A 115,343-nucleotide genomic window follows, 5' to 3' on the forward strand; every position below is an offset into this window, starting at 1 on the left:
CGCCCGTGGAGCCGTCCACCGCCGCATGACCGCCGGTGGAACCGAATCCCCCCTCGGCCCGCGCCGAGCCGGGAAGTTCCGCCACCTCGTGGAAGCGCACCTTCTCGACCTGCTGGACGACCAACTGGGCGATCCGGTCGTACTTCTCGAACCGCACGCTCTCCCGCGGATCCAGATTGACCACGATCACCTTGATCTCTCCACGGTACCCGGCATCGACCGTCCCGGGGGCATTCACCAGCGCCAACCCGCAGCGGGCCGCCAGCCCGGACCGCGGGTGCACGAACGCCGCGTAGCCGTCGGGCAGCGCGATCGACACCCCGGTGGGGAGGACGGCGCGCTCCCCCGGTGCCAGTTCGGCGGCCTCGGTGGTCACCAGGTCGACGCCCGCGTCGCCCGGGTGCGCATAGCTCGGAACGGGAACGTCGGGGTCCAGCCTGCGCAGCAGCACATCAACCGGATTCCGTCGCTGATTCACGGGTTCACCTCGAAGGCACGCGCTCGCTTGACCTGGTCCGGGTCGGCCATCGCCGCCTGGATCTCCTCGGTCCTTCCGTTGTCGATGAAGTGGTCGACCTTGACCTCGATGAAGACGGCCCGGGCGCGCACCGCGACCGGCCCGTCCGGGCCGCCTATCCGACCCACCGCCGTCGAATAGATCTTCCGGCCGTGCACCGCGGTGACCTCCGCCTCAAGGTGCAGCACGGTGCCCAACGGGACGGGCGCCAGGAAGTCGGTCTCCAGCCGTCCGGTCACCGCGATCACCCGCAGCAGCCAGTTCAGCGAGCCGAGCGTCTCGTCCAACGCGGTGGCCAGCACGCCGCCGTGCGCGAGGCCGGGGGCGCCCTGGTGGGCCTCCTTGACGGTGAACTCGGCGGTGACGCGCACGCCGTCGCCGGCCCGGGCCTCCAGGTGCAGCCCGTGCGACTGGCCCGCGCCACAGCCGAAGCACCGGTCGTAGTGCGCTCCGAGCAGTTCACCGGGGGCCGGTGCGTCCGGGTGCCGGACCGGGGCCCTGGCGTCCTCGGGTGGCGTCAGCCGCGTCCTGGGTTGGTCAGTTCCACTCACGAGTGCAGACCCTACCCGCGCGCGTAAGGGGCGCGTGCCGCCGTGCCAAGCTGGACCCATGCAGTCGTACGAAGAACGTCTCACCGCGCCCCGCTCCTGGTGGGTGATCGCCGCGCTCATCGGCGTCGCCTGTGCCCTGATGCTGCTCCCGTTGGGGACGCTGCCGATGCTCGGCGGGCTCATCGGCGGCGGGGCGCTGTCCGCGGTCGCGGTCAGCTCGTACGGCTCGGTGCGAATCCGGGTGGTCGGCGGTGCGTTGGTCGCCGGGGACGCCAAGATCCTGGTGTCGGCGCTGGGTGCGGCGCACGCGCTGGACCCCGCCGAGGCGATGGCGTGGCGGACGCACAAGGCGGATGCGCGGGCGTTCATGGTGCTGCGGAGCTATGTACCGACGGCGGTGCGGGTGGAGATCGTCGACCCCGAGGACCCGACGCCGTACGCCTATGTGTCGACGCGGGAGCCGGAGCGACTGGTCGCGGCGCTCTCGGCGGCGCGCGACTGATCGGCCGGGGCGTCCGGGAGGGCGTCCCAGGAGATCTGGTGGCGACGCAGATCCGCGCGGATCTTCTCGGCGAGCTTCCGGGTGTCGCGGCGGTTGAGGAACGCACCGACCGCGGCGCCGATCAGGAACGGCGTGAGGTTGGGCAGATTGCGCAGGGTGCGCTTCATGATCTGCTGGCGCAGCTCGCGCCGCATCGGCCCGCCGAGCGCGACGTTGAGCGAGGCCGGCTTGGCGATGTCGATGCCGCGTTCCTGCGTCCAGGACGTCAGGTAGGCGGCGGTGCGCTGGGCGAGGCTCCCCGTGGGCCGCAGGCCGTATACCTCGTGAAGCTCGGCGATCAGTTTGATCTCGACCGAGGCAACACCCGCGACCTCGGCGGCGAGTTCGGCGGGCATGGCGGGTGGGGCGGGCAGCATCGCGGCCGCGCCGACGCCCGCGCCGACGGTGGCGGTGCCCGCACAGGCACCCGCCACCAACTTGTCGGCGAGCTCCTCGGGGGTCAGTCCGGGGAACTGCGCGCGCAAGGTGGTGAGATCGCGGACCGGGATCCTGGGGGCGGTGGCGATGATCCGGTCGGCGATCACGCCGAGCGCGGACCGTACGCCGTCGCGGCCCCACCTGGCGCCGCGGACCGCCGCGCCCGCGAACGAGGCCGGCCGGCCCCGCCGCTTCGGCTCGCCGGTCGTCCGCTCCTCGGGGAGGGCGGTCGGGTCGGCGGGCACGGGCGCGGTTTCCTCGCGTGATCGTGCGCCGGCCGCCGGACCGTTGCCGCCCTTGCGGCCCTTACGGAACGGGTTTACGCCTGACACGGCGTAACCGGTCAGGCCGCGCAGTCGCGGCAGATCGGGTTGCCGTTCTTGTCCTCGGCAGCCAGCTGGCTGCGGTGGTGGACCAGGAAGCAGCTCATGCAGGTGAACTCGTCCTGCTGCTTGGGCAGCACGCGGACCGCGAGTTCTTCGTTGGACAGGTCGGCGCCGGGCAGTTCCAGGCCCTCGGCCTGCTCGAACTCGTCGACGTCGACGGCCGAGGCGGACTTGTCGTTCCGCCGCGACTTCAGTTCCTCGATGCTGTCCTCGTTGAGGTCGTCATCGGTCTTGCGTGGAGTGTCGTAATCCGTAGCCATTGTCGCTCTCCCCCTCTGGGTGTCTGCGGTGTCTCAGCGCTCGTAACGCGTGAGAGGCCGGACTTGTGCCCGACCTGAGGCGGAGATTTTGCCTCACATCAAGGTCTGTTACTCAATCGACACCCAACCGCACCCCTGAAGAGGTGATCGGTTTGGATGGCGATCAGGACCGTACACGGTCCGAATGTCGCACCTCGCGCAGCCCATCACGTGTACTTCCCGTGATCAGGGCCCCTGGAAACCCGGATTTTCCCGGCTTTCCACCAGGCATTTTGATCACGGAACGTAGATGGCCGGAAAGGGGCCTCTGTGAGGGATCACACACGTTCCGAACGGCGGGCGGACCCGCCGAATTCCGCGCAAAGCGAACTCCGGCGAAGGATCCCCGGAGACCCCCCTCCCCGTCAAACCAGAAGATCAGACGGGACGAGCGGATCCCGAGGCCGGCCAACGTACAGCCGACACATGATCGATACACGGCCGTCGGACGGACGTTCGTATGCGGCAGTGGCCCCCGGGGCCCGCGCGGCCCACGCGCGCCGTCAGCGGCCACACAGGGGCCCTGTCGTCGGTGTCAGAGGGGCAGCACGACGCGCATGTCGAGTCCGCCGCCTTCGCGGGGTTCGGCGGTGATGGTGCCGTCGTGGGCGCGGGCCACGGAGCGGACGATGGACAGGCCCAGGCCGACGCCCTTGTCGCTGCCGGTCCGTTCGGTGCGCAGGCGCCGGAACGGTTCGAAGAGGTTCTCCACCTCGTACGCAGGCACCACCGGCCCCGTGTTGGAGACCACCAGCACCGCACATCCCGGCTGCGCCTCGGTCCGTACCTCGACCCAGCCCCCCTCGGCCACGTTGTACCGCACCGCGTTCTGCACCAGGTTCAGCGCGATCCGCTCCAGGAGCACCCCGTTGCCCTGCACGAACACCTGCTGCCGCACACCGCGTAGCTCCACCCCCTTGGACTGTGCCTCCTGCCGCGTCTGTTCCAACGCCTGCGAGGCCACCTCCGCCAGATCCACCGGCCGCTTGTCCACGATCTTGTTCTCACTGCGCGCCAGCAGCAGCAACCCCTCCACCAACTGCTCACTGCGCTCGTTGGTCGCCAACAGCGTCTTCCCCAACTGCTGCACCTCCGGCGACGCCCCCGGATCGGCTAGCTGCACCTCCAACAACGTCCGGTTGATCGCCAACGGCGTCCGCAACTCATGCGAGGCATTGGACACAAACCGACGCTGCGACTCAAACGCCCGGTCCAACCGGTCCAACATCTCGTCGAAGGTGTCCGCCAACTCCTTCAACTCGTCATCCGGACCCCCCAACTCGATCCGCCGATGCAAATCCGACCCCGCCACCCGCTGCGCGGTCCGCGTGATCCGCCCCAACGGCGACAACACCCGCCCCGCCATCGCATAACCAAAAGCGAACGCCACGATGGTCAGCCCCAAAAGCGCCAGCAGCGAGCGGTTGAGGAGGTTGTTGAGGGCTACCGCCCGCTGGTGCATCAGGCAGTTGTTGACCGCCTCCTGGAGCAGTGCCCCGGAGGTCTCGGTCGGCAGGTCGCAGATGTCGCTGGTGGACTGGAACTTCCCGCCGAGGATCTTCAACGGGAGCGCGCTGCCGTCGTGCAGCGCGGCGGCGGCGAGCATGTAGATGATCGTGAGCAGCACGATGCCCGCCATCAGGAACATGCCGCCGTAGAGCAGCGTGAGCCGTATCCGGATGGTGGGGCGCAGCCACGGGAAGGGCCGGACGTTGACCGGTTTCGGGTCCCAGGCCGGCTTGGGCGGCACCGGGGGAGGCGGCGGTGCCGCCTTGGAGCTGGAGAAGGAGGGCAGGGAAGGCATCGCCGTCAGATCCGGTATCCCGAGCCGGGGACGGTGACGATCACCGCGGGCTCACCGAGCTTGCGGCGCAGCGTCATGACCGTGACCCGGACGACGTTGGTGAACGGGTCGGTGTTCTCGTCCCAGGCCTTCTCCAGGAGCTGCTCGGCCGAGACGACCGTGCCCTCGCTGCGCATCAGGACCTCCAGGACCGCGAACTCCTTGGGCGCGAGCTGGACCTCCCGGCCGTCGCGGAAGACCTCGCGGCGGTTGGGGTCCAACTTGATGCCGGCGCGCTCCAGTACGGGCGGCAGAGCGACCGTGGTGCGGCGGCCGAGGGCGCGCACCCGGGCGGTCAGCTCGGTGAAGGCGAACGGCTTGGGGAGGTAGTCGTCCGCGCCGATCTCCAGCCCCTCGACGCGGTCGCTGACGTCACCGGAGGCGGTGAGCATCAGGACGCGGGTCGGCATGCCCAGCTCGACCAGCTTGCGGCAGACGTCGTCGCCGTGGACGAGCGGGAGGTCGCGGTCGAGGACGACGACGTCGTAGTCGTTGACCGCGATCCGCTCCAGCGCCGCGGCGCCGTCGTAGACCACGTCGACGGCCATGGCCTCCCGGCGCAGTCCGGTAGCCACAGCATCGGCGAGCAGCTGCTCGTCCTCGACGACGAGAACACGCACGGCCCAGTCCTTCCTCACGGCCCTCGATGAGCAGGGCACAACAACATACGGAGCCCTTCCATCCTGCCCCGAAGAGTCATAAACCGGGGGTAAGCGGGGGCGCGGAGGCACGGGCGGTGCACCAGCGCCCCGGATTTCCCGGGCCGGTTGAGGTTTCCCTGAGGGTGCCCATGGGGAGGACGACTGCACACCCGCGATCACGCCCTGTACCGGCGCCTTGCCACGCTCCGTTCTCCCCATTGCAGGGACCACGCCGTGATCGACTCGCCCGTCGGCACACCCCCGTGCCACCGACCCACGACGAGGGGGCGCACCATGGACGCGTTCACCGCAGGCATTTTGCAGCGCATACGGAACACCGAAGCCGATCTGGTCCAGGCCCGCGAGGCGGGTGACGAGCTCCTCGCCGAGGTCGAGTTGGCGGAGCTTGAGGACCTTCAGCGACTGGCCGACGAGCACGGCGTGCGCTACCACGCCACCGCCTGATCCCGGCCGCACAGAACGGCGGCTGCGCCCCGGTACCGATCAGTGGTGCCGGGGCGCAGCCATGTCCGGACCCGGTCAGTCGTGCCAGGCGCCGAGCTCCTCCAGCAGCGGCTGGAGCTCGGCGAAGACGCCCGGGGAGGCGGCGACGGTCAGCTCGTGGGACGCGGCCTCGCCGGGGCGGCCGCCGGTGAGCGCGCCGGCCTCGGAGGCGATCAGGACGCCGGCGGCCAGGTCCCAGGGGTTCAGCCCGCGCTCGTAGTAGCCATCGAGCCGGCCGCAGGCCACGTCGCACAGGTCGATGGCGGCCGAACCTCCGCGGCGGATGTCGCGGACCTGCGGGATCAGCGCGCGAGCCACCTCGGCCTGGGCGGCGCGGCGCTCGGTGAGGTAGCCGAAGCCGGTGCCGACCAGGGCCTGGGAGAGCGGCGGGGCGGGCCGGTGGCTGACCGGTTCGCCGTTGCAGTACGCGCCGCCGCCGCGGACGGCCTGGTATGTCTCGCCCCGCATCGGGGCGGCGACCACGCCGACGACGGTCTCGCCGTCCTTCTCCGCCGCGATGGATACGGCCCAAGAGGGCAGCCCATAGAGGTAGTTGACGGTGCCGTCCACCGGGTCGATGACCCAGCGCACGCCGCTGGTGCCGGCACTGCCGGCGCCCTCCTCCCCCAGGAAGCCGTCGTGCGGGCGGTGCTCCCCGATGAAGTCGGTGATCAGCTTCTCGGAGGCGAGGTCCATCTCGGTGACCACGTCGATGGGGCTGGTCTTGGTGGCGGCCACCCCCAGGTCGGCCGGGCGGCCGTCGCGCAACAGGGTCGAGGCGCGGTGGGCGGCCTCCAGGGCCAGTTCGAGGAGTTCGTCGTTCCGGGGATCGGCGTGCGGTCGGTCGAGGTGCTGCGGGTCGGGCACGGTGCTCCTTGCTCGGACGAGCGGTGGTCGGGCCTCGGGCGGGTGGCGTTTGGTTAGGCGGGGGTCTGGGCGGTGGGGCCGGCCCAGTCGGCGCCGGCGGCGGCCGGGCGGGGCGTACGGGCGGGGCAGCAGCCGACGGGGCAGAGGTCGTGCGAGGGGCCGAGCGCGCCCAGGGCGCAGCGCTGGGGGGCGGCGCCCCGTTCGGTGGCGGCGCGCTCCACGAGGAGGTCGCGGACGGCGGCGGCGAACCGGGGGTCGGCGCCGACGGTGGCCGAGCGGGCGACGGGCAGGCCCAGTTCGGCGGCCTTGGCGGTGGCCTCGGTGTCGAGGTCGTACTTGACCTCCATGTGGTCCGAGACGAAGCCGATGGGGGCCATGACGACCGCGGGGACGCCGGCGCCGCGCAGCTCCTCCAGGTGGTCGCAGATGTCGGGTTCCAGCCAGGGGATGTGCGGGGCGCCGCTGCGCGACTGGTAGACGAGCTGCCAGGGGTGGTCGACGCCGGTCTCCTCCCGTACGGCGTCGGCGATGACCCGGGCGACGTCGAGGTGCTGGGCGACGTAGGCACCGCCCGCGCCGTCCTCGGTGTGGTCGTCGGGGGTGCCGGAGGTGTCGGCCGCGGCGGTGGGGATGGAGTGCGTGGTGAAGGCGATGTGGGCGCCCGCGCGGGCCTCCTCAGGGAGCTCGGCGAGGGAGGCCAGCACACCGTCGACCATGGGGCGGACGAAGCCGGGGTGGTTGAAGTAGTGGCGCAGCTTGTCCACCTGGGGCACCGGCAGGCCCTCGGCCTGGAGGGTGGCGAGCGCGTCGGCGAGGTTCTCGCGGTACTGGCGACAGCCCGAGTACGAGGCGTAGGCGCTGGTGGCCAGGACGGCGATGCGGCGGTGGCCGTCGGTGACCATGGTGCGCAGGGTGTCGATCAGGTAGGGCGCCCAGTTCCGGTTGCCCCAGTAGACGGGCAGGTCGAGGCCGTTTCCGGCGAAGTCCTTGCGGAGCGCGTCGAGGAGCTCGCGGTTCTGGGCGTTGATGGGGCTGACGCCGCCGAACAGGAAGTAGTGCTGGCCCACCTCCTTGAGGCGCTCGCGCGGGATGCCGCGGCCGCGGGTGACGTTCTCCAGGAACGGCACGACGTCGTCGGGGCCTTCGGGACCGCCGAAGGACAGCAGCAGCAGGGCGTCATAGGGGCGGGGATCGCACTGTTCGGGCATGCCTCCGATCCTCCCACTCCCGGTCTGCGCACGCGGGGCCAGGCCCGGCTACCGGAGGCGGGAACGGGGCGGAAATCGGGAGGCGCCGGGCGCCCCGCCGCCCGTAAGCTGTATCGGCCACAGTCATTCCTTACCGACCTCTTCACCCGTCGGAGCACCCCGTTGCCCAGTCCTTACCGCGCCCTCTTCGGCCGCCCCGGTACCAAGTCGTTCTCCGCCGCGGGACTCCTGGGGCGGATGCCGCTGTCGATGATGGGCATCGGCATCGTCACGATGGTGTCCCAACTGACCGGCCGCTACGGCCTGGCCGGGGCGCTGTCCGCCACGCTCGCGCTGTCGGCGGCGGTCATCGGGCCGCAGATCTCCCGGTTGGTGGACCGGCACGGGCAGCGGCGGGTGCTGCGGCCGGCCACGCTGGTGGCCCTGACGGCGGTCGCCGGGCTGCTGCTGAGCGCCCAACAGGGCTGGCCTGACTGGACGCTCTTCGGCTTCGCGGCCTGCGCCGGCTGTGTGCCGAGCGTGGGCTCGATGGTGCGGGCGCGCTGGGCGGAGCTCTACCGGGGCTCGCCGCGTGAACTACACACCGCGTACTCGTGGGAGTCGATCGTCGACGAGATGTGCTTCATCCTCGGCCCGATCCTCTCGATCGGACTGTCGACGGCGTGGTTCCCGGAGGCCGGGCCGCTGCTGGCCGGGGCGTTCCTGGCGGCGGGGGTGTTCTGGCTGACCGCGCAGCGGTCGACGGAGCCGGTGCCGCACGCCCGCGAACAGCACGCCAAGGGGTCGGCACTGCGGTCGCCGGGACTCCGGGTGCTGGTGGGGACGTTCGTGGCGACCGGCGCGATCTTCGGGGCGATCGACGTGGTGACCGTGGCCTTCGCCCAGGAGGCGGGCCACAAGGCCGCGGCCAGCCTGGTGTTGGCGGTGTACGCGCTGGGGTCCTGTCTGGCCGGCGCGGTGTTCGGACTGCTGCACCTGGCTGGCCCGCCCTCCCGGCGGTGGCTGGTCGGGGTGGCCGCGATGGCGGTGAGCATGGTGCCGCTCCAGTTGGCGGCGTCGCTCTCCGGTTCCCTGGTGGTGCTCGCGATCGTGCTGTTCCTCGCCGGGCTCTCGATCGCGCCGACGATGGTGACCACCATGGCGCTGGTCGAGGAGCACGTACCGCGGACGCAGCTGACCGAGGGCATGACGTGGACGAGTACCGGCCTGGCGGTCGGCGTAGCACTCGGCTCGTCGGCCGCTGGCTGGGTCGTGGACGCGGCGGGCGCCGCCCGGGGCTACCTGGTGCCGCTCTCCGCGGGCGTCCTGGCCACCCTGATCGCCCTCGCCGGCTACCGATGGCTCCGCCCCCGCGGCGCACTGACCCCCTCCTCCCCCGTGGCCACCGGCATCCCCGCCCCGGCCGACCACCCGTCCGCGGAACGCCAGGACGAGACCCGAGCCGGCTGACCGGAGCGCAGGCACGCCACAGACGCACCAACGGACGGGACGACGCCAACCACTGCCCCAACTGCCGCCCCCGTCCGGCCCGTTACCGCACCCGGCCAGCGACCACTGACGCGCGGAGCCCCCTCCAAAGGGGCGCTCCCGTATGCGTCACCGAGACAACTGCCGCTCCTGGCTGCGTCATTGAGGCGGCCGGCTCTCCCGTATGCGTCATCGGGAGGCGCCGACCTTCCCGTATGCGTCACCGCGGCAACCCGCTCTCCCGTATGCGTCATCGACACAGCGCACCCGCCTCCGCGCGCACCGCGCTGGTGCGACGCCTCCCCGCACCCACCCACGAGGGTGACTTCACGGGCGCCGAGGTGACTCCGGATGCGACGCACGTCAGGACCTTCTCCCCCGGCAAAGCGAACTGGCCACCCCCGCCTCCCAGTTACCGGCGGTACGACATGCCCAAGAGGCGGGCGATTGCACCCGATTTCTGGGGTGTGTGATTCCCGTCACCCCACCTGGAACCGGCGTCGGCGGCTGACATCATGCGCTGAACCAACGGCGGTCGTACGCGACCGGCCCGCGCGGAGGGGAGGGGACGTCACCATGGCAGTCACCGACATCATCGGCGGCTCGGGAGGACGCGGCCCGGGAGGGCCCTGGCGCAACTGGGCGGGCAATGTGACCGCCCGCCCCGCCCGGATCGCAACGCCCGCGAGCACCGAGGAACTTGCGGCGGCCGTCCGGTCGGCCACCGCGGACGGCCTGACGGTCAAGGCGGCCGGCACCGGACACTCGTTCACCCCGGCCGCCGCCACCGACGGGCTGCTGATCCGCCCAGAGCGACTCACCGGGATCCGCCGCATCGACCGTGCGGCCGGTACCGTCACGGTGGCCGCCGGCACCCCGCTCAAGGACCTCAACCGGGCGCTGTCCGCGCACGGACTGTCGCTGACCAACATGGGCGACGTCATGGAGCAGACCGTCTCGGGCGCCACCAGCACCGGGACCCACGGCACCGGCCGGGACTCCGCGTCGATCGCCGCGCAGATCACCGCGCTGGAACTGGTCACCGCCGACGGATCGGTGCTGCGCTGTTCCGCAGCGGAGAACCCCGAGGTGTTCGCCGGGGCGCGGCTGGGGTTGGGCGCGCTGGGCGTGGTCAGCGAGTTGACGTTCGCGGTGGAGCCGGAATTCCTGCTGACCGCCCGCGAGGAGCCGATGACGTTCGCCGAGGTGACCGACCGCTTCGACGAACTCGTCGCAGAGAACGAGCACTTCGAGTTCTACTGGTTCCCCCACACCGGTAACTGCAACACCAAGCGCAACAACCGTAGCCAGGGTCCGGCGGCGCCCCCGGGGCGGGTGAGCGGCTGGATCGAGGACGAGTTGCTGTCCAACGGGGTGTTCCAGGTGGCGTGCGCGGTGGGCCGAGCGGTACCGGCCGCCATACCGGGCATCGCGAAGCTCTCCAGCCGGGCGCTGTCCGCCCGTACGTACATCGACGTCCCCTACAAGGTGTTCACCTCGCCGCGGCGGGTGCGGTTCGTGGAGATGGAATACGCGCTCCCCAGGGAGGCCGCGATCGGGGCGCTGGGTGAGCTGAAGGCACTGGTGGAGCGGTCGGGCTTCAGGATCAGCTTCCCGGTGGAGGTGCGGATCGCGCCCGCCGACGACCTGTTGCTGTCCACCGCCTCGGGGCGGGACACCGTCTACCTCGCGGTGCACATGTACCGCGGGACGCCGTACCAGGCGTACTTCGGGGCCACGGAGCGGATCATGACCGCACACGAGGGCCGGCCGCACTGGGGGAAGTTGCACACCCGCGATGCGGCATACCTGGCCGGCGTCTATCCGCGGTTCGGCGAGTTCACGGCGCTGCGCGATCGGCTGGACCCGGAGCGCCGGTTCGCCAACCGCTACCTGCGGCAGGTGCTGGGTGAGTGAGCGGCGACCGGCCCGTCAGACGTGCCGTGGCCCGGTGTCCCGTAGGGGGCACCGGGCCACGGTCCTGGGTGGTCCGCCGATGCGGCGGCCCGCCCGTTGGGGGCGATCCTTCGTCAGGGTTCAGGGGGTGTTGGGGTCGGGGGTCTGCCCACCGGAGGGCTTGCCGCTCTGCTGGTGCCCCGGGGTGGCACCACCGCCGGTCGAGCCGGAGCCACCGCCGTCCTTGCCGCCGTCGGTACCGGCCGACTGGCTCGGCGACGGGTCGGGCGAGGAGGACGTGCCGGGGCTCGGGGAGCCGGAGGCGCCGTCGCTCGGCGTCGGCGTCGGGGTCTGCCCGCTGTGGCCGGTGCCGCTGTTGGCACCGTCGGAGCCCGTGCCGCCGGAGCGGTTGGGGTCCGGCGACGGCGAACCGCCATGGCGGCCGGTACCGCTCCCGGTGGAGTGCCCTGGATCAGGGGCCTGCGGAGTGCTGTGCCGCTGCGGGGCGATTTTGCCGGTGGTGATGTTGCCGAGGGTGGTGCCGGGGTTGCCGCTCGCCGTCTGGCCGGTGAGGAGCTCGGTGGCGGTGACGGCGCCCATGGCGAGTACGAAGACGGCGAGCGCACCGAGCGCGGGCCGCTTCCAGCCGCGCAACCGAGTCCCGTAGGTGGCGGTCGCCTCTTCGGTGTCGTGCGGCACGGTGCCGGACTCCGGGCCCCTGGGCTCACCGGCCTGCGGGAGCACGGTGGTCGCGTCGGCGTCCCGGGCTGCCGCCCGGCCCAGCGCCATGGTCCGCTCGGCCGGCTGCGCCATCAGCTGAGTCGCGTCCAGGTCACGCCCGGGCGGCTGCTGCTGAGCGCGGGGGATCAGCTGTGTGCGGGCCGTAGCGGGCCCCGGTTCGCGGGCCGCGACGGAGGTGACGGGGTCCTGGGCGCCTTGCTTGTCGAAGGTGGGCAGCACCTTCGTGGCATCGGCATGCCCAGGGGTGCTCGTGGTGGTCTGGGATCGGGTGGTGGGTCGGGATCGGGTGATGGAGTCGCGGTGCGGCTTCGGTCGGGTGGTGACCGCCGCTTCTTTGATCTGTTCACCAGTGCGCCGGAACAGGTGCTGGAATATCGAGCCGCCGGTCGTGGCGACGATGCTGACGACACCCGCGCCGATGATGGTTCCGTACAAACTGAACTGACCCGCGAGGAACGCGGCGACGGCGGCAGCGAGCGCGCTGCCGGCGACCTGGGCGAGGCTCAGGTCGATCCGCTTCTCCTTCGGTTTCGTGTCCGCTTCGGTTTTTTCGTCCATCTCCTACCTTTGATCGCCCCTTCGATCCATCTTGCATGGAGAAGTGACCAAATGGCGGAGTCAATAGTTCCGAATCTGAGGAATCTGTGAACGACGCCACCCGCAGTGCAGGTAGAGAGGTCGACAAGGTGACTTGCCCTGACTCCCTGCCCAGAACTTCCACGGCGCGGCGGTCCACTTCAGTGGCCCAAATGGAGTACTGTGGCGAGCCCTGGCCCCGGTTCCCGTCCGGCTGCCCGGACCCGCGGGAGGGGCACTGAAGGTGACACCCTCCCTGGGGTGCCGTTGCTCGGCACGGGTGGCCGGTGACAGGGCAAGCGGCATGGTCACTGAGCGTTGCGAACTGGTAACCGTGTCATGACGGCGTTTCTGGGCCAAGCCCCGACACGCCGGGCAACTCGGCAATGTTGTGGCAGGCTGCACCCGGGCAGGCCACACTCGACTAGCGGAAGCAGCGACGCACGTGACGTCGGCAGGCACCACCCGGGAGGTCCCCATGCCCGAACTGCGTGTCGTGGCCGTCTCCAACGACGGCACACGGCTGGTGCTCAAGGCTGCGGACAGCACCGAGTACACGCTTCCGATCGACGAACGGCTGCGCGCCGCCGTCCGCAACGACAGAGCGCGGCTGGGCCAGATCGAGATCGAGGTCGAGAGCCATCTGCGCCCGCGGGACATCCAGGCGCGGATACGAGCCGGTGCCTCCGCTGAGGAGGTCGCTCAACTCGCCGGCATCCCCGTCGACCGGGTGCGCCGCTTCGAGGGGCCGGTGCTCGCCGAGCGGGCGTTCATGGCCGAGCGGGCCCGCAAGACCCCTGTGCGTCGGCCGGGCGAGAACACCGGGCCCCAGCTTGGCGAGGCGGTTGCCGAGCGGCTGCTGCTGCGCGGCGCCGACAAGGACAGCGCCCAGTGGGACTCCTGGCGTCGGGACGACGGCACCTGGGAGGTGCTGCTCGTCTACCGGGTTGCCGGGGAGCCGCAGTCGGCCACCTGGACCTACGACCCGCCCCGCCGCCTGGTGCAGGCCGTGGACGACGAGGCCCGGGCGCTGATCGGCGAGAGCGACGACACCCCCGAGCCCAGCTTCCCGTTCGTGCCCCGGATCGCGCGGCTGCCGCGCGACCGGCCGTTGGACCGTGCCCTGGACCGTCAGGCGCCGGAGCGCGCCGAGCAGTCCGGTGAGGATCGGGAACGGGAGAGCCGGAGCGAGGCGGCCACCGGCGAGCGGGAGCGGGATTCACTGACCAGCCTGCTGGAGGCGGTGCCCAGCTTCCGGGGCGACATGGTCGTCCCTGATACCGCCAAGACGTCGCAGCCGGAGGACGAGGAGCAGGCCGAGGTCGAGGAGCCGCCGGCGCCCGCGGCGAGCGCGGGTGCGGGTTCCGCGTATGCCGATGTGTTGATGCCGCGGGCGGTGGGAGGCCACCGCGACCGGCTGACGGGGACGACGGACCGACAGGCCGAGGCCGACGGAGTACGGCCCGGGCGGCGGGCCGCGGTGCCCAGTTGGGACGAGATCGTCTTCGGCACGCGGAGGAAGAAGCCGGAATAGCCCGGAACGGTCGGGTTCCGGCCCTGTTGTGCGTGGCGTCCGCCCGCTCCCTGGATTCGGGGAGCGGGCGGACGCCGTTCTGTGGGCGCGCTATGGGCCCCAGCAGTCGCTCAGCCGGGCTGTGGGCCGGTGGCGATGGGCCGGGAGGGGTCGGCACACCATTCGCTCCAGGAGCCGACGTACAGCGCCGCGGGAACGCCGGCGACGGCGAGGGCGAGGATCTGGTGGGCCGCGGACACGCCGGAGCCGCAGTAGACGCCGACCTCGGTCTCGTTGGTGGCACCCAGCGCCGTGAATCGCGCGGCGAGTTCGGCAGCGGGGCGGAAGACTGTGCTGCCGTCGGCGACGTTCTCGGTCGTGGGGGCGGACACCGCGCCGGGGATGTGGCCGGCCACCGGGTCGATGGGTTCGGTCTCGCCCCGGTAGCGCTCCCCCGCCCGCGCGTCCAGGAGGACACCTCGACGGGCGAGGGCGGCCGCTTCGTCGGCGGTCAGCAGCGGCATCGCGCCTGGCGTGGGGGTGAAGTCACCCTGCCGCGGAGTCACTTTGTCGACACTCATGGTGCCGCCGGACGCCCGCCACGCGGCTACTCCGCCGTCGAGGACCCGCACGTTCGGGTGGCCCGCCCAGCGCAGCAGCCACCACGCGCGGGCGGCCGCCCACCCCTGACCGCCGTCGTACGTGACCACCGGGCGGGCAGCGCTGACGCCGGCGGCCCTCATCGCGGCGGTGAAGGCGGCGAGTTCGGGGAGCGGGTGCCGGCCCGCCGCACCGGGCGGCCCGGCCAGTTCGCCTTCGAGGTCGACGTAGACCGCGCCGGGCAGGTGACCGGCCTCGTACTCGGGGCGACCGGGCGGGCCGCCGAGCTGGTAGCGCACGTCCAGGAGGAGCGGAGCATCGGGGCCCGTCAACTCGCTCGCGAGTTCGGTAGCGGTGATGATGGCATTCATGGCACTCATCCTTGCGTAGCAGTGACTACGTACAGAAGGCGGGTGCCCACCCTCCGTATGACGGAGTTGAGCGGCGCCGCAACGCCGCTCAAACGGAAGTGGAACGTCAAAACGGGCATTCTCCCTCGTGAACGCGCCATGGACGGCGCGGCCGGGGCGCACACCCGATGACAGGGTGCGAGCATCTGCTCGGGACCCCCGCCCGTATCGCACATGGCCAGCACCACGATGCTCCGAGGAGAGAGTGACGATGACGACCGAGGCAGCAGCCCGGCGGATGCCCGGCGCGCCCTGCTGGGTGAGCCTCCTGGCGCACAGCCTGCCCGCGACGCAGGAGTTCTACGGCGCGCTCTTCGGCTGGGAGTTCCGCCCGGGGCCGCAGCACTTCGGTCCGTATGCCCGCGCCTTCCTCGACGGGCTAGAGGTGGCCGGAGTCGGTGAACTGGCGGCCGACCGGCACCTCCCGGTCGCCTGGACCACCTATCTGGCCAGTGACGACGCGGACGTGACCGCCGAGCAGATCCGCGCCTGCGGCGGCACCGTCGGGGTCGGCCCGTTGGATGCCGACGACGCCGGCCGGATGGCGATCGCCTCCGACCCGCAGGGCGCCATCTTCGGTGTCTGGCAGGGGCGGACGATGCTGGGCACCGCGGTCAGCGGCGAACCGGGCACCCCCGTGTGGAACGAGTTGGTCACCCAGGAGACCGACTCCGTCGCCCCGTTCTACGAGCACGTCTTCGGCTTCGAACGGGAGGCCGTGGTCTCCGCCGACTTCGACTACCTGACGCTGCACATCAAGGGGAAGCCGGTCGCCGGCATCCACGGTGTCGGCAATGCGCTGCCGCGCGACCGGGGGCCGCACTGGATGACGTACTTCGCCGTCCCGGACACCGACGCCGCCGCCCGTAGGGTCGTCGAACTGGGCGGCCATGTGCTGCGGCCCGCACGGGAGTCGGCGCACGGCCGGCTGGCGACCGTCGCCGACAGCGAGGGCGCGGCCTTCACCATCATCCAGCGGCGCTGAGGCGGACCGCCCGCCCGGCGACCACAGCCCGTCTACCGCGCGCTGTCGACCGGCAGGACGTCCGGGGAGAGTGCGACCGCGCGGGCGGTCGCCGCGGTCTGCCGCCGGCTGTGGTGACGGCGACAGAGCACCTCGTAGCCGACCTCCGCCGGCCGCTTCGCGCCCTCGCCGGGGGCCTCGCCCACGACGTCGCCGACGACGACCTGCGCGCCCTCGACGACCATCCGACCGTCGACGGTGCGCGCGTTGTGGGTGGCCCGGGCGCCGCACCAGCAGAGCGCCTCCACCTTCAGCGCCTCGATGCGGTCGGCGAGTTCGACCAGGCGCTGGGAGCCGGGGAAGAGCTTGCTGCGGAAGTCGGTGGTGATGCCGAACGCGAAGACATCCAGCTCCAGGTCGTCGACGACCCGGGCGAGTTGGTCGACCTGCTCGGGGCCGAGGAACTGCGCCTCGTCGGCTATGACGTAGTCGACCCGGCCGCCGGCGCTGAGGTGGTCCACGACATGGGCGTAGAAGTCGAGGTCGTCCACGGCCTCGACGGCCTCGGTGACCAGGCCCAGGCGCGAGGAGAGTTTGCCGCGACCGGCCCGGTCGTTGCGGCTGTAGATCATGCCCTGTAGGCCGCGGGCCGATCGGTTGTGCTCGATCTGCAGCGCCAGTGTCGACTTTCCGCAGTTCATCGTTCCGGAGAAGAACACCAGCTCGGGCATGGGGAAGGGCGGGCCTTTCGGGCTCGTACGGATGGGACGTGCGGTGGGTTGACGGTGCGGACGCGCAGGGGTCAGGTGCGGACTTCGAGGAGTGGCACCAGCTGCTCCACCGGGGTCATGGAGCCGTGCAGGCCGACCATCTGCGACTCGTTGGGCTCCCGTTCGCTGGCGACGATCGCCACGTCGGCGTGGGCGGCGGCCACCACGTCACCGATCCGGGCGCGCACCCGGTCGTCGACGTGCGGGCCGAACCAGCCCGCGGCGATGGCCTCCTCGCGGCCGGCGACCCACATCTGGTCGCCGACCACTTCGCGCCAGACGGCGAAAACGTCGGCGGCGGCGCCCGGGTGGGCGTAGACGTGTCGGGCACGCGCCTCGCCGCCCAACAGGCGCACGCCGGCGCGCAGTTCCCAGTCCTCGTCGAAGTCGATCCGGGAGTCGGGGTCGAAGGGGATGTCGATCATGCCGTGGTCGGCGGTGACGTACAGGGCGCTGCGCGGCGGGAGTTGCTCGGCCAGGCGCTGGGCGAGCCGGTCCACGTAGAGCAGTTGGCCGCGCCAGGCGTCGGAGTCGACGCCGTAGCGGTGGCCCTTGCCGTCGACCTCGGAGTAGTAGGTGTAGACCAGCGAGCGGTCACCGGCGGCCAGTTGATCGGCGGCGAGGTCCATCCGTTCCTCGCCGGAGAGGCGGCCGTGGAAGGTACCGCCGCTGAGCGCGATCCGGGTGAGCGGGGTCTGGGCGAAGTCGGGCGCGGAGACCTGGCAGGTGTGGATGCCGGCGGCCTCGGCGCGTTGGAAGACCGTGGGGTAGGGCTGCCAGGCGTGCGGGTCGGTCCACGGGCGCCAGCGCAGCTGGTTCATCAGCGCGCCGGTGGCCGGGTCCTGGCAGGTGTATCCGGGCAGGCCGTGCGCACCCGGTGGCAGGCCGGTGCCGACCGAGGCCAGGGAGGTGGCGGTGGTGGCGGGGAAGCCGGCGGTGAGTGGGCGGCCGGTGCCGTTGAACGAGCTGTCCAGGAGGGAGGTCAGGAACGGCGCCTCGTCCGGGTGCGCACGCAGCAGTTCCCAACCGAGGCCGTCGATCAGGAAGACGCAGGCGCGGTCGGCGGGCGCCAGCTCCATGGTGCTGCTGACGCCGGGCAGGCCCTGGCCGGCGACGATGGCGGGCAGCAGGTCGGCGAGCGAGCCGGTGCCGTACTGGGGCACCGGGGCGGTGAGCGGGTCGAGCGGTTCGGGCTCCGGCCAGGCGGGGGCGGTGTGCACCATCAGCGGGCGCTGGTGGCCGCGGTGGCCTCGGAGAGCGCCTGGGCGAAGGCGAGGGTCTCGCGCACCGACTCCGGGCCGTCGCCGGCCTCGCTGACCCGGAGGGAGAGGTCGTCCGCGGTGGAGGAACCGGTGTAGCCGTGGTCCGCTTCGCAGTTGGGGTCGCCGCAGCTGGCGGGCTCCAGGTCGAGGCGCGCGACGGCGCCCCAGCCGATGGTGAGGACGACCTCGCGGGGGAGCTGGCCGGGGGTGTAGGACTCGGGGTTGGCGACGACGCGGCTGAGCACGACGGACGAGATCCGGCCGAGCTTGACGGACTCGGTGGAGGTGGTGGCGTACGGGGACGGGGAGGTGGCGTCGGCGGCCTGCTCGTCGGTGTGGCTGACGATGAAGCGGGTGCCGGTCAGGACCAGGACCGTGACGTGGCGGCGGACCTCGTTGGCGTCGAAGGTCGTCTCCTGGTGAACGAGGTACGACACCACCGGCTCACCACCGACCGCGGCTTGCACCGCCTCGGCCACGAGCGTCGGGTAATAGCCACTGCGCTCGATCGCCGCGCGCAGCCCCTGGGTCGTCGTACCGGTCTTAGCCATGGAGTCCATCTTACGGGGCGCACCGGGGCGCGAGACCCTCAGTAGACGGGCAGCCGGCGGGGCCCGAGGTCGGTGGTGGCGGGCGGTCTGGCGAGGCGGACGGAGGCGCCCAGGACGGCCAGGCCGTGCGGGGCGACGACGACCGGTTCGAGGTCCACGGCGACCACCTCCGGATGGTCGTCGACGAGCCGGGAGACCCGCAGCATCAACTCCTCCAGGGCGGCGGTGTCCACCGGCTGGGAACCGCGCCAGCCGAAGAGCAGCGGGGCGCTGCGGATCGACCGGATCTGCTCGTTGACCTCGCGGTCGGTGGCCGGAATCAGACGGTGGGCTATGTCGCCGAGCAGTTGGGAGGGCGCGCCGGCCAGCCCGAAGGAGAGGACCGCGCCGGCGGCGGGGTCGATGGCGGCGCGGACGACGGTGTCGACGCCGCGCGGCACCATCGCCTGGACGACCGGCCGGAGCTCCGTCGGCGAGCCCAGGCGGGCGGTCAATTCGGCGTAGGTGCGGCGGAGTTCGGCCTCGCCGGCGATGTCGAGGCGGACGCCGCCGAGGTCGGCGCGGTGCCGTAGGTGGGGGGCGGTGGTCTTGAGGGCGACCGGGTAGCCGAGCCGGGCGGCGGCGCGGACGGCGGTGTCCGGGTCGGGGGCCGGGAGGGTGGGGCGGGGGTGGATGCCGTAGCGGGCCAGCAGCGCCTCGGCATCGGGCGGGGGCAGCGCGACGGAGCGACCGGGGGCGACGTCCGTGGTGAGCTGGTCGAGCAGCCGCTCGATGTCCGCGCCCGCCGCTGCCTCCTGGATGTCGTCGTAGGCGGGCACCCGGCCCGGCTCGGCGGCCGCCCGGCGCCACGCGGCGTACCGGACGGCCTCGGCGAGGGCGCGGACGGCCCGCTCGGCCGCCGGGTAGGCAGGGATGCGGACGGGGCGGGGTGCGGCCTCGGTCTCCGGGGCGGGGGTCCGGTCGTGGGTATACGGGGGCGCTATCGGGCCGTGCGGTGCCCCGGGGGCAGCGAGGGGTCGCCCCTGGGGCTCGGGGGCGGGAGCGGACGGCTCGTCATGGGCCTGCGGGGCGCAGGGCTCGGGCGGGGCCGCGAGCGTCGCGGCCAGGTCGTCCATCGCGAGGTGGACGACGGCGACCGGCTTGGCGGCGTCGGCGGCGACCGCGGCGCGCAGGGCGGCGGCGAGCGCGGCGCCCTCGCCGCCCCTCGGGGAGGCGCTGCCCTCCTCCCCCACCCACGGGATCGCGGTGACGACGACGGCGTCGCAACCGTCCCCGGCGAGCGTCCGGGCGAGCGCGGCGCGGAAGTCCTCCGGGCTGGCGGCGGACGGCAGGACGTGGGGGCGCTGCGGGCGCAGCCCCTCGGTGAGGCAGGCGTCGTAGGCCAGGAGGGCCAGCGATTCGGAGTTGCCCAGGATGGCGACGCGGGGGCCGGCCGGCAGCGGCTGGGCGGCCAACAGCAGCCCGGCGTCGATCAGTTCGGTGACCGTGTCGACGCGGATCACGCCGGCCTGGCGCATCAGGGCGGCCACGGTGCTGTCGGGGACGCGGACGGTGGGGACGGCGTGGCCCATGGGGGCGGTGCCGTGGTGCCTGGCCCCCTTGGCGACGACCACCGGCTTGACGGCGGCGGTGCGGCGGGCGAGGCGGGCGAACTTCCGGGGGTTGCCGATGGACTCCAGGTAGAGGATGGCGACGTCGGTGTGCGGGTCGTCGTACCAGTACTGGAGGAGGTCGTTGCCGGAGACGTCGGCGCGGTTGCCGGCCGAGACGAAGGTGGAGATGCCGGCGATCCCGCCGTCGCCGGGGCCGCGCTCGTGCAGGCCGCTGAGGAGCCCGATGCCGATCGCGCCGGACTGGGTGAACAGGCCGATCCGGCCGGCGCCGGGCATCTGGGGGGCGAGCGAGGCGTTCAGCCGGACCTCGGGGGCGGTGTTGATCAGCCCGAAGGCGTTGGGCCCGATGAGCCGCATCCCGTAGGAGCGGGCCCGGTGCAACAGGGTGCGCTGCCGTTCGCGCCCGTCGGGACCGGCCTCGGCGTACCCGGAGGAGAGGACCAGTACGCCCTGGACGCCGTGCTCACCGCAGTCGCGGATGACGTCGGGGACGGCGGCCGCGGGGACGGCGACGACCGCCAGGTCGACCGGCTCGGGGATGTCGCGCAGCGTACGGGCGGCCGGCACGCCCTCGGGCTCCAGGCGGCGGAGGTCCTCGGGGAAGGCGTGGTTGACGGCGTGCACCCGGCCGGTGAAGCCGGCGTCGAGGAGGTTGCGCAGCGCGGTGCGGCCGACGCCGCCGGGGGTGCGGCCGGTGCCGATGACGGCTACGGAGCCGGGGGCGAGCAGTCGTTGGACGGAGCGGGCCTCGGCGCGCTGCTCGCGGCCGCGCATCACGGCCATGGACTGCTCGGTCGGTTCGAGGTCGAGCTCCAGGCGGACGACGCCGTCCTCGAAGGTGCGCTTCTGCGTGTAGCCGGCGTCCGTGAACACCTTGATCATCTTGGTGTTGGCGGGCAGCACCTCGGCGGCGAACCGGCGGATGCCGCGCTCCCTTGCGACGGCGGCGACATGCTCCAGGAGTGCGGAGGCGACGCCGCGACCCTGGTGGGCGTCCTGAACGAGGAAGGCCACCTCCGCCTGGTCGTCCTCGGGACTCTTGGCGGGAAGCCCCCGCGCGTCGATCCGGTCGTAGCGGACGGTGGCGATGAACTCGCCGCCCACGGTGGCGGCCAGGCCGACCCGGTCGACATAGTCGTGGTGGGTGAACCGGTGGACGTCGCGGTCGGACAGGCGCGGGTACGGCGCGAAGAAGCGGTAGTACTTCGACTCGTCCGACACCTGCTCGTAGAAGGAGACCAGCCGCTCGGCGTCGTCGGGCGTGATGGGCCGGATGCGCGCCGTCCCGCCGTCACGCAGCACCACGTCGGCTTCCCAGTGGGTCGGGTAGGCATGATCCGGCGGCGTCTGCATGCGGACAGCGTACGGCGGGCCACTGACAACCGGCTCGGCATGCGTACTCTCGTTCTTCCCGGTCTCATCGCGCGGACCCGACGGCCTGAAAGAAGGGCCGGCAGCCCGACGGGAAGCCGGGGCGACAGGCTGCCGGACCACCCCCGGCAGCGTGCGAGAATGGTCTAGACAACAGTCACGACTTTGAAGGGCAACACCATGGCTGAGCGCCGCGTCAATGTCGGTTGGGCCGAGGGGCTGCACGCCCGCCCCGCGTCGATCTTCGTCCGAGCGGCCACCGCCTCCGGTGTCCCGATAACGATCTCCAAGGCCGACGGCAACCCGGTGAACGCCGCCTCCATGCTGGCGGTCCTGGGCCTGGGCGCCCAGGGTGGCGAGGAGATCGTGCTGGCTTCCGAGGCCGAGGGCGCCGAGGCCGCGCTCGACCGCCTGGCGAAGCTGGTCGCCGAGGGCCTTGAGGAGCTCCCCGAGACCGTCTGAGCCCCCGAGTACCAGCGGGGGGCCACGCACCCCGCCCAGGACTTCGGACGCCAGTCGACACGGCCCCGCCGTGGCAACCGGTACACACAACCGGCTGCCGCGGCGGGGTCGTTCGCGTGTGCGTGGAGGCAAGCACTCGCCATTACTTGAGGGCGTCGGGCGATTTGAGGGCGTCGGGCAATGCGTTGAACCGTGGGCGACAAAGGCACGTTGCGGATTCTTCGTCGGCCAATCGGAAGCCTCAGAAATTCGCATGGCCGTCCGGGAGCGATTCCGGACGGCGATAGGGTCCACCAGCCGCCACCCTCATTCGCGACCTCTGGCCGGCACCCCTAATACGAGATTCCCATTCTCCCCATTCACAGGGGGGCATTTCGGCAAGCGGCATCAGAAACGCACGCCGAGCACCCCCGCCCCGCCTTCTCCCCCAACACTCGCATTCCCCGACGCCTCCCCCCTTTGTATACGGGGCGATTGTTAAGCGCGGGCGCGTGCCGTGTTGACGGGTCGTTTCGCCTCGCTCACATCGGAAGCGTGGCGGCGCAGTCGGTACACCGGGAGCGAGCGTTCGATGTGCGCCGCCATGAGGGTGCGCGCCCGTTCCGCGTCCCCACGGGCGACGGCGTCAAGTACGGCGCCGTGTTCGTCCCACGCATCGGTGACGCGGGTGGGCGGCTCGATGACATAGGTCCACTCGATCTTGCGTCGCAGCTGGGTGAGGAGCGCCGTGAGACTGGGGCTGCCGGCCGCCTGGGCGAGCGTCTCGTGGAACCAACCGTCCAGCTGGCGCAGGTCGTTGGGGTGACCGTGGCGGGCCCGTTCGCGACCGAGTCGCACCAGGCCGCGCAGCACCTTGAGGTGAGCGGTGGTGCGGCGGGCGGCGGCGCGGGCTGCGCCCAGCGGCTCCATGAGGGCGCGCATGTCGAGGAGGTCGGCGGCCTCCTGCTCGGTGAGCTCGGCGACGCAGGCGCCCGCGTGGTGGCGGGAGGTGACGAAACCTTCGGACTGGAGGGTGCGCAGCGCTTCCCTCACCGGGACCCGGGAGACGCCGTACCGCGCGGCGAGAATGTCCTCGATCAGCCGGCTCCCCGGCGCGAGCAGACCGGAGACGATATCGTCCCGAATCGCCGTGCACACCGCGTGCGCGGAAATGTGGCTTCGCATCGTCCGTGCCTCCGCCGTAATCCCCGAAAGATGTCACCGCTCGGCGACATTCCTCGACTCTATTCGACACGGATGGATTCTCCCGTGGAATGTCGCGAATTCAACGGCGCTTTTCGGACGGTGCGGTCCGGGAAGCTGGCGGACGGACCGGCGGTGGCCCTACGGAAACGACGGAGCCCCGGCCCACCAGGGTGGCGGGCCGGGGCTCCAGGGGGACGGTGCTGCGGCGGAGAGGTCGGGGAAGGTCAGACGCTGACGCCGTGCGCGCGCAGGTAAGCGATCGGGTCGATGTCCGAGCCGTAGTTAGGGCCGGTCCGGGCCTCGAAGTGGAGGTGCGGGCCGGTGGTGTTGCCGGTGTTGCCGGAGAGGGCGATCTGCTGCCCCGGGGTGACGGACTGCCCGACGCTCACCCCGATCGACGAGAGGTGGCCGTACTGGGTGTACGTACCGTCGTTCATCCGGATCACGATGTTGTTGCCGTACGCGCCGCCCCAGCCGGCCTCGACGACGGTGCCGGCGCCCACGGCGTGGACCTGCGTCCCGTAGGCGGCGTGGAAGTCGATGCCGGTGTGGCTGCCCGAGGACCACAGGCCGCTGGACGCCTTGTACGCGGTGGAGACGTAGGAATCGGCCACCGGAGCAACGAAGGTGTTGAGGCGCTTGCGCTCGGCCTCGCGGGCGGCGCGTACCTTAGCCGCGCGCTCCTCGTCGGCCTTCTTCTTCGCCATCTCGGCCAGCCGCTTGGCCTCGACCTCGGCCTTCGCCCTGGCCTCGGCGGCCTCGGCAGCCGCCTGCTGCGTGTCCGCCTGGGCCTCGATCCGGACGGCGAGTTCGTCACCGAGCTCGACGGCGTGCTGGAGGCCGGTGTCGTGGGTCGGCTCGCCCGTGGCGGCCAGCGCGGGCGACGCTACGGAGGCGACGACTCCGGAGGCCGCGAGGGTGGCTATGCCGGCGAGGTTGCGGGTCGTGCGAGCGGTGCGGCTCGCACGGCGGTGCTTCCCGGTGGCACGGGTGAACGCCATGTACGGGCTGGTCCTTTCCTTCCCTCTCGCCTACCGGGTTAGCTGACGGGTTCGGAGCAGGAAGGTCTCCTACGGGCTCCTCCGGAGAGGAGTCCGATTCACCCCAAGGGACATGTGGGTCCCCGGCTCCCCTGGCTCGCGCCGTACGGGGACTCGGCGATGACTGCTCGGTGCCACTGTTGTGGCGGAGTTGTGACGAACAGCCGGACCGACGCTAAACGGGGCAACTTTCAATCGGCAAACAGAACTGGAGTTTTGTGCGGCACGCCACACTCGAATCGGGCAACCGACGCAACCGGGCAGACGGCACCGCCCGGTTGCGGGCGCGGCCCCGTAGAGGTGACGGAGCAACGCTCACCAGTTGGGCGGGCGGAAAACGCCGTGCACACGCAGCGGCTCCCGTGGCAAGTCACTGCCACGGGAGCCGCTTTGTCGATAAGTGACGGGACGTCGGGTGACGTGCCGTCATGCAGCCGAGGTCAGCCGCTGACGACCGTCACCTCGCCGATGCCCAACGCCTTGACGGGCTCGGCGATCTGCGCCGCGTCGCCCACCAGGACCGTCACCAGCCGGTCCGCGGGGAAGGCGTTGACGACCGCCGCGGTCGCCTCGACCGTGCCGGTCTCCGCAAGCCGGACGTACAACTGCGCCTGGTAGTCGTCCGGGAGCTGCTGCTCCACCTGGTCGGCCAGGGTCCCCGCAACCGCAGCGGCGGTCTCGTACTTGAGCGGGGCCACGCCGACGAGGTTCTGCACGGCGACGTCGCGCTCGGCGTCGGTCAGCCCCTCGGCCGCGAGGGTGCGCAGCACCGTCCACAGGTCCTTCAGGGCCGGCCCGGTGGAGGCGGTGTCCACCGACCCGCTGATGGCGAGCAGGGCGGCGCCGGTGGCGCCCTCCGGGGACGACGGGGCGGAGGAACGCAGGACCTGGCCGAAGGCGCGCACCCCGTAGGTGTAGCCCTTCTCCTCGCGCAGCACCCGGTCCAGACGGGACGTGAGGGTGCCACCCAGGCAGTACGTGCCGAGCACCTGGGCGGGCCACACCTGGTCGTGCCGGTCGGCGCCGACCCGTCCGATGAGCAGCTGGGTCTGAACGGCACCGGGACGGTCGACGATCACCACGCGACCGGTGTCGTCGGCGACGACCGGCGAGGGCTTCGACGGCTGCGCGGGGGAACCCTTCCAGGCGCCCAGGGTGTCGGCCAGCGCCGCGTCCAGGTCGACGCCGGTGAAGTCGCCGACGATGACGGCGGTGCCGGTGGCGGGCCGGACGTGCGCGTCGTAGAAGGCGCGGACGGCGGCCGCGTCGATCCGGGCGATGGTCTCCTCGGTGCCCTGACGGGGCCGGGACATCCGGGAGTTGGCCGGGAACAGCTCCTTGGACAGCGCCATCGCCGCGCGCCGGGCCGGGTTGGCCAGCTCGTGCGGGATCTCGTCGAGGCGGTTGCGGACCAGCCGCTCGACCTCGTCGTCCGGGAAGGCGGGGGCACGCAGCGCGTCGGCGAGCAGACCGAGGGCACGCGGCAGACGGGAGGCCGGGACCTCAAGGGAGACCCGTACACCGGGGTGGTCGGCGTGCGCGTCCAACGTGGCGCCGCAGCGCTCCAGTTCGGCGGCGAACTCCTCGGCGGTGTGCTTGTCGGTGCCCTCGGAGAAGGCCCGGGCCATGATCGTGGCGACGCCGTCGAGGCCCTCGGGCTCGGCCGCCAGCGGGGCGACGAGGTTGACCTCCACGGCGACGACCTGCTGCCCGGGCCGGTGACTGGTCAGCAGGGTCAGCCCGTTGGCCAACTGGCTGCGCTCGGGCGCCGGGAAGGCCCACGGCTTGGGCGCACCGCTTTGGGGCTGCGGGTGGAACTCCATGGTGCTCATGGGGGCGTCTGCTGGGGTGGTGGCGTCGGTCACTTGGCCGCCTCCTCTTCCTCGGTGCCGGCGGCGTCGGGCTGCGCGGTGGGCTCGTAGACGAGCACGGCGCGGTTGTCGGGGCGCAGCCGGGCCTTGGCGGCCGCCTGCACCTCCAACGGGCTGACGTCCAGGACGCGCTGGACGGCGGAGAGCGCGAGCTGCGGGTCGCCGAACAGGACGGCGTAGCGGCACAGTTCGTCGGCGCGGCCGCTGACCGTGGCGAGCCGGTCCAGCCATTCGCGCTCCAGTTGGGCCTGGGCCCGCTCCATCTCCTCCGGGGTCGGCCCCTCTTCGGCGAAGCGGGCCAACTCCTCGTCGACGGCGGCCTCGATGGCGGGGACCTCCGCGCCACCGGACGCCTTCACGTCCAGCCAGCCCAGTGAGGGCGCACCGGCCAGCCGCAGCAGACCGAAGCCGGCGGCGACGGCGCTACGGTCGCGGCGCACCAGGCGGTTGTACAGGCGGGAGGACTCGCCGCCGCCCAGGATGGTGAGCGCCACGTCGGCGGCGTCGGCCTCGCGGGTGCCGTCGTGCGGGAGACGGTAGGCGGCCATCAGGGCACGCGCGGGGACGTCCTCCTCGACGACGGTGCGGAGCTGGCCGCCGATGGTCTCGGGCAGGCTGCCGTCGCGCGGCGGCTGCTTGCCGTCGTGCGAAGGGATCGAGCCGAAGTACTTCTCCACCCAGGCCAGCGTCTGCTCGGGGTCGATGTCGCCCACGATGGACAGGACCGCGTTGTTGGGCGCGTAGTAGGTGCGGAAGAAGGCCCGCGCGTCCTCCAGGGAGGCGGCGTCGAGATCGGCCATCGACCCGATGGGGGTGTGGTGGTACGGGTGGCCCTCCGGGTAGGCCATGGCCGTCAGCTTCTCGAAGGCCGTGCCGTAAGGGACGTTGTCGTAACGCTGGCGGCGCTCGTTCTTGACGACGTCGCGCTGGTTCTCCAGGGATTCCTCGTCGAGCGCGGTCAGCAGCGAGCCCATCCGGTCCGCCTCCAGCCAGAGCGCGAGCTCCAGCTCGTGGGCGGGCATGGTCTCGAAGTAGTTGGTGCGCTCGAAACTGGTGGTCCCGTTGAGCGAGCCGCCGGCACCCTGGACGAGTTCGAAGTGGCCGTTGCCCTTCACCTGCGCGGACCCCTGGAACATCAAGTGCTCGAAGAGGTGCGCCAGGCCCGTACGGCCCTTCACCTCGTGACGCGAGCCGACGTCGTACCACAGGCAGACGGCCGCCACCGGCGTCAGGTGGTCTTCGGAGAGCACCACGCGCAGGCCATTGGCCAGCCGGTGCTCGGTCGCTGTCAGGCCGCCGGAGCCGGCTTGTTCTGTGGCCGTGTGACCCATGGGCATGTACGTCCCTTCGATCCGCTTGCGAGGAAGTTCTGTCACTGTATGCAACCGCGTCGGCATCTGGCGAAGTTCCCGTCAGGAAGGCCACGATCGGGCACCGGAGCCGACGGTGGGGCGATAAGGGGGGAGTCGTGGTGAGCGTTGTCAGTGGGGCGGTCCACAATGGTCGGCGTCAGACTCATCGGACTCGTCGGTCGGTCCGCCGGCCGACCGGTCAACGTTGATCACGGCGTTGGTCGTAGGCGTTGACCCAACAGCGTTGTTCCCACATCGGCAGTAGACGCAGCAGAAGGAGCCGCAGCCGCGATGGCCCGCCGCAGCACGAAGACCCCGCCGCCGGACGACTTCGAGGAGAGGATCCTCGACATCGACGTCGTCGATGAGATGCAGGGTTCCTTCCTTGAGTACGCGTACTCGGTCATCTACTCGCGCGCCCTGCCGGACGCCCGCGACGGCCTCAAGCCCGTACACCGCCGCATCCTCTACCAGATGAACGAGATGAGCCTCCGGCCCGACCGCGGCTATGTGAAGTGCGCCCGGGTCGTCGGCGAGGTGATGGGTAAGCTCCACCCGCACGGTGACGCCTCCATCTACGACGCCCTGGTGCGCATGGCGCAGCCGTTCTCGATGCGGGTGCCCCTGGTGGACGGGCATGGCAACTTCGGCTCCCTGGGCAATGACGACCCGCCCGCCGCGATGCGGTACACCGAGTGCCGGATGGCGTCGGCGACGTCCCTGATGACGGAGTCCATCGACGAGGACACCGTCGATTTCACGCCCAACTACGACGGCCAGGAGCAGGAACCGGTCACGCTCCCCGCCGCGTATCCGAACCTCCTCGTCAACGGGGCGTCCGGCATCGCCGTCGGCATGGCGACGAACATGCCGCCGCACAACCTCGGTGAAGTGGTCGCCGCGGCCCGGCACCTGATCAAGCATCCGAACGCGGATCTGGACACCCTGATGCGCTTCGTGCCGGGTCCGGACCTGCCGACGGGCGGCCGGATCGTGGGACTGGGCGGCGTACGGGACGCCTACGAGAAGGGCCGCGGCACGTTCAAGATCCGCGCGACGGTCACGGTGGAGAACGTCACCGCCCGCCGCAAGGGCCTGGTCGTCACCGAACTCCCCTTCACCGTCGGCCCGGAGAAGGTCATCTCCAAGATCAAGGACCTGGTGGGGGCGAAGAAGCTCCAGGGCATCGCGGACGTGAAGGACCTCACCGACCGCGAGCACGGTCTGCGGCTGGTGATCGAGGTCAAGAACGGCTTCAACCCGGAGGCCGTCCTGGAACAGCTCTACAAGCTGACGCCGATGGAGGAGTCCTTCGGCATCAACAACGTCGCTCTGGTCGACGGCCAGCCGCTGACGCTGGGCCTCAAGGAGCTGTTGGAGGTCTACGTCGACCACCGCTTCGAGGTGGTGCGCCGGCGCAGCGAGTTCCGGCGCACGAAGCGGCGCGACCGACTCCACCTGGTCGAGGGCCTGCTGACAGCCCTGGTGGACATCGACGAGGTCATCCGCCTGATCCGCTCCAGCGAGAACAGCGCGCAGGCCAAGGAACGCCTGATGGAGCGCTTCGCGCTGAGCGAGGTGCAGACCCAGTACATCCTCGACACCCCGCTGCGCCGGCTGACCAAGTTCGACCGGATCGAGCTGGAGGCCGAACGCGACCGGCTGGAGGCCGAGATCGCGGAACTGACCCGGATCCTGGAGTCGGACGCCGAACTGCGCAAGCTGGTCTCGGGGGAGCTGGCGTCGGTCGCCAAGAAGTACGGCACGCCGCGTCGCACGGTCCTCCAGGAGTCGGCGGGGGCCACCGTCGCCGCGGTACCGCTGGAGGTCTCCGACGACCCGTGCCGTGTACTGCTGTCCTCCACGGGCCTGTTGGCGCGCACCACCACGGCGGAGACGTCGTTCGACCCGGACGCCAAGCGCGTCAAGCACGATGCGATCGTCTCGGCGGTGCCGGCTACGGCGCGCGGCGAGGTGGGGGCGGTGACCTCCCAAGGCCGGTTGCTGAGACTGTCGGTGATCGATCTGCCGCAGCTCCCGGACACCATGGCGCCCAGTCTCGCCGGTGGTGCGGCGATCGCGGAGTTCCTCAGCCTCCAGGACGACGAGCAGCTGGTGTGCCTGACGACGCTGGACGAGTCCTCACCGGGTCTCGCGCTCGGTACGGAACAGGGCGTCGTGAAGCGCGTGGTGCCCGACTACCCGTCCAACAAGGACGAGTTGGAGGTCATCACCCTCAAGGAGGGCGACCGCATCGTGGGCGCGGCCGAGCTGCGCACGGGCGAGGAGGACCTGGTCTTCATCACCGACGAGGCGCAGTTGCTGCGCTATCCGGCGTCGCAGGTGCGGCCACAGGGCCGGCCGGCGGGTGGTATGGCGGGCGTCAAGCTGGGAGAGGGCGCCAAGGTGCTCGCCTTCGCGGCCGTGGATCCGGCCGCGGACGCCATGGTGTTCACGGTCGCCGGATCGCACGGCACGCTGGACGACTCGGTGGCGACGGCCAAGCTCACCCCGTTCGACCAGTACCCGCGCAAGGGCCGGGCGACCGGCGGCGTGCGCTGCCAGCGGTTCTTGAAGGGGGAGGACTGCCTGACGCTGGCGTGGGTCGGCCCGGCGCCGGTGCGGGCCGCTGACGCCAAGGGCGCCCCGGTTCCGCTGCCGGAGCCGGACCCCCGCCGGGATGGCTCCGGCGTGGCCCTGGCCAAGCCGGTATCGGCCCTGGCCGGCCCCGTGTAACGACGACCGACCCAACACACGACGGACGCCGCCGGGGTGGTGAACCACCGCCTCGGCGGCGTCTGTTGCGTGTGTCGGGAGCTGTCTCGCTTGGCTTGCCGGGCTCCTTGGCGACAATCCACGACAACAACTCGCTGGCATCAGCTCAACTCGTGACGCTACGGAGCCACGCCCCGCACTCCCGCAGACGCCGCGCGTCTCGCGCACGGGGAGTCACCGGAACACCGCCCAACTGCCCCGTCATTCCTCCCGCGAGGCCACGTAACGCAACACGCCCCACATGCTGTGTTCATCGGCCTCCGCCGGCACCTCCTGCCGGCAGTTCGCCAGCTCCTTGCGCAGCGCGGGCGCGTCGATGCCACTGCCGATCATCACCAACTGCGTGCACCGTTCCTCGCCCTTCGGCCACGGCTCGGGATAGAAGCGCAGAAAGTTGCCGACCGCGTGCAGCGTGAACCTCTGACGGTTCTCCGGCACGTCGAAGTGAACAAACCCCTTGATGCGGTAGAGGCCGGAGGGACGACTGTCGAGGAACTCCATCAGTCGGCGCGGGTGCATCGGCTCGACGGAGGTGAACTCCACGCTCTCGTACGCGGCGTGGAGATGCCCGGAATGATGGTGGTCGCAACCATGGCAGTCCTGATGGTCATGCTCGTGACCACCACCGATGCCTTGTCCCGGAGCCCCCTGCGCGGAAGCCTCACGTAGCAGGTCTTCGAAGGACAGCTGGCGGACTGCCGCGTCACGAGCCTCCCCCTGCCCGCGGTCGAAGAACATCTCCGGGTCGATCCGCCCGTAGGCCGTGCAGATCACCGGCCGGCCCGGGGCGAGTTCCGCAAGCGTGTCGGCAAGTTTCTGACGTGCCTCGTCCGAGAGCCGGTCGGCCTTGTTGAGCACTACGAGATCCGCGATCCCGACGTGCCGGTTCAGCTCAGGGTGCCGGACACGCGTGTCCTCAAATTCCGCCGCGTCGACGACCTCGATCAGCCCGCCGTAGACGATCCGCTCGTTGTCGCTCGCGAGGATCATGCGGATGAGTTCCTGCGGCTCAGCCAGCCCACTGGCCTCGATGACGATCACGTCGATACGGGCGGCGGGGCGAGCCAGCCGCTCAAGGTAGTCATCCAACTCACTGGTGTCGACGGCGCAGCACAAGCATCCGTTGCCCAGCGACACCATGGAGTCCACCTGGCCGGCAACCGTCATGGCATCGATCTCGATGCTGCCGAAGTCATTGACGATCGCACCGATCCGGGTGCCGTCGCCGGCCCGCAGCAGGTGGTTCAGGAGGGTGGTCTTGCCCGACCCCAGGAAGCCCGCGAGCACGACGACCGGGATCTGTTGAGTGGCCAAGGGACGCCTCCATGGTGCGGGTGGCGGGCCGCACGGACCGGCGGCGGACGAGCTGCCGATCGTAACCGACCGCTTGCGGTCAGAGCCCGGCCCACCTACGCCCGCCCACGGCCTCCGCCTACGGCATCAAGCCACGCTCCTGAACGGCGACCGTGAACGGCGTACACCGCCGACGACCCCACACCCACCAGGTGTCCACGACCGAGACCTAGCTGCGGCCCGCAGGCAACCACACCAACCCCCTGAGGACCAGCCACGTCAGCGCCAGCCACCTACGGGCAGCAACGCCTAAGCGCCCGCATCCCGCCCTGGTCCCACCGTCCCGGTGCGCCGCCGCCCCGGCTTCCTACCGCCCACTGGCACCCGACTACCGCCCCGCAGCAACCGACCCCCACGCCCGACTCCGCTGTACCGCAGGCAGGACACACCACCGCCGCGAGCCGTTGCGTGCCCCATCACTCTCCCGGCATTCCGGGCACCACCCTCCGGGTTAGGCTCGCCTTTGTGAGCACATGCGCTATCGCTTCCCTTGAAGCGGCCGAACCCCTCGCCGGCACGGCCGCAACCGCCCGGACCTGGCTGCTGATCGAGCAAACCGGGCCATGGGGAGCCAAGGCGCTGACGGACAGCCACCTCGATCCGCACCTCGGCCGGGCCCTGGAAGCCGCAGCAGAAGGGACCGGCGTACGCGTCGCCCTCATCCGTCGCCCGGGTCGCCATGCCGATCTCCACGGCACCACCCGCCGCCGCATGTTCCTCGCTCACACCTCGCCGGGCCGTTCCTGGCTCCGCACCACCACCGTCACCGACCCGAAAGTCGCGCTCGGACTCGACTTCGCCTCCCTGGGAGCCGGAGACCATCACGGTCTCTGGGAGCCGTACACCGGCGAACCTGTGGTGCTTGTGTGCACCAACGGCAAACGGGACCGCTGTTGTGCACTCCTCGGCCGCCCGCTGGCCGCTCAGCTCGCCACCGACGGCTGCGCGACCTGGGAGGTCACGCACATCGGCGGCCACCGCTTCTCCCCCACTCTCTTCGTCCTCCCCTACGGCTACGCCTACGGACGCGCCTCGACCCAACTGGTCAAGGACGTCGTGGAATCGGCCCGCAGTGGCCGCATCGCGCTCGACCAGTGCCGGGGCCGATCGACGTGGGATCGGCCGGCCCAGGCCGCCGATCTCGCGGTCCGGGAGCTGATCCGTGAGTGGCGCGCGGACGCACTCGACGTCGTAGGGACCGATCCGATGCGGCCCGAACCGTCCGGTGCCTCCGGGCGAGCGCCGGGAGACGGACCGCTGGCGAATGCCGTTCGCAGTTGGGCCGTTGACGTTGCGCACGCCGACGGGCGCGCGTGGCGGGTGGTAGTCGATCAGCGGACCGACGGTGCTCCGACGCCCGCCAGCTGTGGTGCGCCGCTCGGTCCACCGACGCGTATGGCGGTCGCGTCCATCACCGCGCTCAGGGCCTGAGTTACCGCTGGGCGGCGCCCCCTGCCGGCGCTTCCGCGGTTCTGAAGTCGGCGGCGGATCAGGCTCCGTTGCTTTCCCTCCTCGCGCGGAGTGCCGCATTCCACCGCTCTGTCCTCCGCCCGCCCCCACTGCGCAAGCCAGCGCGACCCCCAACGCCAGTCCCAGCGTCGCAACCAGCCCCAGGCCGAACGACGGTCCCACGCCTCGCAGCACGGCACCGCGGTTCCTCTCGCCCCTCGGCACCAGCCCCGACGCCCCCGCGCCGGCTCCCACAACCCACAACATCCCTAACTCCCCCTCCGCACGCTCCCCCGCGCGCGTCCAGACCGGCGTCTCTCACCCGCCTCAGCGCAGCGCGCTCAGCGGCAGCCATCACCACGAGGCGACGGATCGCCGACCTTCGAACCTGACCCTGCGAGGCTACGCACACACAATCCGCAAGCGCAGCGCCTGTGGATAACTCCACTCCGCCCCCGCGACAGCCCAACCCCGCGGCCCCAACTGGCCATGCCACGCCCCCTCACACAGGGCCTACTCCCCGCCCAGAGAAGCGAATTGCCCCAGCGCGGAGACCACCACACACCCCGAAACACGCACCCCGAACTGCCAGCAACAACCTCACACCCGAAGCCGGGATGGGCCCGAAGCCCACCTCCCGAGCTACGGCTCCGGCGTCCCCGGAGGCTCCGCCAGGCCGTGCCGATAGGCGTAGTGGATGGCCTGTGCCCGATCGCGCAGTCCCGCCTTGGCGAAGAGGTTGTTGATGTGCGTTTTCACCGTCGCCGTGGAGACATGCAGCGTACGGGCGATCTCCGGATTGCTCTGCCCTGTCGCGACCAGACGCAGCACGTCCACCTCCCGTGCGGTCAGCCCGTCCGGAGGCTCGGCGGGAGGTTCGGGACGGCTTCGTACGGGCTCGGCGAGGCGTTCCAGCAAGCGGCGTTGGATCTTCGGCGACAGCCCGGCCTCACCCGACAACACGTCGTCGATGGCGCGGACGATCTCGTCGCCGTCCGCGTCCTTGGTGAGGTAACCGCGGGCGCCGGCCTGCAGAGCGGGAAACAGCGAGTCGTCGTCGGCATACGTGGTGAGCACGACGACCTGCGTGCCAGGGTGTTCCGTACGGATGCGACGGGTCGCCTCGACTCCGTCGCAACGCGGCATCCGCAGGTCCATCAGGACGACGTCCGGGGCCAGTTCGGCGACCATGCGGACCGCCTCGTCGCCGTCTGCGGCCGAACCGACGACCTCAATTCCCGGCAGCAGCCCCAACAGCATCACGATTCCCTCGCGCACGACCGTCTGGTCGTCAGCCACGACCACGCGCGCCGTCGTACGCCCCGTCATGCCGGCACCCGCAGCCGCACCACAAAACCCTCCTCATCGGGGCCGGACTCCAGCGTTCCGCCGAGGAGTTCGGCGCGCTCCCGCATCCCGAGGAGACCGTACCCGGAACCGCTTCGCGCGAGTTCCCCCGGCTTGCCGCGTCCGCCGGAGTCCCGCACCACCAACCCCACTTCACCCTCGAAGTACTCCAGCCACACGCTCACATGGGCACCCGGTGCGTGCTTGCGCACATTGGTGAGTGCCTCCTGGGCAACTCGTCGGACCGCAAGCCCCGCCTCCGCGGGCAGTACGCGCGGCGCCCCTGTGACGTCTAGTTGCGCGCCCTCAGCGGCCGCCAGGCGGCGCAGGAAGTCCTCGACCGGGATCGTCTCCCCTCGCAGGGCGGAAAGCGCCTCACGCGTGCCGTCAAGCCCTTCTCGGGCCATTCCGCGGCACGCCACCACCCGCTCCAGCAGCTGTTCGCGGTCGGCCTCCAGGTCGGCACTGCGTTGGATCAACTGCCGAGCCGCCTCAAGATGCACCAACTGGGCGCTGAGGCTGTGCGCGAGGACATCGTGGATCTCGCGGGCGATCCGGCCGCGTTCGGCGAGCGCCGCGGTTTCGGCCTCGGCCTTGCGGGCCGCGCGCTCTTGGGCCAACAACCGCTGGGCGTTGCCCCGTGCCTCCGCGTCGAGGCGTACCACGTAGCCGGCCAGGGCCAGGCCGGTAGCGGTCACGGTGGTGGTCAACCAGCTGTCGCTGTTGACCACGGCGAACGCGCCGAGCGCCGCGGCGGAACACGGCACCGCGGCGATGAGGGGCAGCCGCTCAATCGCCGTCATGGCGCAGGCACACCAGAGGACGGTCGCCGGCAAGCGGGCGCCGACCAACAGGAAGCCGAGGGCGGCCGCCTCCAGTACGACATACAGCGCGAGAGCGGGCCAGAGCCGCCGCTCCAGGGTCATCCGGAACAGACCCCAGAACGCCAGCATAGTGACGAGCAGTACGGCGGCCGCCGCGGCCAGTCCCCAACCGGAGAAGGTGCCGCCCGCGAAGGTGCTCCAGAGCAGACCCGCGACCACCGCGGCACGGGTGCCGCGACCGAGCCAGAGACGAGTCTCGCTGAGGCCAGCACGGGAGAGTGACTCCCGCAACGGCCACCTCGTCCAGGCATTTGGCGGCACGGGGGGTCCTTTCAGTACGTGGCGCAGGGGCTCAGCCTGCGACAGGGACACGGTACGTCCGCTGCATCCCCTGGGCCCGCCAAGCGGTCACTCCGGACCGGGTGAGCAACATCGCCGCCACGGACATCAGCGTCGCCGGGCTGCCCTGATGGACACCCAGGGCAGCGGCAATGCCCATGAGGCCCACGCGCAGCACCATCCCGCAGAGCCACACACCGGCCGCCGCCCAGGTCCCCTTGGTCCACACCGCGCCGCTCTCGTCGTTCCAGATACGCGTGGTCCACGCCCATGCGGCGCCACTGGCCAGCCCTATCAGGAGCGTGGCGATCAGGAGGGCCACGGAGGCGGTGCGATGGGCTGGGTCCAGGATTCCTGGCTCACGCATCGCCATGAAGAACAGGATGGCCGGCATCAACCACCACTTCCGACCTTCCGACGTGATGCGCTGCGCGGTGAACTGCCGCGCGAAGACGAACGCGACAACCGCGATGAGCACAGCGATGTTGAGCCAGCCACTCATGGCCCGGGCCTCCGTGGGACGGTGAATCTCGACGTTTCCGACGCTACGGAGACCCGCCCGTCCCCCGGATCGGCGCCAGGGTGGGGCCCGGGTGGAAAAGGCGACGGGCGCCTCTCCACCCTCAGGTGGAGAGGCGCCCGTACCGAGGCCATGACCGAATCAGGTGTCGATGCGCGAACGGTCCAGAGTGGCCGCGGAGTTGGTGATGAACTCCTTACGAGGAGCGACCTCGTTGCCCATCAACAGGTCGAACGCCTTCTCCGCGGCTTCTAGATCGCCGATGTTGATCCGGCGCAGGGTGCGGTGGCGCGGGTCCATCGTCGTCTCGGCGAGCTGGTCGGCATCCATCTCACCGAGGCCCTTGTAGCGCTGGATGCTGTCCTTGTAGCGGACGTTCTTGCGCTGGAGCTCCAGGAGGGTCTGCCGCAGCTCGTTGTCCGAGTACGTGTAGATGTACTTGTCCTGGCCCTTCTTGGGGTTGATCAACTCGACGCGGTGCAGCGGCGGGACGGCGGAGAAGACCCGGCCCTGCTCGACCATCGGCCGCATGTAGCGCTGGAAGAGGGTCAGCAGCAGGGTACGGATGTGCGCGCCGTCAACATCGGCGTCGGCGAGGAAGATCACCTTGCCGTAGCGAGCCGTGTCGATGTCGAAGGTACGGCCGGATCCGGCTCCTATGACCTGGATGATGGCCCCGCACTCGGTGTTCTTGAGCATGTCCGAGACGGACGCCTTCTGGACGTTGAGGATCTTGCCGCGGATCGGCAGCAGCGCCTGGAACTCCGAATTCCGCGCCAACTTGGCGGTGCCCAGCGCCGAGTCACCCTCGACGATGAACAACTCACTGCGATCGACATCGTCGCTGCGGCAGTCCGCCAACTTGGCCGGCAGGGAAGACGACTCCAGCGCCGTCTTCCGTCGCTGTGCCTCCTTGTGCTGCCGGGCGGCGATACGCGTGCGGGCCGCGGCGACGATCTTCTCCAGGACGGAGCGCGCCTGCTGCTTGGCATCCCGCTTGGTGGAGGTCAGGAACGCCTTCAGCTCCTTGCTGACCACCTGGGCGACGATCCGGGAGGCGGCGGAGGTGCCGAGCACCTCCTTGGTCTGCCCCTCGAACTGCGGCTCCGCGAGCCGCACCGTGACGACGGCGGTGAGGCCCTCCATGGCATCGTCCTTGACGACGTCGTCCTCGGCGACGCGCAACAACTTGCTGGACCTCAGCACCTCGTTGACGGTCTTGGCCACCGAACGCTCGAAGCCGGCGACGTGGGTGCCGCCCTTGGGGGTGGCGATGATGTTGACGAACGACTTGAGCGTGGAGTCGTAGCCGGTGCCCCAACGGAGGGCGATGTCGACGCCCAGTTCGCGGGTGACTTCGGTGGGTGTCATGTGGCCACGCTCGTCGAGGACCGGCACGGTCTCCTTGAACGTACCCTGGCCGCTCAGCCGCAGGACGTCGCAGACGGCCTTGTCCTGGGCGAGGTACTCGCAGAACTCGCTGATGCCACCGTCGTAACGGAAGGTCTCTTCCGTCTTGCCGGCGCCGTCAATGCCGCGCTCGTCGCGCACCACGATGGTCAGGCCCGGCACCAGGAAGGCCGTCTGGCGGGCGCGGGCGTGCAACGTCTCCAGGGAGAGCTTGGCGTCCTTGAGGAAGATCTGCCGGTCCGCCCAGTAGCGCACCCGGGTACCGGTCTTGGTCTTGGGGATGCGCTTCCCCTTGAGCAGCCCGTTGGCCGGCTCGAACGGCGCGTCCGGGCCGGATCCGGTGAAGGCACCGGGCACGCCGCGGCGGAAGCTGATCGCGTGCGTCTTGCTGCTGCGGTCGACCTCGACGTCCAGCCGCGCCGAGAGCGCGTTGACCACCGAGGCGCCGACACCGTGCAGGCCGCCAGAGGCGGCGTACGACCCGCCACCGAACTTTCCACCGGCGTGCAGCTTGGTCATGACGACCTCGACGCCGCTGAGCCCCGTCTTGGGTTCGACGTCGACGGGAATGCCGCGGCCGTTGTCCTGTACTTCCACGGACCCGTCGCCGTGGAGGATGACCTCGATGTGGTCGCAGTAGCCGCCTAGCGCCTCGTCGACGGAATTGTCGATGATTTCCCACAGGCAGTGCATCAGCCCACGACTGTCCGTCGAGCCGATGTACATGCCAGGACGCTTCCGTACGGCTTCCAGGCCCTCAAGGACGAGCAGATGCCGCGCGGTGTAGTTGGAACCGTCCCGGTCTGCCCCGGTCAGCACTGCGGTGGACGGCACGGACATCTCGGCGGTCACGCGGTTCGCTCCTCGCTGAATTTCTGACAGTCCGCATTCCGCGGACTCGGTTGTGGCGGTGTCGCCGGTGAGAGGGTACCGAGGCCCAGTAGAGCCGATGTGACGCCACCCGTGAGCGTGACCATGGTAGTAGAATTTCGTTCGTACGTTCGATCGCTCGTTGGGGTGACGTCCGAGTGACGTGCACATCACGTTCCCTTCGAGGCATGAACCATTTAGGCTCCGGGCACGTCCTCATCAACGACCGGCAAGCCAGCCGGGAGGGCAGACTTCACCAACCAACGTGAATCAGACCACCACGCAATACGGCTCATTCGCCGCCACCCGGCAGCACCCGGCCCCCTCGAAGAATTTTTTCGGGGAAAAGGCACGAGCGGGAACGTTTTCGGCCTGGTTGGATGTTGACCCTGGTACGACAGCTCGTCGAGCTAGAGAAGAGGCGACGTGACTACTGTTCTGACACCCGCGAGCCCGCTGACGGCCGCTGACCGGTGCGACCGCTGCGGCGCCCAGGCATACCTGCGCGTCGTCCTGATGTCCGGCGGAGAACTGCTCTTCTGCGCCCACCACGGCCGCAAGTTCGAGCCAGAACTCAAGAAGATCGCCGCGGAAATACAGGACGAGACGGAGCGGCTCACCGCCACCCCGAGGTCTGCGTCCGAAGAGGAACGCTGACACATCGCATCCACGACGAGCGAGTAGCGGCACAACGCCGTGCGACGGGCGGTCTTTCCGACACCATCGGGAAGGCCGCCCGCACTCGTCCGTTAACGGCCCTCGCCGGGACTCGGCACCGCTCAGCCGGCGCCGTGCGCCAGCACCGCCGGGAGCAGCGCGGACGCCCGCGTGTAGACACCGGGGCTGCCCGCACGCCCGCAACCCGTCCCCCACGACACCAGCCCCACCAGCCGCCCTCGCACCACTAGCGGCCCACCACTGTCCCCTTGGCAGGCATCCCGCCCGCCCTTGGGCTCCCCTGCGCACAGCATCGAATCCGCCTTGAAGGTCCCGTCGGCACTGCCCGGGTACGCCCGCGCACACACCGTGTCCCCCAGGACGTCCACCCGCGCCGACCGCAGCCGTGACGCGTAGCTGCCGTCCCCCGTCATGTCACCCCACCCGTAGACCGTGGCCGCGCTCCCCGCGGCGTAGGCGCTGTCGTTCCGCCGCGCTATGGGTATCGGCTGGTTCGGCACCCGCTTCTCCAGGGTGATGACGGCCATGTCGTCCTCGTTGGTCCAGGTGTTGTAGCTCGGATTGACCCACACCTTCGCGACCTTGACCTCCTGCCCCCCTTTGCCAGAGAGGTTGTTGCGCCCGACGACGACCCTGAGGTCCTTCACCTCCCGCCAGGGCAGCCCGAGGACTTCCCGACCCAGGCAGTGCGCGGCCGTCACCACCGTCGCGTGCCCGACCAGCACGCCACCGCAGAACTGTCCGGAGCGCTTGTTTCCGAACCGCTGGTGCGACGCCAGGGCCACCGCCCAGGGGCTCTGTGAGGGGCGGACGGGCTTGCCCCCGACCACCGACCCGTCCGCGGCCGCCGAGGCCGGCACGGCAAGTATCAGCGCGAGGCCCCCGAGGGCGGCTCGTACGGTCGGGCGCATACGGACTCCTGACTCTGGGACAGCGGTCGCCCACCCAGAGTGAGCCAAACGGACGCCTTCCGCACCCGGACGGCCGCGAGCCCGGCGCTCCACGAGGTGGAGGGCCGGGCTCGCGGCGTGGTCGGGCCGTTGGGGCTAGTCGAGGTAGTCCCGCAGCACCTGGGAACGCGACGGGTGACGCAGCTTCGACATCGTCTTGGACTCGATCTGGCGGATCCGCTCACGGGTGACGCCGTAGACCTTGCCGATCTCGTCGAGCGTCTTGGGCTGGCCGTCCGTGAGGCCGAAGCGCATGGAGACCACGCCGGCCTCACGCTCTGAGAGGGTGTCCAGCACCGAGTGCAGCTGCTCCTGGAGGAGCGTGAAGCTGACCGCGTCGGCCGGAACGACTGCCTCGGAGTCCTCGATGAGGTCACCGAACTCGCTGTCGCCGTCCTCACCCAGCGGGGTGTGCAGGGAGATCGGCTCGCGGCCGTACTTCTGGACCTCGATGACCTTCTCGGGGGTCATGTCCAGTTCCTTGGCCAGCTCCTCCGGGGTGGGCTCGCGGCCCAGGTCCTGAAGCATCTGACGCTGGACGCGAGCCAGCTTGTTGATGACCTCGACCATGTGGACGGGGATACGGATCGTCCGGGCCTGGTCGGCCATGGCGCGGGTGATGGCCTGACGGATCCACCACGTCGCGTAGGTCGAGAACTTGTAACCCTTGGTGTAGTCGAACTTCTCGACCGCGCGGATCAGACCGAGGTTGCCCTCCTGGATCAGGTCCAGGAAGAGCATGCCGCGGCCCGTGTACCGCTTGGCCAGGGAGACGACCAGACGGAGGTTGGCCTCCAGGAGGTGGTTCTTCGCCCGGCGGCCGTCCTCGGCGATGATCTCCAGCTCGCGCTTGAGCTTCGGCGCGAGCTTGTCGCTGTTGGCGAGCTTGTCCTCGGCGAACAGACCCGCCTCGATGCGCTTGGCGAGCTCCACCTCCTGCTCGGCGTTGAGGAGCGGGACCTTGCCGATCTGCTTGAGGTAGTCCTTGACCGGGTCGGCGGTGGCGCCGGCCGCGGCGACCTGCTGGGCAGGAGCGTCGTCCTCATCCTCGTCCGACAGCACGAAGCCGGCGTTCTCGGCACCCTCGGGTTCGGTGGGCTCGCCCTTGCCGGGCGCCGGGGTCTCCTCGGTCAGCTCCTCTTCGAGCAGGTCGTCGACGTCCTTCTTGGCCGCGGTCTTCTTCGCGGTGGCCTTCTTGGCCGTGGCCTTCTTCGCGACCGTCTTCTTGGCGGTCACCTTCTTCGCCGCAGCCTTCTTCACAGGCGCGGCCTCGGACTCACCCGGGTCCGGGTCCGCCACGGAGGCGGCGGCCGACGCGGTGGTGGTCTTCTTCACCGTGGCGGTCTTGGCCGCGACGGTCTTGGTGGCGGTGCGCTTCGCCGGACTCTTCGCTGCGACGCTCTTGCGGGTGCGCTTGGGCGCCTCTGCGGCACTGACCATCAGCGTCACACCCTCCTCGTCGAGGATCTGGTTGAGGCTGCGCAGAACGTTCTTCCACTGGGTTGGCGGAATCTGGTCAGCCTCGAAGGCCCGACGCACGTCATCGCCGGCGATCTGCCCATCTGCCTTTCCCCGCTCGATGAGCGCCATCACAGACTCGGACTCGGCGATCTCCGGCGGGAGCGTACGGGATGTGCTGGCCGACACGAACAACCTCTCGGAACGATGGAAACGGCTTCCGACCCCGTCCACTGTGGGTCGGAGCCGACGACCGCCGGTGGGGATGGACCGACGGCGCAAGGGCAACCGGGGAGTTGAACAGCGCCACGAACGCCGCTCGTATTCCCTCCTCGGCTATCACCTCTTACGTCATCGCGCTTCCCCGGAGAGCGTTACGGCCAATCTGCGTGGCCCGAGTCACACCCCATAACGACCCCTTCCCCGTCATATGCCATGCAATCCTCCCAAAGCCTTCCGCCGGATCCGGTCGTCATCCCGGATCCGGCGATCTTGCGCTCCTTCTGTGCGTATGGCGCGTCCTCGGCGGGTCCGTAGGGGACGCGAGGTCGCGCGGTACTTACGGTCCGCACGTGCTCGGGGTGCGAGCCCTCAGTGCTCGCGGGGCGCGGGGACGACGTGGTCCACGGGCGCCCCGGCACCCTGGCCGGCGGTGTCGCTGTGGGCGGCGAGGAGCTGGCGCATCGCGGATTCGGCAGCGGTGGCGTCGCCGGAACCGATGGCGTCGACGACCCTCATGTGCTGACCTACGGACGTCTCGACCGGTCGCTCGCAGCCACCGGATCCGCCGGAGACGTGCAGGGCGGAGGTGACGATGCCCGCGAGGTGCTCCAACATGCGGTTGCCGGCGAGTTGGAGGAGCAGGGTGTGGAACTCGGCGTCGGCGCGGGCGAACGTCATGGAGTCACCCTGGGCCGCGGAGTGGCCCATGATCTCGACCATGTCCGCGAGCCGTTGCTGGATGTCCTCGCGGCCGTGGCCGGCGGCGAGGCGGGCGGCGAGTGGCTCGATCGTCCAGCGCAGCTCGCACAGCTCGCGGCGTTGGTCGTCGCGCTGCGGCCCGTAGGCGCGCCACTCGATGATGTCGGGGTCGAGGAGGTTCCAGTCGCTGACCGGACGCACCCGGGTGCCCACGTTGGGGCGCGCGCTCACTAGGCCCTTGGCTTCGAGGACGCGCAGGGACTCCCGGACGACGGTGCGGGAGACCTCGAAGCGCTGGCCGATCTCCTCGGGGACGAGCGGACGGTCGGCACCGAGATCACCGGAGACGATCATCTGGCCGAGCTGCTGGACGAGTTGGCCGTGGAGCCCGCGGCCGCGGTTGCCCGCCGCGCGCCGACCGACCCGGCCGATGTCTGCGTCGGAGCTTTCCCAGACCGACGAGACGCGCTCGGCGCGCTCCTGGCCGGTGGCGTTGGCGGCGTTGGCGTAGGGGTAGCGGTCAAGCTCGCCGGGGCCTGCGAGGCCGGTGTCGCCGGGGCGAGCCGCGGTCATCATGGTGTGCGCAAGGGTACTCACGCATCCTTTGTCGGCGTCGCTCCGAACGGCCTTGAGGTCTTTGGTGAAAAGCACACGAAAGGGTGATCGCCCGCTATCTCGCAATTGACGCTTTATCGGAAAGAAATGCGCTTTCGGCGGCGAGTTGTGGACAAGGGGTGCAACAACGGGGCCTGGAATCGGGCGTTTTGGCCAGTCAGGGCCGCCACCCCGTTAGCACGGTGAACACATAAGCGCAGCCAGCGATAAGTCGACAACGTCCTTGAAACGGGCGGGTGTTGGGGGATTCGGACCTGTCGCCGAGGTCGGGCCTCGGCCGCTGGCGGGAGGTGGTGGGTGCGTGCGAGGGGGGGTGGACTCGGCGTGACGAGCGTCGGGACTGGCGGTGGCGGACCACGGTCAGCAGAGCGGATGGACAAGGGAGTTGACGAGGGCAGCATCGTGCGCCTGGTGTTGTTCGGCGAGGGTGCGCGGAAGTTCGTGATGATTCGGTGGGTGCTGAAGTGACGGGCGGCCACCGGGGCGCCAAGTCGCCCTGAGGGGCGGGCTGCTGAGGTCGGTGTCTGTTGCTGCGGCTCTGAAGTCACCGAGGGCGGTGACTTCAGAGGCAGTTGGTTGACAGGCATGAGGAACTGCGCGCCTGGGCGGGCGTGATGGCGGCGGTGTGCTGCAACGGTGACCGGTGTGCGGGTTTCACCTCGGCGGGGAGGCAGTCTCGAACGCGTTGGTGCGACGGTTGCGGGCGTGCCTCGATGTCGGGCTCGCCCGTGGTTGGTTGTCGTACCGCGCTACCGGGGCGTGCGGGCGCGGATGGTGGGTCAGACCTCGGGGCGCAGCATCGGCGGGTTGAGGAGGGTCGCGCCGCCGGCGCGGAAGAGTTGGGCGGGGCGGCCGCCTTGGCGGGTGGTGGTGCCGCCGGTGGGGACCAGGAAGCCGGGGGTGCCGGTCACCTTGCGGTGGAAGTTGCGGGGGTCGAGGGCGACGCCCCAGACCGCCTCGTAGACGCGGCGCAGTTCGCCGACGGTGAACTCCTGTGGGCAGAAGGCCGTGGCGAGCGAGGAGTACTCGATCTTCGAGCGGGCGCGTTCCACTCCGTCGGAGAGGATGCGCCCGTGGTCGAAGGCGAGGGGCGCGGTCAGGTCGCCTTCACGGGCGTGGGTGTTGCCCTCCTGACCCAGGAGGGTTTCGACCGGGGCCCAACGCGCGCTGTGAGCGTCGCCACCGGCCCGGGGGGCCGGCAGGTCGGGGGCGAGGACGAGGTGCGCGACGCTGACCACACGCATGCGGGGGTCGCGCTTGGGGTCGCCGTAGGTGGCGAGTTGTTCGAGGTGCGCGCCGTACGCGGGGGGCGGGGTGCCCTCCGGAGGGCAGGCGTGCAGGCCGGTCTCCTCGGTGAGTTCCCGGGCGGCCGCCTCCGCAAGGTCCTCGTCGGCGCGCACGAATCCGCCGGGCAGGGCCCAGCGGCCCTGGAACGGCGGCTCGCCACGACGCACGGCCAGCGCGCACAGGGCGTGGCGGCGCACGGTGAGCACGACCAGGTCGACGGTGACAGCAAAGGGCGGGAAGGCCGACGGGTCGTAGGGAGGCATGTCGCGATCATAGTCGTCCGCCTGACGATAAACAGGCGTTGCGCCCCTCATGACCCCAGTTGCAGACCGTCCGCGGCCTCTTCGACCATGCCCATCCCGAGCCGGCTGATCCGGACGGCGAAGGGCTGCTCGGCGAGGGTGAGTCCGGTCAGTTGCATCGCACCAAGCGGGGCGTTGCCGAGTGGGCGGACGGCGACCGTTCGGGCCGGGACGTCCGGGCGCAGGCCGGCGAGGGCGATGAGTACGTGCACCGCGCCGGCGGCGGCGACGGCTGCAGGGCGGCAGGCCGCCGGGTGCGGGACGGGGACGGCATGGGTGGTGCGTTGTTCGCCCGCGAACATCTCGGGGAGGCGGTGACCGAAGCTCTCGGCGGCGTCGAGGAGGCCCCTGGCGAGGGCGCCGGCGGCGGCTTCGTGGCCGGCGACGGCCAGTCCCGCAACGGCGACGGCGGTTTCGTGGACGCGGACCGCTCCGCTGCGGTGGCCGAACGGGTTGTAGCCGCCCTCCTTGGCGCCGAGGCCGCGCAGGCCCCACCCGGTGTCTATGGCGGGGCCGCGGAGCAGGCGGGCGAGTTGGTCGGTCTGGGGTGCGTCCAGCAGACCGGGGGCGAAGGTTCCGCCGCCGCTCAGGCCGGTGTCGAGGAGGTGGGCGGCGCCGGCGCCGAGGTGCGGTACGGGGCGGCCGTCGTCGGTGAGCAGGGCGGCCGGGCGACCGCCGGTGCGGCCCTCCAGCCAGAAGTCGGTGCGGAAGCGGGCGCGCAGTTCCGCGGCCCAGTCGCGGAGCGCGGCGGCACCGGGTGATCCGCAGGCGTCGAGGAGGTCGGCGCCGAGGACTGCAACGCGATGGGCGTGGGCTTGGGTCTCGCAGCGGTAGGGGCCGTCGGGCGCGGGGTCGGGGAGGTAGCCGCCGCGGCCGCCGCCCCGTGGGTCGGTGGCCGTGCGGAGCCATTGCAGACAGCGTTCGGCGGCGGGCAGCAGGCGCTCGGTCTCCTGGTCGGGCAGGCCCCAGCGGCGGGCCTCGGCGAGGACCGCTGGGAAGAGGAGGGTCGCTTCGATGCCGGTGCAGCCAGGTGGGGCGTGGGGGCCGGCGTCTCGGAGGGGACCGGGAATTCGGCCGAAATCCGCCCCTGGGGTGGCCTGTTGGGTGCGGGCGAGGGTGCGCAGGGTGCTGGCGGCTAGCCGGGTGCCAAGGGGGAGCAGCATCCGGGCGGTCCACAGGGCCTCGGCGGGGGCGAGGCCGCAACGCCAGGGGAAGCCGCCGGCGACGAAGACGTCCGCGGGCAGGGCCGGGTCGCGCATGAGCAGCCCGTGCAGGTCGTCGAGGCTGCCGGCCATGAGGGCGTCGGCGCGCTGGTCGTCGCACTCCAGGCGGGCCGCGGACCAGGAGCGCGGCGGCCGTTCGTTGCGGGCGCGGGGCCCGGTGGCCCCGGTCCGCGGGCCTGGGACGGTGACGCGGCCAACCCGACCCGTCGGGGTCTGCGGGCCGCCCGTGTCGTATTCCAGGCGAGGTTGGAGTTCGATCGTGCGTCGGCCGCCGGGCGGTAGGTCCAACTCCCAGCGCAGCAAGCCCGCGGAGGCCAGGGCGTCCTGGGGGGCCGGGCTGGCCGTCAGCGCCGCGTGGGCTCCGCGACCGGACCAGCGCAGGCCGGATCCGTGGACGGCGGCGCGGAGTTCGGGACCGGGCAGGCCGACGGCGACGGCGCCGAGGTCCGCCAGGTCGGTGCCCAGGTGGATCTCGACCGGCAGCCGGACGGGCCGGGTGGCACTGCTGTGGAAGGTGATCCGTTCGGTGCCGTCGGCGAACCGCAGCCGTTCCATCCGGATCTCCGGATCCGGCCCGCGCTCGCCCGATCTGCGGATCACTCCGGTGAACCGGGCGCGGTCCGCGGCGACCAACCGCCCCTGGACGACGAGTGGTTCACCGCCCGCGGCGCGTACCTCGCAGCGGGCGAGGACCCGACGGCCGTCGCGGTAGCAGCCGTCCAGGCCCTGGCCGGTCAACTGCCCCGTCTCGGACGACACGGTGAGCGACGGCAGGGCCACGCAGACCAACGTGGCGTGGACGGGCTGCGGTTGGGGCATGCGGGCCGGCGGAACGCGCCGGTCTCCGGTGAGTCGTTGGGCCGGTGGGGTGGTGGGGACGATCCCTGGCACGCTCTGCGCTCCCTGGTGAGGTCGGGGCTCCGTACGGCCTGCGCCACCCAGCTGAACGGTGCGGCCGGCGCCCAGGTCACGCCGACCGCGCCGCATCCCCCCGCGGTCACCGCCGACTTCGGTCACCACCCCGTCCCGCTCGACGGCTTCCCGAGGCTCCGGTCGTGCGGGAGCCGGGGCCCGTGCCGCCCCGTGGGCCACGAGGGCGGGCAGTGCCTCCCGGGCGTGACGGTGTCGGCCGCTGCGCCGGACGTCGCCGGCCCGGTGGGGTCGTCTCGGCAGCACCAGAGTCCTCGGCCTCCTCCCGCTGCTCGCGCAGGCAGCGGCGCAACGGCTCAGGGTCCAGGCCCTCGTTGATGGCGCGGTGCAGCAGCTGGGCGAAGACGCAGTCGGGATCGACGGCCACGGCCCGGCTGAGGGCCACACGCGCGGAGGGACCGTCCGCCATGGACCAGCAGACCCAGCCGGTGAGGGTCAGGGGCGCCGCGGCGTGCTCGGCGTAGCCTCCGGCGCAGCGGCGGGCGAGGGCGCGCCAGACCCTGAGGGCCGCCGCGGCCTCGGGACCGTCCATCCATTCCGCGGCCCGGTCGCGGGTGGTGCGGTCCTGGAGGCCGAGGATGAGGGTGGCGGCTTCGGAGTCGGTGATCAGCGCGTCGTCGCAGGCGTCCCGGGCGCGGTTGCTGCCGGTGGGGGTGTCCTTGCGGAACCGTTGGATCATCGCGGCGGCCAGTTCGAGGGTGTCCCGTTGGACGACGGAGGCGCCGTCCGGTCGGAACATCCGCGGCAGGAGTTCGGCGGCCGCGTCGTCCAGCGCCTTCTCCTGGTCAGCGCCGCGCGGTCCGGTGCGGGGCGCCAGGCGGGCCTCCATCTCCTTGAGGGAGCCGCGCACCTGCATGCCGGCGTAGGAGGCGGCCGCCGCCATCACGGACGTGCCGGGCAGGAGCAGGGGCGTGCCGTCGGCGGGGCAGCAGCGGTAGTCGGGGCAACAGTAGGACCAGAAGCGGCCGTTGGAGAGGCAGAGGGCTTCGAGGACCGGGACGTCCAGGGCGCCGCAGGCGGTGCGCAGTCGCTGGGCCAGCGGCCGGAGGCGCTCCTTGACGTCCCGGCCGCTCTCCCCCGGGGCCGGTTCCTGGCAGAGGAAGACGAGGATGCCGACGAGGCTTCCGGAGCGCTTGCGGGCGCCGGAGATCAGGCAGTCGGCGAGCTGGTCGCTGACATCGGGCCAGTGGGACGGGTCGGTGGGGATGCCGAGGCGGAGCCGGCCGCCGAAGCGGGCGCGCTCGCCGTGCAGGGCGACCATCACGATGCTGTCGTCCGGATAGAAGCCCAGGAGGTAGGGCAGCGCGTCGGCGAGGTCCGCGGGGCCGCGGAGGATGACCTGCGGCTCGGTGGGCGGGCTCGCGGCCGGGTCGGTGGAGCTGGGCGGGGCCGGGGACGCCGAGGCGTCCCTGGGGGCAGTCGGGTCGGTGGGCTGGCCGTCCGCACCGCAGGAGAAGGTGGGGCCGGGCGGGTCGTAGGGGGTGGGCGGGGAGGTCGCGGTACCTGCGTCGTGGTGATTGGGATCAACGCGGTCGGCGTTGTGGTCGGTGTTGTGGTCGTGGGTCTGGGAGGCGTCGTTGCTGGACTCGTGCGGTTCGCTGTGCGGATTCATGGCTCGAAGATCCCGCGGTCGAGCGGCGTTCCGCGACCCCTGTGGATAACTCGCGGCTTCGCGGTTTTCCACAGCCTGCGGCGGGGGTTCGCGCGATGTCAGTGGCATCGGGTTGCATGGGGGCATGAGCAACGAAGACCTGCGTGCCGCGGCCGATGCCGTCCTTCGCCGACTCGTCGGGGATCCCGACGGGGTGGCCCGGCTGCGTGAAGACCAGTGGCGGGCGATCGAGGCGCTGGTCGCCGAGCACCGCCGGGCCCTGGTCGTGCAGCGCACCGGCTGGGGCAAGTCGGCGGTCTATTTCGTCGCGACGGCGCTGCTGCGAGAGCGCGGCAGCGGGCCGACGGTGATCGTCTCGCCGCTGCTCGCGCTGATGCGCAACCAGGTCGAGGCGGCCGCGCGGGCCGGCATCCGGGCGCGCACCATCAACTCCGCCAACACCGAGGAGTGGGACACCGTCCAGGCCGAGGTGGCGGCCGGTGAGGTCGACGTCCTGCTGGTGAGTCCGGAGCGGCTCAACAACCCCGACTTCCGTGATCAGGTGCTGCCCAAGCTGGCGGCGGCCACCGGGCTGCTGGTGGTGGACGAGGCACACTGCATCTCCGATTGGGGCCATGACTTCCGCCCGGACTACCGGCGGCTGCGCACGATGCTGGCCGACCTCCCGCCCGGCGTCCCGGTGCTCGCGACGACCGCGACGGCCAATGCCCGGGTGACGGCCGATGTCGCCGAGCAGTTGGGGACGGGCGGGGGCACCGCGGAGGCCCTGGTGCTGCGCGGTCCGCTGGATCGGGAGAGCCTGAGCCTGGGCGTGCTGCCGTTGCCGGACGCCGCGCACCGGCTCGCCTGGCTCGCGGACCATCTGGACGAACTGCCGGGCTCGGGGATCATCTACACCCTCACCGTCGCGGCTGCCGAGGAGGTCACCGCGTTCCTGCGGCACCGGGGTCATGTGGTCGCGTCGTACACCGGCAAGACGGAGAACGCCGACCGTCAGCAGGCCGAGGACGATCTGCTGGCCAACCGGGTCAAGGCGCTGGTGGCCACGTCCGCCCTGGGGATGGGGTTCGACAAGCCCGACCTGGGGTTCGTGGTGCACCTGGGTTCGCCGTCGTCGCCGATCGCGTACTACCAGCAGGTGGGCCGGGCCGGTCGCGGCGTCGAGCATGCCGAGGTGTTGTTGCTGCCGGGCCGGGAGGACGAGGCGATCTGGAAGTACTTCGCCTCGCTGGCGTTCCCGCCGGAGGAGCAGGTGCGGCGGACGCTGGACGTACTGGCGGCGGCGGGGCGGCCGGTGTCGCTGCCGGCACTGGAGCCGCAGGTCGAACTCCGGCGCTCCCGCCTGGAGATCATGCTCAAGGTGCTCGATGTGGACGGTGCCGTCCAGCGGGTGAAGGGCGGTTGGACGTCGACCGGTCGGCCGTGGGCGTACGACGCGGAGCGCTATGCGTGGGTGGCGCGGCAGCGGGAGGCCGAGCAGCAGGCGATGCGGGAGTACGCGGCGGCGTCCGGGTGCCGGATGGAGTTCCTGCGGCGGCAGTTGGACGACGAGGCGGCGGCCCCGTGCGGCCGGTGCGACAACTGCGCTGGGCCGCGGTTCACGACGGAGGTGTCCGCCGGATCGCTGGACGCGGCCCGCGGCGAACTGGGCCGCCCCGGTGTGGAGGTGGAGCCACGGCGGATGTGGCCCACGGGGCTGCCGGCCGTCGGCGTCGACCTCAAGGGGCGCATCCCGGCGGGCGAACTGGCTGCGACGGGACGGGCGTTGGGGCGGTTGTCAGACATCGGGTGGGGCAATCGCCTGCGACCGATGCTGGCCCCGCAGGCGCCGGACGGGCCGGTGCCCGACGATGTGGCGGCCGCGGTGGTGACGGTGTTGGCGGATTGGGCCAAGGGGCCCGGAGGTTGGGCTTCGGGCGCGGCGGACGCCCCGGCGCGCCCAGTCGGCGTGGTCTGTCTCGGCTCGCACAGCCGCCCGCAGTTGATCCGCTCGCTGGCCGAACGGATCGCCGCGGTGGGCCGGATGCCGTTCCTGGGGACGGTGGCCTCGCTCGACGACGGCCCGGGGCCGGGGATTCCACGGAGCAACAGCGCCCAGCGACTGAGGGCCCTGCACAGCACGCTGTCGCTGTCTCCGGAGCTGTCGGGGGCGCTGGCGTCGGCGAACGGCCCGGTGCTTCTGGTGGACGACTACGCCGACACGGGTTGGACGTTGGCGGTGGCCGCCCGGCTGTTGCGGAGGGCCGGGGCCGGCGCGGTGTTCCCACTAGTTCTGGCCGTGCAGGGCTAGTTGATGTCGAGGGGGTGGTTCTGATGGGGGTGGACGGGAAGGGAGGGGTGTCCGGGCTTCAGAGGCGGTTGCGACGGGCAGGAATGCCGGTGGCGCAGCGGGCATTTCCGGCCGGGCGCGGTGAACTGCTCGTTGCCGCATACCAGTACGAGCCGCGAGAATGGGAAGTGCTTCCCGGTATCCGGCCGTTCGCGGCCCGCCTGGGGCGTGCCGTGGTGCGCCGGTGCGACGGGGCGCGGCCCGTAGCGCGGACGCGTAGACGAAGGGAGGACGATGACCTTCGGATTCGCCCGGCCCCCGCAAGAACCGCCGCCCGAGTCGGACGGCTCCAGCGCCCGAGGGGGACGGCTGCTGGAGTTGGCGGAGTGGGCCTCCGCCGGAATTCCGCTACTGCGCGCGCCCCGTGAGGTGGTCGCCGATCTGCACGCCCGTCATCTTCCGGGGATCGGCACGGTGATCGTGGCGGTGTTGGACCCTCAGGAACGGGTGATCGCCAGCGCGTCGTTCGACGAGCCGACGACGGCCCCCGATGGCTGGGCGTACCGCAACGCGCTGTTGGCGCAGCTGCGCCGGATCATCCCGCACGATCTGCGGCTACGCGTTCCGATCCGGACCGCGGTCTTGCTCCACTGCCGGAAGGGCGAGCCCCGTTGGACGGAGGCGGACGGCGCGTGGATGTGGGGCCTGCGGGACGCCTGCACCCTGCATGGGCTCCGCTGTGGGGCGTATATCGCGCTGAACCGGGACCGTTGGCAGGTGTTGGGCGAGGTGCGGGGTGGGCGGCTGCCCAGGGCGCCCACCCCCACGAAGCCTGAGGCCGGGTCGTACGCGATGCGGAGCGGCCCGCACCGCGAAGCGGCCGGCGGGGACGGGGCGTTGGAGGTCACCACCGGGGCGTCCACCTCGGAGGGCGTCGTTCCCTTGGGGGCCGCGCCTCAACACGTCCCGCGGGCCGAGGAGGGGCAGGCCGTTGCCCAGGGGCGGCCGTCCGGCCCGGGCCCGGTGGCCCCGCAGCGCGTCCCGACGGTGCGGGCGGCGCCGGGTGAGCAGCCGCGCAACGGCCGGGGCACGCCCCGGCGTTCAGGAGGCGGCACGACGGAAACGCGACGGCGCACGGTGGCCCGCTGACGCCGCTGCGGTGTCCGGGCGCGCGAACGAGCCCGACCGGCCATGAGGCCGGCGGGCCGTGTCGGGCTGATGGTGGTCAGGCGTTCGCGCCGAGCACGGCGTTGATCCGCTGCGGGTCGCCGCAGACGATCAGCAGCGCTCCGGCACGGGCCATCGCGGCGGGCAACGCCCGCGCGGTGGCCTCGTCGTGGCCCCCGTTGACGGCGACGACCACGACGGGCCGCCCGGTGATGCGTTCGGCGCCGGCGTCCGCGTAGAACACGTCGTCGGCAGCGTCGTGCTGCGCCCAGTAGGACGCCTCACCGAAGGACAGTTCGTGGGCCGCCCACGGGTGGTTCTCACCGGTGGTCAGCACCAGGATCTCGCCCGGTGCGCGGCCGGAGTCCAGGAGCAGGTCGACGGCCTCGTCGGCGGCGTCGATGGCTCCTTCGATCGGTGCCGGGATCAGCTGGAGTTGGGCACCCTCGGCGGCGCCGGCCGCGGCGACGGGAGGCTGCGGGGAGCCGGTGCGCTGCGCCGGCGGGGCAGGAACCGACCCGCGGGGCGGGGCGGTGGGGCCGGGCTTGCCCGGACGGGCGCTGGACGCGGGGGCGCCTCGCGGCGGGGCGGGGCGGGGACCGGGGCCAGGGACGGGACGGGGGGTCGACGCGGCGCGGCCGGCGGCCGGAGTTGCGCGGGGACCCGGGACACTCTCGTGAATCTGAGGCTCCTCGGGGATGAGAGGCATAAAGGGATGTCTATCAAACGTAGGTACGGAACATTGACAGCGGGTACCGAAATTCCCGCCTCGCTCCGCTCAGAAGTCGAAGCCGAGTTGGCCACCGGCCTCCAGAGCGGCTGCTTCGGGGGTGACACGCACCTTCTTGAGGTGCTGCCACCGGGGCAGGGCGTCCATGTAGGACCACGACACCCGGTGGTACGGCGTGGGGCCGTACTCCTCCAGGGCGGTGCGGTGGGTCGGCGAGGGGTAGCCGGCGTTGGCCGCGAAGTCGAAGTCGGCGTACTCCTGGCCGAGTTCGGCCATCATGGTGTCCCGTCGCACCTTGGCGATCACGGACGCGGCAGCGACCGCGATGCAGGACTGGTCGCCCTTGATGACCGTCCGGACCCGCCACGGCGCGCCCAGGTAGTCGTGCTTGCCGTCGAGGATGATCGCGTCCGGTTGGACCGGGAGCGCCTCCAGTGCGCGCACGGCGGCGAGCCGCAGTGCCGCGGTCATTCCCAGGGCGTCGATCTCCTCCGGTGAGGAGTGCCCCAGGGCGTACGAGGTGACCCAATTGGCGAGCACGTCGCAGAGTTCGGTGCGGCGCTTGGGGGTCAACAGCTTGGAATCGGTGAGTCCGTCCGGTGGCCGGCGCAGACCGGTGACGGCGGCGCAGACGCTGACCGGACCGGCCCAGGCTCCGCGCCCGACCTCGTCGATCCCTGCGACGATCTTGGCGCCCGTGGTGGCGCGCAGTGATCGCTCGACGGTGTGGGTGGGAGGCTCGTACGGCATGGCGCCAGCCAGATTACGCCTATTCGGCGCCGCCGTCCGCACCGGATCCGGACCTGGGCTCCGTGGACGCCGATGGCGGGCCCGATGTGCCGGTCCGAGGCGGCCGGCGGCGGGTGGGTCGAGGGGCGCGAGCGAGCGCGGGAGGGCGACTACCAGGGCGCGAACTGGCCGATGGGGGCGGCCAGTTGTGACGCGAGGTCAGAGGGCGGGGGCCCAGGCGGGGAGCGGCTCGGTGTGGTCGAGCCATTCCTGCGGCGGGGCGCCCTCGGGAGCCGCGGCGACGATGCCGCCGACGATGCCGCAGGTGGTGTCGACGTCACCGCCGGCCCGGGCGGTGGTCCAGATCGCCTGCGCGAAGTCGCCGAGGTTGCGGGCGGCGGCCCAGAGGGCGAACGGCACGGTGTCGTGGGCACTGGTGCGACGCCCGCAGCCGAGGACCGCGGCGACGGTGCCGGGGTCGGCGTAGTCGAGCATGTCGCGGGCCCGGCGCAGACCGGCCTGTACGGCGCTGCGCGGAATCAGGGCCAGTACGCCGTCGATGAGGGCCTCGGGGCTCAGCGCGCGGGCGGGGTCGGCGACCAGGGCGGCCGCGGCGGCCACGGCCATGGCGCCGACGACGGCCTCGCGGTGTTGGTGGGTGGGGTAGGCGGAGATCTCCGCCTGGTGGGTGGCCTGCTCGGGATCGTCGGCGTACCAGGCGCCGAGAGGGGCGATGCGCATGGCGGCGCCGTTGCCCCAGGAGCCATGGCCGTTGAAGAGCGCGGCGGCCAACTCGCGCCAGTCGCCGCCCGCGCGGATCTGGCGGAGGAGGCGGTCGACGACCGGGCCGTAGTCGCGGCCGGCGTCGTGGTGCTCGGCCAACGAGCGGGCCAGGGCGTCCTGGTCGACGCGGTGGTGCGTGGTGAGGATGGCCAGGACGGAGCAGGCCATCTCGGTGTCGTCGGTCCACCGCCAGGGGGCGGGCGGCAGCTCGCGGCGTTTAAGGGAGGGGTAGTGGGCGGGGACGAAGAACTGTGCTCCGAGGGCATCGCCCACGGAGAGGCCGCGCAGGCTCGCCAGAGCCCGCGCGCAGCGGTCCGCGTCACGGGGATCAGGGGTCGTCATCGCAGTGCACTTTAACCGGTGACCCCGTACGGCTCGGGCTCACACCAGCGGTCGAAGGGGCGGTCGAGGGCGTACCGGCCGTCGGGGCCGAGGAGCAGGGTGCGCCATTCGGCGTTGTCCGGGTTGGACAGCGATTCGAAGTCGGCGACCGACCAGTGGAACCACCGCATGCAGAACAGCCGCATGGTGAGACCGTGCGTGACGATCAGGACGTTGGGCGGGTGGCGGGGGTCCTCGAAGCTGCGCCAGAGGCTCTCCAGGAAGGCCCCGACCCGGTCGTAGACGTCGGCGCCGGACTCGCCCTGCGCGAAGCGGTAGAAGAAGTGACCGTAGGCGTCGCGGTATGCCTTCTGCCGCCGGACGTCGTCGCGGTCCTGCCAGTTGCCCCAGTCCTGTTCGCGCAGTCGGGGCTCCTCGCGAACCCGGACCTTCTCGGGGTCCAGGCCGAGACTCCGGAAGGTCTGATGGGTGCGGCGATACGGCGAGACGTAGGCGGAGATCCGCTCGTCGCCGAACAGCTCGCGCAGCCTGCGGCCGGCGGCCTCGGCCTGGCTCCGCCCGGTGGCGGTCAGCGCGAGGGCGTGGTCGGGCTCGCGCTCGTAGACGGTGTCGTCGACGTTCCCCACGGACTCGCCGTGGCGGAGCAGGACGATGCGTCGGGGCCGTGCCATGCGGCCAGCGTAATTCGCCTGCCCTGTACATGCCGGGTGCGGCGGCGGGGGCGCCGACCCGGGCACGGCGGCCCGCGCCGCCCGTTTCAGCAGACGACGAGAGTGGGGCGGCCGCCGCGTATTTCGTACCGGAGGTCGCCGAAGCGGCGGCGCTGCAGGCGGCCGTGGGAGGCGACGGCCAGGGCACCGAGCCAGGCCGTGCGGGCTTCCTCCAGCTCCTCAACGAGGGCGGTGGCGATGCGCCGGAGGAAGCCTCGATCGCGGAAGAGGACGATGCCGAGGTGCGCGAGGAGGGCCTTCTCCAGCCAGTCGAGGACGACGCCGAGGAGCGAGCGGTCGGCGCGGGGCTTGGCGACGTGGTGCAGGGAGATCTGGGTGGGCACGTGATCCTCCAGGTGATGCACGCGGGTGCGCCGGGCGACACCGCCGGAACAGCAAATGCAACTTGAATTGCGTTACGATGAGAGTGCCACACTCCCCGAACTAACGCAATAGGAGTTGCAGTTGACCGGTGATACCGAGAAGCCGCAGGCCGGGAGCAGCGCCCCGGCGGCCGCTTCCGCCCCCGGCACCCGGCGCCCCGGCGGCCGTACGGCCCGCACCCGGTCCGCCGTCCGCGACGCCGTGCTGACCGGTCTCACCGAACTCGGCTATCCCGGGCTGACGGTCGAGTACGTCGCCGAGCACTCCGGGGTACACAAGACCACGCTCTACCGCCGCTGGGGCGACCTGGAGGGGTTGATCGCCGACGCTCTGGACCTGGCGGGCGAGGACAGTTGGCTGCCGCCCGACACCGGGTCCCTGGAGGGGGATCTGCGCGCCCTGGCCCGCGAGGTCGTCACCTCGTTCACCGACCCCGCGGCGGGCGCCTCCGGCTCCGCGATGATCGCGGCCGGCTTCCAGTCGGAGCGGGCGGCCTCGGCGCTGCGCGCCTACTACGCCGAGCGGTTCGCGCGCTGCGAGGCGGTAGTGGAGCGCGCCGTGCAGCGCGGGGAGCTGCCGAGCGGCGAGGGTGCCGTCGTCGACGCCGGGGCGCTGGTCCGGGCCGTGCCCGCCCCGCTGCTCTTCCGGCTCTTCATCACCCGGGAGGCGGTCGACGAGGCGCTCGCCGACCAGGCCGCCGCGGCGGCGTTGGCGGCGGCGCACGCGGGGGTCTTCACCCGCGTCCGGTCGGCCGGTGGCGCGCCCAACTCCCCTGAGCAAACGGGCTGATCAGCGGGGTCACACCGTCCAGGAGGGTTCGAGCTGCACCACGTCGCCCGCGATCGCCTGGACGTCGGCGGCTATCTGGGCCCGCAGCGCGAGGCGTTCCACTCGCTCCGGGCGGTACTTGCCGCGCTCGGCCGCCGACTGCCACATGGACAGGACCAGGAACTCCTCGCCCGGAGCCCGCCCGACCATCCCCCGGAGCATGCCGGGCGACCCGGCCATCGCCGGGTTCCAGACCTTCTCCTGCATGAGCACGAAGTGGTCGACCCGCTCCGGGCGCACCCGGCAGTGCGCCAGCCGCAGCACGTCCGCGTCCCCGAAGGCGGGCCGGAACCCCACCTTCACGTCGAATTCGTGCTCGAACAGCCGCACTTGGCCGTCCTTGTAGGTGCCGGTCTGGGCGGCCGCCAACCGGTCGTGCGAGCGCGCCATGAAGGAGTCGTAGAACGCCCGGCTCTCCCAGAAGCCGACCAGGTGGGCCACGCCGGGTCGGGACCGGCTCCACCCCCCGGCCTGCCCCCGGAAACCGGGCTCGCCCAGGAGCCCGGCCCATTTCCGCTGCCCCCGTTCGAACCCTCGGCGGTCCACGACGGTAAGGCGAATCCACTTGACCAGCACCGCGCCATGGTACGGCCCGCGGACCGGCCGATCCGCTGCACATCGGACCCCAACCAGCCCGAACTCCCTTACGTCCGCGGATCGATGGGAATCGGCACTCCGGGATCCGCCCCGCCCCTGTGCCGCGCGCGAGGCACAGGCCCTCCCCGTCGGCGCGCGGTACGCCGGCTTCCCCTTCTCCGCACACCTCGTAGCCAACATCCCGGAACGCGTCCGCGGCACTCCCGATTGCCGCGCGCGAGGCCCGGGGGGGGACGCCGCGACCGTCCGGAGCAGCCACCACCGCCACCTTGTGGGGACGCGGCAACGGCTCGCCGTAGGGGGCACCGGGACCCCCTTCGGAGCACGCGGTGCGGCAACGCCGTCGCCCCCACTGGTGCCGCCCGGAGTGACCCCGGCCGACAGGGGGTTGACGGTGTCCCCGTAGCGGACGCTGCGGGTATGCGCGCATGGACGAACTCCAGGCCCTGTTCATCTGGTTGATCGGGCGGGGCTACCGGGGTCGCCGCTCCGGGGCAGGCCGCCCGCGCCCTCCTCGCCCTCACCGACGCCTCACCACTCACGTCCTCAGCGGCCGCCGATCCCCCGCCAAAGCCCTGGACGCCCTCGACGGTCGGCTCACCTGCCTGTGAAGCGAGGCGGGGCGGCAATGGATCCAGGCATCGGATGGCCGGGAGGGCACTGGTACGTGGCGGGCGGCGAGCCGCGGGGTGTCCTGGTGCAACTGCCCCCGACACTTGGAGACTTGTCGACACCTCAAGCTGACCCCACCGGCTCACCGACCCACCACCTCTCGCCAGCTCACCGACCCACTGCCATACCGCCCCACCGGCTCACCGGCTCACCGCAATCCGAAACAATCCGCGCCGCAGCGGAGGCAATGCACTCATTGCACCGAAGTGCATTGCGCATTGCACCGACGATCAATCGGCGGATTGCGCCGGCATGCGAACGCCCCTGGCCGGCCGTGCACTTCAGGGGCCGGTGTCCAAGCGAGCGTGGGACCATGGAGAAACACGGGGAAATTCCGGGGCAGTTGTCTGCGGAACTCGCGGACTTCAGTCACGGAAGCTGACGGAAGGGAGCCCGGTGAACACGTTCAACAAGGGCATCGAGAAGGTCGTGGTGGCGCTCGGCTGGGACCCCAGCCCCATCGGCGAGCCGGACATCGACCTGGACATCATCGCGGCAACGTACTCGGCGGATGCACCGCACGGGGAGCCGGCCTACCTGGTGCACTTCGACAGCCGGTCACCGGACGGAACCATCACCCTCAACCGGGACAGCCGCACCGGCCAAGGGTTCGGCGACGACGAGGTGTTGACGCTGGAGTTGAGCCGGGTGTCCGAGCGCTACTCCCGCGTCGTGGTGGGCGTGGTGATCCAACAGGCGCACGGCCGGAAGGTCTTCGGCGAGGTGGAGAACACCCTCGTCGAGGTCCGCGAGGGGTACACCAAGCTGGCGCGGAACGACTTCGCCGGAGTCGAGGACGCGACGGCGGCGGCGGTCGCCGAGTTCGTCCGGGACGCCCACGGCGAATGGCGGTTCCAGCACGTGCTGCGCGGGTTCGACACCGATCCGGAGACCTTCACCAGGGTGATGGGGAACTGACCGGTACGGACACGGATAGCGGGGTGGCAGGGCCGGCCTGAGCCGCCCCCCAACCCGCTATCCCGTTGCCCGGCGCCCCGTCCCGTCACCCGCCGGACTTCTTGCGACGACGGTGGGCCGCGACCCGTTCCCTGGTGGCGCAGGCCGACGAACAGTAACGGCGGGCGCTTCCCGGACCCGCCCCCAGGTAGAGGGTGGCGCAACCGGACGCCGCGCACTCCCCCCAGGTAACGCGGCCGTACTCGGTCAGGATCTGGGCCAGCGCCAGGGCGCTGGACGCCAGGAACCAGTCGGCCCAGCCCGCCTCGTCGCCGCGGTCGACGTGCAGGTGCCAGGGGTGCCCGTCGTGCCGGGAGAGCCGCGGACGAGCCCCGCAGGCGGCCAGCAGCGCGTTGAGGGCGTGGGCGGCCCGATCGGTGTCGGTCTCGGTGAGAAGGTCGGCGATCCGGGCCGCGGCGCCGCGGAGTTGATCGGCGTCGCGCTCCGAGAACGCCTGCTCGGCGAGATCGTCGGGCCCCTCCCCATGGCGTGCGAGGAGTTCGACGAGGGCGGCACGGGGTAGGTCCGGCGCCGCCCGGACGGCGTTGGCCAGATCGATCAGCCGGTCGGCCGGCCGGAAGCCGTGCCGCGGGCCGCCGCCACCGAGGTCGATGCCGGTGCCAGTGCCAGTGCCCATGCCGCTCGTACTACCCCTTGCCTTCTTGTGCCTGGCGTCGCCCGAGGTGTGGGGGTGCATCGCCCCATCCGTTCCGTGCGGTTCGTGTGGTTCGTGTGGTTCGTGCACCTGCGTTGCTTCCGTAGCTTCCACTGTTTCCGTGCCGCTGCTGTCCCCTGTGGCCGTTCCCGCAACCGTCCCCAACTGATGCTGCGGGGGCTGCCGTTAAGGATTGCGGCTGACTGACCACACCCCCTCCCTCCCGCCTCCCCTTGCGTACCGTAACGCCTTATATTCATAAACCGTTACCCCATCGTCGGAGGGAGGCCGGCCGTGGACCTCACCCGTAGCCGTCCCGGGTTACCGCGCTATCTGGCCGTTGCACTGTTCGCGCGGCTGGCCGAGGAGGGCATGGCCGTGGCGGCGGTGCTGTTGGCGCTCGCCCGTACCGGGAGCGCCGCCCAAGGGGCGTTCGTCCTCGCCGCCTGGATGGCACCGCACGTACTTGCCGCTCCCCTGGTGGGCACCCTCGCCGGGCGCACCCGACGACCTCGGTTGTTCCATCTCGCGGCCCTGGGCGGGTTCGCCGCGGCCATCGCCGCGTTGGCGCTGCTCACCGGGCGCGCCCCCGTACCAGTGACGCTGGCCGTGGCCCTCCTCGGCGGCTGCTGCGGCCCGGTGGTGTCCGGCGGACTGTCGGGACTCGTAGCCGACTTGGTTCCCGAGGGACCGGCGCGCGACCGCGCCTACGGGCTGGATGCCGCGGTCTACAACGCCGCCTCGGTCGCCGGTCCGGCCGTCGTCAGCGTGCTGGCCGCGCTGTGGTCACCGGGCCCGGCGATGGGGCTCCTCGCCGGGGCGGCAACGGTCGCCGCCGCGCTGTCCCTCGGCCTCTTCCGCGGGCGCGAGCGACCCGGCGCCCGTCCACAACACGACGGGCCCGGCACGGCCGCCGTACGGCCCGGGACCGCCGCCGGCCTGTCCGCCGTGGTCCGCGTCCGGGAGCTGCGGGCGATCACCGCCGCCACCTGCCTGGCGTTCGTCGGGATCGGCGGACTGACCACCACCACGGTGCTGCTCGCCGCCCATCGTGGCCATCCGGGCAGCGGCGGCGCCCTGATGACCGCGTTCGCCGCAGGAGCGCTCACCGGGGCGCTGGCGGTGGCCCGGTGGCGGCCCCGCGTGACATCCCAACTGATGGCCACGGTTTCCCTGTTGGGCACCGGGGCGGCGCTCGCTGCCGCCGCGTTGGTGCCGTGGCCCGAGGCCGTCGTGGTGCTGTTCGTCGTGGCCGGGCTGTGCGACGGGCCGTTGCTGACCGCGACGTTGCGGATCCGGGCCGACCACGCCCCGACTGCCGTACGAGCGCAGGTGTTCACCCTGGGAGCCGGCCTGAAGATCACGGCGGCGGCCTGCGGCGCGGGCCTCACGGGGCTGACCACGGCACTACCGCCGCCCACCCTGCTCCTGGCGATCGCCGCCCTCCAGATCGCGGCGGCGCTGCTCCACACGCTCCTCCTGGCGAGCAGCCGACGCCCCACCCCAGCCGAGAACAACGACAACCCAACTCAGGACAGTCCAACTGAGAACAGCCCACCTAAGGGCGGACGGCTTAACCAAGGACAACCCCATTAACCAAGGACAACCCCACTGAGGGCGGAGCGACACAAGCGCACTCGGGAACGGTCCACTACGGGCCGCTACGGTCCACTAGGGGCACCTCACCCCCAACAGAAACCCCAACACCCCACCCCCTAAAGCAATTTCCGCCCCACTCCCCACCACCTTTCTCACCAGTTCCCACCACTCCCACTCCCCCACCCTGACCAGCCACCTCATCACCTCCCATAACCACTTGCCCCGCCCTTCACCCCCGTCCAGGATTACGGCCATGCCAGTCTTCACCGCGGTCGACGGGACCGTGCTCGCCTATCACGTCCAGGGAAAGGACAAAGGCGAACCCCTGCTCTGCCTCCCCGGCGGCCCCATGCGCGCCTCCGCCTATCTCGGCGATCTGGGTGGCCTGGCGGAGCACCGCAGATTGATCCGGCTCGATCTGCGCGGCACCGGCGCGTCCGGCATTCCCGCCGACCCGGCGACCTACCGCTGCGACCGACAGGTGGATGACGTCGAGGCGCTCCGCGCACACCTCGGTCTCGAATGCGTCGACGTCCTCGCGCATTCCGCGGCCGGTGATCTCGCCCTGCTTTACGCCGCCCGTTTTCCGGCGCGGGTCCGCAGCCTCACCCTGGTCACCGCCCGGGCGCGCGCCCTCGGTGTCGACTTCACCGAGGCGCACCGTCGGGAGGCGGCCGCGCTGCGATCCGCCGAGCCGTGGTTCCCGGCCGCCCGCCGCTCCTACGAGGCGGTCTGGTCCGGCACCCCCACGGAGGCCGACTGGGACGCCATCGCCCCGTTCTTCTACGGGCGTTGGGACAAGACGGCCCACGCGCACGCCGCCAGCGAGGTCCCGCAGACCAACGAGGGTGCGGCCGAGCGGTATGCGTCCGCCGGCGCCTTCGAGCCGGCCGCGACCCGGGCCGCCCTGGCGGCGCCGGCGGCGCGACGGGTGCCGGTGCTGCTCCTCGTAGGCGAGTTGGACGGTGGCCCGTTGCCCCGCGTCGCCGCGGAGATCGCCGCACTCCTGCCCGGCGCCACGGTCGTCGTCCAACCGGGCGCCGGCCACTTCCCGTGGCTCGACGACCCGGAACGCTTCACCCGGACCGTCACCCAGTTCCTCCCCTAAGCCACGCGTCGCGCACACCACACGCCACACGCCACACACCAGGCGCGCAGATTCACGCGGACCCCACCCACGCCAAAGCGGCGGAGCCCGGTTTCTCACCGGACTCCGCCGCCCTGGTAGTGCTCAACTCATGCCCGGCGACCGCTCATCGGCCGCCGCCCCATCGGGGCTCCGGGCTCAGCTGCAACCGCTGGTCGAGCCGCAGCCCTCGCACAGGTAGCAGCTACCGGCCCGCTGCATCTTGGTGCCGCAGGAGAAGCAGAGCGGGGCGTCCGCGTTGATGCCCAGCTGCATCTCCACCAGTTCGGCGTTGGTGTGCGCCTGCTTGGGGGCCGGCGCGGCGCTCTCCTCGACGACCTGGTTCGACGAGCCGGACTGCTTGGGCGCCTCGACCTTCGGGGCCGACTGGGCCAGGCCCTCGACGTCGACCTCGTCCTCGGGCAGCTCGTACGAACCGGTCTCCAGGTGACGCTGACGCTCCTCGACGGAGTGGATGCCCAGCGCCGAGCGGGTCTCGAACGGCAGGAAGTCCAGCGCCAGTCGGCGGAAGATGTAGTCGACGATCGACTGCGCCATCCGCACGTCCGGGTCGTCGGTCATGCCGGCCGGCTCGAAGCGCATGTTGACGAACTTCGAGACGTAGGTCTCCAGCGGCACGCCGTACTGGAGGCCGACCGACACCGCGATGGAGAAGGCGTCCATCATGCCCGCGAGGGTCGAGCCCTGCTTGGACATCTTCAGGAAGACCTCGCCGAGACCGTCGTCCGGGTAGGAGTTGGCGGTCATGTAACCCTCGGCGCCACCGACCGTGAAGGAGGTGGTGATGCCGGGACGGCCCTTCGGCAGGCGCTTGCGGACCGGGCGGTACTCGACGACCTTCTTCTCGGCGGGCTGCTCGGCGGCCTCGGCCTTCTTCTCCTCCTCCTTCTTCTTGGCGGAGAGCGGCTGACCGACCTTGCAGTTGTCGCGGTAGATCGCCAGCGCCTTCAGGCCGAGCTTCCAGCCCTGGTAGTAGACGTCCTCGATCTCCTCGACGGTGGCCGACTCCGGGACGTTGACCGTCTTGGAGATCGCACCGGACAGGAACGGCTGGGCCGCGGCCATCATGCGGACGTGACCCATCGGGGAGATGGAGCGCTCGCCCATGGCGCAGTCGAAGACCTCGTAGTGCTCCGGCTTGAGGCCGGGGGCGTCGATGACATTGCCGTGGTCGGCGATGTGGGCGACGATCGCCTCGACCTGCTCGGGCTGGTAGCCGAGCCGCTTGAGCGCCTTGGGGACCGTGTTGTTCACGATCTGCATGGAGCCGCCGCCGACCAGCTTCTTGAACTTGACCAGCGCCAGGTCCGGCTCGACGCCGGTGGTGTCGCAGTCCATCATCAGGCCGATGGTGCCGGTGGGGGCCAGCACCGACGCCTGGGCGTTGCGGAAGCCGTTCTTCTCGCCGAGGCGCTGCACGTCCTGCCACGCCTCGGTGGCCGCCGCCCAGACCGGGTTGTCCAGGTCGTCCATGCGCTTGGCCGCGGCGTTGGCGTCCGCGTGCTGCTTCATGACGCGCTTGTGGGCGTCGGCGTTGCGGGCGTAGCCGTCGTACGGGCCGACGATGGCGGCCAGTTCGGCGGAGCGCTTGTAGGAGGTGCCGGTCATCAGCGAGGTGATGGCACCGGCCAGGGCACGGCCGCCGTCGGAGTCGTAGGCGTGACCGGTGGCCATCAGCAGGGCGCCGAGGTTGGCGTAGCCGATGCCCAACTGGCGGTAGGCGCGGGTGGTCTCGCCGATCTTCTGGGTCGGGAAGTCCGCGAAGCAGATCGAGATGTCCATGGCCGTGATGACCAGCTCGACGACCTTGGCGAACCGCGCGGCGTCGAAGGACTGGTTGCCCAGGTCGTCGTCGCGGAGGAACTTCAGGAGGTTGAGCGAGGCGAGGTTGCACGAGGAGTTGTCCAGGTGCATGTACTCGCTGCACGGGTTGGACGCGGTGATGCGGCCCGACTCCGGCGAGGTGTGCCAGTGGTTGATGGTGTCGTCGTACTGGATGCCGGGGTCGGCGCAGGCCCAGGCGGCCTCGGCCATCTTGCGGAAGAGCGACTTGGCGTCGACCTCCTCGATGACCTCACCGGTGAGCCGGCCGCGCAGGCCGAAGTTGGCGCCGGTCTCGACGGCCTTCATGAACTCGTCGTTCACGCGGACCGAGTTGTTGGCGTTCTGGTACTGGACGGACGCGATGTCGTCGCCGCCCAGGTCCATGTCGAAGCCCGCGTCGCGCAGCGCGCGGATCTTCTCCTCTTCCTTGACCTTGGTCTCGATGAACGCCTCGACGTCGGGGTGGTCGACGTCGAGGACGACCATCTTGGCCGCGCGACGGGTGGCGCCACCGGACTTGATGGTGCCGGCGGAGGCGTCGGCGCCGCGCATGAAGGAGACCGGGCCGGAGGCGTTGCCGCCGGAGGAGAGCAGCTCCTTGGAGGAGCGGATGCGGGAGAGGTTCAGGCCGGCACCGGAGCCGCCCTTGAAGATCATCCCCTCTTCCTTGTACCAGTCCAGGATCGACTCCATGGAGTCGTCCACGGAGAGGATGAAGCAGGCGCTGACCTGCTGCGGCTGCTTGGTGCCGACGTTGAACCACACCGGGGAGTTGAAGCTGAAGATCTGGTGGAGCAGGGCGTAGGCCAGCTCGTGCTCGAAGATCTCGGCGTCAGCCGGGGAGGCGAAGTAACCGTTCTCCTCACCGCCCTTGCGGTACGTCTTGACCACGCGGTCGATGAGCTGCTTGAGGCTCGACTCGCGGTTGGGGGAACCCACCGCGCCGCGGAAGTACTTGCTCGTGACGATGTTGACCGCGTTCACCGACCAGAACTCGGGGAACTCGACGCCACGCTGCTCGAAGTTGACCGAGCCGTCGCGCCAGTTGGTCATGACGACGTCACGGCGCGCCCACTCGACCTCGTCGTACGGATGCACGCCGGGGGTGGTGTGGATGCGCTCGATGCGCAGACCCTTGCTCGCCTTGCTGCCCTTGGCGCGGGAGCCTCGTGCCGGGCCGCTCGTCGTCTCTGTCATTCCGCCTCCCTGTATACGGGCAAACGCCCATATGTGCACACAAATTCCGTGGCACGGTGTATGTCTTTCCGGAGTCGGGACGCCCTGCTCTCGTCCCGGCTCAGGTCTGGATGCTCGCCGAGCTCTAGTCGGCAGCGGTGGCGGGCACGGGAACGACCGGCTCGCCGGCCTCCTCGTCAGCCCCGCCGTGCGCGGGCGGCCCCTGCTCGCGCTGCTCGCGCAGCTCGGCGATGGCCGCCTCGAAGTCCTCAAGTGAGTCGAACGCCCGGTAGACGGACGCGAAGCGCAGGTACGCGACGAGGTCGAGTTCCTGCAGCGGGCCCAGTATGGCGAGCCCGACGTCATGGGTGGTCAGTTCGGCGCTGCCGGTGGCGCGCACCGCCTCCTCGACCCGCTGGCCGAGCTTGGCGAGGGCGTCCTCGGTGACCGGACGACCCTGGCACGCCTTGCGCACGCCCGCGATGACCTTGGTGCGACTGAAGGGCTCGGTGACCCCGCTCCGCTTGATCACCATCAACGACGCCGTCTCGACGGTCGTGAAGCGGCGGGAGCAGTCGGGGCACTGGCGCCGGCGGCGGATCGCCGTCCCGTCGTCCGTGGTGCGGCTGTCGACGACCCGGCTGTCCGGGTGCCTGCAGAAGGGGCAGTGCATGGCTCCACCCTCCTCAACCCTCGGAAACGGACGCACGCCAAAGAGAACCGGCGTACGACGACGGACACCTCCGGCCGGTCCCTGCGGGCCCTTCGGAGCAGCCACCAGCATAGGCGATCCCTGGGGCCCGACGGACCCGGCACCACAACTTGTAGGCGGCCGACCGCATCTAAGCACTAGATGTGGTGTCGGGCCGCTTATATCTGCCTACCGCGTGTCGCGTTGGCGGTGCGGGTGCGGGCCGTCCAAGAGGGTACGGGAAGCCACCCGGCGCGGGGGCCGGAGGGGCGGGGATGACACAATCGGCGACGCCGCGGCGGACCGTCGTCGCGGCGTCGTCGGCCGCCCTTTCCCGGCGGGTTCCGGACGGCATTCCGGAGCGGAATCCAGAGGGGAATCCGAGGCCGGGCACCCCGGGGCTCCGAATTGCCATTCGGCTATACACCGCACTGCTAGATCAGGTCAGCCAATCGCGGAATTTTTCACTCGAACGTGTGTTTGGCGCAACCTTTCGAAAGCAACTACCGTTGGCTAACTAGGGAGAACATTTCGAGAGGGGCCGACGTGACCACCACCGCAGACAGCGCGACCATCACCGCACAAAGCCACTCCCAGAGCCGATTCGAGCAACCGCAAAGGGCACCGCGGCCGATGGACGAGACCACGTCGGACTCCGAAGAGCACAAGCCCACCCGCTCGTTGCCGGGTCGCCCTCCGGGTATTCGTGCCGACAGCTCCGGGCTCACCGACCGCCAGCGCCGGGTGATCGAGGTGATCCGGGATTCGGTGCAGCGGCGCGGCTATCCGCCGTCGATGCGAGAGATCGGCCAGGCCGTCGGGCTCTCCAGCACCTCCTCCGTCGCACACCAGCTGATGGCCCTGGAACGGAAGGGCTTCCTCCGGCGCGACCCGCACCGCCCGCGGGCGTACGAGGTCCGCGCCTCGGACCAGCCGACGAGCACGGCGACGGAGACCGCCGGCAAGCCCGCCGCGTCCTACGTCCCGCTGGTCGGCCGGATCGCGGCCGGCGGCCCGATCCTGGCCGAGGAGTCCGTCGAGGACGTCTTCCCGCTCCCCCGCCAACTGGTCGGCGACGGCGAGCTGTTCGTGCTGAAGGTCGTGGGCGACTCGATGATCGAGGCGGCCATCTGCGACGGCGACTGGGTCACCGTCCGCCGCCAGCCGGTCGCCGAGAACGGCGACATCGTCGCTGCCATGCTCGACGGCGAGGCCACCGTCAAGCGCTTCAAGCGCGAGGACGGCCATGTGTGGCTGCTGCCGCACAACGCCGCGTACCAGCCCATCCCCGGCGACGAGGCGACCATCCTCGGCAAGGTGGTCGCGGTGCTGCGCCGGGTCTGAGGCCGCCCACGACCGGGCCCCGGGACGGAACCACTGCGCCGGTTCCGTCCCGGGGCTCTGTACTGTCCGGCCTCTGTACTGCGTACTGTCCGGCCTCTGTACTGCGCGGGAGGCGCTGCCGCGGGGCCCGTCGCGCTCCCCCGGTCCCGCCTCCGCTACTTCTCCGCCGCCTCGGCCTCCTTGGCCGCCTGGTCGATGCGGGCCAGCGAGCGGCGGACCTGATTCCGGTCGGTGGTGTACCAGAAGTCCGGCATGGACTTGCGGAGGAAGGAGCCGTAGCGGGCCCGCTCCACCCGCGGGTCCAGCACCGCGACCACGCCGCGGTCGCCGGTGGCCCGGACCAGACGGCCCGCGCCCTGGGCCATCAGCAGCGCGGCATGGGTCGCCGCGACCGCCATGAAGCCGTTGCCGCCGGCCTCCTCCACGGCCTTCTGCCGGGCGCTCATCAGCGGGTCGTCCGGCCGCGGGAACGGCACCCGGTCCATCACCACCAACTGGCAGTTGGGGCCCGGGACATCCACGCCCTGCCACAGCGACAGCGTGCCGAACAGACACGTCCGGGCGTCCGCGGCGAACGTCCGGATCAGCTCGCCGAGCGTCTCCTCGCCCTGGAGCAGGACCGGCATGTCCAGCCGGCCGCGCATCGCCTCCGCCGCGGCCTGGGCACCCCGCATCGAGGAGAACAGCCCCAGCGTCCGGCCGCCGGCCGCCTCGATCAGATCCGCCAGCTCGTCCAGCATGTCGTCGCGGCTGCCCTCCCGGCCGGGCTGGGCGAGGTGCTTGGCGACGTAGAGGATGCCCTGCTTGCCGTAGTCGAAGGGCGAGCCGACGTCCAGGCCCTTCCACACCGGCTCGTCCTCGCCCGCGGTGCCCTCCGGGCCCAGGCCCAACGAGGCGGCCACGCCGTTGAAGTCGCCGCCCAGCTTGAGGGTGGCGGAGGTCAGCACCACGGAGCGGTCGGTGAACAGCTTCTCCCGCAGCAGGCCGGAGACCGACAGCGGGGCCACCCGCAGCGAGGCGCCGCTGAATCGATAGGCGGCTCCGCCGCGGGGCTCATGGCGCTCGTACCAGACCACGTCGTACTCGGAGCCGTTGGCGATCCGCTCGGCGACGTCGTGGACGTTCTCCACCGAGGCCAGGGCCTGCTTGCGGACGGCGTCCTCGTCCTGGACGGACTTGTCGCGGGTGGAGCCGAGCGCGACGATCACCGTGCGGGCGGCGTCCCGCAGCGCCATCAGGCAGTACCCCAGCTCCTCGGGGATCTCCTCCAGGCGGCCGGGCAGTGCCAGCTCCATCAGCCGCTCGAAGGTCTCGGCGGCGGTCTGGAGCTGGTCGGCGGCCTTCTCGTTGACCAGCTTGGCGGCGCGGCGGACCGCGCGGTTGACCTGGCCGGGGGTGAGCTCGCCGGTGGCCACGCCGGTGACCCGGGAGACCAGCTCGTGGCCCTCGTCGATGATCAGCACCTCGTGCTGCGGCAGGACCGGGGCGCCCTCGATGGCGTCGATCGCCAGCAGCGCGTGGTTGGTGATCACCACGTCGGCCAGCTTGGCCCGCTCCCGGGCCGCCTCGGCGAAGCACTCCGCGCCGTACGCACACTTCGACGCGCCCACGCACTCCCGGGACGAGACCGACACCTGGCCCCAGGCGCGGTCGGAGACGCCGGGGGTCAGGTCGTCGCGGTCGCCGGTCTCCGTCTCGTCCGCCCAGTCCCGCAGCCGCAGCAGGTCCTGGCCCAGCTTGCTGGTGGGCGCCGCCTGCTCGAAGACGTCGAAGAGGCCGTCCTCCTCGTCCTGCGGGGCGCCCTCGTGGAGGCGGTGCAGACAGACGTAGTTGGAGCGCCCCTTGAGCATCGCGAACTGCGGCCGGCGGCGCAGCTGCGGATGCAGCGCCTCGACCGTCCGCGGCAGATCGCGCTCGACGAGCTGGCGCTGGAGGGCGAGGGTGGCCGTGGCGATCACCACGCGCTCACCATGGGCCAGCGCCGGCACCAGATAGCCGAGGGACTTTCCGGTGCCGGTGCCGGCCTGTACCAACAGGTGGGCGTTGTCGTCCACGGCCTCGGCGACGGCCTCGGCCATGGCCACCTGGCCGGGCCGCTCGGTGCCGCCGACGGCGGTGACGGCGGCATGGAGCAGATCGGGGAGAGAGGGCTTCGTCATAGCGTCTGCAAGCCTACGCGGGACCACTGACAGCAGGGTCGGTCACGGGGCGTGCAGGGGATTGGGGACGGTGCCGTGGACGGCGGCGTGCGGGCGGTCCCGGCGGTCGCGGTAACCGTCCACGTGCAGCCGGTTGCGGTTCAGACACAGCCGCTCGATCTCCGGGGTGAGCAGGTCGAAGGTCTCCTGCCGCTCCTTGAGGTGCGGGAAGCGCTCGTGGTGCCGCAGGATCTCCGCCCGGACGAGTGACCAGAACTCCCCCTCGGGAACGCCCAGTTGGTCCTCGCACAGCGGCGCGAGATAACGGAAGACGCCGACGAACAGGCCGGAGTGGATGAACTGGGTGAGAAATGCCGGGGGTTCGGTGAGCAGCACCGCCCGGACGTCGTCCGGCATACCGTCGTGCTCCGGCAGCGGCTGGGCGCTGGTGTTGACGTCGTCGACGAAGTCCTTCATGGCCAGCCGGGTGGGGATGTCGTTCTCGTCGAAGACGACGATGGCGTTCTCGCCGTGCGGGGAGAAGACCGTGCCGTACTGGTAGAGGAAGTGCAACAGGGGCGGCAGGAGGGCGGCGAAGAGCCGGGCCAGCCAGCCGTGCGGGGTCAGACCGGAGCGGTCCACCAGTTCCGCGGTCAGCGCGCGGCCCGTGGGGTCGGTCTGGAGCAGTGAGGCCAACGTGCGGGCGCGCTCCCCCGGTAGGAGGTAGCGGGTGAGCGGCTCCCGCCAGATGCAGCCGAGCAACTCCTTGTACTGGTACGGGACTCCGGGCAGCCGGTCGTAGAGGGGGTGCTCGACGGTGACGGAGGCGGTCTCGCCGAGCAGGATCACCCGCGTCTCGTCGCGCAGATACGTATCGCCGTCGCGCAGGGAGTGCATCCAGCCGGTGACGGCGGGGGCGGCGAGGGTCCGTTCGGTGGGCAGGCCGCGCCAGACCAGGGTGTTGAGGATGGACAGCGGGAGTTTGACGGTGCGCGCCTGGGGGCGGGTGAGGTTGAGGAAGGTGCGGATCGACTGCTGCGGGAGGCGGAGGTCGTTGTCAGTGGGCAGCGCGATGATGGATCCGTCGGCGAGTTGCGGGGCGAAGAGCGGGGCGATGGTCTCGTCCCACTGCCAGGGGTGGACGGGGAGGTAGAGGTAGTCGGCCGGGTCGCGGCCGGCGTCGGCGAGGGTGGCGGCGAAGGCGTGTGCGGTGGCGGGGTCGAGTTCCCCGTCGTAGAGGCGATCGGGGGTGGCGAGCGCGGGGACGCCGCGGTAGTGGGCGATGCGGCGGTGGGCGGCGAGCCAGGGCAGCCGCTGCGGGGTGCGGGCCTCGGGGGCCCAGGTCTCCGCGTCGGCGGCGGAGAAGCCGAGCCGGCCCTTGTTGGCGACCAGCCAGGGGTGGCCGGTCTGATGGCCTTCGAGCGCGGCGTAGTCGAGGTCGGCGAGGTCGGCGGCGCTGAGCGCGGTGGCGTCCAGGCGGGTGTCGGCGGCGAGGGTGGCGGTGAGTTCGCGGATGAGGTGGCCGGTGGTGTCGCCGGATAGGCCCAGGACGGTGTCGTGGGCCCGGGTCAGGAAGAGGAGGGGATCGGCGTGCGGGGTGATCGAGCCGGGGTCGACGGACCAGTGCCCGTAGGCACCTCTGCGGGCGGTGAAGCGGTAGGTGAGGTCGTCGGTGACGGGCAGGCGGTAGCGGGTGCGACCGTCGGGGGCCGGGCCGTCGGGTTCGGGGGTGAGGATCTCCTCGTAGGCGAACTCCCCGAGGGTCTTGGCGAACAGCCGGCGGGCGGCACGTTGCCAGGCGTCCTGCGACGGGCCGGGCCCGGACGCGGCGGACGGGCCGGGCCGACCGGCGGGAGCGGAGGGACGAGACACAGGAGGCAAGGTGGGACTCCTCGGTGCGGGACCGGCCGGGCACGTGCGGGGGACAACCGGGCCGGCGGGATGGATGGCGGACGGGGTCGGGGCCGTCGACGGACGGCCCCGGGGTCAGAGATGGTGGCGGTGGGCGCGGTCGCGGACCATCAACGCCGCGCGTTTCTCGGGCAGTTGGATCTCCTCCTCATAGCGGAAGCCGGCGCCCAGGAAGGCCGCGACGGAGGGGGTGTTGCGGAGGTCGGGTTCGGCGATCACGCGTCCGCACCGCGGGCGGCGGTCCAGGACGAGGTCGGCGGTGGCGCGCAGCAGCGCGGTGCCCAGGCCGCGCCCGCGGTCGCGGCCGGCCCCCAACAGCAGGTGGATTCCGGTGTCGTGGGGCCGCGCCGGGTAGTAGCGGGCGACGCGGTCCAGGTCGGCGCGGTAGATCTCCCAGTAGCTCATCGGGACGCCGTCCAGCACGCCCAGGCACGGCACGCTGCGGCCGTCGCCGTCCAGTTGGGCGCGCAGATGGGCGGCGGTGGTCTCCGGGGGCCCGGCCAGCTCCCAAAAGGCGTGCACGGCCGGCTCGTTCATCCAGGCGACGATCCGGTCCAGGTCGCGTCCCAGCTCCACGGGGACGAGGGCGAACGGCCCGGCGGGGGTGTCCGCCGGCGGCCAGGCGGCCAGGTCGTCCAGCAGCGGGCCCGCGGCCGGGGTGGGAGCGGCGGGCGGAGCCGCGCCGGGGTGGGGCGCGGGCGGGTCGCCGTGGGGTGCCTCCGGCGGGGAGGTGAGGCCGGATTCGGTCGGGGACACGTGACGCTCTCCTGTGGGGGCTGGGGTCAACAGGGCCTAGGGCACGAGCGGGTTGGGGACGGTGACGTAGACGGACTGGGTGTCCACCGGGCCGACGAGCTCGTCCAGGCCGTGCAGCCGGGTCGCGAGGTTGGCCTTGCAGCGCAGGGTGCGGGCGGTCAGCAGCAGCTCGGGCAGGGTGGAGCGGTGCGCGGCGGGGGCCGCCGCGGCGTCGGTGAGGAACCGCCGGAAGGCGGCGAGCAGAAGCTCCTCGCGGATCAACCGGGCGGCGCCGAACGCCCCGATGAGGCCGAGGACGTTGTTGATGCCGAGGTAGTAGGCGAAGCGCTCGTCGGTGACGTCGTCGGCGACGAAGGTGTCGCTGGCGGTGCCGATGCCGGGCAGGCGCCGGTCCAGTTCCGCGCGGCGGGAGGTGCGGAAGTAGTAGCCCTGGTTGTCGCGGTAGCGGCCGCCTACGGGCCAGCCCTCGGCGTCCAAGAGGACGAGGGTGTTCTGTTGGTGGGCCTCCAGGGCGACGCCGGCCGTCCCGTCGAGCCAGAGCACGGGCCGGACGACGGCTTCGAGGTAGCGCAGGAACCACTCCGTGGCCACCGCGCCGGCCGGCCGGCCGGTGCGGGCGCTGAGCGCGCCGATGACGCTCTCCAGACGGGAGCGCATCGCACCGTGGTCGGGCCAGGGGCGCGGCGCGGTGAGCCCGGCGATGCAGACGGCGTCGTCGTCGGCGTCGAAGGGCTGGTGGCGGATGACGACGTCCAGGCCCTGGACGGGGGTGCCGTCCGGTCCGTCGACGGCGAGGTAGGCGGGGTCGCGGACGATGTCGAAGCCGGGGGCGGTGGGGAAGGCGGCCTGCCACTGCGCGGCGAGTCCGGTGCGCAGCAGCCGGTGGACCTCGACGCCGCGCAGCAGTTCCTTGCGGAGGTTCTCCCGGCGGGAGTTGGTGATGCGCACGCCCAGGGAGAGCTTGAGCATCGCGGGCGCCCCGGGGCGGCAGACGGTGCGGACGGAGGAGGTGGGGTGCCAGTGGGGGCCGTGCGGGCCGAGGTCGTGCAGCAGTCCGGCGTCGCGCAGGGCGGCGACCTCCGGGCGGGTGGCGAGGTCCCGGGCCTGCCAGGGGTGGAGCGGCAGCGGCACGGTACCCTCGGGCAACGGGAGCCCGTCGCCGGCCAGTTGGGCGGCGAGCTGTCCGGCGGGCACGGTGCGGCCGCGCTCGGTCCAGGCGGAGTCGGCGGCGACGGCGGAGCGGTCGACGGCCATCCAGTGGAGCGGGAAGGAGCCGCGGAGTTCGGGCGAATAGGCGTGGACCTCGGCGTCGGTGAGGCCCTCGCGGCTCTTGGGTGTGGGGTGCAGGGGGTGGCCCAGGAGGAGCGACTGCTCGGCGTCGAGGAAACGGGAGCCCGGGTCCTGCGCGGGGTGGGCGCGCCGGTCGGCGATGAACAGGGCGGTGGTGCGCACGGAGTTGGCGACCCGGCCGACCAGTTCGGCGCCGTCGCCGTCCGGGGCCTGCGGGGCCTGCGCGCCGGGCGGTTCGTCGCCGTCGGCAACCCGGTGTTCGCCGCCGTCCGAGGCCCGCCGGTCGCCGCCGTGTGCGGCCTCTCGGCGCAGCAGCGCGGCGAGGGTGACGGCGTCCAACGGGGCGGAGCCGGGCGGGGTGCCTTCGAGGGTGGGGGCGCCCAGGCGGTGCCAGCCGGTGGGCGACCAGTGGCGGACGGGGACGTGCAGGGCGGTGGCGCTGGCGTGCAGGGCCAGCCGCAGCCGGCCGCCGGCGGGGCGGGGGGTGTCGTGCTCCCGGATCCAGCAGCGCAGCAGGTTCTCGATGCCGGCGGCGTCGGCGGCGACGGCCGGGTCCGGGTGGTCGAGGGGGTCGGCGTCGGGGTGGCGCACGGGGTCGTGGGCGCCGCGATGGCCGGCGGCCGGGGTCTGTTGGTGGCAGGTGTCGTCACCGGGGCGGCGCTGTTGGCGGGGGACGGCCGGTTCGACGAGGCCGGCGCCCGGTGGGTGGGCGGGGAACCGTTCGGCGGCCTGGGTGCCGTCGTGGCCGGGGCGTTCGTTCATGCGGGGGTGCCTCGCAGGGGGGTGGGGGGTGAGCTCGGGGGCCCGGGGGTGGCGCGGACGGCCGCCGCGATGGCGTCGGCGAGCCGGTCGAGGACCGCGTCCGCCTGTTCGTCGGTGAGGGTCAGGGGTGGCAGCAGGCGGACGACGGCGGAGTGCCGGCCGCCGAGTTCGACGATCAAGCCGCGGTCCAGACACGCCTGTTGGACGGCGGCGGCGAGCGCCGGGGCGGCGGGGCGGGCGCCGAGCGGGTCGGCGTCGGCGTCCCGGTCGACGAGTTCGACGCCGAGCATCAGCCCGCTGCCGCGGACGTCGCCGATGCAGTCATGGGCGGCGGCGACCTCACGGAGCCGGGCGAGCATCGTGGCGCCGAGCTCGGCGGCGCGGGCGGCCAGGCCGTTGCGGCGGACGTAGGCGAGGGTGGCGGTGCCGGCGGCCATGGCGAGTTGGTTGCCGCGGAAGGTGCCGGCGTGCGCGCCGGGGCGCCAGGCGTCCAACTCCTCGCGGTAGACGACGACCGCGAGCGGCAGGCTGCCGCCGATCGCCTTGGACAGCACGAGCACGTCGGGCACGATGCCGCTCTGTTCCACGGCCCAGAAGGTGCCGGTGCGGCCGACGCCGGTCTGCACCTCGTCGACGATCAGCGGGATGTCGCGGGCGGCGGTGATCTCCCGCATCCGGCGCAGCCAGCCGGCCGGGGCGGGGATCACGCCGCCCTCGCCCTGGACCGGTTCGAGGATCATTCCGGCGGGCCGGGGCACCCCGCCCTTGGGGTCGTCGAGGAGGTTCTCGGTCCAACGGGCGGAGAGTTCGGCGCCGTGCTCGCCGCCGGCCCCGAACGGGCAGCGGTAGGCGTAGGGGTAGGGAAGCCGGGTCACGCCGGGGTGCCGGGCCCCGGCGGAGGCGGCCAGGGCGTCGGCGGTCATGCCGTGGTAGGCGCCGGAGAAGGCCGCGAGTCCCTGGCGGCCGGTGGCGGCGCGGACGAGGGTGAAGGCGGCCTCGACGGCGTCGGTGCCGGCCGGGCCGCAGAACTGGATCCGCCCCTTTTCGGCCAACTCCCCGGGCAGAGTGGCGAACAGCTCCGTGGTGAAGGCGTCCTTGACCGGGGTCGCCAGGTCGAGGACGTGCAGCGGCGCACCGGAGTCGAGGACGGCGCGGATGGCCTCCAGGACCACGGGGTGATTGTGGCCGAGCGCCAACGTGCCGGCCCCCGAGAGGCAGTCGAGGTAGCGCCGGCCGTCGGCGCCCTCGATGGTCAGCCCGCGGGCGCGCACCGGGACGATCGGCAGCGAGCGCGCATACGTGCGGGCGGCGGACTCACGCAGGGCCTGGCGGCGCAGGATCCCCCCGTGGGCCGGCGGTGCGGCCGCCGGCACGATTTCGGTCAACGCCACGGCAGTTGTGTCCTCCTGGCTGGTGAACTGCTGGATACCGCTGCGGCCGACGGGCAGCCCGGCCGTCCCCCGTACGTACCAACGACGGCACCGGCGTGGGAACACGGGGCGGCGTCAAGATCCTTGACGGCGGGAACCGGGGCCCCGGGTACCGTCGTCCCCCCGGTCACCGGCATAGTGGGGGGCTGCACCCGGATCTTGCGGTTCATGACAAGGCCCGCGACGGGGGCTCCACTCCTGAGCCGGACCGGCTCAATCCGTTTGACACAGGGGGAGATTCCGCCCATGCGACCGATACGCCCGCCCGCCGCCCCTCACCGCCCCGGGAGGAGGGCGCTGCGCGCCCGCAGGTCCCCCGTCCTGGCCGCCGCCGCGCTCACCGCCGTCGTGGCGCTGACCGCGACCGGTTGCGGACCGTCGGGCGACAACGCGGACGCCAAGCCCACCGAGGCCGCCCAGGACACCTCGGGCGGGGGCGCGATCAAGATCCCCAAGGATCTCCAGGACAAGCTCAAGCAGCACGGCGTCGACCTGGACAAGTGGAAGAACGGGGAGTGGAAGAACTGGGACAAGGACAAGTGGCTCCGGGAAGCCGGGGAGTTCATCAACCCGATCATCAAGAACTTCTGGAACCCGGACAAGATCGACAAGGTCAAGCCGCCCCAGGATCCCAGCAAGCCCTCTGACATCACCGAGGACCAGGGCAAGACCGACCCGGAGCCGGCGGCGGTCGCCGCGCAGCCGGTGAAGACGCCCTACACCGCCTCCGCGCCGGGCGTCGGCCTGCTGCTGTTCAGCACGCCGCAGGGCGAGTCCCGTTGCTCCGCCACCGTGGTCAAGGACCCGGCGCACCCGGGCAAGTCCAACCTCGTGTGGACCGCCGCGCACTGCGTGCACGCCGGCAAGAACGGCGGTTGGTACCGGAACATGATGTTCGTCCCGAACTTCAACCGGACCGGGGCACCGGCCACCCAGATGAAGACCACCCCGTTCGAGGACCGGGTCCCGTCGGGCAAGTGGTGGGCGGACGACATGTCGACGTCCAAGGAGTGGATCAAGGACGGCGGCGCCGTGCCGGGCGTCCCGATGGCCCCGTACGACTTCGCGCTGATGCACGTGAAGCCGGAGGAGAACACCGGCGGCAAGTCGCTGGAGGAGATGGCCGGTGGCGCCTACGCCGTCGACTTCAACGCGCCGGCGATGTCGAAGATCCCGAGCCTGACGGCGCAGGGGTACCCGGCCGAGCCGCCGTTCGACGGTGCGGTGCAGCAGTCCTGCACCGACAAGCCGACCCGGCTGTCGCTGGACGCCAAGAAGCCGACCATGTACCGCATCGGCTGCACCATGACCGGCGGTTCGTCCGGTGGCCCCTGGTTCATCAAGGGCTCGGACGGCAAGCCGGTGCTGGTCTCCAACATGTCGATGGGGCCGCGCCCGGCCCGTTGGTCGGCCGGCCCGCACCTGGGCGCCGAGGCCAAGTCCCTCTTCGACGCGATGAGCAAGAAGTGGGCGAACCAGCAGTAGCGGTGTGAGCGGGCGGCGTCGACGGCGCCGCCCGCCCGTGGCACACAAGGGCGAGGGCCCGCCCCCGGTCTCCCGGGGGCGGGCCCTCGTCGTCTCGTGCGTACGCCGCGCGCGCCCGCCCGGACCGTCAGGCGGCCTGGACGAACGGCCGGAACTCGGCGGCCAGTTCCTCGTGGACCCGGGCCTTGAGCATGGTGCCGTCGGCGGTGTGCTCCTCGGAGATGACCTCGCCCTCGGCGTGCGCCCGCGAGACCAGGGCACCCTGGGTGTAGGGCACCAGCACCTCGATCTCGACCTGCGGACGCGGGAGTTCCGCATCGAGCAGGTCGCGCAGCTCCGCGATGCCCTTGCCCGTGCGGGCGGAGACCACCAGGGCGCGCTTCTCCTGGCGCAGCAGCCGCTGGAGCGTCAACGGGTCGGCCGCGTCGGCCTTGTTGACGATGACGATCTCGGGCACGTCGGTGGCACCGACGTCGCGGATCACCTCGCGGACCGCCGCCAGCTGCTCCTCCGGCACCGGGTGCGAGCCGTCGACCACGTGCAGGATCAGGTCGGCATCGGCGACCTCCTCCATCGTGGAGCGGAACGCCTCGACGAGGTGGTGCGGCAGGTGACGGACGAAGCCGACGGTGTCGGCGAGGGTGTAGAGCCGCCCGCTGGGGGTCTCGGCCCGCCGGACGGTCGGGTCCAGGGTGGCGAACAGGGCGTTCTCCACCAGGACTCCGGCGCCGGTGAGGCGGTTCAGCAGCGAGGACTTGCCGGCGTTGGTGTAGCCGGCGATGGCGACCGAGGGGACCTTGTTGCGCCGGCGCTCCTGGCGCTTGACGTCCCGGCCGGTCTTCATCTCCGCGATCTCCCGGCGCATCTTCGCCATCTTCTCGCGGATCCGCCGCCGGTCCGTCTCGATCTTGGTCTCACCGGGACCACGGGTGGCCATACCGCCGCCGGCCGAGCCGGAGCCACCGCCACCCATCTGACGGGACAGCGACTGACCCCAACCGCGGAGCCTGGGGAGCATGTACTGCATCTGTGCCAGCGAGACCTGCGCCTTGCCCTCCCGGGACTTGGCGTGCTGGGCGAAGATGTCGAGGATCAGGGCGGTGCGGTCGACCACCTTGACCTTGACGACGTCCTCAAGGTGGATCAGCTGGCCCGGCGAGAGCTCACCGTCGCAGACCACGGTGTCCGCCCCGGACTCCAGCACGATGTCACGCAGCTCCAGGGCCTTGCCGGAGCCGATGTAGGTGGCCGGGTCGGGCTTGTCGCGGCGCTGGATGACGCCGTCGAGCACCATGGCGCCGGCGGTCTCGGCCAGCGCGGCCAGCTCGGCGAGGGAGTTCTCCGCGTCCTGCACCGTCCCGGACGTCCAGACGCCGACCAGCACCACGCGCTCCAGGCGCAGCTGCCGGTACTCGACCTCGGTGACGTCCTCAAGCTCGGTGGAGAGCCCGGCGACGCGGCGCAGTGCCGCGCGCTCGGAGCGGTCGTACTGGTCGCCGTCGCGCTCCCCGTCGATCTCGTGGCTCCAGGCGACGTCCTCTTCCATCAGGGCGTCGGCCCGAAGGCTCTCGGGGAGGCGCTGCCGGTCCTGCGGAAGGGAAGAAGAGGAGGTCATTTGATCCTTCGCGTCGTAGGGCGCCCCGGGGACCGGTCGGTCCCGCCGGGGCTGGCGGTGGCTGTGCCGTTCGGTTTGCTCAACGTCCGGGCCGTCCCGGAGATTCCCGGGGCCCGGCCGTCGTCGGCCCGTTGATGGTCGCACGGCCGGGAGACGGGCGTCACGCGGGTTTCCGGGTGGCTGCGCGCGAGCGGATGCGCGGGGTCCGGCCACGGGTCGCCCGCTCCCGGCCGACGGTCACCGTCGGTGGAGGTGCGCTGCACCGGGTGTGGCCAGGGCTTGCCGCCCGCGGGTGTGCGCGGCCTTCCCGTTGGCCGGCGTCCGCCCCTGCACCGTGGTCCTCCCGTTCACCGGGGCCTGCTTGGTCGCCGCCTGGGGCTTCCACTCGGGGTGGCCGGGCATCGGCGGGGTCTTGGCGCCGTAGAGCCACTCCCAGAAGAAGCCGGAGAGGTTGTGGCCGTAGACCTCGGAGGCGAGGTTGATGAAGTCGGCGGTGCCGGCCACCCCGTCGCGGTGCTTGGCCACCCACTCCCGCTCCAGGCGGTCGAAGCCGGCCTGGCCCATCTTGTCCCGTAGGGCGTAGAGCACCAGGGCGCTGCCGTCGTAGATCATCGGGCGGAAGATGCCGATCTTGCGGCCTTGTTCGGGGACCTTGGGCAGGGCCGGCGGGCCGGCCTCCGCCCGCCAGCCGTCGGACATCTGGTAGGCGTGCCGCATCCTGGCCTCCATGGAGGCGCGGGGGCCGCCCTTCTCCTGGGCGTAGAGGGCCTCGTACCAGGTGGCGTGGGCCTCGTTGAGCCAGACGTCGGACCAGCGGCGGGGGCTGACGCTGTCGCCGAACCACTGGTGGGACAGCTCGTGCACCATCACCGACTCCACGTACCAGCTGGGCAGTTGGGCGATCCCGAAAAGTCGCTTCTCGAAGAGCGAGAGGGTCTGGGTCTCCAATTCGAAGCCGGTGCTGGCGTCGGCGATCAGCACGCCGTACGTCTCGAACGGGAACCGCCCGACCTTCCGCTCCATCCAGGCGATCTGCTCCGGCGTCTTGGCGAGCCAACGGGCGAGCGGGCCCCGGTCGGTCGCGGCGACGACGTCGCGCAGCGGCAGCCCGTGCGGACCGCGGTGCGACAGCACGACGGACCGCCCGATGGAGACCTGGGCGAGCTCGGTGGCCATGGGGTGGGAGGTGCGGTACGACCAGGTGCGGCGCGGGCCGCGGGTGCCCTCCCCTACAGGCAGCCCGTTGGCGACCGCCGTCAGGCCGCGCGGCGCGGTGACGTGGAAGGTGAAGTACGCCTTGTCGGAGGGGTGGTCGTTGCAGGGGAAGACCCGGTGCGCGGCGTCGGCCTGATTGGCCATCGCCAGCCCGTCCTTGGTGCGGATCCAGCCGCCGTTGCCCTTGCCGCGCGGGTCGCTGGTGTGGTGGACGACGACCCGCAGCTGCTGGCCGGGGAAGACGTGCACGGTCGGGGTGAGCACCAGGTGCTCACCGGCCTGCTCGTGCCGGGCGGGCAGCCCGTTGATGAGGACGGAGCTCACCGAACCGGCGGCGAAGTCGAGGTTGACGTGGTCGAGGTTGGCGGCGGCCCGGGCGTTGATGACGGTGACGGCGTCCAGCGGCCGGTCGTTGCGGCCCGAGTAGTCCAGGGAGATGTCGTACGAGGTGACGTGGTAGCCGGGGTTGCCGAGCGTCGGGAAGAGGCGGTCGCCGATGCCCTCCGGCTCGGGGGGCGGCGGGGCCGCGGCGAGGGTGGCGGCGATCGCGAGGCCGAGGGCGGCGGCCCGGCGGGGGATCCGGCCGCGGTGCGGGCCGGTCCGGCCGGATACGGAACGGCCGGCGGCGGTGCGGTGGGGGGCGGGCCCGTCGGGCTCGCGGGAGGGACGGCGCAAGGGAACGGACATGGGCTACCGCTATCAGCGCGGCCCGCCTGCAAGTGGACGGCACGGCAGCACGGCACCCGAACGAGCGGCACCTGCGCCATCCGGCTTGCGCCCGCGCGCCCGATCTGTCCCGGTCGCGCGGTGCCCTTCGTGCGGCCCCTAGGAACGCACGGTCGCGGCGGCCCGGACCACGTCGAAGACGCCGGGCACCTGGCGCATCGCGCGCATCAGGGAGGGCAGCCCGTCGGCGTGCGGCAGGTGAAGGGTGTAGGTGTGCCGGACCAGTTGCTCGTGCGGGGGCTCCACAGCGGCGGAGACCACGGCGACGCCCTGCGCGGCGATCGCCTCGGTGAGGTCGGGCAGCAGGTGCGGCCGGCTGAACGCCTCGGCCAGCAGCGTCACCCGGCAACCGGGGCCGCCCTTGCCTGCACCCCGCCAGCGCACCCCGACCGGCTGCCGGCCCATCGCCGCCATCCGGGCCACCGCGGGACACAGCGCGCGGTGCACGGTGACGGTGCCGCCGCGGACGGCGAAGCCGGTGACGGTGTCCGGCGGCACCGGGGTGCAGCAGCCGGCCAACCGGACGGTGGCGCCGGGCAGATCGGCCACCGCGAGGCCGGAGGCGGCCGGTGCGCGCTCCGGGCCGGCGGGACGGTGGCCGGGAGCGCGGCGGCGTTCGCTGCGCCGGCCGGCGGGCGCGGCGGCCGGCTCGCCGGGGCCCTCGGGCCGGGCCAGCCACCGGGAAATGGCGAGCCGGGCGGCCGGCGTCCGGGCGTGGTCGAGCCACTCCGGCGAGGGGCCGGCGGAGTCCTGGGCCATCAGCAGGTGGAGGCCGTCGCCGTCGTGCAGAACCGTGCCGAGGGTGGCGAGGCGGCCGTTGACCCGGGCGCCGATGCAGCCGTGCGCGGCCTCGCCGTACCGGGCGTAGGCGGCGTCCACGCAACTCGCCCCGGCGGGCAGCCCGATGGGGGTGCCGGGGCCGTCCGCTGCGGCGTCGGTGCAGAAGACGGCGATCTCGCCTTCCTGGGCGAGATCGTCGCGGAGCGAGGTCCAGAAGGTGTCCGGGTCGGGGGTGGTGCGCTGCCAGTCCAGGAGCCGGTCGAGCCAGCCGGGGCGGGTCGGGTCGGCCCGCTCGCCCTCGGGGGCGTCGGCGCCGTCGGTGGGGGCGTACGGGTTGCCCAGGGCGATCACGCCGGCCTCGGCGACCCGGTGCATCCGGTGGGTACGGATCAGCGTCTCGGCGATCTCGCCGCCCGCACCGGTGATGGCGGTGTGCAGCGACTGGTAGAGGTTGAACTTGGGGGTGGCGATGAAGTCCTTGAACTCCGAGACCACCGGGGTGAAGCAGGTGTGCAACTCCCCCAGCACGGCGTAGCAGTCGGCGTCCTCTGCCACCAGGACCAGCAGCCGGCCGAGGTCCGCGCCGGTGAGCCGGCCGCGCGCCAGCAGGACCCGGTGTACGGAGACGAAGTGCCGCGGCCGGACGAGGACTTGGGCGTCGATGCCGGCGTCGGCCAGCACCACCCGGGCCCGGTCGGCGATCGCGGCGAGCGGGTCGGGGCGGCCGGCGTAGGACGCCACCAGCTGCTGGGTCTCGGCGTACTCGTCGGGGTGCAGCACCGCGAAGACCAGGTCCTCCAGCTCGGTCTTGAGCGCCTGGACGCCCAGGCGTTCGGCGAGCGGGATCAGCACGTCGCGGGTGACGCCGGCGATCCGGGCCTGCTTCTCCGGCCGCATCACGCCGAGGGTGCGCATGTTGTGCAGCCGGTCGGCCAGCTTGATGGACATCACCCGCACGTCGTTGCCGGTGGCGACGAGCATCTTGCGGAAGGTCTCCGGCTCGGCGGCCGCGCCGTAGTCGACCTTCTCCAGTTTGGTGACGCCGTCGACCAGGTAGCAGACCTCGGCGCCGAACTCCGCCCGCACCTGATCGAGCGTCATCTCGGTGTCCTCGACGGTGTCGTGGAGCAGCGAGGCGGTCAACGTCGTGGTCTCCGCGCCCAGTTCGGCGAGGATCAGGGTGACCGCGAGCGGGTGGGTGATGTACGGCTCGCCGCTCTTGCGCAACTGGCCGCGGTGCGAGGACTCGGCGCGTTGGTACGCCCTGCTGAGGGTGTCCAGGTCGGCGTCGGGATGGTGGTGGCGGTGCACCTTGGCGACGTGTTCCAGGGCGTCGGGGAGTCCGTCGCGGGGGGCCGGGCCGAGCAGTGCGGCGCGGCCGATGCGGCGCAGCCCCCGGAGCGCCGGCCGGGGGCCGCCGCGCCAACGGCCGGCTGTTTCCGGGTTACCAGGGTTCGTGGCCTCTGCGCTCATGGGCACCTCCGGCGGCGTCGACCGGCGGTGGGGCGTCGTCAGTTCGGGCGCCCGGGCCGGTGCTTGATGCTACCGAGCCCATCACGCAGCGCTGTCCGCCTCTCGCTCAGCGTGAATCGGACCACCCATTCGAGGGAAGTTTCTGGCCGGAATCGTTTCTTCTCGCCGAAACCGCTTCCCCTGGTCGAGGGGCGTGCTCCGGCGCCCCTCGGCCGACGCCGTCAGCCGGCAAGCGCGCCGGTCAGCCACTCCGGCGCGAAGGTGCCCTCGGCGACGATCACGGCCGGCCCGGTCATCTCGACCGTGCCGTCCGGCAGCTCGGTGATGGTCAGCGCGCCGCCCAGCACGTCGACGGTGTACGTCACCGGGGTGCCGGTCGCGGCCGGGTCCAGGCCGTCCCGGCGGGCGGTGGCGACGGCCACCGCGCAGGCGCCGGTACCGCAGGAACGGGTCTCGCCGGAGCCGCGCTCGTGCACCCGCATCGCCACGTGGCGCGGGCCGCGGTCCACGACGAACTCGATGTTGACGCCCTCCGGATAGACCTCGGCCGGGCCGAACTGCGGCTGCTCGCGCAGCTCCCCGGCGTGCGCCAGGTCCTCGACGAACGCGACGGCGTGCGGATTGCCCATGTTGACGTTGCGGGCCGGCCAGCTGCGGCCGTCGACCTCGACCACCACACCCTCCTCGGGCAGCGCGGCGCGCCCCATGGAGACCGTGACGTCACCGGACTTGGCGAGGTGGACCCGGCGCACCCCGGCGCGGGTGGCGATCGCCAGGTCGCCCGCCTCGACCAGGCCGGCGTGCAGGAGGTACCGGGCGAAGACCCGGACGCCGTTGCCGCACATCTCGGCGATCGAGCCGTCGCCGTTGCGGTAGTCCATGAACCACTCGGCCTCGTCGGCCATCGCCCGGGCCTCCGGGTGCGCGGCCGAGCGCACGACGCGCAGCAGGCCGTCGCCGCCCACTCCGGCGCGGCGGTCGCAGATCCTCGCGACGGCGGTCGCGGGGAGGTCGAGCCGGCCGTCCGGATCCGGGACGATCACGAAGTCGTTCTCGGTGCCGTGGCCCTTGAGGAAGGCGATGCGCTGGGTGCTGGTCACTCCTGAATCCTACGGGGAGGACGCGGCACCGGCCGGACGGGGCGGGGGCCTGTGGACAACGGCCTCAGCGGAGGCGGGCGACCCGCCAGATGGCCAGCGCGGCGAGCACGGCGACCACGGCGGCGTAGAGCAGCACCACCCGCCAGCTGGCGCGGCCCCCGGAGCCGCGGACCGGGAGGCCGGGCCAGGTGTGGCCGACCCGGCGGGCGGCCATCATGCCGGTGCCGGCGGCGCAGCAGCACAGCAGCAGGCCGAGCATCGCGATCACCGCGCCGCCGTCGCCGCCGAGCTCGAAGGCCAACGGGAAGGCGAACATCAGCGAGCCGAGGGCGGCCAGCGCCACGATCGGGGCCAGCTGCCACCAGCGCAGCCGCCGGGGCGGGCGCAGGTCGCGGAAGGACTCCCCGCCCTCGGGCGCCGGGGCCTGCTCCGCATCGGGCCCGTCGGAGGCGTCGAGGGTGACGGGGTGGCCGTCCGGGATGCCGTCGTCGGGTGCGTGGGGGCGGCCGTGCGGCTGCTGGTGGGTGCCGTGGACCGCCCGGTCGTCCTCGGGTGACGGTGCCGCGCCGGTGCCGTCCCGGTCCGGCTGTTGGGCTCTCTTGCGAGGGCTGGCCTCCATTGCCACGCGCCCTCCCCACTGCCAGATTGCACGCCTCGATCGAAGGTCGATGATGACACGCCCTCAGGGGCCGGGATGACGGCCGGAGCGTCCCGATGCCATGACGTGATCAGGCTGTGACCGGTCGTTCGAGCAACGCCAGTGCCAGCGCGGGGAGCTCGGCCCGACGGTCCGCCGCACCGCTGAGCCAGTGGACCCGCGGGTCCCGGCGGAACCAGGAGTCCTGGCGGCGCGCGAAGCGCTTGGTGGCGCGCACCGTCTCGTCCCGCGCCTGCTGCTCGGTGCACTCCCCGGCCAGATGGGCGAGCACCTGTTGGTAGCCCAGCGCCCGCGAGGCGGTGCGGCCCTCGCGCAGCCCCTCGCCCTCCAGCCGGCGCACCTCGTCGACCAGGCCGTCCTCCCACATCCGGTCGACCCGGGTCGCGATCCGCTCGTCGAGCTCGGGACGCTCGACGTCCACGCCGATCTGGAGGGTGTCGTAAACGGATTCGTGGCCGGGGAGGTTGGCGGTGAACGGGCGGCCGGTGATCTCGATGACCTCCAGGGCGCGCACGATCCGGCGGCCGTTGCCGGCCAGGATGGCGCGGGCGGCCTCCGGGTCGGCGGCGGCGAGCCGGGCGTGCAGCGCGCCGCTGCCCAGCTCGGCGAGTTCGGCCTCCAGGCGGGCGCGGATGGCGGGGTCGGTGCCGGGGAACTCCATGACGTCGAGGGCGCCGCGGACGTAGAGACCGGAGCCGCCGACCAGGACCGGGGTGCGGCCCTCGGCCAGCAGCCGGTCGATCTCGGCGCGGGCCAGCCGCTGGTACTCGGCGACGTTGGCCCCGCGGGTGACGTCCCAGATGTCCAGGAGGTGGTGCGGAACGCCCTGCCGCTCCTCGGGGGTGAGCTTGGCGGTGCCGATGTCCATGCCCCGGTAGAGCTGCATCGAGTCGGCGTTGATGACCTCGCCGCCCAGGTGTTGGGCGAGCGCGACGCCCAGGTCGGACTTTCCGGCCGCGGTGGGGCCGACGACGGCGATGACCCGCGGTGCGGGGGCGACGGTGTTCACCCCGTCAGTCTCGCAAACCTCACGGACTCATCTCGAACGAGCGACGTGACGGCGCACCTGCGGCGTCGTTGCCAGATGACGAGATCCCGAACGCCGGTGCGCTGCCGGGGCCCGTCGGGCGGCGCAAGCGGACGCTCCGGGCGACGAGGGATTTCCCCCACACGAGGAGCGTAGGAGCAGTTATGGGCGTGTTTTCGCGGTTCCGCCGGCGCAAGGACGACGCGGCGCAGGAGAGCGCCGCGGCGGCGGAAACGGGGGCGCAGGCCGCCAAGGAGGCGGCACCGGGTACGGACGACGCTGCCGCCCCAGAGGCGTCCAAGGCGGCAGCTCCCCCACCGGAGTCGGAGGTGCAGGCAGCGGAGGACGGCGCTCCGGACGACGCGCGGGACGGCGCGCAGGACCGGGCAGCGGAGCCGGCAACCGGCTCGGGCGCGGGCGCGGAGCCGGATGCGCCGGCGGATGCGCCGGCGGGTGAGGCGACGGACCCGGCGGCGGCCGCGGAACCGGGGGCAGTCGAGGCTGGAGCCGAGGCCCCATTGGAGCCCCGGGCAGAGGCTCAACCGGACGCCCCGGTGGACGTGGACGACGAGCCGGTGGAGGCCGCGGCGCCGGACGAGGCCGCAGAGGCGGCTGCCGATGTGGCGGTGGACGAGGCGGTGCCGGAGCCCGTGGGTGCGGCCGTTGCGGAGGGCGGCACCGGGATCCCGCGGCAGCAGTCGGGGCCGGTGGCGGCGGACCGCGCGGCCGGCGAGGGCGCGCGGCAGTAGCCGCCCGCGGCCGGGCGCGGCCGGGACGCTCGCCCGGCCGCGCCACCGGCTACGACCAGGCCGCCACCGCGTACCCGACGCCGTACGGGGCCTCCTCGCGCAGCAGTTGGCCGCGCAGCCCGGCGCCCTCGGCGGCGCCCGCGAGGACCTGCCAGCAGGACCGCCCGGAGACCAGCAGGTCGGCGGCGAGCCCGGCATCCAGGGCGGCCAGCGCTTCGGTGTCGGCGGCGCCCAGGGCGCGGGCCGCGGCGGTGTCGAACGGCTCGGCCCGCTCGTCGAAGTAGCCGGGCGCCTTGACCGTGCGGCGCGCGCTGCCGTCGCCGAGCACCAAGAGCGCCACCCGGGACGCGGAGTCGGCGAGCTCCCGGCCCAGCGGCAGACAGTGGTCGAGCGGCAGCCGCTCGGCCACCCCGAGCCCCTCCAAGGGCGCATCGGCCCACGCCGTACGGGACAGCAGCCAGGCGCCGACGGCCAGTGAGGGCGGCAACTGCGGCCCGTTAGCCGCCAGTTGGGCGTCGGCGGCCCCCAGCGTCACGTCGAGGTCCACGCCGAACCCGCGGAACGAACCGGGGGTGCCCTGCGGATACCGCCCCACGTCGGCCTCGTCGGTCACCGGGCCGAGCACGACCAGCCGGTCGGGCCGGGCCGCGGCGAGCACCCCGACGGCGTCCACGCAGGCGGCCCGCACCGGGTCGAGCTCCGGTGCGGCGCCCGCGGCGACCTCGGGAACGAGCAGCGGCGGACAGGGGCAGAGAGCGGCGGCTACGAGCATGCACGCAGCGTAACGCCAGGCTCCCCGCGCCCGTCCACGGCCGGTGGGAGGCGGTCGGGGTCAGTCGCAGCCGCAGCCCGGCGTGACGGCCGGCAGCGGCTCGGGGGCACCGATCTTCGGCAGGCCGAGCATCACCCCGGCCGGCTTGGCGGCCTCCGCCGCGTTGCGCTTCTCCCAGGCGTCGCCGGCGCGGGTGCGGCGGACGTCCAGGACGGGGCCCTCGGCCAGGAGGTGGTGCGGGGCGGCGTAGGTGACCTCGACGGTGACCACGTCACCGGGGCGCACCGGCTGGTCCGGCTTGCTGAAGTGGACCAGGCGGTTGTCGGGCGCGCGCCCGGAGAGCCGCTGGGTGGCGTCGTCCTTGCGGCCCTCGCCCTCCGCGACCATCAGCTCCAGGGTGCGGCCGACCTGCTTCTTGTTCTCCTCCCAGGAGATCTCCTCCTGGAGGGCGACCAGGCGCTCGTAGCGGGCCTGCACGACCTCCTTGGGGATCTGGCCGTCCATCTCGGCGGCCGGGGTGCCGGGCCGCTTGGAGTACTGGAAGGTGAACGCCTGGGAGAACCGGGCCTCGCGCACGACGTGCATGGTCTGCTCGAAGTCCTCCTCGGTCTCGCCGGGGAAGCCCACGATGATGTCGGTGGTGATGGCCGCGTGCGGGATGGCGGCGCGCACCTTCTCGATGATGCCGAGGTAGCGCTCCTGGCGGTACGAGCGGCGCATCGCCTTCAGGACGGTGTCCGAGCCCGACTGGAGCGGCATGTGGAGCTGCGGCATCACGTTGGGCGTCTCGGCCATCGCCGCGATCACGTCGTCGGTGAAGTCGCGCGGGTGCGGGGAGGTGAAGCGGACCCGCTCCAGCCCCTCGATCGAGCCGCAGGCCCGCAGCAGCTTGCTGAACGCCTCGCGGTCGCCGATGTCGGAGCCGTAGGCGTTGACGTTCTGGCCGAGCAGGGTGATCTCGGAGACGCCCTCGGCGACCAGGGCCTCGACCTCGGCCAGGATGTCGCCGGGCCGGCGGTCCTTCTCCTTGCCACGCAGGGCCGGGACGATGCAGAAGGTGCAGGTGTTGTTGCAGCCGACCGAGATGGAGACCCAGGCCGCGTAGGCGCTCTCCCGGCGGGTCGGCAGCGTGGACGGGAACGCCTCCAGCGAGTCGGCGATCTCGACCTGCGCCTCCTCCTGGACACGGGCGCGCTCCAAGAGGACGGGCAGCTTGCCGATGTTGTGCGTGCCGAAGACGACGTCCACCCAGGGCGCCTTCTTCACGATGGTGTCGCGGTCCTTCTGCGCCAGGCAGCCGCCGACCGCGATCTGCATACCGGGCCGCCGGGCCTTGACCGGCGCCAGCCGACCGAGGTTGCCGTACAGCCGGTTGTCGGCGTTTTCGCGCACCGCGCAGGTGTTGAAGACGACGACGTCGGCCTCACCCTCACCGGTGCCCTCGGGGGCCCGTACGTAGCCCGCGCCCTCCAACAACCCCGAAAGCCGCTCGGAGTCATGGACGTTCATCTGGCACCCGTAGGTGCGCACCTCGTACGTTTTCACTTCCGCCACTGCTCCGCCGGCCACGTCGTTACCGCTCACCCGTCCAGGGTACGGGCTCCCGGCGCGGCCTTCGGCGGCCGTGCGCGCGAGGCGGCGCCACGGGGCCGGTGGGCCGGCGTCATGCGGCGGCGAAGCGGGCCCGCGGTGCGCCGCGGAGCCGGCCGGGCGGGAGCTTCCGTCCGAACGCGACCAGCAGCAGGTCCTGGGCGCTGCCGTGGAGCGGGTCCCCGGTGCCGTAAGACCAGTCGAGGTCGTCGGCATGCAGCGCCACCCCTTCGAGGTCGACGCCGAAGAACTTCATGCCACGTGGGGTGAGGCCGTCCAACAGGACCCGTAGGCGGTCCTCGGGGACGCGGCGGTCCAGGCCGAGCGGGACGGCGATGTCCAGGCCGTGCACGACGTCGTGGCCCAGGGCCGCCGCGAAGCCGCCGACCGGCGGGGTCCAGGGGTGGTGCGCGTGGTCCCGGAGGGCGGCGGCGAGGGCGGCCGGCGGAAGGGCCGCGGCGTCCTTACGGGCGAGCCGGTCGGTCATCCGGTGCAGGCCCCGGGCCCTGACCAACTCGGCGACGACCCGGGGGAACGCGTAGCGAAAGCCCATGGACATGTGGGCGGCGACCTCCCGCACCCGCCAGCCCGTGCACAGCGAGGGCGCGTCCCACTGCTCGGGCGTGAGGGCGTCCAACAGGTCGGCCAGCTCGCGTCGTTCGGCGGCGATCGCGGCGCGGATGTCCATGGTTCCTCCCCGTCTCCGGTCCGGCCCCGGTGGGCGGGTGGGCCGGTAGGTCTCCAGGATCTTGCCGAGCCCCGTCATAAGTCCAAGAGCCGGTTCTTCTCCTCTCTAGAACCCGTGGTGATGGGGCTGCAGAATGCGTGGTCATGGAGCTTCGACAGTTGCATTACTTCGTCGCGGTGGCGGAGGAGGCCAACTTCACCCGGGCCGCGGCCCGTCTCCACCTGGCGCAGCCGGGGGTCAGCGCGCAGGTCCGGCAGCTCGAACGGGAGCTGGGGCAGCCCCTGTTGGACCGCTCGGGACGGTCCGTGACGCTGACCGAGGTGGGCGCTGCGGTGCTCCCGTATGCCCGGGCCGCGCTGGCCGCCGTCGAGGGGGCGCGGCAGACGGTGGCGGAGTTCACCGGGTTGCTGCGCGGCCAGGTCACCCTCGGGCTGGTGTCGGGGGCGGCCCCGGCGCGGGAGGCGGAGGTGGCGTCCTTGTTGGCGGACTTCCACGACGCGCATCCCCAGGTGGACGTCGCGCTCGCCGCGGACAACTCGGAGCGGATGCTCGCGGCGCTGCAACGGGGCGAGTTGGACGTGGCGTTGCTGGGGACCGCCGAGGCGGAGCCGCCGGCGGGGCTGTCGTTCCAGATCGTGGCCGACGAGCCGCTGGTGGCGGCGGTCGCCCCGGACAGCCCGCTGCTGGCGGTCGCGGAGGACGGGCGGATCCCGCTGACCGCGCTGCGTGACCGCCCTCTGATCAGCCTGCCGCGCGGCACCGGGATCCGCGGGGTGCTGGAACGCGCCTGCGCCGACGCCGGATTCCGGCCGCGGATCGCCTTCGAGGCGGCCGGACCGCAACTGCTGGTCGGGCTCGCGGCCCGCGGTCTGGGCGTGGCGGTGGTCCCGGAATCCGCCGCGGCGGCGGACCCAGGACTCCGCACGCTGGCCTTCCGCGGGGCGCGGCCGCGTGGCCGGATCGTGCTGGCCTGGCGGGCGGACGGACCGGCCGGACCGGCGGCCCGGACGCTGCTGGAGCGGCTGCGGACGGCCTTGGGAACAGCGGGCGGGAGGGGTGTCTGGACGGAGGCGAAGACGTAACGTTTCGCCCCCTCCCGCTGGCGCGCCGGGGCTGGCAGGATCTCGCCCATGGCAACGCTCCCCCGACCCGGCCGCCGCCGGGCGCTGACCGCTGCAACCGCGGCGCTGGCCCTCCTGGGGCTGGTGCTGTGGTTCGTGCAGCCGGGCCGGCCGCCCGCGCCCCGGGGGCGGGTGACGATGGCCACCGGCCTCCCGACCGGGGTGTACGCGCGGTACGGCGAGCTCCTCAAGGGCGACCTCGCGCGCGATCTACCGGGCGTCGACGTGCGGCTGCAACGCAGCGAGGGCTCGCTGGACAACCTGCGCCAACTGGCCGGCGGGCGGGCCTCGTTCACCATAGCCACGGCGGATGCGGTGGCCGCCTACAAGGACCGGCACGAGCCCGGCGCGGACCGGCTGCGGGCCTGCGCCCGGCTCTACGACGACTACATGCAGCTGGTGGTGCCCCGGGGCTCGGCGGTGCGCTCGGCCGCCGATCTACGGGGGTTGCGGGTGGGCGTCGGCGCCGACGGGTCGGGCGTCCAACTGATCACCCGGCGGCTGATGCTGGCGGCCGGACTGGACTTCGACCGGGACATCGTCCCGGTGCGGGTGGGCATCGACCGGATGCCGCGGATGCTGGAGCACCACGACCTGGACGCGTTCTTCTGGTCGGGCGGGCTGCCGACGACGGCGGTGCAGCGGCTGGCGCAACGCTTCCCGGTGCGGCTGGTGCAGCTCGGCGACCTGATCCCGGCGCTACACCGGCAGGGCGCGCCGACCCGCTACTACCGGGCAGCGGTGATGCCCGCCGACGCCTATCCGCGGGTCCAGGACGGGCAGACGGTGAAGACCATCGCGGTGGCCAATCTGCTGGTAACCACGGACCGGGAGGACGCGTCGCTGACGTTCGGGATCACCAGGACCGTCATCGACAGCCGGGACGCGATCGGGCACGTGGTGCACGCGGCGCAGAACGTGGACCTGCGGACCGCGGTGTTCACCGATCCGCTGCCGCTGCACCGGGGCGCCCGGAACTACTACGTCTCCGTGAAGCAGTGAGTGACCGAGTCGGTCTCTCGGTCGCGCCGTCGGCCACGCGGTCACCCGGTCACCCGGTGAGTGACGCGTTGCCTGGGGCGACGCGGGGCGCAGGTCGGCGCAATGGCTCGGTGCAATAGATCGGTGCAATGCGGGCAAGATCGAGGCATTGCAGTGAGGTAGCACCGCATTGCGCCAGCACATTGCGCCCCGTGCGGTGGCGCAATGCATCGACATAACCGCGGTGCAATCACGACCCAATTCACGGCGCAATCACGGCACCGCCGCAGGGCAATCGCACAGCAACCGAACCGCATTCACGGGCCAACATCGCCCGCGACAGGACCACTTCGCCCCTCAAGGCCCCGTCCGCGGTACCGCGACCGTGACCTCCAGGCCGTGCGGTGGGTGCGGCGCATAGGCGAGGGTGGCGCCACCGGGAGCGAGCAGGGCACGGGTGATGGACAGGCCGAGGCCGGAGCCGGAGACGTTCTGATGGCGGTTGCTGCGCCAGAACCGGTCGCCGATCCGGGCCAGTTCGTCCTCGGTCAGCCCGGGGCCGCGGTCGGCGACGGTGATGGTGACGCGTTCGCCGTCGGGCGCCACCGCCACCGTGACCGGTTCCCCGGCCGGGGTGAACTTCAGGGCATTGTCGACGACCGCGTCCAGCGCGCTGGAGAGGGCGATCGGGTCGCCCCAACCGGTGACCGCTGGCTGCCCTTCGTAGACGAGGCGTACGCCCTTGTCCTCGGCCAACGGGCGCCAGGCGTCGACGCGTTCGGCGGCCAGCGCCGCGACGTCCAGCAGCCTCAGGTCGGCGGCGGAGTGCTCGGCGAGCGCCAGGTCCAGGAGGTCGTCCAGGACCCGGGCCAGCCGCTTGCCCTCGGTGCGCACCGAGGCGATCTCCTCGTTGTCCTCGGGGAGTTCGAGGGCCAGCAGCTCGATCCGCAGCAGCAGCGCCGAAAGCGGGTTGCGCAGTTGGTGGGAGGCGTCGGCGACGAAGGCGCGCTGCTGTTCCAGGACGTCCTCGACGTGGTCGGCCATCTCGTTGAACGAGCGGGCCAGCCGGCGGAGTTCGGGCGGCCCCGCGGTGCCGGCCACCCGGGCGTTCATCCGGCCGGTGGCGATGTCGTGGCTGGCCGCGTCGAGCACCCGCACCGGCCGCAGCACCCAGCCGGTGAGTCGGACCGCCGCGCCGACCGCGACCAGCATCGCCGCGGCCTCCCCCGCCGCGATCAGCAGCCACTCGTGCAGGATGCGGGCCCGCATCCGCCCGGTGGGCGAGTCGGTGACGACCACCGCGACCACGTCGCCGTCCCGGATGACGGGCGAGGCGACCGGGATCCGACCGGCGTTGTCCCAGGGCCAGACCTGGCGCGGGTCGTGGCTGCGGCGGCCGGCCAGCGCCTCGTTGAACGCCTGCGCGCTCTCGCCGCCCGTGGGCACCGTCAGATCGTGCGGGGCGGCGGCCATCGGGGTGCGGTCCCGGTAGAAGACGCCGGCGCGGATGCCGTAGAGGGCGTGGTAGCGGGTGAGTTCGGCCCGGAGGGTGGCCAACCGCTCGTCCTCCTCGGGGGTCTTGTTGCCGGCGGAGGAGTCGGGGCGCGCGGTGACGAACTGGGCGAGGGAGGCGAACCGGGCCGCGTCGTCGATCCGGTCGACCACCACCTTCTGCTGCTCCACGCCGGCGGTGATCACCCCCAGCGGCATGCCGAGCGCCAGCAGCACGCCGGCCATCAGGACGATAAGGAGCGGGAGGAGTCGGGCGCGCACGGGCCGGGGCAGCCCTCAGGAGGCCGGCGGCCGGGCGCCCGCGACGGCGCCGGCGGCCGGCACGACCAGGCGATAGCCGACGCCGCGCACCGTCTCGATCAGCGCCGGCATCCGCAACTTGGCGCGGAGCGAGGCGATGTGCACCTCCAGCGTGCGGCCGGTGCCCTCCCAACTCGTCCGCCACACCTCGCTGATGATCTGCTCCCGGCGGAAGACCACACCGGGCCGCTGCGCGAGCAGCGCCAGCAGGTCGAACTCCTTGCGGGTGAGCGGGACGACGGCGCCGTCCACGGACACCTGGCGGGTGGGGAGTTCGACGGTGAGCGGCCCGAGCCGCAGCGGCTCGCCGGGGCCGCCCTCCTCGACCGCCACCTCGCCGGGCACGCCCGCGGCGCCGGTGCGCCGGCTCACCGCGTGGATACGGGCCAGCAGTTCGCCGGTGTCGTAGGGCTTGACGACGTAGTCGTCGGCGCCGAGGTTGAGGCCATGGATCCGGGAGCGGACGTCGGAGCGGGCGGTGACCATGATGACCGGCGTCGCGGAGAGCCGTCGGATCCGGCCGCACACCTCGAAGCCGTCCTGGTCGGGCAGCCCGAGGTCGAGCAGCACCACCGCGAACGGCTCGGCCTCGTCCGGCAACAGGGCCTGGAGCGCCTCCTCGCCGCTGCGGGCGTGCACGACGGTCAGGCCGTGCCGGGCCAGCACCGCGGACAGGGCCGCGGCGACGTGATCGTCGTCCTCGACGAGCAGCAGTCTCATCCGGCCCTCCTTCCGGTGTGCGTACGGGCCACAGGGCATCTACGGCGATGGGTGGCCCGCCCGTCAAGAGGCGGTCGCCTCCGGGGCACCATCCGTTACCCAGCCGGTACCCCCGACGTCCTACCGTCGGTACGGGCGCCCGTCACCGGCCGCCCCGACCCTCACACTCCGCTTCCGTTTGCGGCCGGATCGTTATGCTCAATTCTCCCTCAGATGTAATGACGCTGGTCGCAGGGCGTCATTAGGGTCCTCCCAACCGAGGAGGACGGAGCTGTACGCCGATGAGCGAAGTACCGGTGACCCAGACCGCCGGGGGACTTGCGCCCACGGGAGACCCGTTGGTCGTGCTGGACCACGTCAACAAGCACTTCGGCGCACTGCACGTGCTCCAGGACATCAACCTGACGATCCGGCGCGGCGAGGTGGTCGTGGTGATCGGGCCCTCCGGGTCCGGCAAGTCCACGCTGTGCCGCACCATCAACCGCCTGGAGACGGTGGACACCGGCAGCATCAGCATCGACGGCAAGCCGCTGCCCCAGGAGGGCCGTGAACTGGCCCGGCTGCGCGCCGACGTGGGCATGGTGTTCCAGTCCTTCAACCTCTTCGCACACAAGACGGTGCTGGAGAACGTGGTGCTGGGCCAGACCAAGGTCCGCAAGACCGACAAGGCGACCGCGGAGCGCAAGGCCCGGGCGCTGCTCGACCGGGTCGGCGTCGGCGCCCAGGCGGAGAAGTACCCCGCGCAGCTCTCCGGCGGCCAGCAACAGCGGGTGGCGATCGCCCGCGCCCTGGCGATGGACCCGAAGGTGATGCTCTTCGACGAGCCGACCTCGGCGCTCGACCCGGAGATGATCAACGAGGTGCTGGAGGTCATGCAGCAGCTCGCCCGGGACGGCATGACGATGGTCGTGGTCACCCACGAGATGGGGTTCGCGCGCTCCGCGGCGAACCGGGTGGTCTTCATGGCGGACGGCAAGGTCGTCGAAGAGGCCGAGCCGAACCAGTTCTTCAACAACCCGCGCAGCGACCGGGCGAAGGACTTCCTCTCGAAGATCCTCCACCACTGATTTCCCCCTGATCTCTCACCGATCTCCCACTGATTTCTCCCTGAATTCCCCCCACTACGGGCCGCGGTTGGGCCTTCGTGATTTCCAACACCTGCTGAACAAAGGGATGTTCACCATGAGGATGCGTAAGACGGCCGCCGCGGGTGCGGTGGTGCTCGCACTGGCGGCGACGGCGACCGCGTGCGGGGGCCAGTCGGGCACGGCCGGCGACAAGCAGGCCGGCTCCGACGTCTACAGCGGCACCTACAAGGTCGCGCAGGGCGTCAACATCGACTCGCCGACGTTCAAGAAGGCCAAGAAGGCCGGCCAGATCGCCGTCGGCGTCAAGGCCGACCAGCCCTTCCTCGGCTTCAAGGACCCGGCCACCAACAAGTACTCCGGCTTCGACATCGAGATCGCCAAGATGATCGCCGCCGACCTGGGCTTCTCCGAGAAGCAGATCAAGTTCGACACCATCGACTCCAACGTCCGCGAGACCACCATCTCCAAGGGCCAGGTCGACTACTACGTCGGCACCTACACCATCAACGACGAGCGCAAGAAGCAGGTCAGCTTCGCGGGCCCGTATTACACCGCCGGCGCCGACCTGCTGGTGCGCAAGGACGACAAGAACATCACCGGGCCCGACTCCCTCAAGGGCAAGAAGGTCTGCTCGATCGTCGGCTCCACCCCGCTCCAGGAGATCAAGAAGCCCAAGTACGGCGCGGTCACCACCGAGATGTCGAAGTACTCGGACTGCGTGAAGAACCTGCTGGACGGCTCGGTCGACGCGGTCACCACCGACGACGCGATCCTCAAGGGCTACGCCGCCCAACGCCCCGACAAGCTGCGGGTGGTGGGCAAGCCGTTCACCAAGGAGCCCTACGGCGTCGGCCTGAACAAGGACGACAAGGCGCTGCGCGACGCCATCACCACCGCGCTGGAGAACCACATCAAGAACGGCGACTACAAGAAGGCGTACGAGGGCACCCTCGGCAAGTCCGGCTCCCCCTACGTCGCCCCGGACACGCCGCTGCCGCGCTACTGACGGCCCGCACCGCACCGCGCCGCCCCGTACGCCCGCCGCGACGGGTGTACGGGGCGCGCTGCCCTCGCGCGCCCCGCCCTCCCCGCGAGGCGGTGCCCCGTAGTCCCCCGCCGCCGCCCGCCGCCGACCCGACCGCTACCGCGGAGACCCCATGAACGTACTCCTCGACTATCTGCCCGAGTTCCGGGACGGGTTCCTGGGAACCCTGGCGATCACCGCGTCCGCCGCACTGCTCGCGCTGCTGCTCGGCGTGGTCATCGCCGGCTTCCGGGTCTCTCCGGTCCCGCCGCTGCGCGCCTTCGGCACGGCCTGGGTGACGGTGCTGCGCAACACGCCACTGACGCTGCTCTTCCTGGTCGCCTTCTTCGTCGTCCCGCAGATCCTCTTCCAGGGCGCCAGCCCCTACGTCCTGGGCACGTTGGCGCTCGGCTTCTACACCTCCTCGTTCGTGTGCGAGGCGGTGCGATCCGGCATCGGCACCGTGCCGCTGGGCCAGGCGGAGGCGGCCCGCAGCCTCGGCATGACCTTCGCCCAGACCCTGCGCATGATCGTGCTCCCGCAGGCGACCCGCACCGTGATCGCGCCGCTGAGCAGCATCATCATCGCGCTCACCAAGAACTCCGCGATCGCCGGCGCGTTCGGCTACGGCGAGCTGTTCAACGTCTCCAAGCTGCTCAACGACAAGGGCTACGCGATCGCCTGGATCTTCCTGTGGACGGCGCTCGCCTACCTCATCATCACCTTCGCGGTCAGCGGCCTGTTCCGGCTGCTGGAGCGCCGGTTGGAGGTCGCCCGATGAGCTCCGGCGGCCGCAACACCAGGAACGACACCCACGGACCGGCGCCGTCGCCGCGCACCGGCGGGACGGGACGAAGCGAGGTAAGGGCATGAGTGGCGCCAGCGTTCTCTACGACGTGCCGGGGCCGAGGGCGCGGGCCCGCAACCGCGTCTACAGCGTCATCGGCGCGCTGGCGGTGGTGGGGCTCCTGGTCTTCGCGGTCCTGCGACTGAACTCCAAGGGCCAACTCGACCCGGCCGTCTGGCAGATCTTCAACTACGCCGGGGTGCGCACCAGCATCCGCGACGGCGTCCTGACGACCCTTCAGGTCTTCGCGGTGGCGGCGGTGCTGTCGCTGCTGCTGGGCCTGCTGCTGGCGGTGGCCCGGCTCTCCGACCACAAGCCCGTCCGCTGGCTGGCCACCGGCTTCGTCGAACTGTTCCGCGCCGTCCCACTGCTGATCACGATCTACGCGCTGTGGGTCGTGCTGCTCACCAACCGTGACGCGCTGGGCCTCACCGGCAGTCAGCCGCAGTTCTGGGCACTGGTCGCGGGCCTGACGGTCTACAACGGTTCGGTGCAGGCCGAGGTGTTGCGGGCCGGAATCAACTCCGTGCCCACGGGCCAACGGGAGGCCGCGTACGCGCTCGGCATGAGCAAGACGCAGGTCATGATGACCGTGCTGCTCCCGCAGGCGGTCCGGGCGATGCTGCCGACGATCATCAGCCAGCTCGTGGTGACCCTGAAGGACACCTCGCTCGGCTACATCATCACCTTCGAGGAACTCCTTTACACCGCACGGTTGATGAGCACCAACATCATCGTCAACGGGAACGACACCTACATCCCGGTGATCATCGTCATCGGCAGCATCTACGTGGCGATGTGCCTGGCGCTGTCCGCGCTGGCCCACTGGATCGAGCGGCGCGGGCGCCGCGCCCGTACCGGCATCGCGGTGGCCGCGGCCGCCGAGCCGGTGACGGCCGCGGACGCCACGGAGACCGCCACCCCGACCCCGGAGGCGCCGGCGGACACCAAGGGCTGACGGACCGCCCGGTCGCACGCCGGCCGACAGCGGACCGTCCGGAGGCGGTGGCAACGGCGCCACCGCCTCCGTCACTTGACGGCGGCGGCCGCAATGGGTTGCATACGCTGTGTGATCACGCACCGGCCTCCCTCTGCCAGTTCCCGCACGTCCCGTACGTACCGCCGGATCCAGGGAGCCGCCCCGTGGAGCCGGTGATCGTCGTCGGGGCCGGCCCGGTCGGTCTCGCCCTCGCCGTCGCGCTGACCCGGCACGCGGTGCCCGTCGTCGTCCTCGACGAGACGGACGGCCGGGAGGAGACCCGGCCCGCCCGCACCGTCGTGCTCCGCCCGGACACCACGGCGTTCGCCGCCCGACTCGGCTGCGCGGACGCCCTGGCCAAGACCGGCGCCCGTTGGTCGGCATGGCGCACCATGCGCCGCCGCCGACTGCTGGAACGGGTCGTCTTCGCCGCCGACGGCCCCGGGGGCGCGGAGGGCACGGACGGCGTGGACCGGGACGGGGGCGCCACCGGCGCGCCCCCGATGCACCTCCCCCAACACGCGCTGACCCGCGCGCTGCGCGCCGCACTGGCCGCCGAACCGCTCGCCCAGGTCGTCACCGGCAGCCGACTGGCCGCCGTCGAGCAGGACGCGAAGGGCGTCAGCGCGCAGACCCGCGGCGACAACGGGACGTGGTGGCGCGGGAGTTACCTGGTCGGCTGCGACGGTCCGCGCTCCACCGTCCGCAAGCTGCTCGACGTCCGCTTCCCGGGCCGCACCGCCGTGGAACGCCACGCGGTGGCCGCACTGCGCACCGAACTCCCCTGGCCCGGCGAGGCGTTGCTGCACCGCTCGCCGGCCCGGCACGGCGGCGGGCGGGTCAGCGAGGTCTCCGCCCGCCCGCTGCCCGGCGGGGTCTGGCGGCTGGACTGGCTGCTGCCCCCGGGCCGCGAACTGGTGACCCCGGACGCGTTGGTGGCCCGGATCCGCGACTCGTTGGCCGGTTGGGCGGCGGACGCGGACGCACCCGGCGACGAGACCGCGACGGACGGGCGCGGGCACGGCGGCCTCGTCCCGCCCTACGAACTCCTCGACACCGGCGTGCACACCGTCCACCACCGGCTGGCCCGCACCTGGCGGCAGGGCCGCACCTTCCTCGCCGGCGACGCCGCCCATCTACTGGGCGCGTTGGGCACCCAGGGCCTGGACGAGGGCCTGCGGGACGCCGAGAACCTCGCCTGGAAACTGGGCCTGGCCTGGCACCACGGCGCCACCGACGCCCTGTTGGACAGCTACCAGGTCGAGCGCCGGGGCGCGGTCGCCGCCCGGCTGCGCTCCGCGGACTCCGCGCTGCCGCTGCTGCGGGACGGCGGCGCGGTGCGCTGGCGGACGGTGCTGCCCGGTGCCGCGCGCGGCCGCTCCACCCTGCTGACCGACGGCCACCTGGGCCGCGGCCCGCTCGGCGCGGCCCCGAGCTATCCGCGCACCCCGTTGGCGGCGCCGACCGGACTGCCCGGCGAGACGACGGTCAACACCATCCCGGGGGCGCCGGTGGCAAACGTTCCGGTGACCGCCTCCGACGGCTCCTCGGTACGGCTGCGCGACCGGCTCGGGCGGGGGCTGTTGGTGGTGCTGGTGGCACCCGGCACCGGCGTCTGGGACCGCCGGCACTGGCAGTCGGCCGGGCTGATGCCCCGTCTGACGGACGCGGTCGCCGCCCTGCCGATGCGCGCCGAGATCCTGGTCACCGAGGCGTACCCGGGCGCCGCCGCGCACACCGTGCTGGTGGTACGGCCGGACGGCCACCTGGTCGCGGCCCTGTCCGGCGTCCGCCCGGACGCACTGGCCGCCTGCGCGGACGCGGTCCGCGGGGGCCCGTCAGGCTCGGCGCACCGTGGCACGGGCACGGACGGGGCGGCACGACAACCCGGCGGCGGCGAGGGCGGCACACGACACCTTGCGGAGGGGGGTGATGGGGGCGTCGCGAAGTCTGGGGATATCCCGAAGTCCGGGGGCATCCCGATGCCTGGGGGTGTCCCTGTGTCTGAGGGTGTCCCTGTGTCTGGGGGTGGGACCGATGGTCGCGGGGGTTCCGGGGCTCACGTTGGTGCCGAGGGCTCCGATGGTGGGGACAGCTCCGGCGGGGGCGGGGACGGCGGCTCCGACGAATCTGGTGGCTCTGGTGACTTCAGTGGCTCCGATGGCCCTGGTGCCCCTGGTGGCTCCGATGGCTCCGCAACGGAAGCGGCAGTAGCCGCCGTTCCGCCCCCGTTGACCGAGCCGGCGCCGAGCCCGACGCCGAGCCCGACGGCGGCCCCCTCGGGCCCCATCCCATCGGTTGACCCACCGGTTGACCCTCCGGGAAGCTCCGTGCTTCACTCCGAAGATGACTGATCACGGCTCGCGATTCTGGCGGAGGGTCCATCTGGACCTGGTCCGCTACGCGGGCTGCATGTGTCGTCCGTCCTGCTGATCCCGCCCGCCGCGGCCTTCGTCGCGGCGGCGTTCTCCGCGCGGCCACGGCCGACTTCCGGCGCCCGCGCCCCTCACGATCACTCAGGACGGTTTCCGTGCCCGACGTACAGATCCCCGCGCGCCCGCACACCCGCGCCCAAGACGACGGCCCCAGCGCCGCCCAACTCCTCGACTTCGCCCGCCGTACCGCCGCCGACCACGCACTCGTCACCTCGCTCCCGCTCGATCCGGAGGGCCGCACCTGGATCCGGCTGGACGGACCGGGCGGCAGCGAAGCCTGGCTGATCGGCTGGCCGCCCGGCACCGGCACCGGCTGGCACGACCACGGCGGCTCGCGCGGCGCCTTCGCCGCGGCCGCCGGGGAGTTGACCGAGCAGTCCCTGGCCGCCGCGATCCCGACCGAGGGCTGGAAGACCCTGGAACTCGCCGACGGCGTCGACCGCGAGCGCCGGCTCAGCGACGGCCGAGGCCGGGCGTTCGGCCCACACCACGTCCACCAGGTCCTCAACCTCTCCCCCGACACCCACGCCGTCTCCGTCCACGCCTACTACCCGCCGCTGCCGCTGATGCGCCGCTACAGCCGCAACGGACCGGTGCTGCGGCTGGAAGAGATCGAACGCCCCGAGGAGTGGTGATGAGCGCCGTCGACGAACTCCTGGCCCGGGCCCGACAAAAGCTGACCCGGGTGGACCCCGCGCAGGCCGCGGCGCTCCAGGAGGCCGGCGGGTTGCTCGTGGACATCCGCTACGCCGCACTGCGCGAACGGGACGGCACCATCCCGGGAGCGCTGATCATCGAGCGCAACGAGCTGGAGTGGCGGCTCGACCCAACGGGTGCGCACCGCGCTCCCGAAGCAACCGGCCACGACCTCCCCGTCGTGGTGATCTGCAACGAGGGCTACGCCTCCAGCCTCGCCGCGGTCTCCCTCCACGACCTGGGCCTCCACCGCGCGACGGACCTGATCGGCGGCTTCCAGTCCTGGCGCCAATCCGGCCTACCGGTCGAACCCCCGCCCACCGTCAAGGAGTTGAGCGACTGATCAGTCAACGGGCTGGGCAGTCGACGGGCTGGGCAGGCCGGGGCTGGTGAGCTGGGTTGTCGGTGGTCCGGTGAGTTGACGGGCTGAAGAGCCAGCGGGCCGGGGAGAGTTGGCGGTCCGAGGAGTTGCGTGCTCCGCGCGCGGCGCGAACTGACGCACACCATCGACCGCTCCCCGCCGCCCGATCCCACCCGGTCGACTGCGGCGCGGCACGCCGCCGTAACGTGCCGCGCCACCCGTCCACGGCGGTGCGCCACCCCCCACCCCCCGCCGTGGGCGGGCGACACGACCGCCACAGCGCGGCACCCAGCGACGTCACGCCCTACCCCTGCCACCGAAGCACCACACCCCTCCCCCTCCCCCCCCCCCGCCACCTCCACCACCCCCACCGAACTGGGCGTTTCCGCCCAGGCGTTCCGGCCCGCGCAGCTAGCGCGTGCGGGACCGGCAAGCGCCCGTGGCCGCCGCCATCGGTACGCCACGGGAATCGACACCCGCTCGACTGACCACGCCCCGGGCCGAAGCAGCCCTGGAACCAAGGCAGTTCAGCGGCAGCCAGCGCCGCCGGCTATCGGTATCCCCAGCCCGGCGGCGCAGGCATCCGCCGGCACCCGGCCGCTCATCTCCCCCACCCCCGCAGTCTCCTCGCGACCGTTCCAACTCCCGACCGTTCCAACTCCTCTTCCCCCAACCCCGTTCAGGCGTCCGGGAGATGGTGATCCAGGAGGTCCGGGTCCTCGCCCTCTTCCTCCAGGGCCTGGCGGACGACGCGGAGGGCGAGGCCCTCCGGGTAGCCCTTGCGGGCCAGCATCCCGGCCAGCCGGCGGAGCCGCTTGTCGCGGTCCAGGCCGCGGGTCGCGCGCAGCTTGCGGTCGACCAACTCGCGGGCGGTGACCGCCTCCTGCTCCGCGTCGAGGCGGCCGACGGCCTGGTCGATCAGGGCGGAGTCGACGCCCTTGGTGCGGAGCTCCCGGGCCAGGGCGCGGCGCGCCAGGCCCCGGCCGTGGTGCCGGGACTCCACCCAGGCGTCGGCGAACGCCGCGTCGTCGATCAGCCCGACGTCCTCGAAGCGGGCCAGCACCCCCTCCGCGGCATCGTCGGGGATGCCCCGCTCCCGCAGGGCGTCCGCCAACTGCCTGCGGGTGCGCGGATTCCCGGTGAGCAGGCGCAGGCAGATCGCCCGCGCCTGCTCCTCGGGCGTACGCGGCGGTCCCGACCCGGCCCTCGACGGGAGGGAACCACCGCCGTCCCCGGATGCGGCGCCGCCCTCATGGCCGGCACCGCGCTTCCGACGGCCGCTACGGTTCTCGGCGTCGCCGGCAGCGCTGCCGAAGCCGGCGCTGTCCGGCCATTCCGTTCGCCGTGTCATGGCGCGTCAGCTCTTGGCCGCCGCGGCCTTGGAGCCCTTGGCGCTCTTGGTCGCCGCAGGTGCGGCCTTGGCCGGCGCCTCCGCCGGGCCGGCGGCGTCCGCGCCGGGCTCCGCCGCGATCTCCTCCGGCTTCACGCCGATGCCCAGCTTCTCCTTGATCTTCTTCTCGACCTCGTTGGCGAGATCGGGGTTGTCCTTGAGGAAGTTGCGGGCGTTCTCCTTGCCCTGGCCGAGCTGGTCGCCCTCGTAGGTGTACCAAGCGCCGGACTTGCGGATGAAGCCATGCTCGACGCCCATGTCGATCAGGCCGCCCTCGCGGCTGATGCCCTGGCCGTAGAGGATGTCGAACTCGGCCTGCTTGAAGGGCGGCGCGACCTTGTTCTTGACGACCTTGCAGCGGGTGCGGTTACCGACCGCCTCGGTGCCGTCCTTGAGGGTCTCGATCCGGCGGATGTCGATCCGGACGGAGGCGTAGAACTTCAGCGCGCGGCCACCGGTCGTGGTCTCCGGGGAGCCGAACATCACGCCGATCTTCTCGCGGAGCTGGTTGATGAAGATCGCGGTGGTCTTGGACTGGTTGAGCGCGCTGGTGATCTTCCGCAGGGCCTGGCTCATCAGGCGGGCCTGGAGACCGACGTGCGAGTCGCCCATCTCGCCCTCGATCTCGGCCCGCGGCACCAGGGCGGCCACGGAGTCGATCACGATGAGGTCCAGGGCCCCGGAGCGGACCAGCATGTCCACGATCTCCAGGGCCTGCTCGCCGTTGTCCGGCTGGGACAGGATGAGGTTGTCGATGTCGACGCCGAGCTTCTTCGCGTACTCGGGGTCGAGGGCGTGCTCGGCGTCCACGAACGCGACCTGGCCGCCGGCCTTCTGGGCGTTCGCCACCGCGTGCAGGGTCAGCGTGGTCTTACCGGAGGACTCCGGTCCGTAGATCTCCACCACCCGGCCGCGCGGCAGGCCGCCGACGCCGAGCGCGACGTCGAGGGCGGTCGAGCCGGTCGGGATGATCTCGATGGGCTCCCTCGACCGCTCGCCCATGCGCATGACCGCGCCCTTGCCGAATTGCCGTTCAATCTGTGCGAGTGCGGCGTCCAGCGCCTTCTCGCGGTCGGTGCCTGCCATGGGTTCCACCCGGTTTGCTTGAGTCGATCGCTTCACGTCCATGACGCTAACCCCTGCCACTGACAATGCGCCCGGACCCGGCTCCGGCCTGTGGATAACTCCGCGGACGGCCCGGGATTTCCGCGGGCCGGAGCCGCGTCAGGCGGCCGGACCCCTCATAAGAATGGATGTTCGATTTTGGTGTCAAGCGTGCCGCGCGCCGCGCCAGCACGCTGTGGCGGTCACTCCGCGCTGCCCCGCACCCCGCTCGACATACCGCCCCGCTCGCCGTCCCGTTCATCGCGTCGTTCGTCGTCCCGTTCACCGGCCGGCGCACCGCTCCCCGGCTCCCGATCCGCGGCCGGCTCGGCACCCTCGGCAGCGGCCCCGTCGGCGTCCCCGTCCGACGCGCCGCCCCGACCCCGCGCCCGGAGGCGGACCCGCGGGTCGGCCGTGACCTCGTACCGCTTGATGTACGCGCCCAGGAACGCCTGCAACGTCGCGGTCGCCGGTATCGCGATCAGCGCGCCGACCGCACCCATCAGCGCCGTGCCGGCGATCACCGAGCCGAAGGCGACGGCGGGATGGATGTCCACCGTCTTGGCGGTGATCCGGGGTTGGAGGAGGTAGTTCTCGAACTGCTGGTAGACCACGACGAAGCCGAAGACCCAGAGCGCGTACCAGGGGTCGACGGTGAACGCGATCAGGATGGGCAGCGCCCCGGCGAGGTAGGTGCCGATCGTCGGGACGAACTGCGAGATCAGGCCGACCCACATGCCGAGCGCCGGCGCGTAGGGCACACCCAGGATCTCCAGCAGGACGTAGTGCCCCACCCCGGATATCAGCGCCATCAGGCCGCGGGAGTAGAGGTACCCGCCGGTCTTGGCGACCGCGATCTCCCAGGCGCGCAGCACCTCCGCCTGCCGCCGGGGCGGCAGCACCGAGCACAGCGCCCGCCGCAGCCGGGGGCCGTCGGCGGCGAAGTAGAAGGAGAACAGTGCGACCGTGAGGAGGTTGAACAGTCCGCCCAACACCTGTGCGGAGATGGCCAGGACGTTGTTGGCGCTGTCCTGGACGTACCTCTGGAGCCAGTCCGAGTTCAGCAGGTTGTTCTGCACCTGCACCCGGGAGAGGTGGGTGTGGAAGGTGTTGTTGATCCAGCTGATGACGGAGTCCAGGTACTGCGGGAACTCCTCGACCATGGTGGCTATTTGGCCGGCCAGCATGGATCCCAGCAGCGTGACGAAGCCGACCGAGGCGACGACGATCACGAGGAAGACCAGGCCGGTGGCGAGCCCGCGCCGCATGCCGCGGCCGGCCATCCAGTCGACGGCCGGCTCGATGGCCAGCGCCAGGAAGAACGCGATCAGCACGTTCAGCAACAGACCGATCAGCTGGTGGAATCCCCACGTGGCGAGCTGGAAGCAGGCCACCAGGGCGAGCGCCAGCACCATGGCGCGCGGCAGCCACCGCGGCATCCGCGCCGCACGCCGGTCGTCGGACCGGTCCTGCGGCGGATCGTCGGGGCGGGGGCCGTCGTGGCCGTTGATCTCGTCTGTCACGAACACGCTGCCAAGTGTCGCGCACCGCACCGACAGCCGGCCCCGGCCGGCTCACCGCTTGTTCTGCGGCACCTCCATGACCGTGCAGACCACCCGCCACACCTCTTTGGCGCTCCAGCCGGCCGCCAGCGCCTCGTGGACGGTGCGGCCGCCGAGCTCCGCCATCACGTGATCGCGGGCGAACGAGTCGGCGTAGGCCGCCCCGAAGTGGTCCGCCATCCGCTCCCAGAACACCGTCAACCGCATGATTCCCGCCTCGCACCCACGTTGGCCTGTACGCTTCCCGGCTTCCGCCACCCCGTACGAGCAGTCGGGAGACTTCTGAGCCCAGCCCCTTCATACCGTCGGCGCCATGCAGAAGGCCAGTGACGGCCGGTGCAGGCCGGCGCTCCAGGGGGCCGCGACCCGAGCTCAACGGTGCCTCCGGATCGGGCCGCCCCCCTCGTCGGGGCCCGCGGCACACCCCCGGAGGCGGGCCCAAACCACCTCGCCACACTTGCTAGATTGCGCAATCAAGCAGTCAAATGTGAAACCGGCTCGGCGTATCCGTCGTCTTCCTGGCCGGAACCACCCTCTCCTGCCGCGCGCAGGATGCCCCGAGACCGCCACGCCGGTCCGGCTGTCCGAAGGATGCGAATGACAGGTCAGCGCACCGATGCCCCTAACGGGTACGACGACCTGGCGCGGGATGCAGCACCGGCCACCCGCCGGGTGCCGGGCCCCCGTCGCCGAGGAGACCATCGGCCGGGAATCGACAGCGCCGGGCCGGCTCCCGGCCGGGCCGGGTCGCGCTCCCGGGCCGGCGGCGGCAACCGGGCGGTCCGGGCCGCCCTTGTAGCGCTGGTGGTGGCAGTCGTGGGCGCCGCGCTGGAGACGGCACTCACCGGGCGACCGGGCTGGGGGTTCGCGGTGGCCGCGGCGCTCGGTGCGGCGCTGGCGGCGAAGTCCTGCACCCGGGCCGGCGCCTGGTGGCTGATATCCGCGCCCCCGTTGACCGCGGCGGTGATCACCGTGGCGTGCGAGCAGGTGGCGGGCACCACCACCGTGCAGGGCAAGGGGCTGACGACGGCGGCGGTGCGGTGGGCCGTGGACGGCTTTCCGGCCATGGCGGCGGCCGAAGCGGTGCTGATCGTGGTGCTGGCAATACGGGGCGTACGGGCCGGCCAGCACGGCGGCCGGAAGCGGAGCAGGAGGAACAGCGGTGCATGACGAGCGGAGCCCCTACGGGCGGAGTCCGTATGGAGCGGACCCCTACGGGCCGGACGCCCCGGAGTCCGGGGGCTCGGGTGGTCGGGCCGCGCGCCGCCACCCGGCGAACGGGCGCGGCGGCCGGCGGCGCTCCCCGTTGGTCGTCGCCGGACGGACCGCGCTGGCCCTCTCCTCGGCACTGGTTCTGCTGGCCAGTGGGGTGTCCTGGGCGGCCTACAACTGGGTGAGCAGCGGGCTGAACACCTCTGACGCGCTCAACGCGATCGGCGGCAAGAACGCGCCCAAGCACCTGGACAACTCCGTCAACCTGCTGCTGATCGGCCTCGATTCGCGCAAGGACATGAACGGCAACGACCTGCCGCGGGAGTTCGTCAAGGACCAACTGCACGCCGGTTCCAGCGACATCGGGTACTACAACACCAACACCCTGATCCTGATGCACATTCCGGCGGACGGCGGGAAGGTCACCGCGTTCTCCATCCCGCGCGACGACTATGTGCAGACGTTCAACGGGGACGGCAGTTCCCAGGGGCACTTCAAGGTCAAGGAGGCGTACGCCAACGCCTACACGACCGCCCGCAACAAGTTCTCCGCCCAAGGGGTCAAGGGTGCCGACCTGGAGAGCCGGAGCCGGGAGGCCGGCCGCGAGGCGACGCTGGCCACGGTGCAGAACTTCCTCCAGGTGCCGATCGACCACTTCGCCGAGGTCAACCTGCTGGGCTTCTACGACATCGCCAAGGTGCTCCAGCCCATCGAGGTCTGCCTCAAGCACCCGGTCAAGGACCGCTATTCGGGAGCGGACTTCCCGGCGGGCCACCAGCAGCTCGACCCCAAGCAGGCGCTCGCCTTCGTCCGGCAGCGTCACGGCCTGGAGGGCGGTGACCTGGACCGGACCCACCGCCAGCAGGCGTTCATCTCCTCGGTGACCCACAAGCTGAAGAGCCAGGGCGTCTTCACGGACCTGGGCAAGCTCCAGGGGCTGTTCGACGTGGTGAAGAAGGACCTGGTCATCGACAGCAAGTTCGACGTCCTGGACTTCGCGCAGCAGGCCACCAACCTGACCGGTGGGAACGTGGTGTTCCACACCTTGCCGATCGCCGGCTTCGCCACCCGTAACCGGGAGTCCGTCAACCTCGTGGACGAGGCGAAGATCCGGTCCATCGTGCAGTCGATGATCGGCGAGAAGTCCGGTTCCGGGGGCGGCTCGGACAGCGGCGCGCCGTCGCCGTCCACGAAGGCCGCCCCGGCGACCGTGGACGTGCTCAACGGGTCGGGCGGGACGAAGAAGGGGGCGGCGGCCGAGGAGCTCAAGGCGCTGACCGGCCTCGGCTACACCGCGGGCACCACGGGCAACGCCGCTCTCCGGCAGCGGACCACGGTCCTCTACGGGTCCGGCGCCCAGGAGGCGGCCCAGCAGATCGCCGACCGCCTGCACACTTCGACACCGGTCTCCTCGGCCTCGGTGCCCGCCGGACGCGTCCAGGTCATCCTCGGCACCGACTTCACGGCCCCGCCCGCCGCCGGGGCGAAGACCCCGGCGAAGCCCGCGGACGAGCCCGCGTCGAGCAGCTCCCCCTCGTCCGCCCCGTCCGACGACGCCTTCGCCGGCGACTCCGTCAAGGAGGGCGGCATCCCCTGCGTCAACTGACGCCCGCGGGGCCGCCGGTGGAGTCGGCGGCCCCGCATGCCCCGGTCGTATCCGGGGCCCCGTCCGTACCGGCGGCCATACGAGCCGGGGGCTCGCCGCCTAAACTGGGCCATCCGGGGCCAGCAACGGGGAGTGCCGCAGTGGTGAAGAGCGTCGAGGGCGCGGGCGAGGGGACGGGTGCGATGGCCGATCCGTCCGCCGAGGTGCTGGCCGAGGCGGCCGGGGTGTTCGGCCTGCTGGCCTCGCCCCCCAGGCTGCACATCGTCTGGGCACTGGCCCAAGGGGAGAGCGACGTCAGCGGCCTGGCCGAACGCGTCGGCGGGGCCCTGCCCGCCATCAGCCAACACCTGTCCAAACTCAAACTCGCCGGCCTGGTCCGCTCCCGCCGCGAAGGCCGCCGCGTCGTCTACTTCGTCGACGACCCGCAAACCGTGGCCGTGATGCGCACCCTCGTCACCCAACTCGCCGCCCGCAACGCACCCCCGGCAACGGCACCGCTGCGCCGCCTGGGCGGCTGAGACCCCGAACGGCGCCCGGCACCCCGTCAGGTCGCGTCGGCGTCGAACGGCGGGCGCCCTCCTGAGGGGTCGTCGGTCGTGGCCCGCTTGTGGAGGTCGACCGGGGCCCGCCGCTCCCGGGGGGCCGGCGTCTCCCGCCCCGGGTCCAGGGCGTCCCGGATCTCGCCGATGCCGTCGCGGAGCTCGTCGATCCCCAGGTCGTCGTTGCCCAGCAGCTGTTTGCGGACGAACGTCCGCGGGTGCAGGTCCTCGAACTCGAAGTCCTTGAAATCCGGGCCGAGTTCGGCGCGCACGTCCGCCTTCGCCTGCTCGGAGAAGTCCCGCACCTTGCGCAGCAGAGCGGTGGCGCTCCGGACGAACTCCGGCAGCTTGTCCGGCCCGAAGAGCAGCACCGCGAGCACCGCGATGACGAGGAGGTCGGGGGTACTGATACCGAAGAACATCCCGCCGCTCCCTCTGGGTCGTCGGTGCACCGTCGCGCCACCGTAGGCACCACCACGGACATTTTAGAGATTGCGCAATCATGGAACCAAGCCGGAGCTCCGCGCGTTCTCCAGGGCGACGGCACAGAGTGGATTTTCAGGACTGCTGGAGGGTTTTTCATGGGTGTGACCCTGGCCAAGGGCGGCAACGTCTCGCTCAGCAAGGAGGCCCCGGGCCTCAGTTCGGTGACGATCGGCCTGGGCTGGGCCGTGCGCACCACCACCGGCGCCGACTACGACCTGGACGCCTCGGCCCTGCTGTGCGGTGACTCCGGAAAGGTCGTCTCCGACCAGCACTTCGTCTTCTTCAACAACCTCACCAGTCCCGACGGTTCCGTGGTCCACTCCGGCGACAACCTCACCGGCGGCAGCCACGGCGACGACGAGCAGATCCAGGTCGATCTGACCGGCGTCCCGCCCCAGGTCACCAAGGTCGTCTTCCCGGTCTCCATCTACGAGGCGGAGCAGCGCGGCCAGAGCTTCGGCCAGGTCCGCAACGCCTTCATCCGGGTGGTCAACCAGGCCGACGGCCGGGAGATCGCCCGTTACGACCTCACCGAGGACGCCTCCACCGAGACCGCCATGGTCTTCGGCGAGCTCTACCGCCACGGCGCGGAGTGGAAGTTCCGCGCCATCGGCCAGGGTTACGCCTCCGGGCTCCGCGGCATCGCCCAGGACTTCGGGGTCAACGTAGGCTGAGCGACGCAGCGGCCGACGGGCCGGGAGGACGTCCGTCCGGCACCGGGGCGGCGCGCGCCGGAGGGAGCGGAGCATGGCTGGATCCCGGGTGCGGTGGCGGTGGTTGGCCCTACCGGGCGCCGCCCTGGCCCTCTGGGCGGTGGCGCACACGGGCCACACCCCCGCTCCGGACGCCGCACCGCGACCCTCCGCCACCCAGGACGCCGCACCGTCCGCCCGTCCGGACGGCGCCCCGTCCGCGTCGCCCGATGACGGCGCCACGACCGCGCGGCCCGACGGGGCGTACGAACCGGTCGACTGCGCCGCCGCGGTGCGCAGGTACGCGGCGGTGGCCGGCGTCCACCCCCAGTTGCTGATGGCGATCCTCCACAACGAGGCGTACAAACCGCACGATCCGGCGCTGGAGCGGGCCTGGCAGCGCTACAAGCCCGATGCCGCGTTCGGGGTGGCCAACATGCACCGGGCCGCCTTCGACGAGGTCAAGCGCGGCCGGGACTTCGCCGCCCGGAAGTGGGAGGAGCTGCCCGACGACCGCAACCTCGCCGTCGAGGCGGCCGCCTGGTACCTGCACGACCTGGACCGCCAACTGCCCGCGCACTGGCCCGCCGCGCACTCGCGCGACGAGCTGCTGGCGCTGGGCTACAACGCGGGCGCCGGCAACATGCTCGCCTTCGCCCGCGGCATCGCGCCCGGCGCCCAGGCCCAGTCCTACCTGGACCGACTGCACACGAACTGGGCGGCGGCCAAACGGGACATCGCCCGGTGACAAGGCGGTGACGAGACGGACACGCGGCGACAGAACGGCGACAGGATGGCGTCAGTACCCGGTGCCGATGCCGTTTTGACGGCCGCTCAGCCGGATACTTCAGGCATTGCGCAAGGCAGGGAACCTTGCCGATTTCCTTGGCGTTGTAGCCGACGGACGCCGCAAGCCGGGAACGTTATGGAGGAAAGCTCATGGGCGTGGCCCTGACCAAGGGCGGCAACGTGTCGCTCAGCAAACAGGCCCCGGGTCTGACCGCCGTCAGGGTGGGGCTGGGCTGGCAGGTGGGAGCCGCCACCGGGGCCGGCCACGACCTGGACGCCAGCGCACTGCTGTGCGGCGAGTCCGGCAAGGTCCTCTCCGACCAGCACTTCGTCTTCTTCAACAACCTCACCAGCCCCGACGGCGCGGTGCGGCACTCCGGCAGCCGCCCCACCGGCGAGGACAACGAACAGATCGAGGTGGACCTCGCGATGGTCCCGCCCGAGGTCAGCAAGATCGTCTTCCCGGTCTCGATCTACGAGCCCGAGCAGCGCCGGCAGAATTTCGGCCAGTTGACCAGCGCCTACATCCGCGTGGTCGACCAGACCAGCGGCGCCGAGCTGGCCCGCTTCGACCTCGCCGGCCAGGCCGCCACCGAGACCGCGATGGTCTTCGGCGAGCTGTACCGCCACGGCACGGACTGGAAGTTCCGCGCGATCGGCCAGGGTTACGCCTCCGGGCTCGCCGGCATCGCGCAGGACTACGGCGTCGACGTACTGCGCCCGGAGCCGGCCCCCGCGGCCGCCCCGGCGCCGTCCGCGCCGCCCGCCCCCACAGCACCCACCGGCCCTTCCACCCCACCAGTGGCCCCCGCGGCAGCGGCGACGTCGCTGGCCACCGCGGCCGCCGCCGGGGTGGAGCCGGCCGGATCGGGTTTCGCCCCCACCACATCACCGCAACCGACAGGAAGTTCCGACATGACCTGCTTCTTCGACCCCAGCCACGGCCCCGGGATGACGCCCGTGATGTGGTCCCCGCAGTGGGGTGTGCCGCGCCAGGTCCAGACCTGTGGCGGCTGCGCGCAGCGGGTGCAGACCACCACCCCGCCGTTCTACACCCCGGCCCAGGCCGGCTACCCCCAGCAGGCGCAGGCCGGCTACCCGCAGCAGGCGCAGGGCGGTTACCCGCAGCAGGCGCAGGGCGGTTACCCGCAGCAGGGCTACCCGCAGCAGCCCGACCACCAGCAGGGCGGCGGCCGGCGCTTCGGCACCGGCGCGCTGATCGGCGCCGGCGCCGCGGGCCTGGTCGGCGGTGCGCTGCTGAACGAGGCGTTCAGCGACGACGAGCCCGAGGTCGTCGTCAACAACTACTACGAGGGCGACGACTACGAGTGACCCGCCGCCCGGTGTGAACTGCCGGCGCCCGGCCGTCCCGTTCGGGGCGGCCGGGCGCCGGCGCGTTCCGGCTCATTCGGGCGCGATCCGCACCACCCCGGTGAGGGTGCCCTGCCACCACACCCGGCCGGCGGTCGCGTTGCCGGCCATCTGGAGCGTGTCGAAGAGGAAGCCGGTGCCCAGGTGGTGACGGCCCGTCACCCGGCCCGTGTGGGCGTCCACGGTGAGGAAGTCGTAGCGATCCAGGATGCCGGTCCGCGCCGGGTCGAGGACCCCGGTGCGCTCCACGGTGTAGAGCGTGCCGTCGGCGAGGGACAGCTTGGGCACGGCGGCCGAGCGGATCGGGGTGGTCCAACGGACGCCGCAGCCGCGGCCGTTCCGGTTGACGTCGATCCGGGTGAGGCCCCCGGCGAACGGCGCGCTCGCGGGCTGGGCGGGGCCCGCGCCGTCCGGCACCGCCGGGTACGGATAGCCGTAGGTGCTGGCCACGTAGACGCTGTTGCCGGCCCCTATGGGCGAGTTCTCGGTGCCGCTCCCGTTGGGGTCGAGGACCGGTATCCGGCACACCGTGCGGTCGTCCTCGGTGGAGACCACGATCAGGCTCTCCTGAGGGGCGGCGTTGTCGGTGATCGCCAGGTATTCGGAGCCGGTGCGCGGCCCGAAGAACGTCGGGGTGGCCCCCGTTCCGTGGCTGAGCTGCCCGGGCTTGCGGGCCGGTCCGCGGTCGTACGCCCGTCGCCACACTACCCGTGGCGCGCCGTCGGCGCCGGCGCGCAGCAGGTACAGGGCGTGGTCGGTGGCGACCGCGGTGCCTTCGGGCGCGGTGGAGATCGAGTTGGCCACCCCTTCCCCGAGGTCCGCCGTCCGCACCGCCTTCGTCGCGGTGTCCACCGTGCCGACGCGGCCGTGCCCGGTGGCGAACCACACCCGCCCCCGCCAGTCCGGGGCGAGCCCGACCACGCCGTCCCCGGCCGGCACGGCGGAGGTCAGCGGCGTCCGCTCGACGACCGGCAACTCCCCCTTCCCGCCCGCGGTCCGGGCGTGGGCGATCCGCAGCAGGTCACCGGAGCCGTCGACGACCACGAGCCGGTCGCGGTCGTCCAGATAGCTGTAGATGCCGCCCAGGACACCGGACTTGGCCAGCGTCAGCTCGGTCAGCGAGGCGCCCGTGACCGGGTCGAGGAGGTGGACGTGCGGCGCCCGGTCGAGGACCCCGGTGCAGACGGCCACCGGGAGGCCGTCCGAGCCCGCCAGCACGGTCGGGCAGGCGGCCTGGAGCGCGGTGCGGTGGCTGGCGGTCCGGGCGGTCCCCGGGCCGCCGCGGGGCGTGGTGTCGGAGGAGGCGGAGTCGCCGTGCATGGTCCCGGCCCCACCGGCGGCGAGGTGGGGGTTGACGGGCGCGGAGGCGGCCCGCGCGGGGCCCGCCGTGCCGAGGACGGCGGCCAGGGCGGCGGCGAGCGCGAGGGTGCGGGCGCGGGCGCGCGTGCTACGAGGGGACATGGGTCGGCTCCAGGATGCGGGAACGGGGCGGGAGCGCGCCGGGGTTCGGGCGGGAGCGCGCAGGCGGGACGGCGCGCACGCGGGGCGCACGGCCGGGCGGGGCCGGTATGGCGGGCACGGGTGAACCGCCCTACTGGGGCGATCGATTGACGCTGCCCCGGGGGAGGACGACGCGGAAGCCTTCCGGTATCCGGGACGGCTGGTCCCGCCCGGGTGGCGCGACGGCCGGACGCGGCCTCCCGGCCGTCCTGGGCGAGTGACGCCCGAGGCGCGTGGTGAGGGTCAGCGGGCCACGGGGCGACACCCCGCGGACGCGAGCCGCGCGAGGTCCAGGAACAGGCGCCGGTGGAGCGGGAGTTGACCCATCACGCGCGAAATTGCAGCACGCGCGCCGCGAACCCGCAATCCCCGTCCCACCCTTGGAGACGCCCCGCGCCCCCGGGGAGGGACGCGTCAACCGGATGCCTCCAAGATCCCGCCCTCGGAGGGCAGCGGGCGGTGAGCCCGTGCCGGCGCGGGGTTTGGCCCCTACGGTCGGGCCATGGCCGAAAACGTAAGCCCCCCAGCGACCCCTCTGGCGCGTGCCGAGCGCTTCGTCTGGCTGACCGCCCGGGTGCTGGAGCAGCGGCTCTTCGCGTACCACTTCCTCGACGGCGGCGCGGACCCGGTCGAGACCGCGCTCACCGCGTACCGCAACGACGACGACGGCTACGGCCACGCCCTGGAACCCGATCTGCGCGGCCCCGTCAGCCAGCCGCTGCACACCGCGCACGCGTTGGAGGTCCTGGACCGCATCGGGCGGTGCGACGGCCGCCGGGTGGAGCGGATCTGCCGCTATCTGACGCGGATCTCGACCCCGGACGGCGCGCTGCCGGCGGTACACCCCTCGCTGCGCGGCTATCCGGCCGCGCCCTGGATCCCGGTGGTGGACGACCCACCGAGCTCGCTGCTGGCGACCGGCCCGGTGGTGGGCCGGCTGCACCGCAACCAGGTATGGCACGCCTGGCTGTTCCGGGCCACGGACTACTGCTGGGCGACCGTGGAGTCCCTGGAGAAGACCCATCCCTACGAGGCCATCGCGGCGGTGGCGTTCCTGGACGGCGCCCCGGACCGGCCCCGGGCAGCCGCGGCGGCGCAGCGGCTGGGCCGACTGGTGCGAGACCAGGGCCTGGTGGTGCTGAATCCGGCGCGGGCGGCCGAGGCCCCCGTATCGCAGGGCTACGCCCCGGGTGAGCACCACTTCGCCTACGACTTCGCCGCGGTGCCCCGTTCACTGGCCCGCGGCTGGTTCACCGACCAGGAGATGGACCGGGCCCTCGCCCACCTGGCCACGCTCCAGGGAGAGGACGGCGGTTGGCCCGTTACCTGGCGACTCTGGGCGCCCGGCACGGAGTTGGAGAGCCGCCCTATGGTCACGCTCAACGCGCTGCGCACCCTCCGGGCCTACGGGCGGCCGCTGGACTGACGCCGGCGGACGGTCGCCCGCCGGCCCCACGGGCGGCCGCCCGCGCGGTCATCCCCCCAGGGCCCGCACCCCGGCGGTGACGGCCACCGCGACCGCCACGATCACCAGGAACGGGGCGCGCAGCAGCAGGGCGACGACCGCGGCGGCGACCCCGGCGGCCTTGGCGTCCAGCATCAGGTGCCGGCCGTCGCTGAAGGTCTGTTGGGCGGTGAGCGCGGCCAGCAGCGCCACCGGGAGCAGCGCGGCCAACCGCTTCACCAGGGGGCGTTCCAGGACCCCTGCGGGCGCCGAGAGGCCGAGGAACTTGACCAGGTAGCAGCCGACGGCGGTGACACCGATCGCGATCCAGACGGTCATGCCCGGCCCTCCCCGGTGGTGCCGTGGTCCGCGCCGGCCCGCTCCCGTGGGGCCGACACCTCGATTGACGCCCCTTCAGGTGCGGGCGTGCGCCGCGCCCACCCCTGGACGGCGAGGACGGCGGGCGCGGCGAGCGCCGCCAGCAACACCGGTACGCCGGCCGGCAGCACCGGC

95 protein-coding genes, 3 pseudogenes and 1 riboswitch (2 of these 99 running past the window's edge) are annotated in these 115,343 nt (G+C 72.0%); of the genes and pseudogenes, 36 read left to right on the plus strand and 62 right to left on the minus strand.

The features are described 5' to 3' along the window. Positions 1-478: the 5' portion of a dUTP diphosphatase gene (gene dut / locus ACFVFQ_RS12695; protein ID WP_383413349.1), read on the minus strand. The gene continues 44 nt to the left of window position 1, outside the view; only the first 478 of its 522 coding nucleotides appear in the window; it begins with the start codon at positions 476-478; its stop codon lies beyond the left edge, outside the window. Next, positions 475-1,068, minus strand: coding sequence for a PaaI family thioesterase (locus tag ACFVFQ_RS12700; protein WP_383413352.1), 594 nt, complete (start codon positions 1,066-1,068; stop codon positions 475-477). Before ACFVFQ_RS12700 ends, dut begins: the two co-directional genes overlap by 4 nt. A 58-nt stretch (positions 1,069-1,126) precedes the next feature. On the opposite strand from ACFVFQ_RS12700, the gene ACFVFQ_RS12705 reads away from it, so the two are divergent. Continuing rightward, entirely contained in the window at positions 1,127-1,570 is a 444-nt protein-coding gene (locus ACFVFQ_RS12705; protein ID WP_383413355.1) for a DUF3093 domain-containing protein, read from the plus strand. Here the strand turns inward: ACFVFQ_RS12705 and ACFVFQ_RS12710 are convergent. The 4 genes from ACFVFQ_RS12710 to ACFVFQ_RS12725 form a co-directional block, all read right to left on the minus strand. Beyond that, positions 1,510-2,292, minus strand: coding sequence for a hypothetical protein (locus ACFVFQ_RS12710; RefSeq protein WP_383413358.1), 783 nt, complete (start codon positions 2,290-2,292; stop codon positions 1,510-1,512). The genes ACFVFQ_RS12705 and ACFVFQ_RS12710 overlap by 61 nt on opposite strands. Before the next feature lie 98 nt (positions 2,293-2,390). After that, positions 2,391-2,693, minus strand: coding sequence for a DUF4193 domain-containing protein (locus ACFVFQ_RS12715; protein ID WP_016575747.1), 303 nt, complete (start codon positions 2,691-2,693; stop codon positions 2,391-2,393). Between the two features lie 574 nt (positions 2,694-3,267). Next, on the minus strand, positions 3,268-4,536 hold the full coding sequence (locus tag ACFVFQ_RS12720) for a sensor histidine kinase (RefSeq protein WP_383413361.1): 1,269 nt from the start codon (positions 4,534-4,536) through the stop codon (positions 3,268-3,270). A gap of 5 nt (positions 4,537-4,541) precedes the next feature. After that, on the minus strand, positions 4,542-5,195 hold the full coding sequence (locus ACFVFQ_RS12725) for a response regulator transcription factor (RefSeq protein ID WP_016576171.1): 654 nt from the start codon (positions 5,193-5,195) through the stop codon (positions 4,542-4,544). A gap of 315 nt (positions 5,196-5,510) precedes the next feature. On the opposite strand from ACFVFQ_RS12725, the gene ACFVFQ_RS12730 reads away from it, so the two are divergent. Next, positions 5,511-5,681: a hypothetical protein gene (locus ACFVFQ_RS12730; RefSeq protein ID WP_383413365.1), complete on the plus strand. Its 171-nt coding sequence runs from the start codon at positions 5,511-5,513 to the stop codon at positions 5,679-5,681. Positions 5,682-5,756: 75 nt separating this feature from the next. Here ACFVFQ_RS12730 and ACFVFQ_RS12735 read toward each other — a convergent pair whose 3' ends face one another. Both ACFVFQ_RS12735 and ACFVFQ_RS12740 read right to left on the minus strand, forming a co-directional pair. Further along, on the minus strand, positions 5,757-6,587 hold the full coding sequence (locus ACFVFQ_RS12735; protein WP_383413368.1) for an inositol monophosphatase family protein: 831 nt from the start codon (positions 6,585-6,587) through the stop codon (positions 5,757-5,759). 53 nt (positions 6,588-6,640) lie between these two features. After that, positions 6,641-7,795: a ferrochelatase gene (locus ACFVFQ_RS12740; RefSeq protein ID WP_383413371.1), complete on the minus strand. Its 1,155-nt coding sequence runs from the start codon at positions 7,793-7,795 to the stop codon at positions 6,641-6,643. Positions 7,796-7,957: 162 nt separating this feature from the next. Between ACFVFQ_RS12740 and ACFVFQ_RS12745 the strand changes: the two genes are divergently transcribed. Both ACFVFQ_RS12745 and ACFVFQ_RS12750 read left to right on the plus strand, forming a co-directional pair. After that, entirely contained in the window at positions 7,958-9,244 is a 1,287-nt protein-coding gene (locus ACFVFQ_RS12745) for an MFS transporter (protein ID WP_383413374.1), read from the plus strand. Positions 9,245-9,838: 594 nt separating this feature from the next. Beyond that, a complete protein-coding gene (locus ACFVFQ_RS12750; RefSeq protein ID WP_383413377.1) occupies positions 9,839-11,179 on the plus strand; it encodes a D-arabinono-1,4-lactone oxidase in 1,341 nt (446 codons plus the stop codon). Positions 11,180-11,299: 120 nt separating this feature from the next. Here ACFVFQ_RS12750 and ACFVFQ_RS12755 read toward each other — a convergent pair whose 3' ends face one another. Next, positions 11,300-12,457 (minus strand): hypothetical protein, encoded by a 1,158-nt coding sequence (locus tag ACFVFQ_RS12755; RefSeq protein ID WP_383413380.1) that lies wholly within the window; start codon positions 12,455-12,457, stop codon positions 11,300-11,302. Positions 12,458-12,953: 496 nt separating this feature from the next. Between ACFVFQ_RS12755 and sepH the strand changes: the two genes are divergently transcribed. Beyond that, complete coding sequence (gene sepH, locus ACFVFQ_RS12760; protein ID WP_383413383.1) at positions 12,954-14,009, plus strand: septation protein SepH; 1,056 nt, start codon at positions 12,954-12,956, stop codon at positions 14,007-14,009. Positions 14,010-14,119: 110 nt separating this feature from the next. Here the strand turns inward: sepH and ACFVFQ_RS12765 are convergent, their stop codons facing one another. Next, positions 14,120-14,959, minus strand: a complete 840-nt coding sequence (locus tag ACFVFQ_RS12765) for a sulfurtransferase (RefSeq protein ID WP_383413386.1) — start codon at positions 14,957-14,959, stop codon at positions 14,120-14,122. Positions 14,960-15,209: 250 nt separating this feature from the next. On the opposite strand from ACFVFQ_RS12765, the gene ACFVFQ_RS12770 reads away from it, so the two are divergent. Further along, complete coding sequence (locus tag ACFVFQ_RS12770; protein WP_383413389.1) at positions 15,210-15,983, plus strand: VOC family protein; 774 nt, start codon at positions 15,210-15,212, stop codon at positions 15,981-15,983. Positions 15,984-16,015: 32 nt separating this feature from the next. Here ACFVFQ_RS12770 and ACFVFQ_RS12775 read toward each other — a convergent pair whose 3' ends face one another. From ACFVFQ_RS12775 to ACFVFQ_RS12790, 4 genes are all read right to left on the minus strand, one after another. After that, positions 16,016-16,693: a thymidine kinase gene (locus ACFVFQ_RS12775; RefSeq protein ID WP_383413391.1), complete on the minus strand. Its 678-nt coding sequence runs from the start codon at positions 16,691-16,693 to the stop codon at positions 16,016-16,018. Between the two features lie 71 nt (positions 16,694-16,764). Then, a complete protein-coding gene (locus ACFVFQ_RS12780) occupies positions 16,765-17,955 on the minus strand; it encodes an alkaline phosphatase family protein (protein WP_383413394.1) in 1,191 nt (396 codons plus the stop codon). Beyond that, positions 17,955-18,545: a DUF5998 family protein gene (locus ACFVFQ_RS12785; RefSeq protein WP_383413397.1), complete on the minus strand. Its 591-nt coding sequence runs from the start codon at positions 18,543-18,545 to the stop codon at positions 17,955-17,957. The genes ACFVFQ_RS12780 and ACFVFQ_RS12785 overlap by 1 nt, the downstream gene beginning before the upstream one ends. Before the next feature lie 38 nt (positions 18,546-18,583). Continuing rightward, positions 18,584-21,511: a GNAT family N-acetyltransferase gene (locus tag ACFVFQ_RS12790; RefSeq protein ID WP_383413400.1), complete on the minus strand. Its 2,928-nt coding sequence runs from the start codon at positions 21,509-21,511 to the stop codon at positions 18,584-18,586. Between the two features lie 198 nt (positions 21,512-21,709). Here ACFVFQ_RS12790 and ACFVFQ_RS12795 point away from each other — a divergent pair, with 198 nt between their 5' ends. Continuing rightward, positions 21,710-21,991 (plus strand): HPr family phosphocarrier protein, encoded by a 282-nt coding sequence (locus ACFVFQ_RS12795; protein ID WP_383413403.1) that lies wholly within the window; start codon positions 21,710-21,712, stop codon positions 21,989-21,991. 477 nt (positions 21,992-22,468) lie between these two features. On the opposite strand, the gene ACFVFQ_RS12800 is transcribed toward ACFVFQ_RS12795, so the two are convergent. From ACFVFQ_RS12800 to ACFVFQ_RS12815, 4 genes are all read right to left on the minus strand, one after another. Next, complete coding sequence (locus tag ACFVFQ_RS12800) at positions 22,469-23,155, minus strand: GntR family transcriptional regulator (RefSeq protein ID WP_383413406.1); 687 nt, start codon at positions 23,153-23,155, stop codon at positions 22,469-22,471. A 245-nt stretch (positions 23,156-23,400) separates the two neighbouring features. Next, positions 23,401-24,177: a M23 family metallopeptidase gene (locus tag ACFVFQ_RS12805; RefSeq protein WP_383413409.1), complete on the minus strand. Its 777-nt coding sequence runs from the start codon at positions 24,175-24,177 to the stop codon at positions 23,401-23,403. Positions 24,178-24,189: 12 nt separating this feature from the next. After that, positions 24,190-24,346: riboswitch (cyclic di-AMP (ydaO/yuaA leader) on the minus strand. Between the two features lie 310 nt (positions 24,347-24,656). After that, positions 24,657-26,048, minus strand: coding sequence for a M16 family metallopeptidase (locus ACFVFQ_RS12810; RefSeq protein WP_383413661.1), 1,392 nt, complete (start codon positions 26,046-26,048; stop codon positions 24,657-24,659). Between the two features lie 29 nt (positions 26,049-26,077). Then, positions 26,078-27,418 carry a M16 family metallopeptidase gene (locus tag ACFVFQ_RS12815; protein ID WP_383413664.1) on the minus strand — a complete coding sequence of 447 codons (1,341 nt, stop codon included), beginning with the start codon at positions 27,416-27,418 and terminating at the stop codon, positions 26,078-26,080. Positions 27,419-27,730: 312 nt separating this feature from the next. Between ACFVFQ_RS12815 and ACFVFQ_RS12820 the strand changes: the two genes are divergently transcribed. Beyond that, positions 27,731-30,175, plus strand: a complete 2,445-nt coding sequence (locus ACFVFQ_RS12820) for a DNA topoisomerase (ATP-hydrolyzing) subunit A (RefSeq protein ID WP_383413412.1) — start codon at positions 27,731-27,733, stop codon at positions 30,173-30,175. 240 nt (positions 30,176-30,415) lie between these two features. Here ACFVFQ_RS12820 and ACFVFQ_RS12825 read toward each other — a convergent pair whose 3' ends face one another. Continuing rightward, entirely contained in the window at positions 30,416-31,528 is a 1,113-nt protein-coding gene (locus ACFVFQ_RS12825) for a CobW family GTP-binding protein (protein ID WP_383413415.1), read from the minus strand. A gap of 504 nt (positions 31,529-32,032) precedes the next feature. Between ACFVFQ_RS12825 and ACFVFQ_RS12830 the strand changes: the two genes are divergently transcribed. Next, positions 32,033-32,998 carry a sucrase ferredoxin gene (locus ACFVFQ_RS12830; RefSeq protein ID WP_383413417.1) on the plus strand — a complete coding sequence of 322 codons (966 nt, stop codon included), beginning with the start codon at positions 32,033-32,035 and terminating at the stop codon, positions 32,996-32,998. Positions 32,999-33,658: 660 nt separating this feature from the next. On the opposite strand, the gene ACFVFQ_RS12835 is transcribed toward ACFVFQ_RS12830, so the two are convergent. From ACFVFQ_RS12835 to ACFVFQ_RS12850, 4 genes are all read right to left on the minus strand, one after another. Then, the gene (locus tag ACFVFQ_RS12835) at positions 33,659-34,345 is read right to left on the minus strand and encodes a response regulator (RefSeq protein ID WP_383413420.1); all 687 of its coding nucleotides are present in this window, start codon (positions 34,343-34,345) and stop codon (positions 33,659-33,661) included. Next, positions 34,342-35,508: a sensor histidine kinase gene (locus ACFVFQ_RS12840; protein ID WP_383413423.1), complete on the minus strand. Its 1,167-nt coding sequence runs from the start codon at positions 35,506-35,508 to the stop codon at positions 34,342-34,344. Before ACFVFQ_RS12840 ends, ACFVFQ_RS12835 begins: the two co-directional genes overlap by 4 nt. Before the next feature lie 31 nt (positions 35,509-35,539). Beyond that, positions 35,540-36,028, minus strand: a complete 489-nt coding sequence (locus tag ACFVFQ_RS12845) for a DUF1453 domain-containing protein (RefSeq protein WP_383413426.1) — start codon at positions 36,026-36,028, stop codon at positions 35,540-35,542. A 159-nt stretch (positions 36,029-36,187) separates the two neighbouring features. Next, complete coding sequence (locus tag ACFVFQ_RS12850) at positions 36,188-38,308, minus strand: type IIA DNA topoisomerase subunit B (RefSeq protein WP_383413429.1); 2,121 nt, start codon at positions 38,306-38,308, stop codon at positions 36,188-36,190. Between the two features lie 444 nt (positions 38,309-38,752). Here ACFVFQ_RS12850 and ACFVFQ_RS12855 point away from each other — a divergent pair, with 444 nt between their 5' ends. Next, complete coding sequence (locus ACFVFQ_RS12855) at positions 38,753-38,983, plus strand: hypothetical protein (RefSeq protein ID WP_039632042.1); 231 nt, start codon at positions 38,753-38,755, stop codon at positions 38,981-38,983. Between the two features lie 122 nt (positions 38,984-39,105). Here the strand turns inward: ACFVFQ_RS12855 and ACFVFQ_RS12860 are convergent, their stop codons facing one another. The 6 genes from ACFVFQ_RS12860 to ACFVFQ_RS12885 form a co-directional block, all read right to left on the minus strand. Then, positions 39,106-39,915, minus strand: coding sequence for a serine protease (locus ACFVFQ_RS12860; RefSeq protein ID WP_383413433.1), 810 nt, complete (start codon positions 39,913-39,915; stop codon positions 39,106-39,108). Between the two features lie 135 nt (positions 39,916-40,050). Continuing rightward, entirely contained in the window at positions 40,051-41,601 is a 1,551-nt protein-coding gene (locus tag ACFVFQ_RS12865; protein ID WP_383413436.1) for an RNA polymerase sigma factor, read from the minus strand. 402 nt (positions 41,602-42,003) lie between these two features. Further along, entirely contained in the window at positions 42,004-42,984 is a 981-nt protein-coding gene (locus ACFVFQ_RS12870) for a FadR/GntR family transcriptional regulator (RefSeq protein ID WP_383413439.1), read from the minus strand. A gap of 743 nt (positions 42,985-43,727) precedes the next feature. Next, positions 43,728-44,498 carry an NUDIX domain-containing protein gene (locus tag ACFVFQ_RS12875; RefSeq protein ID WP_383413442.1) on the minus strand — a complete coding sequence of 257 codons (771 nt, stop codon included), beginning with the start codon at positions 44,496-44,498 and terminating at the stop codon, positions 43,728-43,730. Positions 44,499-44,545: 47 nt separating this feature from the next. Beyond that, positions 44,546-46,579 (minus strand): glycogen debranching N-terminal domain-containing protein, encoded by a 2,034-nt coding sequence (locus tag ACFVFQ_RS12880; protein WP_383413667.1) that lies wholly within the window; start codon positions 46,577-46,579, stop codon positions 44,546-44,548. Positions 46,580-46,757: 178 nt separating this feature from the next. Then, positions 46,758-48,302, minus strand: coding sequence for a DUF4192 domain-containing protein (locus ACFVFQ_RS12885; protein WP_383413445.1), 1,545 nt, complete (start codon positions 48,300-48,302; stop codon positions 46,758-46,760). A 124-nt stretch (positions 48,303-48,426) separates the two neighbouring features. Here ACFVFQ_RS12885 and ACFVFQ_RS12890 point away from each other — a divergent pair, with 124 nt between their 5' ends. Then, a complete protein-coding gene (locus tag ACFVFQ_RS12890; protein WP_383413448.1) occupies positions 48,427-50,592 on the plus strand; it encodes a RecQ family ATP-dependent DNA helicase in 2,166 nt (721 codons plus the stop codon). 273 nt (positions 50,593-50,865) lie between these two features. Next, positions 50,866-51,462: pseudogene (locus tag ACFVFQ_RS12895) on the plus strand (hypothetical protein); the annotation flags it as partial. Between the two features lie 334 nt (positions 51,463-51,796). On the opposite strand, the gene ACFVFQ_RS12900 reads toward ACFVFQ_RS12895, so the two are convergent. From ACFVFQ_RS12900 to ACFVFQ_RS12920, 5 genes are all read right to left on the minus strand, one after another. Then, the gene (locus tag ACFVFQ_RS12900) at positions 51,797-52,447 is read right to left on the minus strand and encodes a hypothetical protein (protein WP_383413451.1); all 651 of its coding nucleotides are present in this window, start codon (positions 52,445-52,447) and stop codon (positions 51,797-51,799) included. Positions 52,448-52,516: 69 nt separating this feature from the next. After that, positions 52,517-53,218 carry a ribonuclease HII gene (locus tag ACFVFQ_RS12905; RefSeq protein WP_383413454.1) on the minus strand — a complete coding sequence of 234 codons (702 nt, stop codon included), beginning with the start codon at positions 53,216-53,218 and terminating at the stop codon, positions 52,517-52,519. A gap of 198 nt (positions 53,219-53,416) precedes the next feature. Continuing rightward, on the minus strand, positions 53,417-54,322 hold the full coding sequence (locus ACFVFQ_RS12910) for an ADP-ribosylglycohydrolase family protein (protein ID WP_383413457.1): 906 nt from the start codon (positions 54,320-54,322) through the stop codon (positions 53,417-53,419). Positions 54,323-54,333: 11 nt separating this feature from the next. Further along, a complete protein-coding gene (locus tag ACFVFQ_RS12915) occupies positions 54,334-54,993 on the minus strand; it encodes a histidine phosphatase family protein (protein ID WP_383413460.1) in 660 nt (219 codons plus the stop codon). Between the two features lie 86 nt (positions 54,994-55,079). Then, positions 55,080-55,376 (minus strand): hypothetical protein, encoded by a 297-nt coding sequence (locus ACFVFQ_RS12920; protein WP_383413463.1) that lies wholly within the window; start codon positions 55,374-55,376, stop codon positions 55,080-55,082. A 121-nt stretch (positions 55,377-55,497) separates the two neighbouring features. Between ACFVFQ_RS12920 and ACFVFQ_RS12925 the strand changes: the two genes are divergently transcribed. Then, positions 55,498-56,205: a TetR-like C-terminal domain-containing protein gene (locus tag ACFVFQ_RS12925; RefSeq protein ID WP_383413466.1), complete on the plus strand. Its 708-nt coding sequence runs from the start codon at positions 55,498-55,500 to the stop codon at positions 56,203-56,205. 9 nt (positions 56,206-56,214) lie between these two features. Here ACFVFQ_RS12925 and ACFVFQ_RS12930 read toward each other — a convergent pair whose 3' ends face one another. After that, a complete protein-coding gene (locus ACFVFQ_RS12930) occupies positions 56,215-56,820 on the minus strand; it encodes a YdbC family protein (protein WP_383413469.1) in 606 nt (201 codons plus the stop codon). A 1,089-nt stretch (positions 56,821-57,909) separates the two neighbouring features. Here ACFVFQ_RS12930 and ACFVFQ_RS12935 point away from each other — a divergent pair. Continuing rightward, complete coding sequence (locus ACFVFQ_RS12935) at positions 57,910-58,431, plus strand: TerD family protein (RefSeq protein ID WP_383413472.1); 522 nt, start codon at positions 57,910-57,912, stop codon at positions 58,429-58,431. Between the two features lie 85 nt (positions 58,432-58,516). On the opposite strand, the gene ACFVFQ_RS12940 is transcribed toward ACFVFQ_RS12935, so the two are convergent. Next, a complete protein-coding gene (locus ACFVFQ_RS12940; protein WP_383413475.1) occupies positions 58,517-59,107 on the minus strand; it encodes a CGNR zinc finger domain-containing protein in 591 nt (196 codons plus the stop codon). A 312-nt stretch (positions 59,108-59,419) separates the two neighbouring features. On the opposite strand from ACFVFQ_RS12940, the gene ACFVFQ_RS12945 reads away from it, so the two are divergent. Continuing rightward, complete coding sequence (locus ACFVFQ_RS12945) at positions 59,420-60,721, plus strand: MFS transporter (protein WP_383413478.1); 1,302 nt, start codon at positions 59,420-59,422, stop codon at positions 60,719-60,721. Between the two features lie 256 nt (positions 60,722-60,977). Continuing rightward, entirely contained in the window at positions 60,978-61,832 is an 855-nt protein-coding gene (locus ACFVFQ_RS12950) for an alpha/beta fold hydrolase (RefSeq protein ID WP_383413481.1), read from the plus strand. A gap of 177 nt (positions 61,833-62,009) precedes the next feature. On the opposite strand, the gene ACFVFQ_RS12955 is transcribed toward ACFVFQ_RS12950, so the two are convergent. Both ACFVFQ_RS12955 and nrdR read right to left on the minus strand, forming a co-directional pair. Next, complete coding sequence (locus ACFVFQ_RS12955; protein WP_383413484.1) at positions 62,010-64,892, minus strand: vitamin B12-dependent ribonucleotide reductase; 2,883 nt, start codon at positions 64,890-64,892, stop codon at positions 62,010-62,012. Positions 64,893-65,016: 124 nt separating this feature from the next. After that, positions 65,017-65,544, minus strand: a complete 528-nt coding sequence (gene nrdR / locus ACFVFQ_RS12960; RefSeq protein ID WP_366331658.1) for a transcriptional regulator NrdR — start codon at positions 65,542-65,544, stop codon at positions 65,017-65,019. Positions 65,545-66,108: 564 nt separating this feature from the next. Here nrdR and lexA point away from each other — a divergent pair. After that, a complete protein-coding gene (lexA, locus tag ACFVFQ_RS12965) occupies positions 66,109-66,906 on the plus strand; it encodes a transcriptional repressor LexA (protein WP_383413487.1) in 798 nt (265 codons plus the stop codon). 155 nt (positions 66,907-67,061) lie between these two features. Here the strand turns inward: lexA and ACFVFQ_RS12970 are convergent, their stop codons facing one another. From ACFVFQ_RS12970 to ACFVFQ_RS12990, 5 genes are all read right to left on the minus strand, one after another. After that, entirely contained in the window at positions 67,062-69,065 is a 2,004-nt protein-coding gene (locus ACFVFQ_RS12970; protein WP_383413490.1) for an ATP-dependent DNA helicase, read from the minus strand. Between the two features lie 42 nt (positions 69,066-69,107). Beyond that, positions 69,108-70,916: an IucA/IucC family protein gene (locus ACFVFQ_RS12975; protein ID WP_383413670.1), complete on the minus strand. Its 1,809-nt coding sequence runs from the start codon at positions 70,914-70,916 to the stop codon at positions 69,108-69,110. A gap of 114 nt (positions 70,917-71,030) precedes the next feature. After that, a complete protein-coding gene (locus ACFVFQ_RS12980; protein ID WP_383413493.1) occupies positions 71,031-71,711 on the minus strand; it encodes a GNAT family N-acetyltransferase in 681 nt (226 codons plus the stop codon). Positions 71,712-71,747: 36 nt separating this feature from the next. Next, positions 71,748-73,763 carry an IucA/IucC family protein gene (locus tag ACFVFQ_RS12985; RefSeq protein WP_383413496.1) on the minus strand — a complete coding sequence of 672 codons (2,016 nt, stop codon included), beginning with the start codon at positions 73,761-73,763 and terminating at the stop codon, positions 71,748-71,750. After that, on the minus strand, positions 73,760-75,154 hold the full coding sequence (locus ACFVFQ_RS12990; RefSeq protein WP_383413672.1) for a diaminobutyrate--2-oxoglutarate transaminase family protein: 1,395 nt from the start codon (positions 75,152-75,154) through the stop codon (positions 73,760-73,762). Before ACFVFQ_RS12990 ends, ACFVFQ_RS12985 begins: the two co-directional genes overlap by 4 nt. 285 nt (positions 75,155-75,439) lie before the next feature. Here ACFVFQ_RS12990 and ACFVFQ_RS12995 point away from each other — a divergent pair, with 285 nt between their 5' ends. Further along, complete coding sequence (locus tag ACFVFQ_RS12995; protein ID WP_383413499.1) at positions 75,440-76,678, plus strand: trypsin-like serine peptidase; 1,239 nt, start codon at positions 75,440-75,442, stop codon at positions 76,676-76,678. 127 nt (positions 76,679-76,805) lie between these two features. Here the strand turns inward: ACFVFQ_RS12995 and hflX are convergent, their stop codons facing one another. From hflX to miaA, 6 genes are all read right to left on the minus strand, one after another. Further along, entirely contained in the window at positions 76,806-78,293 is a 1,488-nt protein-coding gene (gene hflX, locus ACFVFQ_RS13000; RefSeq protein WP_383413502.1) for a GTPase HflX, read from the minus strand. 237 nt (positions 78,294-78,530) lie between these two features. Continuing rightward, a complete protein-coding gene (locus ACFVFQ_RS13005; protein ID WP_383413505.1) occupies positions 78,531-80,195 on the minus strand; it encodes a M1 family metallopeptidase in 1,665 nt (554 codons plus the stop codon). A 138-nt stretch (positions 80,196-80,333) separates the two neighbouring features. After that, positions 80,334-82,487, minus strand: coding sequence for a RelA/SpoT family protein (locus ACFVFQ_RS13010; protein WP_383413508.1), 2,154 nt, complete (start codon positions 82,485-82,487; stop codon positions 80,334-80,336). 221 nt (positions 82,488-82,708) lie between these two features. Then, on the minus strand, positions 82,709-83,587 hold the full coding sequence (gene dapF / locus ACFVFQ_RS13015; RefSeq protein WP_383413511.1) for a diaminopimelate epimerase: 879 nt from the start codon (positions 83,585-83,587) through the stop codon (positions 82,709-82,711). A 64-nt stretch (positions 83,588-83,651) separates the two neighbouring features. Beyond that, positions 83,652-84,206, minus strand: a complete 555-nt coding sequence (locus ACFVFQ_RS13020) for a hypothetical protein (protein WP_383413514.1) — start codon at positions 84,204-84,206, stop codon at positions 83,652-83,654. A gap of 109 nt (positions 84,207-84,315) precedes the next feature. Beyond that, entirely contained in the window at positions 84,316-85,254 is a 939-nt protein-coding gene (miaA, locus tag ACFVFQ_RS13025) for a tRNA (adenosine(37)-N6)-dimethylallyltransferase MiaA (protein WP_383413517.1), read from the minus strand. Positions 85,255-85,436: 182 nt separating this feature from the next. Between miaA and ACFVFQ_RS13030 the strand changes: the two genes are divergently transcribed. Next, on the plus strand, positions 85,437-86,021 hold the full coding sequence (locus tag ACFVFQ_RS13030) for a hypothetical protein (protein WP_383413520.1): 585 nt from the start codon (positions 85,437-85,439) through the stop codon (positions 86,019-86,021). Positions 86,022-86,070: 49 nt separating this feature from the next. Here ACFVFQ_RS13030 and ACFVFQ_RS13035 read toward each other — a convergent pair whose 3' ends face one another. From ACFVFQ_RS13035 to ACFVFQ_RS13045, 3 genes are all read right to left on the minus strand, one after another. Continuing rightward, positions 86,071-86,793: a class III extradiol dioxygenase subunit B-like domain-containing protein gene (locus tag ACFVFQ_RS13035; protein ID WP_383413523.1), complete on the minus strand. Its 723-nt coding sequence runs from the start codon at positions 86,791-86,793 to the stop codon at positions 86,071-86,073. Positions 86,794-86,853: 60 nt separating this feature from the next. Continuing rightward, positions 86,854-88,377, minus strand: coding sequence for a tRNA (N6-isopentenyl adenosine(37)-C2)-methylthiotransferase MiaB (gene miaB, locus ACFVFQ_RS13040; RefSeq protein WP_383413526.1), 1,524 nt, complete (start codon positions 88,375-88,377; stop codon positions 86,854-86,856). Positions 88,378-88,456: 79 nt separating this feature from the next. Beyond that, the gene (locus tag ACFVFQ_RS13045; RefSeq protein ID WP_383413529.1) at positions 88,457-89,071 is read right to left on the minus strand and encodes a maleylpyruvate isomerase family mycothiol-dependent enzyme; all 615 of its coding nucleotides are present in this window, start codon (positions 89,069-89,071) and stop codon (positions 88,457-88,459) included. A gap of 143 nt (positions 89,072-89,214) precedes the next feature. Here ACFVFQ_RS13045 and ACFVFQ_RS13050 point away from each other — a divergent pair, with 143 nt between their 5' ends. Beyond that, positions 89,215-90,153, plus strand: coding sequence for a LysR family transcriptional regulator (locus ACFVFQ_RS13050; RefSeq protein ID WP_383413532.1), 939 nt, complete (start codon positions 89,215-89,217; stop codon positions 90,151-90,153). 48 nt (positions 90,154-90,201) lie between these two features. Further along, positions 90,202-91,194 carry a TAXI family TRAP transporter solute-binding subunit gene (locus ACFVFQ_RS13055; RefSeq protein WP_383413535.1) on the plus strand — a complete coding sequence of 331 codons (993 nt, stop codon included), beginning with the start codon at positions 90,202-90,204 and terminating at the stop codon, positions 91,192-91,194. Positions 91,195-91,530: 336 nt separating this feature from the next. On the opposite strand, the gene ACFVFQ_RS13060 is transcribed toward ACFVFQ_RS13055, so the two are convergent. Next, positions 91,531-92,946 carry an ATP-binding protein gene (locus ACFVFQ_RS13060; RefSeq protein ID WP_383413538.1) on the minus strand — a complete coding sequence of 472 codons (1,416 nt, stop codon included), beginning with the start codon at positions 92,944-92,946 and terminating at the stop codon, positions 91,531-91,533. Between the two features lie 15 nt (positions 92,947-92,961). Further along, a complete protein-coding gene (locus ACFVFQ_RS13065) occupies positions 92,962-93,705 on the minus strand; it encodes a response regulator transcription factor (RefSeq protein WP_383413542.1) in 744 nt (247 codons plus the stop codon). A gap of 281 nt (positions 93,706-93,986) precedes the next feature. Between ACFVFQ_RS13065 and ACFVFQ_RS13070 the strand changes: the two genes are divergently transcribed. The 8 genes and pseudogenes from ACFVFQ_RS13070 to ACFVFQ_RS13105 all read left to right on the plus strand — a co-directional run bounded on the left by ACFVFQ_RS13070 (position 93,987) and on the right by ACFVFQ_RS13105 (position 101,117). Then, complete coding sequence (locus tag ACFVFQ_RS13070) at positions 93,987-94,772, plus strand: amino acid ABC transporter ATP-binding protein (RefSeq protein ID WP_383413547.1); 786 nt, start codon at positions 93,987-93,989, stop codon at positions 94,770-94,772. A 115-nt stretch (positions 94,773-94,887) separates the two neighbouring features. Further along, positions 94,888-95,799, plus strand: a complete 912-nt coding sequence (locus tag ACFVFQ_RS13075) for a glutamate ABC transporter substrate-binding protein (RefSeq protein ID WP_383413550.1) — start codon at positions 94,888-94,890, stop codon at positions 95,797-95,799. A 151-nt stretch (positions 95,800-95,950) separates the two neighbouring features. After that, positions 95,951-96,598, plus strand: a complete 648-nt coding sequence (locus tag ACFVFQ_RS13080; RefSeq protein ID WP_383413552.1) for an amino acid ABC transporter permease — start codon at positions 95,951-95,953, stop codon at positions 96,596-96,598. Between the two features lie 88 nt (positions 96,599-96,686). Continuing rightward, positions 96,687-97,622 (plus strand): amino acid ABC transporter permease, encoded by a 936-nt coding sequence (locus ACFVFQ_RS13085; protein ID WP_383413555.1) that lies wholly within the window; start codon positions 96,687-96,689, stop codon positions 97,620-97,622. A 185-nt stretch (positions 97,623-97,807) separates the two neighbouring features. Then, positions 97,808-99,541: pseudogene (locus ACFVFQ_RS13090) on the plus strand (FAD-dependent monooxygenase); the annotation flags it as partial. Positions 99,542-99,989: 448 nt separating this feature from the next. Further along, positions 99,990-100,076: a putative leader peptide gene (locus tag ACFVFQ_RS13095; protein ID WP_342456959.1), complete on the plus strand. Its 87-nt coding sequence runs from the start codon at positions 99,990-99,992 to the stop codon at positions 100,074-100,076. 97 nt (positions 100,077-100,173) lie between these two features. Continuing rightward, entirely contained in the window at positions 100,174-100,713 is a 540-nt protein-coding gene (locus ACFVFQ_RS13100) for a cysteine dioxygenase (protein WP_383413558.1), read from the plus strand. Then, positions 100,713-101,117: a rhodanese-like domain-containing protein gene (locus ACFVFQ_RS13105; RefSeq protein ID WP_383413561.1), complete on the plus strand. Its 405-nt coding sequence runs from the start codon at positions 100,713-100,715 to the stop codon at positions 101,115-101,117. The genes ACFVFQ_RS13100 and ACFVFQ_RS13105 overlap by 1 nt, the downstream gene beginning before the upstream one ends. Before the next feature lie 697 nt (positions 101,118-101,814). Here the strand turns inward: ACFVFQ_RS13105 and recX are convergent. The 4 genes from recX to ACFVFQ_RS13125 all read right to left on the minus strand — a co-directional run bounded on the left by recX (position 101,815) and on the right by ACFVFQ_RS13125 (position 105,398). After that, complete coding sequence (gene recX / locus ACFVFQ_RS13110; RefSeq protein ID WP_383413563.1) at positions 101,815-102,486, minus strand: recombination regulator RecX; 672 nt, start codon at positions 102,484-102,486, stop codon at positions 101,815-101,817. A gap of 6 nt (positions 102,487-102,492) precedes the next feature. Next, complete coding sequence (recA, locus tag ACFVFQ_RS13115) at positions 102,493-103,611, minus strand: recombinase RecA (RefSeq protein ID WP_383413566.1); 1,119 nt, start codon at positions 103,609-103,611, stop codon at positions 102,493-102,495. 221 nt (positions 103,612-103,832) lie between these two features. Then, positions 103,833-105,068 carry an AI-2E family transporter gene (locus ACFVFQ_RS13120; protein WP_383413675.1) on the minus strand — a complete coding sequence of 412 codons (1,236 nt, stop codon included), beginning with the start codon at positions 105,066-105,068 and terminating at the stop codon, positions 103,833-103,835. Between the two features lie 135 nt (positions 105,069-105,203). Beyond that, positions 105,204-105,398, minus strand: coding sequence for a DUF3046 domain-containing protein (locus ACFVFQ_RS13125; protein WP_383413569.1), 195 nt, complete (start codon positions 105,396-105,398; stop codon positions 105,204-105,206). A 390-nt stretch (positions 105,399-105,788) separates the two neighbouring features. On the opposite strand from ACFVFQ_RS13125, the gene ACFVFQ_RS13130 reads away from it, so the two are divergent. The 3 genes from ACFVFQ_RS13130 to ACFVFQ_RS13140 all read left to right on the plus strand — a co-directional run bounded on the left by ACFVFQ_RS13130 (position 105,789) and on the right by ACFVFQ_RS13140 (position 108,527). Continuing rightward, positions 105,789-106,361 (plus strand): DUF6542 domain-containing protein, encoded by a 573-nt coding sequence (locus ACFVFQ_RS13130; RefSeq protein WP_383413572.1) that lies wholly within the window; start codon positions 105,789-105,791, stop codon positions 106,359-106,361. Continuing rightward, complete coding sequence (locus tag ACFVFQ_RS13135) at positions 106,354-108,009, plus strand: LCP family protein (RefSeq protein WP_383413575.1); 1,656 nt, start codon at positions 106,354-106,356, stop codon at positions 108,007-108,009. Before ACFVFQ_RS13130 ends, ACFVFQ_RS13135 begins: the two co-directional genes overlap by 8 nt. Before the next feature lie 182 nt (positions 108,010-108,191). Next, positions 108,192-108,527: an ArsR/SmtB family transcription factor gene (locus tag ACFVFQ_RS13140; RefSeq protein WP_383413678.1), complete on the plus strand. Its 336-nt coding sequence runs from the start codon at positions 108,192-108,194 to the stop codon at positions 108,525-108,527. A gap of 26 nt (positions 108,528-108,553) precedes the next feature. On the opposite strand, the gene ACFVFQ_RS13145 is transcribed toward ACFVFQ_RS13140, so the two are convergent. Beyond that, a complete protein-coding gene (locus tag ACFVFQ_RS13145; protein ID WP_383413578.1) occupies positions 108,554-108,970 on the minus strand; it encodes a sec-independent translocase in 417 nt (138 codons plus the stop codon). 159 nt (positions 108,971-109,129) lie between these two features. Between ACFVFQ_RS13145 and ACFVFQ_RS13150 the strand changes: the two genes are divergently transcribed. The 3 genes and pseudogenes from ACFVFQ_RS13150 to ACFVFQ_RS13160 form a co-directional block, all read left to right on the plus strand. Then, positions 109,130-109,708 carry a TerD family protein gene (locus ACFVFQ_RS13150; protein ID WP_383413580.1) on the plus strand — a complete coding sequence of 193 codons (579 nt, stop codon included), beginning with the start codon at positions 109,130-109,132 and terminating at the stop codon, positions 109,706-109,708. 73 nt (positions 109,709-109,781) lie between these two features. Then, entirely contained in the window at positions 109,782-110,474 is a 693-nt protein-coding gene (locus ACFVFQ_RS13155; protein ID WP_383413583.1) for a lytic transglycosylase domain-containing protein, read from the plus strand. 191 nt (positions 110,475-110,665) lie between these two features. Then, positions 110,666-111,229: pseudogene (locus ACFVFQ_RS13160) on the plus strand (TerD family protein); the annotation flags it as partial. A 690-nt stretch (positions 111,230-111,919) separates the two neighbouring features. Here the strand turns inward: ACFVFQ_RS13160 and ACFVFQ_RS13165 are convergent. After that, on the minus strand, positions 111,920-113,347 hold the full coding sequence (locus ACFVFQ_RS13165) for a hypothetical protein (RefSeq protein ID WP_383413586.1): 1,428 nt from the start codon (positions 113,345-113,347) through the stop codon (positions 111,920-111,922). Positions 113,348-113,888: 541 nt separating this feature from the next. Here ACFVFQ_RS13165 and ACFVFQ_RS13170 point away from each other — a divergent pair. Next, positions 113,889-114,812 (plus strand): hypothetical protein, encoded by a 924-nt coding sequence (locus ACFVFQ_RS13170; RefSeq protein WP_383413589.1) that lies wholly within the window; start codon positions 113,889-113,891, stop codon positions 114,810-114,812. Positions 114,813-114,860: 48 nt separating this feature from the next. Here the strand turns inward: ACFVFQ_RS13170 and ACFVFQ_RS13175 are convergent, their stop codons facing one another. Both ACFVFQ_RS13175 and ACFVFQ_RS13180 read right to left on the minus strand, forming a co-directional pair. Continuing rightward, a complete protein-coding gene (locus tag ACFVFQ_RS13175) occupies positions 114,861-115,169 on the minus strand; it encodes an AzlD domain-containing protein (RefSeq protein ID WP_383413593.1) in 309 nt (102 codons plus the stop codon). Continuing rightward, a protein-coding gene (locus ACFVFQ_RS13180; protein WP_383413681.1) for an AzlC family ABC transporter permease crosses the window boundary here: on the minus strand, positions 115,166-115,343 show its 3' portion. The gene runs 608 nt beyond the window's last position; only the last 178 of its 786 coding nucleotides appear in the window; its start codon lies beyond the right edge, outside the window; it ends in the stop codon at positions 115,166-115,168. Before ACFVFQ_RS13180 ends, ACFVFQ_RS13175 begins: the two co-directional genes overlap by 4 nt.

The sequence above is a fragment of the Streptomyces sp. NPDC057743 genome (assembly GCF_042798755.1).
Classification (GTDB): domain Bacteria; phylum Actinomycetota; class Actinomycetes; order Streptomycetales; family Streptomycetaceae; genus Streptomyces.

Coding starts and splice junctions, on each gene's coding strand:
- ACFVFQ_RS12705 (WP_383413355.1), top strand. CDS start 1,127: ATGCAGTCGTACGAAGAACGTCTCACCGCGCCCCGCTCCTGGTGGGTG.
- ACFVFQ_RS12715 (WP_016575747.1), bottom strand. CDS start 2,693: ATGGCTACGGATTACGACACTCCACGCAAGACCGATGACGACCTCAAC.
- ACFVFQ_RS12720 (WP_383413361.1), bottom strand. CDS start 4,536: ATGCCTTCCCTGCCCTCCTTCTCCAGCTCCAAGGCGGCACCGCCGCCT.
- ACFVFQ_RS12730 (WP_383413365.1), top strand. CDS start 5,511: ATGGACGCGTTCACCGCAGGCATTTTGCAGCGCATACGGAACACCGAA.
- ACFVFQ_RS12740 (WP_383413371.1), bottom strand. CDS start 7,795: ATGCCCGAACAGTGCGATCCCCGCCCCTATGACGCCCTGCTGCTGCTG.
- ACFVFQ_RS12750 (WP_383413377.1), top strand. CDS start 9,839: ATGGCAGTCACCGACATCATCGGCGGCTCGGGAGGACGCGGCCCGGGA.
- ACFVFQ_RS12755 (WP_383413380.1), bottom strand. CDS start 12,457: ATGGACGAAAAAACCGAAGCGGACACGAAACCGAAGGAGAAGCGGATC.
- sepH (WP_383413383.1), top strand. CDS start 12,954: ATGCCCGAACTGCGTGTCGTGGCCGTCTCCAACGACGGCACACGGCTG.
- ACFVFQ_RS12765 (WP_383413386.1), bottom strand. CDS start 14,959: ATGAATGCCATCATCACCGCTACCGAACTCGCGAGCGAGTTGACGGGC.
- ACFVFQ_RS12770 (WP_383413389.1), top strand. CDS start 15,210: ATGACGACCGAGGCAGCAGCCCGGCGGATGCCCGGCGCGCCCTGCTGG.
- ACFVFQ_RS12775 (WP_383413391.1), bottom strand. CDS start 16,693: ATGCCCGAGCTGGTGTTCTTCTCCGGAACGATGAACTGCGGAAAGTCG.
- ACFVFQ_RS12780 (WP_383413394.1), bottom strand. CDS start 17,955: ATGGTGCACACCGCCCCCGCCTGGCCGGAGCCCGAACCGCTCGACCCG.
- ACFVFQ_RS12785 (WP_383413397.1), bottom strand. CDS start 18,545: ATGGCTAAGACCGGTACGACGACCCAGGGGCTGCGCGCGGCGATCGAG.
- ACFVFQ_RS12790 (WP_383413400.1), bottom strand. CDS start 21,511: ATGCAGACGCCGCCGGATCATGCCTACCCGACCCACTGGGAAGCCGAC.
- ACFVFQ_RS12795 (WP_383413403.1), top strand. CDS start 21,710: ATGGCTGAGCGCCGCGTCAATGTCGGTTGGGCCGAGGGGCTGCACGCC.
- ACFVFQ_RS12800 (WP_383413406.1), bottom strand. CDS start 23,155: ATGCGAAGCCACATTTCCGCGCACGCGGTGTGCACGGCGATTCGGGAC.
- ACFVFQ_RS12805 (WP_383413409.1), bottom strand. CDS start 24,177: ATGGCGTTCACCCGTGCCACCGGGAAGCACCGCCGTGCGAGCCGCACC.
- ACFVFQ_RS12810 (WP_383413661.1), bottom strand. CDS start 26,048: ATGAGCACCATGGAGTTCCACCCGCAGCCCCAAAGCGGTGCGCCCAAG.
- ACFVFQ_RS12815 (WP_383413664.1), bottom strand. CDS start 27,418: ATGGGTCACACGGCCACAGAACAAGCCGGCTCCGGCGGCCTGACAGCG.
- ACFVFQ_RS12820 (WP_383413412.1), top strand. CDS start 27,731: ATGGCCCGCCGCAGCACGAAGACCCCGCCGCCGGACGACTTCGAGGAG.
- ACFVFQ_RS12835 (WP_383413420.1), bottom strand. CDS start 34,345: ATGACGGGGCGTACGACGGCGCGCGTGGTCGTGGCTGACGACCAGACG.
- ACFVFQ_RS12845 (WP_383413426.1), bottom strand. CDS start 36,028: ATGAGTGGCTGGCTCAACATCGCTGTGCTCATCGCGGTTGTCGCGTTC.
- ACFVFQ_RS12860 (WP_383413433.1), bottom strand. CDS start 39,915: ATGCGCCCGACCGTACGAGCCGCCCTCGGGGGCCTCGCGCTGATACTT.
- ACFVFQ_RS12875 (WP_383413442.1), bottom strand. CDS start 44,498: ATGCCTCCCTACGACCCGTCGGCCTTCCCGCCCTTTGCTGTCACCGTC.
- ACFVFQ_RS12880 (WP_383413667.1), bottom strand. CDS start 46,579: ATGCCCCAACCGCAGCCCGTCCACGCCACGTTGGTCTGCGTGGCCCTG.
- ACFVFQ_RS12885 (WP_383413445.1), bottom strand. CDS start 48,302: ATGAATCCGCACAGCGAACCGCACGAGTCCAGCAACGACGCCTCCCAG.
- ACFVFQ_RS12890 (WP_383413448.1), top strand. CDS start 48,427: ATGAGCAACGAAGACCTGCGTGCCGCGGCCGATGCCGTCCTTCGCCGA.
- ACFVFQ_RS12900 (WP_383413451.1), bottom strand. CDS start 52,447: ATGCCTCTCATCCCCGAGGAGCCTCAGATTCACGAGAGTGTCCCGGGT.
- ACFVFQ_RS12905 (WP_383413454.1), bottom strand. CDS start 53,218: ATGCCGTACGAGCCTCCCACCCACACCGTCGAGCGATCACTGCGCGCC.
- ACFVFQ_RS12910 (WP_383413457.1), bottom strand. CDS start 54,322: ATGACGACCCCTGATCCCCGTGACGCGGACCGCTGCGCGCGGGCTCTG.
- ACFVFQ_RS12915 (WP_383413460.1), bottom strand. CDS start 54,993: ATGGCACGGCCCCGACGCATCGTCCTGCTCCGCCACGGCGAGTCCGTG.
- ACFVFQ_RS12940 (WP_383413475.1), bottom strand. CDS start 59,107: ATGGGCACTGGCACTGGCACCGGCATCGACCTCGGTGGCGGCGGCCCG.
- ACFVFQ_RS12950 (WP_383413481.1), top strand. CDS start 60,978: ATGCCAGTCTTCACCGCGGTCGACGGGACCGTGCTCGCCTATCACGTC.
- ACFVFQ_RS12955 (WP_383413484.1), bottom strand. CDS start 64,892: ATGACAGAGACGACGAGCGGCCCGGCACGAGGCTCCCGCGCCAAGGGC.
- nrdR (WP_366331658.1), bottom strand. CDS start 65,544: ATGCACTGCCCCTTCTGCAGGCACCCGGACAGCCGGGTCGTCGACAGC.
- ACFVFQ_RS12970 (WP_383413490.1), bottom strand. CDS start 69,065: ATGACGAAGCCCTCTCTCCCCGATCTGCTCCATGCCGCCGTCACCGCC.
- ACFVFQ_RS12985 (WP_383413496.1), bottom strand. CDS start 73,763: ATGAACGAACGCCCCGGCCACGACGGCACCCAGGCCGCCGAACGGTTC.
- ACFVFQ_RS12995 (WP_383413499.1), top strand. CDS start 75,440: ATGCGACCGATACGCCCGCCCGCCGCCCCTCACCGCCCCGGGAGGAGG.
- hflX (WP_383413502.1), bottom strand. CDS start 78,293: ATGACCTCCTCTTCTTCCCTTCCGCAGGACCGGCAGCGCCTCCCCGAG.
- ACFVFQ_RS13005 (WP_383413505.1), bottom strand. CDS start 80,195: ATGTCCGTTCCCTTGCGCCGTCCCTCCCGCGAGCCCGACGGGCCCGCC.
- ACFVFQ_RS13010 (WP_383413508.1), bottom strand. CDS start 82,487: ATGAGCGCAGAGGCCACGAACCCTGGTAACCCGGAAACAGCCGGCCGT.
- ACFVFQ_RS13020 (WP_383413514.1), bottom strand. CDS start 84,206: ATGGAGGCCAGCCCTCGCAAGAGAGCCCAACAGCCGGACCGGGACGGC.
- ACFVFQ_RS13030 (WP_383413520.1), top strand. CDS start 85,437: ATGGGCGTGTTTTCGCGGTTCCGCCGGCGCAAGGACGACGCGGCGCAG.
- ACFVFQ_RS13035 (WP_383413523.1), bottom strand. CDS start 86,793: ATGCTCGTAGCCGCCGCTCTCTGCCCCTGTCCGCCGCTGCTCGTTCCC.
- ACFVFQ_RS13045 (WP_383413529.1), bottom strand. CDS start 89,071: ATGGACATCCGCGCCGCGATCGCCGCCGAACGACGCGAGCTGGCCGAC.
- ACFVFQ_RS13050 (WP_383413532.1), top strand. CDS start 89,215: ATGGAGCTTCGACAGTTGCATTACTTCGTCGCGGTGGCGGAGGAGGCC.
- ACFVFQ_RS13055 (WP_383413535.1), top strand. CDS start 90,202: ATGGCAACGCTCCCCCGACCCGGCCGCCGCCGGGCGCTGACCGCTGCA.
- ACFVFQ_RS13065 (WP_383413542.1), bottom strand. CDS start 93,705: ATGAGACTGCTGCTCGTCGAGGACGACGATCACGTCGCCGCGGCCCTG.
- ACFVFQ_RS13070 (WP_383413547.1), top strand. CDS start 93,987: ATGAGCGAAGTACCGGTGACCCAGACCGCCGGGGGACTTGCGCCCACG.
- ACFVFQ_RS13075 (WP_383413550.1), top strand. CDS start 94,888: ATGAGGATGCGTAAGACGGCCGCCGCGGGTGCGGTGGTGCTCGCACTG.
- ACFVFQ_RS13080 (WP_383413552.1), top strand. CDS start 95,951: ATGAACGTACTCCTCGACTATCTGCCCGAGTTCCGGGACGGGTTCCTG.
- ACFVFQ_RS13085 (WP_383413555.1), top strand. CDS start 96,687: ATGAGTGGCGCCAGCGTTCTCTACGACGTGCCGGGGCCGAGGGCGCGG.
- ACFVFQ_RS13095 (WP_342456959.1), top strand. CDS start 99,990: ATGACTGATCACGGCTCGCGATTCTGGCGGAGGGTCCATCTGGACCTG.
- ACFVFQ_RS13105 (WP_383413561.1), top strand. CDS start 100,713: ATGAGCGCCGTCGACGAACTCCTGGCCCGGGCCCGACAAAAGCTGACC.
- recX (WP_383413563.1), bottom strand. CDS start 102,486: ATGACACGGCGAACGGAATGGCCGGACAGCGCCGGCTTCGGCAGCGCT.
- recA (WP_383413566.1), bottom strand. CDS start 103,611: ATGGCAGGCACCGACCGCGAGAAGGCGCTGGACGCCGCACTCGCACAG.
- ACFVFQ_RS13120 (WP_383413675.1), bottom strand. CDS start 105,068: ATGCCGCGGTGGCTGCCGCGCGCCATGGTGCTGGCGCTCGCCCTGGTG.
- ACFVFQ_RS13125 (WP_383413569.1), bottom strand. CDS start 105,398: ATGCGGTTGACGGTGTTCTGGGAGCGGATGGCGGACCACTTCGGGGCG.
- ACFVFQ_RS13130 (WP_383413572.1), top strand. CDS start 105,789: ATGACAGGTCAGCGCACCGATGCCCCTAACGGGTACGACGACCTGGCG.
- ACFVFQ_RS13140 (WP_383413678.1), top strand. CDS start 108,192: ATGGCCGATCCGTCCGCCGAGGTGCTGGCCGAGGCGGCCGGGGTGTTC.
- ACFVFQ_RS13145 (WP_383413578.1), bottom strand. CDS start 108,970: ATGTTCTTCGGTATCAGTACCCCCGACCTCCTCGTCATCGCGGTGCTC.
- ACFVFQ_RS13150 (WP_383413580.1), top strand. CDS start 109,130: ATGGGTGTGACCCTGGCCAAGGGCGGCAACGTCTCGCTCAGCAAGGAG.
- ACFVFQ_RS13155 (WP_383413583.1), top strand. CDS start 109,782: ATGGCTGGATCCCGGGTGCGGTGGCGGTGGTTGGCCCTACCGGGCGCC.
- ACFVFQ_RS13165 (WP_383413586.1), bottom strand. CDS start 113,347: ATGTCCCCTCGTAGCACGCGCGCCCGCGCCCGCACCCTCGCGCTCGCC.
- ACFVFQ_RS13170 (WP_383413589.1), top strand. CDS start 113,889: ATGGCCGAAAACGTAAGCCCCCCAGCGACCCCTCTGGCGCGTGCCGAG.
- ACFVFQ_RS13175 (WP_383413593.1), bottom strand. CDS start 115,169: ATGACCGTCTGGATCGCGATCGGTGTCACCGCCGTCGGCTGCTACCTG.